Origin of the sequence: Pseudomonas ceruminis (genome assembly GCF_021602025.1) — a bacterium.
In the GTDB taxonomy this organism is placed as follows: Bacteria; Pseudomonadota; Gammaproteobacteria; order Pseudomonadales; family Pseudomonadaceae; genus Aquipseudomonas; species Aquipseudomonas ceruminis.
This window is the reverse complement of the sequence record NZ_BQHW01000001.1, coordinates 288,358-403,700: the sequence shown is the minus strand read 5'-3', so window position 1 is coordinate 403,700 and position 115,343 is coordinate 288,358. Positions and strand designations below refer to the sequence as shown.

The window sequence follows — 115,343 nt, the reverse complement described above, 5'->3', positions numbered from 1 at the left end:
CTGCCCTTCCGAGCACTGCAGCTCTTCCAGCAACATTTCGCTGCCGGCCAGTTGCTCCGCGAGTTCGAGCATGGCGGCATCCTGCGGGTCGGCGCCCAACTGCTCGCGCTCCTCGGCCAGCTTGCGCTGACGTTCTGCCTGGCGTTCCAGGCTGCCCTCCAGTTGCAGCAGGCGCGCCTGCTGCACCTCGGCCTGGCGCCGCGGTTCGGCGGAGCGGGTGTTGAAACTGTCCCATTGTTCCTGCCAGCCGTGCATACCCAGTTCCGCCTCTTCAAGCGCTGCGGCGGCCTCCTCGGCGGCGGCCAAGGTCATTTCCTGTTCCGGTTCGAGCATGGCCAGCTCTTCGCCCAGCGTGGCTAGCAGGGTGCGATCATGGCCCAGGTGCGACTCGGTCTCCTGGCGCGTACGCTCGGCTTCCTTGAGGTCGTCCTGTAGTTGGCGCAGGCGCTGCTGGCCGTGCTGAATGCTCTGCTCGACCCGGGCAATGTCCCCGGCCACCGAATAGAAGCGGCCCTGCACCTGGTTGAAGCGTTCGGACAATTCATGGTGCCCGTCGCGCAGGTGCTCGATGCTGGCATCGGCGTTGCGCTGCTCGGCGACCAGGGCCTCGTGGGCCACACCTTGGTCGCCGATCACCGCTTCGCGCTGACGGACGCGTTCATCCAGGTCGCGCCAGCGCAGGGCCGACAGGCGCGCCTTGAGCTGGCGCTCCTGGGCCTTGTATTCACGGTATTTCTCGGCGGCCTGGGCCTGCCGGTGCAGGCGTTCGAGCTGGCGCTCCAGCTCTTCGCGCAGGTCGGTCAGGCGCGCCAGGTTCTCCTGGGTACGGCGAATGCGGCTCTCGGTCTCGCGGCGGCGCTCTTTGTACTTGGAGATACCGGCGGCTTCTTCGATGAAGTTGCGCAGCTCCTCGGGCTTGGCCTCGATCAGCTTGGAGATCATGCCCTGCTCGATGATCGAATAGCTGCGCGGGCCCAGCCCGGTGCCGAGGAAGATATCAGTGATATCACGACGGCGGCACTTGGTGCCATTGAGGTAATAGGTGTTCTGCCCGTCGCGGGTGACCTTGCGGCGGATGGAAATCTCGGCATAGGCGGCGTACTCGCCCAACAGCGTGGTTTCACTGTTGTCGAAGATCAGCTCGATGCTGGCCTGGCTCACGGGCTTGCGGCTGGTGGAGCCGTTGAAGATGACGTCGGTCATCGACTCACCGCGCAGGTTCTTCGCCGAACTTTCGCCCATCACCCAGCGCACCGCGTCGATGATGTTGGACTTGCCGCAGCCATTGGGGCCGACCACGGCCGCCATATTGCTGGGGAAGTTCACCGTGGTCGGGTCGACGAAGGACTTGAACCCGGCCAGGCGAATGCACTTGAGGCGCATCGGTCAGCCTCTGGCCAGCGCCGCCAGCACCAGTTCGCAACTGCGCTGGCAATAGGCGGTGAGTACCTCGCGGATGCCCGACAGGTCACGGGCGACCACGGCGTCGAGCAAGCGGGCGAACAGGTCGAGGTAGTCAAGCATGCTGGCTTGGCGCTGATCGAGCGCCAGGTAGTAGGCACGGCTCATGGCCGGCTGCAGGTTCTCCACGGTCTCCTGCAGATACGGGTTGTCGGCGAACGGATAAGCGGCGCGCATGACAGCGAAACTTTCGGCGACGAAGGCCTTGATGTCCTGCTGGTCGCGGGCCTGTTGCAGGCGCTGCTGGATGCTCAGGAATGGGCGCAGGTCGGTTTCGGTGCGCCACTTTTGCGCAACTGCATTGCCCAGCAAGATGTAGAACTCACCCATCAACGCACACAGGCTGCGCACACTGCGCTCGTCCAACGTGGTCACATGGGCGCCTCTTCGCGGCAAGATTGCGACCAGGTGGCGACGTTCGAGGATGAGCAACGCTTCACGCACCGAACCACGGCTGACATTCAACGCCTGGGTGACCTTCTGTTCCTGGATGCGCTCACCCGGCGCGAGTTCGCCGCGAATGATACGTTCGGCCAGGTAGTCGGCGATCTGCTCGGAGAGGCTGTCCGGCGCCTTGAACGTCATGGTTTTCCTTCAAAATCATTGAACTGGGCACAAGTGGGCGATTGTAGCGCACTTGCCCAGCCCTCGCGCAGAGGGGCGCCGCGCTTTATTTGACCCGCCAGCCAGCCTGCCAGGCGGCGCGATCTATGCTTGAGAGAGGGACAGTGCGTTGGGGCGGGCATAGTCATGGAAAATTTCCTGACCTTTGAGTCAGAAAAATATTGACCCGCGTGTCAGGCCTGCTTATTGTCCGCCCAACAACAATAAAACCATTGCGAGGCCATCCCCGTGATCCAGTTTCTCGTCAACCAGGAGCTGCGAAGTGAGCACGCCCTGGACCCGAACATGACGGTGCTGCAGTACCTGCGCGAGCACCTGGGCAAACCCGGCACCAAAGAGGGCTGCGCCAGTGGCGACTGCGGCGCCTGCACCGTGGTGGTCGGCGAGTTGACCCCGGACGAGCAAGGCGCGGACAGCCTGCGCTACCGCAGCCTGAACGCGTGCCTGACCTTCGTCTCGTCCTTGCACAGCAAACAACTGATCAGCGTCGAGGGCCTCAAACACCAGGGCACACTGCACAGCGTGCAGCAGGCCATGGCCGATTGCCACGGCTCCCAATGCGGTTTCTGTACACCCGGCTTCGTCATGTCGCTGTTCGCCTTGCAGAAGAACAGCCAAGGCCATGACCTGCACCAGGCCCAGGAAGCCCTGGCCGGCAACCTGTGCCGCTGCACCGGCTACCGGCCGATCCTCGACGCCGCCGCGCAGAGTTGCCGCCAACCCTGCCGTGACCAGTTCGACGCCCAGCAGGCCCAGACCATCAGCCGCCTCAAAGCTATCGCGCCCACCCAGACCGGCGAACTCAACAGTGGCGACAAACGCTGCCTGGTGCCACTGACCGTGGCCGATCTGGCCGACCTTTACAGCTCCCACCCTGAAGCACGCCTGCTGGCCGGCGGCACCGACCTGGCGCTGGAAGTCACCCAGTTCCACAAGACCTTGCCGGTGATGATCTACGTCGGCCACGTGGCCGAACTCAAGCGCATCGACAAGACGGCAAGCCACCTGGAAATCGGCGCCGCCACCCCGCTGACCGACTGCTATGGCGCACTCAACGAGGAATACCCCGACTTCGGCGACCTGCTGCACCGCTTCGCCTCGCTGCAGATTCGCAACCAAGGCACCCTCGGCGGCAACATCGGCAACGCCTCGCCGATCGGCGACTCGCCGCCCTTGCTGATCGCCCTGGATGCGCAGATCGTCCTGCGCCAGGGCGACCGCCAGCGCACGATGGCGCTGGAGGATTACTTCATCGATTACCGCATCACCGCCCGCCAGGACAGCGAGTTCATCGAGAAGATCATCGTGCCGCGCGCCAGCAGCGACTGGGCCTTCCGCGCCTACAAAGTGTCCAAGCGCCTGGATGACGACATCTCGGCCGTCTGCGCAGCGTTCAACCTGAGCATCGAAAACGGCGTTGCCAGTGGCGTGCGTATCGCCTTCGGCGGCATGGCCGCGACCCCCAAGCGTGCCCGCGCCTGTGAAGCCGCGCTGCGCGGCAAACCGTGGAATCAGGCCAGCATCGAGCGCGCCTGCCAGGCCCTGGCCGAGGACTTCACCCCGCTCAGCGACTTCCGCGCCAGCAAGGAGTACCGCCTGCTGACCGCGCAGAACCTGCTGCGCAAGTACTTCATCGAACTGCAAACGCCGCACATCGAAACCCGGGTGACCGACTATGTCTAACCAACACGCCGTCAAGAGCCAGGCCGAGATGGCCGAACTGTTCAGCCAGGACCTCAGCACAGGGGTCGGGCGCAGCGTCAAGCATGACAGCGCCGACAAACATGTGTCCGGCGAAGCGGTGTACATCGACGATCGCCCGGAGTTTCCCAACCAGTTGCACGTCTACGCCCGCACCGCTGACCGTGCCCATGCGCGCATCCTGCGCATCGACACCACGCCGTGCTATGCCTTCGAAGGCGTGCGCATCGCCATCACCCATGAAGACATCCCAGGCCTGAAGGACATCGGCCCGGTGGTGGCCGGTGACCCGTTACTGGCCATCGACAAGGTCGAGTTCTTCGGCCAGCCGGTACTCGCGGTGGCCGCGCGCGACCTCGAGACGGCGCGGCGCGCGGCCATGGCTGCGATCGTCGAGTACGAAGACCTGGAGCCGGTACTGGACGTGGTCGAGGCGTTTCGCAAGAAACACTTCGTGCTCGACAGCCACACCCACCAGCGCGGCGACTCTGCCACGGCGCTGGCCGGTGCTGCGCACCGCCTGCAGGGCACCCTGCATATCGGCGGCCAGGAACATTTCTACCTGGAGACGCAGATCTCGTCAGTCATGCCGACCGAAGACGGCGGCATGATCGTCTACTGCTCCACGCAAAACCCCACCGAAGTGCAAAAGCTGGTCGCCGAAGTGCTCGATGTCCCCATGAACAAGGTGGTGCTCGACATGCGCCGCATGGGTGGCGGTTTTGGTGGCAAGGAAACCCAAGCGGCCAGCCCTGCCTGCCTGTGCGCGGTGATCGCGCGCCTGACCGGCCAGCCGACCAAGATGCGCCTGCCCCGGGTCGAAGACATGATGATGACCGGCAAGCGCCACCCGTTCTACGTCGAATACGATGTCGGCTTTGACGACAACGGCCGCCTGCACGGCATCAACTTCGACCTGGCCGGCAACTGCGGGTACTCGCCCGACCTCTCCGGCTCGATCGTCGACCGCGCCATGTTTCACTCCGACAACGCCTACTACCTGGGCGATGCCACCGTGAACGGTCACCGCTGCAAGACCAACACTGCCTCCAACACCGCCTACCGCGGCTTCGGCGGCCCCCAGGGCATGGTCGCCATCGAGCAGGTGATGGACCACATCGCCCGCCACCTGGGCCGTGACCCGCTGGCAGTGCGCAAGGCCAACTACTACGGCAAGACCGAGCGCAACGTCACCCATTACTACCAGACCGTCGAACACAACATGCTCGACGAAATGACCGCCGACCTGGAGGCCAGCAGCGACTACGCCGAGCGACGCGAATCGATCCGCCGCTTCAACGCCAACAGCCCGATCCTCAAGAAAGGCCTGGCGCTGACCCCGGTGAAGTTCGGCATTTCCTTCACGGCCACCTTCCTCAACCAGGCGGGTGCACTGATCCACATCTACACCGACGGCAGCATCCACCTGAACCACGGCGGCACAGAAATGGGCCAGGGCTTGAACATCAAAGTGGCCCAGGTGGTGGCGCAGGTGTTCCAGGTGGATATCAGCCGCATCCAGATCACCGCCACCAACACTGACAAGGTGCCCAACACTTCGCCAACTGCGGCCTCCAGTGGCGCCGACCTGAACGGCAAAGCGGCCCAGAACGCTGCCGAAATCCTCAAGAAGCGCCTCACCGAGTTTGCTGCGCGGCACTACCAGGTAACCGAGGAAGACGTCGAGTTCCGCAACGGCCATGTGCGGGTGCGTGACCAGATCATCAGTTTCGAGCAACTGGTGCAGCAGGCCTACTTTGGCCAGGTGTCGCTGTCGAGCACCGGCTTCTACCGTACACCGAAGATCTACTACGACCGCAGCCAGGCCCGCGGCCGCCCCTTCTACTACTTTGCCTTCGGCGCAGCGTGCGTCGAGGTGATCGTCGACACCCTCACCGGCGAGTACAAGATGCTGCGCGCCGACATTCTGCATGACGTGGGCGACTCGCTGAACCCGGCCATCGACATCGGCCAGGTCGAGGGCGGCTTCATTCAGGGCATGGGTTGGCTGACCACCGAAGAGCTGGTGTGGAACGCCAAAGGCAAACTGATGACCAACGGCCCGGCCAGCTACAAGATCCCGGCGGTGGCCGACATGCCGCTGGACCTGCGGGTGAAACTGGTGGAGAACCGCAAGAACCCTGAGGACACCGTGTTCCATTCCAAAGCCGTGGGCGAGCCACCGTTCATGCTCGGTATCGCCGCCTGGTGCGCCATCAAGGATGCCGTGGCCAGCCTGGCCGACTACAAGGTGCAGCCCAACATCGATGCGCCGGCGACGCCGGAGCGGGTGCTGTGGGGTTGCGAGCAGATGCGACAGACGGCTGCTCAGCAACAACGCGCCGAACACGAACTGGAACCTGTGACGCACTGAGGTTGGGTGGGCGCCCTCCAGGCCCCCTGAACATGAGGATCTGCACCATGCACCAATGGATCAACGCCCTCGCCGACCACCAGTCCCGGGGCGAAGCCTGCATACTGGTGACCATTATCGAGGAGCGCGGCTCGACCCCGCGCAACGCTGGCTCGAAAATGGTCGTCAGCCATACCGGCCTGTTCGACACCATCGGCGGCGGCCACCTGGAGTTCAAGGCGCTGCACATCGCCCGGCAGATGCTCGAGGAACATCGGGCAACCCCGCACCTGGAGCGCTTCAGCCTCGGTGCCAGCCTTGGCCAGTGCTGCGGCGGTGTCACCGTGCTGCTGTTCGAACCGATGGCCGCCGTGCAGGCGCAGATCGCCGTGTTCGGGGCGGGCCATGTCGGCCGTGCTCTGGTACCCTTGCTCGCCGCGTTGCCCTGCCGGGTGCGCTGGATCGATTCGCGCGAACAGGAATTCCCCGAGCGCATCCCCAGCGGGGTGACCAAGGTGGTCAGCGAGGAGCCGGTCGACGAAGTGGCCGAACTGCCTGCCGGTAGCTATTGCATCGTCATGACCCACAACCACCAGCTCGACCTGGAGCTGACCGCCGCCATTCTCAAGCGCAACGATTTCACCTGGTTCGGCCTGATCGGTTCGAAAACAAAACGGGTCAAGTTCGAGCACCGCTTGCGCGAGCGCGGCTTCGACGACGCCGTGGTGGCGCGCATGCGTTGTCCGATGGGCCTGGCGCAGGTCAAGGGCAAGTTGCCGATCGAGATCGCCGTGTCCATCGCCGGGGAAATCATTGCCACCTACAACGCCTGCTTTGGCCAGCATGACGCTGCCGCCAACGCCGGCCCCATCGCCCAGTTGCTGCCGCCCTCCCGGCGCAGCCAAGCCATTTGACGAGTGAGTTATGACCGTTACCCGCAAAGCCTACCGTGCCGCCATCCTGCACAGCATCGCCGACCCGGCCGAGGTAGGCCTGCAAGCCTCCCATGAATACTTCGAGGACGGCCTGCTGGTGGTCGACGATGGCCGCATCACTGCCATCGGTCACGCCAGCGAGCTGCTGCCGACCCTGGACGCCCACATCGAGGTGGTGCACCACCAGGATGCGCTGATCACACCGGGCTTCATCGACACCCATATCCACTTCCCACAGACCGGCATGATCGGCTCCTACGGCGAGCAACTGCTGGACTGGCTGAACACCTACACCTTCCCGTGCGAAAAGCAGTTCGCCGACCAGGATCACGCCGACAAGGTGGCGAAGATCTTCCTCAAGGAACTGCTGCGCAACGGCACCACCACCGCGCTGGTGTTCGGCAGCGTGCACCCACAGTCGGTCAATGCCTTGTTCGAAGAGGCCGAGCGCCTCGACCTGCGCATGATTGCCGGCAAAGTGATGATGGACCGCAATGCACCGGACTACCTGACCGACACCGCCGACTCCAGCTACACCGACAGCAAGGCGCTGATCGAGCGCTGGCACGGTAAGGGCCGCCTGCACTACGCGGTTACCCCGCGCTTCGCACCGACCAGTACACCAACGCAACTGAAACTTGCCGGGCAACTGCTCAAGGAACACCCGGGGGTGTACCTGCACACCCACCTGTCCGAAAACCTCAAGGAAATCGACTGGGTCAAGGACCTGTTCCCCGAGCAGAAGGGCTACCTGGACGTCTACGATCACTTCGAGCTGCTCGGCGAGCGGTCGGTGTTCGCCCACGGGGTGCACCTGTGCGACGACGAATGCCAGCGCCTGTCCGAGACAGGCTCGGCAGTGGCCTTCTGCCCGACGTCCAACCTGTTCCTGGGCAGCGGCCTGTTCAACCTGCCCCAGGCCGAGCGCTTCAAGGTCAATGTCGGCCTGGGCACCGACGTCGGCGCCGGCACCAGTTTCTCGCTGCTCAACACCCTCAACGAGGCGTACAAGGTAATGCAGTTGCAAGGCGCACGCCTGCACCCTTACAAGTCGCTGTACCTGGCCACCCTCGGCGGCGCTCGCGCCCTGCGCCTGGACGACCGCATCGGCAGCCTGCGCCCGGGTAACGATGCCGACTTCGTGGTACTCGACTACAAGGCCACGCCGCTGCTGGACTACCGCATTCAGCAGTCCAGCAGCATCGAGGAGACCTTGTTCGTGCTCACCACCCTGGGCGATGACCGCACCGTGCGTGAAACCTACGCTGCCGGGCGCTGTGTGCACCAGCGCTAAGGCTCCTTCGCCAGGCCCCGGTACAACGCGCCGCCGATTGCCGCGCCAATCAGCGGCGCCAGCCAGAACAGCCACAGCTGCTGCAAGGCCCAGCCACCGACGACCAGCGCCGGCCCCGTGCTTCGCGCGGGGTTGACCGAGGTATTGGTCACCGGGATCGAGATCAGGTGGATCAGGGTCAAGGCCAGGCCGATGGCGATGGGCGCAAACCCTGCCGGTGCCCGGACGTCGGTGGCCCCCATGATCACCACCAGGAACATCGCCGTCATCACCACTTCACTGATGAAGCCCGCACCCAGCGTATAGCCACCGGGCGAGTGGTCGGCGTAGCCGTTTGAAGCCAGGCCCGAAGACAGCTCGAAACCGGCCTTGCCGCTGGCGATGAGATAGATCACACCCGCAGCCAGAATGGCGCCAATCACTTGCGCGATCACATAAGGCAGCAGCTCTTTGGCCGGAAAACGCCCGCCTACCACCAGCCCGAACGACACGGCGGGGTTCAGATGGCAACCAGAGATATGGCCGATGGCGAAGGCCATGGTCAGTACGGTGAGGCCGAAGGCGAAGGCGACACCGAGCACACCGATGCCGAGAGGGGAACTGGCTGCCAGTACCGCACTGCCACAGCCGCCAAGCACTAACCAGAAGGTGCCGATCAGCTCGGCACCCATACGTTTACCCAGAGACATGGTCATGGACCTATCCTCAACAAGTAGTGGAACGCAATGGATGCGCAAGCCCAACTACTTGATGAAGGTTTGCCCACAAGAATTTAGCAGACCTTTGCGCAATGGCCAGTACCGGCGTAGCCCCTGTGGGCGTGCTTGCGCTTAGGGGGTGTGCTAGCCGGTTGCTCCGCAGGGCCCCTCAATGAGCAAAGCAAACGATCAACCCTTCGCAGAAACCTTGGGCTTTTTCAGCAGATGCGAAAACACTGCATGCAGGTCGTCCGAGGCGCTCTCTTCATCCAGGTTCAGCTTGCTGTCGATGTGGTCCATGTGATGCATCATCAGGCTGACCGCCTGCTCGGCATCACGGGCTTCGATGGCATCGATCAGTTGCATGTGCTCGTCATAGGAGCAGTGCGACCGGTTGCCGCTTTCATACTGGGCAATGATCAGCGAGGTTTGCGACACCAGGCTGCGCTGGAAGCTGACCAGTGGCGCATTGCCAGCCGCCTCGGCCAGCTTGAGGTGAAACTCACCGGAAAGCCGGATGCCAGCGCCCCGGTCACCCCGGGAGAAGCTGTCGCGCTCTTCGCGCACCATCTGCCGCAGCTCGTTCAGTTGCTCCAGCGTGGCGTGCTGCACGGCCAACTCGGTAATGGCACGTTCGACCATACGGCGCGAGAAGAATACCTGGCGAGCCTCTTCCACTGTCGGGCTGGCCACCACCGCACCGCGGTTGGGCCGCAGCAGCACGACGCTTTCGTGGGCCAGGCGCGACAATGCCCGGCGAATGATGGTGCGGCTGACGCCGAAGATCTCGCCCAGCGCTTCCTCGCTCAACTTGGTACCCGGCGCCAGGCGCTGCTCGAGGATCGCCTCGAAGATATGTGCATAGACGATGTCGTCCTGGGTACCGCTGCGGCCGGCCTTGCCGACGCGTGCAGGTTTCTTCAGAGGTTGCAGCTGTTCGTTCATGGGCTCTCGAGGCACGAAGGAAAGTATGGCGCCATTGTACACAGGCTGAGCCGTTTCTGCAGGTGGCCTTTTACCTATATAGCCGTTGCACGGCTGATTGTGCGCACAAAAAATAAAACATTATTTGCATTCTTTGTACACAAAAGCATAATCCACCGAGCAACTTCTTGACCCGCGAGTCAACTAACAGGTCGGATGTCTGCCATCCCTCGTGGAGCCACCCAGTGCATTGCTCAGGCCGACGGCTCCAAGAACAACAAGAAAGACTTGAGGAGTAACCGCTGTGGAAAGCCGCAAATCCGACGCACCTACGCTGGATCTCGCCCCACCGCTCGAACCGAGTTGGCTGGAGCGGATTTTCAAACTCAAGCAACACGGCAGCACCGTCAAGACCGAAATGATCGCCGGGGTGACCACCTTCATCACCATGGCCTACATCATCTTCGTCAACCCCAACATCATGGCCGACGCTGGCATCGACCATGGTGCCGCCTTCGTCGCCACCTGCATCGCCGCCGCGCTCGGTTGCCTGCTGATGGGCCTGTACGCCAACTGGCCGGTGGGCCTGGCACCGGGCATGGGGCTTAACGCGTTCTTCACCTACACCGTGGTCGGGACCATGGGCTACAACTGGGAAACAGCACTGGGAGCGGTGTTCGTCTCGGGCGTGCTGTTCATGTTCCTGACCTTGTCGAGAGTGCGCGAATGGTTGCTGAACAGCATTCCGGTCAGCCTGCGCCATGCCATGGGGGCTGGGGTCGGATTGTTTCTCGGACTGATCGGCCTGAAAACGGCAGGCATCATCGTCGACAGCCCCGCCACCTTGATCAAGCTGGGCTCGCTGCATGAGCCCGCCCCGCTGCTGGCGGCAGTGTGCTTCCTGATGATCGCCATCCTCAGCTACAAGCGGGTGTTCGGCGCGATCCTGATCAGCATCATAGGTGTCACTCTGGCGGGCTGGGGCCTGGGCCTGGTCAAGTTTGGCGGGGTGATGTCGATGCCGCCGAGCCTGGCACCGACCTGGATGGCGATGGATGTGGCGGGCGTGTTCAACGTCAGCATGATCAGCGTGGTGCTGGCGTTCCTGTTCGTGCACATGTTCGACACAGCAGGCACTTTGATGGGTGTGGCGCAACGGGCCAACCTGGTGGCGCCGGATGGGCGTATCGAGAACCTGTCACGGGCGTTGAAGGCTGACAGTGCCTCCAGCGTGTTCGGCGCCGTGGTCGGCGTGCCGCCGGTGACCAGCTATGTGGAGAGCGCCGCAGGTGTAGCCGCCGGTGGCCGCACCGGGCTGACCGCCGTGGTGGTCGGTGTGCTGTTCATCGCCGCGATGTTCTTCGCGCCACTGGCGGGAATGATTCCGGCCTATGCGACGGCCGGTGCACTGATCTACGTAGCAATGCTGATGATGGGCAGCATGGCGCACATCCATTGGGACGAAGCGACCGACAGCATTCCGGCGATTGTCACGGTGATCATGATGCCGCTGACCTTCTCGGTGGCGGACGGTATTGCCTTGGGCTTCATCAGCTATGTGGCGTTGAAGGCAGGTACCGGCAAGTACAAAGAGATCTCGGCAAGCCTGTGGGTGCTGTGCGCGATCTTCATTGCCAAGTTTGTGTTCCTCTGACTTTGTTCTTCGGTTACCAAGGGCGCTTCGGCGCCCTTTCTTTATTCATGCTGTTTCCCCACCAAGCCGACGACGGGACCTGGCCAGGCAATACGAAAAACACCAGACGAAAAAAAGCCCGCCAGTGTGAGAGCGGGCCAAGGACCTACGAAGATTCTTCTAGCGACCAACTAGCTCCCGCGATAGGTCGAATAGCTGTACGGCGAAATCAGCAGCGGCACGTGGTAGTGCTCCTGCGACTCGTCGATGCCAAAGCGCAGCACAACAACATCCAGAAATGCCGTGTCCGGCAGCTGTACGCCGCGAGCACGATAATAATCGCCAGCGCTGAACTGCAGCTGGTAGACGCCGGTCCGGTAGTCGTCACCCTGCAGCAACGGCGCATCTACGCGGCCATCGCTGTTGGTCAGGGCGGTGTTCACCAGTTCCAGCTGCTGGCCTTCGACGCGATATAACTCGACCTTGATCGAGCTGCCTGGGCAACCGTGGGCTGCGTCCAGTACGTGTGTGGTCAAACGTCCCATTGCTTGGCGCCTCTTGTTCAATCTGTGGGCTAAAAATACACAACCATCGGCACGGCAGATGGCCTGCGATGGACAGGAATGGCGTTATTAAGACATTTCACAGATAAATTGTACACAATTTTTTAAGCCCCCTCGCCGTAGCGCGCTACGCACAGCTTCCTGTCGCAAATTCAGGCCCCGTGCAGACCCTCATGATATTTACTGACCAACCAGGCAGGTTTCTTGCAACCTATTCTCAGGCGACAAAAGGGAAGAAATGCGGAAAAACAGGCTTACAAAAGATTTCAGAAGTTGTATACAATCAGCCCATCCGGTGGTGCGACATACCGACGCGGCCCGCCCACCCCTGGCACTAACGCACAAGAAGGAAGACTGCAGTGAGCGCTGACTATCCTCGCGACCTGATCGGTTACGGCAACAACCCACCTCACCCGCACTGGCCGGGCAATGCCCGCATCGCGCTGTCTTTCGTGCTCAATTACGAGGAAGGTGGCGAGCGCAACATCCTGCACGGCGATAAAGAATCCGAAGCCTTCCTGTCCGAGATGGTGGCTGCCCAGCCACTGCAGGGTCAGCGCAACATGAGCATGGAATCGCTCTACGAGTACGGCAGCCGCGCCGGCGTGTGGCGCCTGCTCAAGCTGTTCAAGGACAGCGGCGTGCCGCTGACCATCTTCGCCGTGGCCATGGCCGCCCAGCGCCACCCCGACGTGATCCGCGCCATGGTCGAGGCTGGCCACGAGATCTGCAGCCACGGTTACCGCTGGATCGACTACCAGAACATGGACGAGGCCCAGGAACGCGAGCACATGCTCGAGGCCATCCGTATCCTCACCGAGCTCACCGGCGAACGCCCGCTGGGCTGGTACACCGGCCGCACCGGCCCGAACACCCGTCGCCTGGTGATGGAAGAAGGTGGCTTCCTGTATGACAGCGACACCTACGACGACGACCTGCCCTACTGGGAACCGAACACCCCCACCGGCAAGCCGCACCTGGTAATCCCCTACACCCTGGACACCAACGACATGCGCTTCACCCAGGTGCAGGGCTTCAACTGCGGCGAGCAGTTCTTCCAGTACCTGAAGGACGCTTTCGACGTGCTCTACGCCGAAGGGGCCGACGCACCAAAAATGCTCTCCATCGGCCTGCATTGCCGCCTGGTCGGTCGTCCCGCGCGCCTGGCCGCGCTCAAGCGCTTCGTCGATTACGCCAAGAGCCATGAACAGGTCTGGTTCGCCCGTCGCGTGGACATCGCCCGCCACTGGCACACCACCCATCCGTACAAGAAAGAGAACGCCTGATGACCGCCTTCAAGACCCTCAAGCCCTCCGCCCTGGACCGTGACGCCTTCGTCAAGGCGTTCGCCGACATCTACGAGCACTCGCCGTGGGTCGCCGAAAAAGCTTACGACCTGGGCCAACTGGGGGAGCTGGACGAGATCGAGGCGCTGCACCAGCGCATGAGTGACATTCTGCTCAGCGCCAACCATGCGGACCAGTTGGCACTGATCAATGCTCACCCAGACCTGGCCGGCAAGGCCGCTATCCAGGGCGAGCTGACCGAATCGAGCACCAACGAGCAAGCCGGCGCAGGCATTCATCAATGCACCGCCGAAGAATTCGCCCGCTTCACCGAGCTCAACGACGCCTACAAGGCCAAGTTCCAGTTCCCGTTCATCATGGCGGTCAAGGGTAGCAACCGCCACCAGATTCTCGCCGCCTTTGAAAAGCGCATCCACAACGACACTGATGCCGAATTCAAGGAAGCCCTGGCGCAGATCAACCTGATCGCCCTGTTCCGTCTGCTGCAGCTGTAATCGCTGCCGCAACGTTAGAGCCTTATCCAGAATAACGAACATAGAAGAGATAACCGCATGCGCACCCTGATGATCGAGCCCCTGACCAAAGAAGCCTTCGCCCCGTTCGGTGACGTGATCGAAACCGATGGCAGCGACCACTTCATGATCAACAACGGCTCGACCATGCGCTTTCACAAGCTCGCCACGGTCGAGACCGCCGAGCCCGAAGACAAGGCGATCATCAGCATCTTCCGCGCCGACGCGCTGGACATGCCGCTGACCGTGCGCATGCTGGAACGCCATCCGCTGGGCAGCCAGGCTTTCATCCCGCTGCTCGGCAACCCCTTTCTGATCGTGGTCGCGCCGGTTGGCGATGCACCTGTATCAGGCTTGGTCCGTGCCTTCCGCAGTAATGGCAGGCAGGGCGTTAATTACCATCGCGGCGTCTGGCACCACCCGGTGCTGACGATCGAAAAGCGGGATGATTTCCTGGTGGTTGATCGCAGCGGTTCCGGCAACAACTGCGATGAGCATTACTTCACCGAGGAACAGATGCTGATCCTCAATCCCCACCAATAAGAAAAGGTCAGTCATCTTCTCGGTGACTGGCAGAGGTAACTACTGTGGAAGCACACCTTCACGAATGGCTGAACCTGAGCATTCGCTGGGTTCACATGATCACCGGTGTCGCCTGGATCGGTGCATCGTTCTACTTCGTCTGGCTGGAGAACCACCTGAACCGAAGCAACCCGCGCGATGGGTTGTCGGGTGATCTCTGGGCGATTCACGGCGGTGGTATCTACCACCTGGAGAAATACAAACTCGCCCCCCCGAAAATGCCCGAGAACCTGCACTGGTTCAAATGGGAAGCCTACTTCACCTGGATGTCCGGTATCGCCCTGCTGTGCGTGGTGTTCTACTGGAACCCGGCCCTGTACCTGCTGGCACCTGGCAGCACCCTGAGCGGTGCCGAAGGCGTCGCTATCGGTATCGGTTCGCTGATCGCCGGCTGGTTCATCTACGACTTCCTGTGCGACTCGCCCCTGGGCAAGAAGCCAGCGCTGCTCGGCGGTGTGCTGTTCGTGCTGATCATCGCCGCCTGCTGGGGCTTCAGCCTGGTGTTCAGTGGCCGTGGTGCATACCTGCACACCGGCGCGATCATTGGCACCATCATGGTCGGTAACGTGTTCCGCATCATCATGCCGGCCCAGCGCCAGCTGGTGGCGGCGATCGAGAACAACCAGACGCCCGACCCGGTACTGCCGGCCAAAGGCCTGCTGCGTTCGCGCCACAACAACTACTTCACCCTGCCGGTGCTGTTCATCATGATCAGCAACCACTTCCCGAGCACCTACGGTAGCCAGTACAACTGGCTGATCCTGGCCGGGATTGCAGTGGCTGCGGTCCTGATCCGCCACTACTTCAACACCCGCCACGACAGCAACAAGTACGCCTGGACACTGCCCGTCGGCGCCCTGGCCATGATCTGCCTGGCCTACGTCACCGGCCCGAAACCGCTGGCGGTAGCACCTGAACAGGCGGCGGCAAACATCGACTACCAGCCACTGCCGGCCACCGCAGTCGGTGGCAAGACCGCTGCCGAACAGCGCGCCGAGGAGGCCGCCAAGGCCGCCGAAGCACCCGCCGCACCGGCTGAGGCTTCGGCCCAGGCCAGTGCCCAGGCTGGCGGCGGCACCTTCGACAAGATCCACACCGTCATCCAGGAACGCTGCACCGTGTGCCACTCGTCCAAGCCGACCAGCCCACTGTTCAGCGCCGCCCCTGCCGGCGTGATGTTCGATACCCCGCAGCAGATTCAGGCTCAGGCCGCGCGCATTCAGGCGCAAGCGGTCGCCAGCCAGATCATGCCGCTGGGCAACATCACCCAGATGACTGCCGAAGAGCGCAAGCTCGTCGGTGACTGGATCGCCAAAGGCGCCCAGGTCAACTGATACACCTCTCCTGCCGGGGCGTCCGCGCGCCCCGGTAGGAGCGGCCTTGCGCCGCGAAAGGGCCGGCAATGCCGGCCAACGATTTAAAGAAACACGCAACAAGCAAGCATCGAGCGATCGACTTCAAACGGAAAACCCAGGCTGCCTTCATCGGGCCTGCCGCTTGCAGCTGACGCTTGGATCCGAGAATAAAAACAAAACTCGAGGTGCTGCATGTCCGAGTCACGCAAGGCGTACATCCCCGTTGCGCCACCGCGTCAGCCTCTGCCCCTGTTCCAACTGATCCTGGTAGGCCTGCAACATGTTCTGCTGATGTATGGAGGTGCGATTGCCGTGCCTTTGATCATCGGCCAGGCTGCTGGATTGTCTCGTGAAGAAGTCGCCTTCCTGATCAACGCCGACCTGTTGGTTGCCGGCGTGGCCACCATCATTCAGTCGTTCGGTATCGGCCCGGTAGGGATCCGCATGCCGGTGATGATGGGCGCCAGTTTCGCTGCGGTGGGCAGCATGGTAGCCATGGCCGGCATGCCCGGCGTAGGCCTGCAGGGGATCTTCGGCGCGACCATCGCTGCCGGGTTCTTCGGCATGCTGATCGCGCCGTTCATGTCCAAGGTAGTGCGCTTCTTCCCCCCCCTGGTGACCGGTACCGTGATTACGTCCATCGGCCTGTCGCTGTTCCCGGTTGCGGTCAACTGGGCCGGCGGCGGCCAGCAGGCGCAGACCTTCGGCTCGCCGATCTACCTGCTGGTGGCGGGCCTGGTGTTGGCCGTCATCCTGCTGATCAACCGCTTCATGCGTGGCTTCTGGGTCAATGTGTCGGTACTGGTGGGCATGGGCCTTGGCTACATCCTGGCCGGCTCGATCGGCATGGTCGACCTGTCAGGCCTGAGCGACGCACCGTGGCTGCAAGTGGTGACCCCACTGCACTTCGGCATGCCGACCTTCAGCCTGGCACCGATCCTGTCAATGTGCCTGGTGGTGGTGATCATCTTCGTCGAGTCCACGGGTATGTTCCTGGCCCTGGGCAAGGTGACCGATCGCGAAGTCACCCCTGGGATGCTGCGCCGTGGCCTGCTGTGCGATGCCGGTGCATCGTTCATTGCCGGTTTCTTCAACACCTTCACCCACTCCTCGTTTGCCCAGAACATCGGCCTGGTGCAGATGACCGGGGTGCGTTGCCGCTACGTCACGGTGATGGCCGGCGGGCTGCTGATCCTGCTCAGCCTGCTGCCCAAGGCGGCCTTCCTGATCGCCTCGATTCCACCTGCGGTACTGGGCGGGGCATCCATTGCCATGTTCGGCATGGTCACCGCCACCGGCATCAAGATCCTTCAGGAAGCGGACATCGGCGACCGTCGCAACCAGCTGCTGGTTGCGGTCAGCGTCGGCTTCGGCCTTATCCCTGTGGTGCGTCCAGAGTTCTTCGCCCAGATGCCGCAGTGGATGGAACCCATCACCCACAGCGGCATCGCCATGGCCACAGTCAGTGCCCTGGTACTGAACGTGCTGTTCAACATCCTCGGCGGCGCAGACCGCGCGGCGCATAACGACGCCTGTCACCAGCATTGAGTTGCAGGGCGGCGCAATCGCCGCCCTTTTCACTTTCGCAGTAACCGCTACACCGTCGGCCCACCGGAATGGGTCGCTCGGGGCGCCTGCGCGCCAAAAAAAACCGCCAACAAAAACAATAAGTCCGGGAATCACAACATGAAGCGCATCACCTCGTCCCTGTTGCTGGGCAGCAGCCTGCTGGCCACCCTTCCTTCGCATGCAGGCGAATGGCTGCTGTGGCATGGCGAAAGCTTGACCTACCTGTACGGCAAGGACTTCAAGGTCAACCCCGACATCCAACAGACCATCACGTTCGAGCACGCCAACAAATGGAAGTACGGCGACACCTTCCTGTTCGTCGACAAGATCTTCTACAACGGCAAGCCTGACGCGAGCAAAGGTGTCACCACCTACTACGGTGAGTTCAGCCCACGCCTGTCGTTTGGCAAGATGCTCGACCGCAAACTGGCCTTCGGCCCGGTCAAGGACGTACTGCTTGCGATGACCTACGAGCGCGGCGAAGGCGACAACGAGGCTTACCTGATCGGCCCTGGCTTCGACCTGGACATCCCCGGCTTCAACTACTTCACCCTGAACTTCTATGTGCGCAACACCGAGGGCAGCCGACCAGGGGACAACGTCTGGCAGATAACCCCTGGCTGGTCCTACACCGTCCCTGTGGGCAGGTCGGACATTCTGATAGACGGTTACATGGACTGGGTCACCGACAATGACGAAACACGACGCGGCACTTACCACGCCAACTTGCACTTTAACCCACAGGTCAAATATGACCTGGGCAAAGCGCTGAACCTGGGTGCCAAACAGTTGTATGTAGGCTTTGAATACAGCTACTGGAAGGACAAGTACGGCATCGATAGCCGCGGCAACCTCGAAACCAATCAGAGTGTGGCAAGCGCTCTGATCAAAGTGCATTTCTGAAAAGCTGATCAAACGCCCAAGTTTGATTCACCGTGCTCCAGGACGGAGCACTTGAGGCCAGGCGCGCAAGCCAGTAATCTGCGCGCCCCCTCGCTCAGGGCAGGACGGATCCTGCCCGCGTTTACTGACCGCTCAGTCAATGAATTCGGGCGGTTGGCCAACGTATTGCCAGCCTGACCTACCCATTTTCATCCGTTCAGAACAAGTCGAGCAGGAAGGTTGTAGCTAACGCGGAAAAGTTGGCGCAGCGCTTGCCAAACAGCTGTGGGCAATCAAAAAAAGCTGACCCAAAAGACAATAACAGCGCCAACACCGAGCGCTGACAACAGATCAATCAAGGGAGCGACACTCGCAATGCGTACCATCAATAGCCTGATACTCGCGAGCGGCCTGTTGGCGTGCGGCACCACCTACGCCGATGACCTGCTGCAGTGGCAGAACAACAGCCTGACGTATCTGTGGGGCAAGAACTTCAAGGTCAACCCTGAAACCCAACAGACCGTCACCTTCGAACACGCCGATGCGTGGAAGTACGGCGACAACTTCATCTTCGTCGACAAGATCTTCTACCAGGGCAAGAAGGACGCCAATAACGGCCCCAACACCTACTACGGAGAGATCAGCCCACGCCTGTCGTTTGGCAAGATCTTCGACCAGAAGCTCGAGTTCGGCCCCATCAAGGATGTGCTGCTGGCCATGACGTACGAGTTCGGCGAAGGTGACACCGAGGCTTACCTGATCGGCCCTGGCTTCGACCTGGCAATCCCTGGCTTCGATTACTTCCAGCTCAACTTCTACCAGCGCACCACCGACGGCAGCCGCCCGGGTGACAACGTCTGGCAGATTACCCCGGTTTGGTCCTACACCATTGCGGTCGGCTCGTCCGATGTGCTGATCGATGGCTACATGGACTGGGTCGTCGATAACGACGAAAACCGCCGCGGCACCTACCAGGCCAACCTGCACTTCAACCCCCAGATCAAATACGACCTGGGCAAAGCGCTGCACTTGGGTGAAAAGCAGCTCTACGTGGGTATTGAATACGACTATTGGAAAAACAAGTACGGCATCAAGGACAGCGATGCCTTTACCACCGACCAGAACACCGCCAGCCTGTTGGTAAAAGTGCACTTCTGACGGGCTGAAACGTGACAGCGTTGCAACGTAGCAACGCTGTCACGCACCTGATTGTAAGCAACTTCTTACACCCTTTTAAGTGAATGCTTACTTACGATGGAATCTGCCTTTAAAGTCAGAATACCGATGACGGGCAATACCATGCCCACCATCACCAATGACATTTCCACGTGAGGGTGCTCTAGCACCCGTAAAATATCCAGCACCAGCATACCCAGGCTCAGTGCCAGCGCCACGCCGAACATGGCGCAGCCCTTGTAAAGCGCCTGTACGCCGGCCCCACGCATCAGGAAGCAGAACCCCAGGCTCACCCAAGCTATCGCGGTAATCAGGTAAAGCGCCAGGTGGTAGGCGTCATAGGTCAAAACATTGCCGAACATGTGCGTACCTCCTCATTCCTAATTCAATCGACGAGGTTTGACTATAAATCCGACTTTCCATAAACGCACCGCGATTTTTTGACATATTTTTTGCACCCTGTGATTTAGCCTGCTTTGCTTCGTACAACTAAAAATAAAACAGGCCTATTTGATGCGCACTACCCTCACCGCCCCTTGGCGTTACCTGCTTCTGCTGTGTTCACTCTGGTTCGGTATTTTCCTGCTGACACGCTTCATCTTGCTGGTTACCCATCTGGATGAAGTGAGCGGCAATTACTTCGCTTTATTCTTTGACGGGGCGCTCTACGACTTGAGCTTCCTGGTCTATGCAGCCCTGCCGATGGGCCTGTACATGGCGCTGTGCCCAACCGTGCTGTGGCGCTCACAGGCCCACCGCTGGCTGCTGGGCGGGGTGCTGGTGGTCAGCCTGTTCGTGATGCTGTTCGTCGCGGTAGCCGAATGGCTGTTCTGGGATGAGTTCGGCGTGCGCTTCAATTTTATCGCCGTGGACTACCTGGTGTACTCCAAGGAGGTATTGGACAACATTCGCGAATCCTACCCCCTACCCGCCCTGTTGGGCGGCATCGCGCTGGTGGCGGGCCTGCTGGCCATGCTGCTGCGCAGGCCGCTGGCCCAGGCACTCGCAGCTCCCGGGCCACAACTGCGCCAGCGCTTGGTGGGTATTACCCTGCTGGCGGTATTGGCTGGCCTCAACGCCCTGGTGATCGACCAGCAGTTCCCCCGCGGTCAGGGAGGCAACGCCTACCAACGCGAACTGGCCAGCAACGGCCCGTATCAGTTCTTCGCCGCCTTCCGCAACAACGAACTGGACTACACACAGTTCTACGCCAGCCTCGATGCAGCCGAGGTCGGCGCACAAATGCATCAGGAGCTGGCCGAACCTGACGCCCACTTCCAGGGCAAGGAGCCACAGGACATCCGGCGCCACGTCATTGCCAACGGCCCGCAGCGCACCCCCAATATCATCCTGGTGACGATCGAAAGCTTCAGCGCCAAGTACATGGGCAGCAACGGCGAGCCACGCAACCTCACGCCCAACCTCGACGCCCTGCGTCGCCAGAGCCTGTACTTCAACAACTTCTACGCCACCGGCACCCGTACCGACCGCGGCCTGGAAGCCATTACCCTGTCGATCCCGCCAACGCCTGGGCGCTCGATCGTCAAACGCATCGGCCGCGAAAGCGGCTACGCCAGCCTGGGCCAGCAGCTATCGGCCAAGGGCTACGATGCTGTGTTTGTCTACGGCGGGCGCGGCTACTTCGACAACATGAACGCATTCTTCAGTGGCAATGGTTACCGCATCGTCGACCAGAGCAGCATCGATGAAAGCGAAATCAGCTTCAAGAACGCCTGGGGCATCGCCGACGAAGACCTGTACCGGCAAACCCTCAAGCTGGCCGATGCCGATCACGCCAAGCAAAAGCCGTTTTTCCTGCAACTGATGACCACCTCCAACCATCGCCCGTACACCTACCCGGACGGCCGTATCGACATCCCGTCAGGTGAGGGCCGTGAAGGCGCGGTGAAGTACACCGACCATGCCATCGCGCAGTTCCTGGAGGCGGCGAAGGGCAAACCCTGGTTCGACAATACCCTGTTCATCTTCGTCGCCGACCACACCGCCGGCAGCGCTGGCGTGGAAGACCTACCGGTTCAGAACTACCAGATCCCGCTGTTCATCTATGCGCCGAAGCTGATCGAGGCGCGCGAGGAGTCGAAGCTGGCCAGCCAGATCGACCTGGCGCCGACCCTGCTCGGCCTGCTGGGCATGAGCTATACCTCGACGTTTTTCGGGCGCGACTTGCTGATGCAAGATGACCTTGCGCCACGGGTGGTGATCGGTAACTACCAGCACCTGGGCTTGTTCGACGGTACCAACCTGGCCATCCTCAGCCCGCGTGGCGCAATGCGCGTGCATGAAGATGCCCTGGGCAAAAGCCGCGAAACCACGGTGGGCAACGATAACCCGCTGGTGCGCAGGGCAATCGCCTACTATCAGAGCGCGGCGTACGGCTTCAGCCAGGGTTTACTGGCCTGGAAGCCCGAAGACGCCGGCGTGGCGGTCAGCCCCTGATCGCCCGCCACACCTTCGCTGCCAGGCTGACCACCGCCAGCACCACGGCGCCGGCCACAACGCCGGCCAGGCCATTGAGCAAGGCCCCGGTCAGCATGCCTGCGCGCCCCTCGCTGAACGCCTCGATGGCGTGATGCAGGGGCGCCACCCCATGCACCAGAATGCCGCCACCGACCAGGAACATCGCTGCCGTACCGATCACCGAAAGGCTTTTCATCATGTACGGTGCCGCGCGCAGGATGCCATTGCCGACTGCGCGCGTCAGGCTCGAGGTTTTCTGGGCCATCCACAGCCCCAGGTCATCGAGTTTGACGATCCCCCCCACCAGCCCGTAAACGCCGATGGTCATGACAATGGCGATGCCCGACAGCACGATGATCTGTTGGGGCAGCGGCGCATCGGCCACAGTGCCAAGGGTGATGGCGATGATCTCTGCCGACAGAATGAAGTCGGTGCGCACCGCCCCCTTGATCTTGCTCTTCTCGTAAGCCACCAAGTCGACGTTGGCATCGGCGAGCGCTTCGCTGCGTGCGCTGTGCTGGGCAGCGTCCTCCTCCTTGCTGTGCAGAAACTTGTGCGCCAGCTTCTCGAAACCTTCGAAACACAGGTACGCCCCCCCGACCATCAACAACGGCGTCACGGCCCAGGGAATGAACGCGCTGATCAGCAGCGCGGCCGGCACCAGGATCGCCTTGTTCACGAACGACCCCTTCGCCACTGCCCACACCACCGGGATCTCGCGCTCGGCGCGCACGCCGGTGACCTGCTGCGCATTGAGCGCCAGGTCGTCGCCCAGCACGCCTGCGGTCTTTTTCGCCGCAACCTTGGTCATCAGCGAGACGTCGTCGAGTACCGTGGCGATATCGTCGATCAGTACCAGTAGACTGCTTCCTGCCATGTTTGCCTGTTTCCAATGAGGTGAATGGGCCGGAGTCTAGCCGAAAGTCGCTGCCTTGAGCGGCCGTCGGGGCCGGTGCTACCATGCCCGATCCCTCTTAGAGGTGGCCAGACACGAGGAAGATCCCTGACCATGAGCACCATTCGCGAGCGCAACAAGGAACTGATCCTACGCGCAGCCAGCGAGGAATTCGCCGACAAGGGCTTCGCGGCCACCAAAACCAGCGATATCGCGGCCAAGGCCGGCCTGCCCAAGCCGAACGTCTACTACTATTTCAAATCCAAGGACAACCTCTACCGTGAGGTCCTTGAGAGCATCATCGCGCCGATCATGCAGGCATCGACACCGTTCAATGCCGATGGCGATCCAAAGGAAGTGCTGAGTTCGTACATCCGCTCGAAGATCCGCATCTCGCGCGACTTGCCGCATGCGTCCAAGGTGTTCGCCAGCGAGATCATGCACGGTGCGCCGCACCTCTCGCCCAGCCAGGTGGAGCAGCTCAACGAGCAGGCTCGCCATAACATCGAGTGCATTCAGCGCTGGATCGAACGCGGGCAGATTGCCAATGTCGACCCGCATCACCTGATGTTCAGCATCTGGGCGGCGACGCAGACCTATGCCGATTTTGACTGGCAGATTTCGGTGATCACCGGCAAGGCCAAGTTGGCTGACAGTGATTACGAAGCAGCGGCCGAGACCATCATTCGGCTGGTGCTCAAGGGCTGTGAGCCCGAGGCAGCCTGACAGGCACGGTCGCCGGTAAGCTGGCTTGCACACAAACCCTGTGAGGTACCTCACCGGCGAAGCCGGTGCCAACCACCGCGCGGGGCAAGCCCGCTGCCACAGGCCTCACAGGCTGGCCCACGCTTGCCGGCGATGAGGCCGGTACAGCCGAAAAACTCACGCCACTACGCCGGCATCCGCCGTCAGCCCTACTTCCTCGATTGCACTGATCGCGCACTGCTCATCGATATCCGACGTATCGCCGCTGATCCCCACTGCGCCCAGCACCTTGCCGCCCTGATCCCGTATCAGCACGCCACCCGGCGCCGGCACCACCGGCCGCTCACCCAAGCCATTCAATGCAGCAAAAAACGCCGGTCGCTGCTGTGCATCCAGCGCCAGCAAGCGCGACCCCTTGCCCAGGGCGATCGCGCTCCAGGCCTTGCCCGTGGCCACGTCGGGGCGAATCAGGCTGGCACCGTCCTCGCGCTGCAAGGCCAGCACATGCCCGCCGGCATCGAGCACCGCCACCGTCAGCGGCGCGGCGTTGATCTTGCGGCCCGCAGCCAGCGCGGCGTTCACCAGGCTGACTGCGACCTTGAGGTTCAAAGCATTCATGGAAAGGTCCTCTTCTTGTTGTGAGAAGCCCTGAGGGCAGTTTGAAAACCGATGCAGCAAATAGAACACAACAGACAATGTTTTTGTATACAATATTTTGAAACGATCGTACCGAATCAGACGAAACGCCTTTTTCGCGGGCGCTCCGACGAAAGCGCTTTCCCCCGATGAAAATCCATTGACCTGAACCATCAGGCGTGAATACACTCTGCCGCAAAGCAAGTTGTATACAATTACAAAATCGATGAGGCACAAACCATGAGCAAAATGAGAGCAATCGATGCAGCCGTTCTGGTCATGCGCCGTGAAGGTGTAGATACCGCGTTCGGCATCCCGGGGGCTGCCATCAATCCGTTGTACTCGGCCCTGAAGAAAGTCGGTGGCATCGATCACGTCCTCGCTCGCCACGTCGAAGGCGCCTCGCACATGGCCGAGGGCTACACCCGCGCCAACCCAGGCAACATCGGCGTGTGCATCGGTACTTCCGGCCCTGCCGGTACCGACATGGTCACCGGCCTTTACAGTGCCTCGGCCGACTCCATCCCGATTCTCTGCATCACCGGCCAGGCACCGCGTGCGCGCCTGCACAAGGAAGACTTCCAGGCGGTCGACATCACCAGCATCGTCAAGCCGGTAACCAAGTGGGCCACCACCGTACTGGAGCCAGGCCAGGTGCCCTACGCCTTCCAGAAGGCCTTCTACGAAATGCGCACCGGCCGCCCAGGCCCTGTGCTGATCGACCTGCCGTTCGATGTGCAAATGGCCGAGATCGAATTCGACATCGACGCCTACGAGCCACTGCCAGTGCACAAGCCATCGGCCACGCGCGTTCAGGCCGAAAAGGCCCTGGCCCTGCTCAATGACGCCGAGCGCCCGCTGCTGGTCGCCGGTGGCGGCATCATCAACGCCGACGCCAGCGACAAACTGGTCGAATTCGCCGAGCTGACCGGCGTGCCGGTCATCCCGACCCTGATGGGCTGGGGTACCATCCCCGACGACCACGCACAGATGGTCGGCATGGTCGGCCTGCAGACCTCGCACCGCTACGGCAACGCCACCCTGCTCAAGTCCGACCTGGTGTTCGGCATCGGTAACCGCTGGGCCAACCGCCATACCGGTTCTGTCGACGTGTACACCGAAGGCCGCAAATTCGTGCATGTCGATATCGAACCGACCCAGATCGGCCGGGTGTTCACCCCGGACCTGGGCATTGTTTCCGACGCAGGCCTGGCGCTGGACGTGTTTATCGAAGTGGCCCGCGAATGGAAAGCAGCCGGCAAGCTGAAGTGCCGCAAGGCCTGGCTGGAAGACTGCCAGGCGCGCAAGTCGAGCCTGCAGCGCAAGACCCACTTCGACAACGTGCCGGTCAAGCCGCAGCGCGTCTACGAAGAAATGAACCAGGTATTTGGCAAGGACACCTGCTACGTCAGCACCATCGGCCTGTCGCAGATCGCCGGCGCGCAGTTCCTGCACGTGTACAAACCACGCCACTGGATCAACTGCGGCCAGGCCGGCCCGCTGGGGTGGACCATCCCGGCAGCATTGGGTGTGGTGAAGGCTGACCCGAAACGCAAGGTCGTTGCGCTGTCCGGTGACTACGACTTCCAGTTCATGATCGAAGAACTGGCCGTGGGCGCGCAATTCAACCTGCCCTATGTCCACGTCTTGGTGAACAACGCGTACCTGGGCCTGATCCGTCAGGCACAACGTGGCTTCGACATGGATTACTGTGTACAACTGGCGTTCGAGAACATCAACGCCACCGATGCCGCCACTTACGGGGTCGATCACGTCGCCGTGGTCGAAGGCCTGGGCTGCAAAGCCATCCGCGTGTTCGAACCGGCTGACATCGCACCTGCCCTGCTCAAGGCACAGAAGATGGCCGAAGAGTTCCGCGTACCGGTGGTGGTGGAAGTGATTCTCGAGCGTGTGACCAACATTTCCATGGGCACCGAGATAAACGCGGTCAACGAGTTCGAAGACCTGGCGCTGGTCGGTAACGACGCGCCAACCGCCATCTCGCTGCTGGACTGATCGCCTGACGCCCCCGCAACCGCCCAGGCCGGGGGCCTTCATTGCAAGGAGACAACTCATGCCTCGCTTCGCTGCCAACTTGTCCATGCTGTTCACCGAACAGGACTTCCTGGCCCGCTTCAAGGCTGCCGCCGACGCTGGTTTCAGCGGCGTCGAATACCTCTTTCCCTACGACTTCAGCGCTGCCGACATCAAGCAACAGCTCGAAGCCCACGGCCTGACCCAGGTGCTGTTCAACCTGCCAGCCGGCGACTGGGGCAAGGGCGAGCGCGGTATCGCTTGCCATCCTGACCGCGTCGACGAATTCCGCGCCGGTGTCGACAAGGCTATCGAATACGCCAAGGTCCTGGGCAACACCCAGGTCAACTGCCTGGCCGGCATTCGCCCGCAAGGCTTGCAGTGCGCCGATGTGCGCAGGACGTTCGTCGAGAACCTGAAGTTCGCCGCCGACAAATTGAAGGCCGCCGGCATTCGCTTGGTCATGGAAATGATCAACACCCTCGACATCCCAGGCTTCTACCTGAATACCACCCGGCAGGCGCTGGACATCCAGGCCGAAGTCGGCAGCGACAACCTGTTCCTGCAGTACGACATCTACCACATGCAGATCATGGAAGGTGACCTGGCTCGCACCATGGAAGCCAACCTCAACCTGATCAACCACATCCAGCTGGCCGACAACCCAGGCCGTAACGAGCCGGGTACTGGCGAAATCAACTACCGCTTCCTGTTCGAGCACCTGGACCGCATCGGCTACCAGGGCTGGGTGGGCGCAGAGTACAAGCCGCTGACCACCACCGAAGCAGGCCTGGGCTGGCTTAAAACCCACGTGGGAGCAGGCTTGCCCCGGGAAAGCGCCCGCAAGGACACCACCACAGCCTGAACCACCGCATTCGCGGGGCGAGCCCGCTCCCACAGGGTTCAGGGCTCCCCCGGGAACATGAACATACAAATACAAGAGGCACATTCTCATGGCTAAAATCGGTTTCATCGGCACCGGCATCATGGGCAAGCCCATGGCCCAGAACCTGCAAAAGGCAGGTCACAGCCTGTTCGTTTCCACCCACCACGATGTCGCCCCAGCCGACCTGGTCGCCGCTGGCGCAGTGGCCCTGGCCAACCCGAAGGAAGTGGCCCAGGAAGCTGAGTTCATCATTGTCATGGTGCCGGATACCCCGCAGGTCGAAGCCGTACTGTTCGGTGAAAACGGCGTTGCCGAAGGCGCCGGCCCGAACAAGGTGGTGATCGACATGAGCTCGATCTCCCCCACCGCCACCAAGGCCTTTGCCGAGAAGATCAAGGCCACTGGCGCCGCCTACCTGGACGCACCGGTGTCGGGCGGTGAAGTGGGCGCCAAGGCCGCGACCCTGAGCATCATGGTCGGTGGCTGCCCGAAAGCGTTCGAACGCGCCCTGCCGCTGTTCGAAGCCATGGGCAAGAACATTACCCGCGTCGGCGGCAACGGCGATGGCCAGACGGCCAAGGTCGCCAACCAGATCATTGTCGCCCTGAACATCCAGGCAGTCAGTGAAGCGCTGCTGTTCGCCGCCAAGAACGGCGCCGATCCAGCCAAGGTGCGTGAAGCACTGATGGGCGGTTTTGCCTCGTCGAAAATCCTTGAAGTGCATGCCGAGCGCATGATCAAGGGCACCTTCGACCCAGGCTTCCGCATCAGCCTGCACCAGAAGGACCTGAACCTGGCCCTGCAAGGCGCCAAGGAGTTGGGCATCAACCTGCCCAACACCTCCAATGCACAGCAAGTGTTCAACACCTGCGCTGCCCTGGGCGGCAGCAACTGGGACCACTCGGCGCTGATCAAAGGCCTGGAGCACATGGCCAACTTCTCGATCCGCGACGACAAATGATTTGAATTCGGGCTGCCTGGCAGCCCAATCGCCGCACACCTTGCGCCCCGCGCACTACTTGCGGGCGCCGGCTTGCCAGCGATGAATTCACCACCGAGCAACACCCGCCCCTGGTTCGGCCTGCACGGAGGCAGTTCCAGGGGCGTTTTCGATTCTGCAGAACAACAATAATTGGGAGCCTGCCATGTCGGTCGATCCGCAAAAACTTCTCCGCGAGCTGTTCGACACAGCCATCGCCGCCGCCCATCCGCGTCAAGTCCTCGAACCCTACCTGCCCGCCGACCGTAGCGGCCGGGTCATCGTCATCGGCGCCGGCAAGGCCGCAGCCGCCATGGCCGAAGTGGTCGAGAAAAGCTGGCAGGGCGAAGTCTGCGGGCTGGTGGTCACACGTTATGGCCATGGTGCCCACTGCCAGAAGATCGAGGTGGTCGAAGCCGCCCACCCGGTCCCCGACGCCGCCGGCCTGGCCGTGGCCAAACGCGTACTGGACTTGGTCAGTAACCTCAACGAAGACGACCGCGTCATCTTCCTGCTGTCTGGCGGTGGTTCCGCGCTGCTGGCACTGCCGGCCGAGGGCCTTACCCTGGCCGACAAGCAGCAGATCAACAAGGCACTGCTGAAATCCGGCGCCACCATCGGCGAGATGAACTGCGTGCGCAAGCACCTCTCGGCGATCAAGGGCGGCCGCCTGGCCAAGGCCTGCTGGCCGGCCACGGTCTACACCTATGCCATTTCTGATGTACCGGGCGACCTGGCCACCGTGATCGCCTCTGGCCCCACCGTGGCCGACCCAAGCACGTCGGCTGACGCCCTGGCGATTCTGAAACGCTACAACATCGAAGCGCCCAAAGCAGTCATCGACTGGCTGAACAACCCGGCTTCGGAAACCGTTAAGGCCGATGACCCAGCCTTGGCCCGCAGCCACTTCCAGCTGATCGCCAAACCCCAGCAATCACTCGAAGCGGCTGCGGTCAAAGCGCGACAGGCGGGTTTCAGCCCGCTGATCCTCGGCGACCTGGAAGGTGAATCCCGCGAGGTGGCCAAGGTGCACGCCGGTATCACCCGGCAGATCGTCCAGCATGGCCAGCCATTGAAGGCCCCCTGCGTGATCCTGTCCGGCGGCGAAACCACCGTGACCGTACGCGGCAACGGCCGTGGCGGGCGCAACGCCGAGTTCCTGCTCAGCCTCACCGAAAGCCTCAAAGGCCTCCCGGGCGTATACGCCCTGGCCGGCGACACCGACGGCATCGATGGCTCGGAAGAAAACGCCGGCGCCTTCATGACCCCAGGCAGCTACGCCCGCGCCGAGGCCCTGGGCCTGTCGGCCAGCGACGAGTTGGACAACAACAACGGCTATGGCTATTTCGCCGCGCTGGAGGCGCTGATCGTCACCGAACCGACCCGCACCAACGTCAACGACTTCCGCGCCATCCTGATCCTCGAGACTGCCCAATCATGACGCCTGATAAAAAAGTCAAAATCCTTGCCACCCTCGGCCCTGCGATCAACGGTATCGACGACATTCGCCAACTGGTCGAAGCCGGGGTGAATATCTTCCGCCTCAACTTCAGCCACGGCGAACACGCCGACCATGCCCTGCGTTACCAGTGGATCCGCGAAGTGGAGCAGCAACTGAACTACCCGCTGGGCATCCTCATGGACCTGCAGGGGCCGAAGCTGCGCGTGGGCCGCTTCGCGCAAGGCAAGGTGCAACTGCAACGCGGCCAGGCCCTGCGCCTGGACCTGGACAAGACCCCGGGCGACAGCCGCCGGGTCAACCTGCCACACCCTGAAATCATCGCAGCCCTTGAGCCCGGCATGGACCTGTTGCTGGACGACGGCAAGCTGCGGCTGCGCGTCACCGCCAAGCACAACGACGCCATCGACACTGAAGTGCTGAACGGTGGCGAGTTGTCCGATCGCAAGGGCGTCAACGTACCGCAAGCAGTACTCGACCTCTCCCCGCTCACCGAAAAGGACCGCCGCGACCTGGCCTTTGGCCTGGAACTGGGCGTGGACTGGGTGGCCCTGTCGTTTGTCCAACGCCCTGAGGACATCATTGAAGCGCGCCAGTTGATTGGCGACCGTGCCTACCTGATGGCCAAGATCGAGAAGCCATCGGCAGTCGAACAACTGCAAGCCATCGCCGAACTGGCAGACGCGATCATGGTGGCCCGCGGTGACCTTGGCGTGGAAGTGCCGGCCGAAAGCGTGCCGCAAATCCAGAAGCGCATCATCAGCACCTGCCGCCAACTGGGCAAACCGGTGGTGGTGGCCACGCAGATGCTCGAGTCCATGCGTTTCTCGCCAGCGCCAACCCGTGCCGAAGTCACCGACGTGGCCAACGCCGTGGCCGAAGGTGCCGACGCGGTCATGTTGTCGGCCGAGACTGCTTCGGGTGATTACCCGCTCGAAGCGGTGCAGATGATGAGCAAGATCATCCGCCAGGTGGAAAACGGCCCGGACTACCAGGCCCAGCTCGACGTTGGCCGGCCTAAGGCCGAAGCCACTGTGTCGGACGCCATCAGCTGCGCCATCCGCCGCATCAGCGGCATCCTGCCGGTGGCGGTGCTGGTCAACTACAGCGAGTCGGGTGCCTCGACCCTGCGCGCGGCCCGCGAGCGGCCAGGGGCACCGATCCTCAACCTGACACCGAACCTGAACACCGCGCGCCGCCTCAGCGTTGCCTGGGGCGTGCATTCGGTGGTCAACGACCGCCTGCGTCAGGTCGATGAGGTGGTTTCCACCGCGCTGGAGATTGCCCAGGCGCAGGGTATGGCCAGCCGTGGTGACACGTTGCTGATCACGGCCGGTGTGCCGTTCGGCAAGCCGGGCTCGACTAATACGCTGCGGATCGAGACCTTGATCTGATTCAAAGGCCCTTTCGCGGGGCAAGCCCGCTCCCACAAGGTAAGCGGTCTACCTGTAGGAGCGGGCTTGCCCCGCGAATGGAGGGCAAAGCCCTCCCCCTGCACCACAACAACAGACCTGCGCAAAACCGAGGCCCGAAGAGGCCCACCGCTCTTCCATCAACCTTACTGACTGCCCCATGTACACCAAAAATTTCGTCAACCCGTGCCCCGACTGGGCCACGGCGCTGCTCAACGGCTTCAGCCAGGTGCTGCTGCTGCGCAACCCCCTGTGCGGCCTGTGCTGCCTGCTGGCCATCCTGGTGACCGCGCCCAGCCTGGTCGGCGGCGCCTTGCTCGGCGCCCTTGCCGGCTTGCTCACTGCCCAGCGCCGCCACTACGACCGCGCTGACCGCCAAGCCGGGTTGTACTGTTACAACGGCGTGCTGATCGGCATCCTGATTAGTGCGGTACTGCCGTGGTCGGCGATCATGCCGCCGCTGATCATTGCCGCTGGCGGGATGTCCAGCATCATCACCCACCAGTGGCGCAAGCGCGGCGGCAAGCTGCTGATCGCCTATACGGCGCCATTCGTGCTGCTGGGCTGGGGCACATTGATGTTTGCCACTCCATCGACCGCCAGCTTCGTCGAAGCCGACACCCTGTATGCCATCGCCCGTGGCATAGGCCAGATCTTCCTGCTCGACCACCCCCTGGCCGGTTCGCTGATCATCCTCGGTATAGTCATTGCCAACCCTTATGCCGCAATGTGGGCGGTGATCGGCTCGGCCATCGGCGGTGGCGTGGCCCTGCTCGCCGACCAAGCGCAAGCCGCCTGGCTGGGCCTCTATGGCTTCAATGCCGCACTGGCGGCACTGGCCTTCAGCAGGCAAGGTGAAAAACCTTGGGTGACGCTGCTGGCCATCGCCCTGGCGCTGTTGATACAACCGCTGTTCAACTTGATGCCCATTGCCGGACTGACAGCGCCGTTCGTACTGGCCTGCTGGCTGATGCATGGGGGCAACCACTTCTGGCAGCTTCTACTGCGTCGGGATATAGGGCGTCTACATAACTGAGCCTACGGTAATGCCAACCCCCCATGGCTGACGCCGTTCTGCGGCCCACACTCACAGACCTGAAACTGGCATTTTTGCCAGTTCAGCCTGTTGCAGGCCCGGTCTCTGACCTTTTAGGCTTGTTGCTTACGCCCCCGGATCACAAACCATGCAAACCCCGCAATCTATACGCGAGCGGCTCTTCGTCATCGTCTTCCAGTCCGATACCGTGGCAGGAAGACGCTTCGACAAAATCCTGCTGCTGATCATCCTGGCCAGCCTGGTCACCGTCATCCTCGACAGCATCGATGAAGTGCACCAAGGCTACGCCGGCCTGCTGGCTGGCATAGAGTGGGGCTTTACCGCGATCTTCCTGGCCGAATACATCACCCGCCTGTATTGCTCGCCCAAGCCCTTGCGCTATGCCTTCAGTTTCTATGGCCTGGTCGACTTGCTGGCGATCGTGCCGGGGATCATCGCCCTGTACTACAGCGATGCCCAGTACCTGCTGATCATCCGCGTCATCCGCATGCTGCGGATCTTCCGCGTACTCAAACTCAGTCCTTATCTCAAACAGGCCCATTACCTGCTGGAGGCGCTGCGCGGCAGCAAGCAGAAGATCATCGTGTTCCTGGCCAGCGTATCCACCCTGGTCACCGTGTTCGGCACCCTGATGTATGTGGTCGAAGGGCCGGAGCATGGCTTTACCAGCATCCCCAAAGGCATCTACTGGGCCATCGTCACCCTGACCACCGTGGGCTTTGGTGACATCGTGCCGAAAACGCCCCTGGGGCAGGTGTTGTCGTCGCTGGTGATGATTACCGGTTACTCGATCATTGCCGTGCCTACTGGGATCTTCACCGCAGAGCTGGCCAATGCCATGCGCGGGGAAAAATTGCGGCACGACTGCCCGACGTGCCACAAGAATACCCATGAGCCCAGCGCGTCATTCTGCTCGCGCTGCGGCAATGCACTGTTCAGGAAGGAGCAGTGACACGCGCTGCCAGCGCCTCGCGGGTCAATGCCAGCAGCAGCTCGTTGCGCGCTGCCTGGCGCTCATTGTTGACCGCCGCGACCCTGGCCAGGTACTCGGCCTCGGGCACGCCCTCGGCGCCTTCCAACAAGGCCTGCAAGCGTTCATGGAACGGCGCATCAGCAGCTTCCAGGCGTGCCGCCTGGCTGCGTTCCAGGTGTTCGCGCCAGAACTCGCGCTGGACCAGCGAAGCGGCTACCTGTTCGTCGGTCTCGCTGCTTTGCACCCGGGCGCGCGCCGCCTCGATGCGTGAGGGCCCCACGCCCGACACGTCGGCATACAGCATGTCGCCGGGTTGGGCCGGCAGGTCCAGCGCAGTGCGCAGCGCCACCCGGTAGGCCAGCCCCACTTCGATTTCGTCCGGGTTGCGCCCTGCTGCACGCCGCCTTTGAATATCCTCGAGCGCAATTCGGTCAAGCGCGTCCAGCCGCCAGAGCTGTCGCCCCAGGTGCAGCAAGGCGCCTTGCTGATCGCCCACCCCCGCATCGGCACGGGCACGCCAAACCAGCATGCTCAACTCCAGGTTGCTGAAGCACAACGCCACGCTGTCTTGGCAAGTCAGTTGCCGATCGACCTGATTGAACAATGCCTCGCGCAGACTGGCATGGTCTCTCATGGCCTGCAGCAGGGTAAACACGCGCTCGGCCAGGGCTTCGCCGTTTTGGGTGAACTCTGCCGTGTCCAGCAAGCGGCCCAACAGCTGGAAAAAGTCATCGCTCCCTGGCTCCGTCTCCAGCGACTCCCAGCAAGCAGACAATTCGTCACGTGCCAGCACATTGGCGCTGTCCAGCCAACGCTGGCGCACGAAGGTTGTGCCCGGGAGCGCACTCTGGCCCTGGCCCAGCGATGGCCACTGCACGGGTAGGCCCTCCAGGTCGCGTGCATTCAACGGGTTGCCCCACAGTATGAGCGAGCGCCTGGCCCACACAGGTGCCCGATGGTAACTGGCGGGCAAAGTGGCGATAAGGTTATCGCGCAAATCGGCCTGTAGCAGGTCGGGACAGCTCAGCACCCCAGGCGGCAGTTCGGTCTGGCCTGTACCGCGCATGTGCAGCCGGCGCAGCCGATTCAGTGCGCGCAGGGAAAACCCACGGCCCAGCGGGTTGAACGACAGGTTGAGGTATTGCAGAGACCGGCAACCGGCCAGTATGCCCGCCTGTTCCGGATCGAGCACGATGCGGTTGTTGAACAGGTCCAGCTCATTGAGGTCCGGCATCTGCGCGATCGCTGCCGGCACCCGGCTCAGCCGGTTGCCACTCAGTTCAAGGATGCGCAGGTTGGGGAACGTCGCCAGGAATGCCACAGGAATGTCGTCCAGCTGCATCCCCAGCAGCGCCAGTTCGAAGACATGGGCAAACCTTACCTGGGCAGGCAGTTCAGGCAGGTTGCCCGGCACTGCGGCAAAGATGGCGAAGCGGAAACTCTGAGGCGCCAGGATATTGTTCACACCCACGGTGACCCGCCGTTGCCAGCAGTCGATCAGGCAACGCCGGAAGTAGCGCCGCTCCTCTTGCAGGCCACCTGGCGCTGCCTCCAGTACCCATTGATCCAACCGTTGGCGTAACGCCCCAAGCTCGTTGTTCAACCGGGCAATTTCCGTATGAACATCGACACCCGTAGTGCGCAGGTCTTCAACCCAGGCCAACACCTGCGCGTCCGAAAAGCTCGGATAGACGTCACGCACCGAGGCAAACAGCGCCTGTGGCCGACCTTCCCGCCGCCCGCTGAGCCGGTAGCCCAGACGGCCATCGAGCTCGCGCTGTGGCGGCCGGAACCAGCCGCTCAACCGGCGTGTACCCAACAGCTGAGCCACCTCGGCGCGATGCGCGACGGCCTGGCGGCTGAGCAGCACGCGCAAGTTGTGAGCGAATGGCTCGCCAATCCCCAGTGCATCCCGTTGGGGGCTGTCGTAGGCGTCGGCCATGACCGCGAACAGCTCACCGGGCTGCCCCAACGCTCGGCCTGTTGCATCCACCCGGCGAAACGCTCCGCCTTCGTGCCATAGCCCGTAGTGGTACAAGCCGCCTGGGTCGGTGACCAGCAACGGCGCCTCGGCGTCGCCGTCAAACAGCGCCCAGCGCACACTCGCGCCGGCAGGCAGGTGCTTGAGCATGGACAGCGCCACCCGTGCCAAGTCCACGTGCTGTGCCACTTCCAGGTAAAAGGCCTCGAACACCCTGGCCTGACGAACCCGCGCGGCCTGCAGACGCGCGGCTTCGGCCAGCCTCAGGGCCACGCGCCCACGCTCGGTCAACCGTGCGCGGTCAGCCGCAGGGGCATTATGCAGCAGTGCGCGCGCCACCGGCTCCTGCAAGCTTGGGAACGCTCGACGCAACACCCCGGTTTCTGCGCTCGGTGCAGGCTGCGTTGCGTCATAGGCCTGCTCAAACAACAGGCGGCGCTGGCCGGCAGCCAACTCGGCCAAGGCCTGATCATCGAGCTCCTGCCCCCCCGGCAATGCGCGCACGTGTTGCAGGAGTGCGCCATCGTCGAGCGGCTGCCCGGCGCGCAAACGCTCGATCAGCACGCCGATGCGTCGATCCAGCAAAAACCGCTCGACGCTGTCGACAAGCGCGGCGTCCGGGGCCTGGCCCTCCACATGCAGGGCGCGCAGATGGTCGGCTTGCAGGTTGTGAGCCACCAGCACCTGGTCAATCTGCTCGTCATCCAACTCATGCAGGCGCCCGCCAAGTCGGCGAAACAGCTGGTAGGTGTCGTCCCACTGCGCCGGTTGCTCGAACCACAGCCGCCAGGCCCCGGCCCCATTGTGGCTCAGCCGAGGGCCATACCCACCACGCGGCCGTAGGCGCCACTGGCCCTCAGCGGCGCCTTGAACCACGGGGTAGCAATGGCCGTCCATTTCGACCCAGGCGCGGCCCTCCAGGTGATGCACCCCCTCTTCATCCATACGCGCCTGCGTGAAGGGCGAGGCACGGTAATCGGCCAGTACCGGATCACACAGCCGTGTGCTGCCATCTTCCACAAGCCCAGGCAGCAGGCTGTCAACCTTCACCGACCGCTGCCAGGTGCGCAGTGCCACCCCCACACCGACAGCGGTGGCGCCCATCACGGCAAGGTCGGTAGCGACATGGGTCAAGTGATCGAGCGCGGCCCGGGTATCGCCTTCATGCCAGGCCTCGACGCCATGGAATACCTCCTTGAGCAACCCCCAGGCAGTGAACGCCAGCAAACCTGCGCCGACCATCGGAATGAACAGGCCAGCCAGGTTGAGCAGCGCCCAGCCCTCTGCGGCCAGGCGCTGGTCATGCGCCTCTTGCACGGCCCGGTCAAGGTCCGCTACAGGGACAGCGATCATCGCCGCGTCATCCTTGATCTGCGCGATGCGCGCCGTGCCCAGGGTTTCGAACAATGCCGGGGGCAAGGCCTGCATGTGCTCTTCAAGGTCGTAGTTGGCCCAGTCCGCCAGATCGGCGTACGCCGGGATGATCACCGAGAAGAATGCCTGGCTGTCCCGGCGCCGCACGAAGCGGCTGAAGAACCGCTGATAGTCACGGGTACGCAGGCGCCGCCCCAGGTCATTGGCCAACCGCCGCAGGCTGCTGGCCACACACCAAGGCCCATGGGGATCACCCGGTACGTACGCCAGCAAGCGTCGAGTGGTATTGCGCAACCAACCCGCTTCGATGACGTCCAGCAACACGATCTGCTCGAGTTTGCAGCCCAGCAGGCTCAGTTGTTTGGCCACCACCGGTCTGCCTTGCAGGCGCGGCGACACGCCATCACGGCACACACCGATAATCAGGTGCAGTTCGTCGTTGTCGAGCACCCCGCTGTGCCTGGCCTTGTAGGCGTCCACCAGCATCTGCTGGCGCTGGGCGTCGCCCAACAGCGCTGCCACGCTGTGGCCTTGTGCTGTCGGCGCCAGCAGCACGCTGTCGAGGTGACGTTGATATTGACCGCCCAGGTCGAGGCGGCGACACAGGTTGGCAAACGCCAGCGCAGAAGGCGGTTTGACAGTGCCCTGCCGCGCACTGGTCAGACGATTGCCACGCGGCTGGCCATCCGCCGCCGCCTCATCGACGGTAAAGTTGCGCAGCGCCGCCTCAAGCAGCGGCCTGTCGCCATACACCACCTCAGTCAGGTGTATGCCCACAGGCTGCGTATTGATCACCGGTTGGCGGTGGCCGGCGACGAAAGACCAGCGATGCACATCGAAGGTTTGCTTGCAGTGTGCCGCCAATGCCTGCTCCAGGCGCCTGGTCGAAAAACTGTCGATGCCTTCGAGGCGGCCAAGCACGTCGCTCAGTTGCTGGCGTAACGTCAGGCTCTGGCGCAGCGCCTCGGTCAGCCCTGGCATAGGCTTGGCACAGGCCGCCTGCAACCATTGCGGCAGACGCGCGGCAATGAATCGGTCCTGAAAGGCCTGCTCCAGGGCAAGGCAATCGGTATGTGGCGGCTGATCGGGTTGATGAGTCATGGCTCGCACCTCCTTTGGGGAGGCGCGAGCTTAGGCATGGCACCGGGCCGCCGGTGGCTAGATACCTAACACCCGCCTGGCAAAGCGCATAAGTAAAGAGCCATTCGGTCTTTAATCGCCCCAAAGCGAAAGGCTATAGTCGCTGGCACAATGCCAACTCTCTGTACGCTAACAAGGAATGCTTCGTGAAAAAGCTCTTCACCGCCTCGCTGCTGGCCGCAGGCCTGGCCCTGGGCAACCTCGCCCAGGCCGCCCCGACCCTGCTCAACGTGTCCTACGACGTGATGCGCGACTTCTACAAGGACTACAACCCGGCGTTCCAGAAACACTGGGAGGCCGAGCACAATGAGAAGGTCAATGTGCAGATGTCCTTCGGCGGCTCGAGCAAACAGGCGCGCGCCGTGATCGATGGCCTGCCGGCCGATGTCATCACCATGAACATGGCCACCGACATCAACGCCCTTGTCGACAACGGCAAGCTGGTGCCGGACAACTGGGTGACCCGCCTGCCGAACAACAGTGCGCCCTTCACCTCGGCCACCGTGTTCATCGTGCGCAAGGGCAACCCGAAAGCGTTGAAGGACTGGCCCGACCTGCTCAAGGACGGCGTACAGGTGATCGTACCCAACCCGAAGACTTCGGGTAATGGCCGCTACACCTACCTGTCGGCCTGGGGCTACGTCCTCAAGCAGGGTGGCGATGAAACCAAGGCCCGCGAGTTCGTCGGCAAGCTGTTCAAGCAGGCGCCCGTGCTCGATACCGGGGGTCGCGCCGCGACCACGACCTTCATGACCAACCAGATTGGCGACGTGTTGGTGACCTTCGAGAACGAAGCCGAGATGATCGCCCGCGAGTTTGGCCGCGATCAGTTCGAAGTGGTTTACCCGAGCGTGTCGGCTGAAGCCGAGCCGCCGGTGAGCGTGGTCGACAAGGTAGTGGCCAAGAAAGGTACCCAGGCCGTGGCCGAGGAATACCTGAAGTACCTGTGGTCGCCGGCGGCTCAGGAAATCGCCGCGCAGAACTACCTGCGCCCGCGTGATGCAACCGTGCTGGCCAAGTACACCGACCGCTTCCCGAAAGTCGACTTCCTGTCGGTGGAGAAGACCTTTGGTGACTGGCGTACCGTGCAGAAGACTCACTTCAATGACGGTGGCGTTTTTGACCAGATCTATACCAACCAGTAATTGATGTAGACCCTATCGCCGGCAAGCCGGCTTGCCGGCGATAGGTCCCTGCGGCAACACACTTCTTCGAACTTCCCCACCGCTGAACAATCAGTTTCTTGAGTAACCCTGCCCCGCTCACCCCGGCCCAAGGAGTACTCCAGTGCTGCGTTACCTCACCACCCTGCTGCTCGGCTGCCTGCTGAGCACCCACCTGCTTGCTGCAGATCCTGCGCCCGCCGAAGAACAACCCGCCGAACCGGAACCGGTGCTTCAGGGCGGCTTGCTCGGGGCCTTGGCAGATGGCCTGGACAGCGCCGCCCGGGAGCTGGACCTCGACGCCCACCTGGTCGACGCCTGGCGCTTGCGCACCGACCGCGCAGCCAAGGAGGTGGAACACCTGGTTGATCGCCACTCCGCCAGCGATTCGCTGCAACTGGTTGGCAACTTCCTGCTGCTCACCCTTACCTGGGCTGCCAGCTTTGCCGTCCTCACCACCCTGGGCCGCTGGCTCAGCAGACGCACCACGGCCACCCCGTGGCTGCGCCAGCGCAAGCGCGCCAGCAGCCTGCTCGGCTATCTGCTGCCCTACACCCTACCGGCCTTGGCCAGCCTGCCTCTGACCCTTTACGTCAGCCGTTTCCTCGAACCTTCGGTGGCCCGCGCCTTGGGGCTGAGCCTGGCCTACGCCAGCAGCAGCGGCCTGTTCTCGACCTCGATCATTCTGTGCCTGGTCACGCTGTTCGATGCCGGCCACAAGCGCCAGGCCGTGGCAGTGATCAAGCGCATGGCGCCGCGCCCCCTGTTCCTGATCGGCTTTCTCGCGGCCTGGAGCGACGCCTTGACCAGCCCGCAGATCGCTCGCCAGTTGGGCGGCAACATCACCGCCAGCATTGCTGTGTTCACCGGATTGGCCGCCACCTTCATCTTCGCCAGCCTGGTCGTGCGCCTGCGCCGCCCGGTCGCTCACCTGATCCGCAACCGTGCCCTCAAGGACCGCCTGCAACACCGGGCGGTGCAGGAAACCCTGCGGATCTTCTCGACCGTCTGGTACTTGCCGATCCTGCTGATGATCCTGGTGTCGGCAATCCACCTGGTCGGTGCCGGCGAAGAAAGCCAGAAGGCCCTGCAAAAAGCCCTACTCACAACCGTGCTGCTGGTCTGCACGGTATTTCTCAGCACGCTGCTGCAGCACCTGCTGGCGCCCCCCGCTGCAGATCCGGCGCAACGCGTACGGCCTTACAAGGAACTGCTGCGCAGCCTTGCCCACGCGCTGCTGCGCATCAGCATGGCGGTGGCGTTCATCGAACTGCTGGGGCGTATATGGGGCTTCTCGGTGATCAATTTCGCCCTGAGCAACAGCCTGGGCCAGGCCATCAGCAATTCACTGTCGAGCATCGGCCTGATCCTGCTGGTCACCTGGCTGCTCTGGGTGGTGCTCGATACCGCCATTCAGGAAGCGCTCAAACCCGCTGTCGGCCGCCGCGCAACGCGCCAACCAAGCACCCGCGTGCGCACCATCCTGCCGATGCTGCGTAATGCCATCAAAGTCATCCTGATCGTCATCTGCACCATCACCACCATGGCTAACCTGGGCATCAACGTCGCACCGCTGCTGGCCGGTGCCGGGGTGATTGGCCTGGCTATCGGCTTTGGGTCGCAGCAATTGGTACAGGACGTGATAACCGGCCTGTTCATCCTGATCGAAGACACCATCTCGATCGGCGACTGGGTGGTGCTCGACTCCGGTCACGCGGGTACCGTCGAAAGCCTGACCATCCGCACCCTGCGCCTGCGCGATGGCAAGGGCTTCGTGCATTCGGTGCCGTTCGGCCAGATCAAGGCAGTCACCAACCAGTCGCGGCAGTTTGCCTATGCGTTCTTCTCAGTGCAGTTCACCTACGACAGCGATGTGGACGAGGCGCTGGCGCTGATCCATCAGGTGGGGCAGTCGATCAGCGACGACCCCCTGCTGCGCATCAACCTGCAAGGGCCGCTGCAGGTGTTCGGGGTCGACCGCATGGATTTGAACGGGTTTGTGCTGACCGCGCAGTTCCGCACCATTTCCGGCGGGCAGTATGCCGTGAGCCGGGCGTTCAACGAACGGCTCAAGAAGCGCGTGGACCAGACGGAGAATGTGAGTTTCGCCCAGGTGTACCCGCTGCCTGTGCGTGGCGTTTCAGCATGAGGCAGGCAGGCTTAGGCCTGCCTGAACACCAAGGCTTTCAAGCCCCCCGCCGGGTCCGCATCAGGAAACTCCGGCGGGTTGTCCAACCGCTCGATGAAGGCCAGCGAGGGCGCCTGCTCAGCCATCCCCTCAATCAGAAACTCCGGCCCGATGCCTGGGTCGTTCACACAGGCCAGCACCGTCCCACCTGCATTCAGCAACTCCGGCAAACGGCGCAGAATTTTTGCGTAATCCTGCGTCAGCACGAAACTGCCCTTCTGGAACGTGGGCGGGTCGATGATGATCAGGTCATAGGGCCCGTACTTGCGTACCTTGCCCCAGGACTTGAACAGCTCATGCCCCAGGTAAGCCACCCGTGACGCATCGTGGCTATTGAGCCGATGGTTGTCTCGCCCACGGGACAACGCCGACTTGGCCATGTCCAGGTTCACCACTTGCTCGGCCCCACCGGCAATTGCCGCCACCGAAAAGCCACAGGTATAGGCGAACAGGTTGAGCACCCGCTTGCCTGCCGCGTGTTCACGCACCCACCGCCGACCATGGCGCATGTCCAGGAACAGGCCGTTGTTCTGCCGCACACCCAGGTCAAGCAGGTAAGTCAGGCCGTCCTCGACCACCTCGCGCTGCTGGCTTGGCTCGCCCCACAGCCATTGGCCCGGGCTGTCCGGCAGGTAGCGGTGCTGGATGAGAATCGCTTGGCCGGACCATTGCGGGCGCTCGGCAAGGTTGCGCAGCATGGCTTCGAGTTCAGCCAGCTGGCCTTGCGCCGGCGCGCGGAACAGCGCCACGGACAACACCCCCTGCAGCCAGTCGACCGTGACCTGCTCCAGCCCCGGCCAGCAGCGGCCGCGGCCATGGAACAGGCGGCGGGTTTCCTGCGGGGCGGGGTCGAGGGCGGCAAGCAGATGCTGTTCGAGGGTCTGGATCGGCGAAGTCATGGCGGGTCGCATGCAAGTAAAAGGGAGCATTCTACCCCGCAAGGCCACTGCGCGCCTCCAGCAGCCGCGCGGCACCTATGGCAGCCGGCTCACCGGCAGTAAGACGCGACTGCAGCCTCACTGGCCTTTGGTCACCACCGCGTGCGAACGAAACCACCACCCCTGCTGCATCCCCGCTGCCGCCAGCAGGATCAGCGCCACACCCAACCACTGCAACGGCGCCAGGCGGTGCCCGAAGGCCACCCAGTCGACCAGGATTGCAGCAATCGGATAGACGAAGGACAGCGCCCCCGTGAGCGCCGTGGGCAGGCGCTGAATGGCGCTGTACAGCAGCACGTACATCAGGCCCGTGTGTACCATGCCCAGTGTCACCAGGCTGGCCAGCGCCGAACTTTCGCCCGGCAGCCCCCCCAGTTTGACCCACGGTGCCAGCAGCAACACCCCGGTAGCCACTTGGATCAGCGCGATCAGGTGCGGTGGGATGCCTGCAAGGCGCTTGATGATCAGCGCGGCGATGGCATACAGAAACGCTGCACCCAGGGCCAGGGCAATGCCCAGCAGGTATTCGCTACCGCCCGTCTGTCCTGCGCCATGGGCGCTGACGATCGCCAACATGCCCATAAACGCCACACTCAACCAGGTAACCTTGGCGGCGGTGATCTTCTCGCCCAGGAACACTGCGGCCAGCCCGACCAGCATGAACGGCTGGACGTTGTACACCGCGGTGCCGATAGCGATCGAAGCACGCGAGTAGGAGGCAAACAGCAGCAGCCAGTTACCCACGATGGCGACGCCGCTGGCGATGGCCAGCAGCACAGCCGTACGACTGATCACCCCCGGCCTTAGAAAGCCGAAGGCGGCACAGACCAGCAGCAAGGTGCCGGTGCCGAACACGCAACGCCAGAACACCACGTCCAGCACAGGCTGGCCGGACACCAGCACGAACCAGCCGATGGTCCCGGAAATCAGCATGGCAGCGATCATTTCCAACGAGCCACGGCGCACCGAACTGTCCATCTCACACCTCCCAAGGATGACGGCCTGATTATGAATCGGGTCAGACGGGGCCTTCCAGCGGATAACCAAGGCAAAAAGCGGGTGTGGCCTTTACTATCAAGGTCAATCTCAAGAAACAACTGACGAGGCCCCCATGACCGATGCGATCGACCAGTTGCTGATCAACGCCCTGATGGAAGACTCACGCCGCTCGCTCAAAGCGCTGGCCCAGATCAGCGGCCTTTCCGCACCCAGCGTCAGCGAGCGTCTGCGCCGCCTGGAGGAACGTGGCGTGTTGTGCGGTTATACCGTCGATGTCGACCCGCGCAGTTTCGGTTACCAGCTGCAGGCTATCGTGCGCATCCGTCCACTGCCGGGGCAGTTGCAAGCGGTGGAACGGCAGATCGTCGCCATCCCTGAGTTCACCGAGTGCGACAAGGTCACGGGCGAGGATTGCTTCATCGCCCGGCTGCACGTGCGCTCGATGGAACAACTGGATACCTTGCTCGACCGCATCAATGTGCTGGCCGAGACCAATACGGCAATCATCAAGAAGAGCCCGGTTAAACGGCGATTGCCGCCGATGAATTGATCTCCTTGGCGGCGAGCCCTAGGTGGCTATTTTTTGTACATAATAATGTCACCTTAAGTGCCATTTTTGTGTGCAATTCTCCCGACGTCGCCCCAATACGTTACACCTTCCGCTCAACTAATTCTGACCATTCGATCAACTAGTCAGGACGTTAAAAAATTAATCCTGTTCAGATGGTCAACTTATAAGTGATTTATTTCATAAAGTTATATTTCAAACGATTAATTTCAAAATAATGGCTACCTGAAAGTTGCTCTCTGTCTGGCATGGAACTCGCTTTTGTGTGTTCGTGTTTTGTATACAAGTTTGACAAAACATAAATACACAAAGCCCGCGACCCCGGCTCACGCCGGCCGCCGCGCCCAGAACCCAGTGATGCCAACGCTGCACCGACGAGATGGCGAGCCCGTGCGCATGCCCGCTCATCGCAGTCCACGTGCATCAGGAGCCTGCCGGAATGCGAACCAGCCTCGACCTTGCCCCTGAACTCTCCGCCGCCAGCACTCACCCCGCCGCCACCCTGGCCGGTTACCTACCCCCCCTTGAACTGAGCCCGCGCCTGCATAACCGCGACCTCGCCCCAACCCGTCTGGAAGGCCGGCGCTGGGGGCGCTACAGCATCTTCGCGCTGTGGACCAACGACGTGCACAACATCGCCAACTATTCCTTTGCCATGGGCTTGTTCGCCCTGGGCCTGGGTGGCTGGCAGATCTTGTTGTCTTTGGCGATTGGCGCGGCGCTGGTGTACTTCTTCATGAACCTGTCCGGCTACATGGGGCAGAAGACGGGCGTGCCGTTCCCAGTCATCAGCCGCATCGCCTTCGGCATCCATGGCGCGCAGATCCCGGCGCTGATCCGTGCGGTTATCGCCATCGCCTGGTTCGGTATCCAGACCTACCTGGCTTCGGTGGTGCTACGGGTGCTGCTCAGCGCCGTCTGGCCGCAGGTAGCGGCCTATGACCACAACAGCCTGCTAGGCCTGTCGAGCCTGGGCTGGGTGTGCTTCGTGGCCATCTGGCTGGTACAGTTGGTGATCCTCGCCTATGGCATGGAGATGGTTCGCCGCTACGAGGCCTTTGCCGGCCCGGTGATCCTGCTCACCGTGGCCAGCCTGGCGATCTTCATGTACGTCAAGGCAGACGCACGTATCGCCTGGTCGGTGGCCGAGCCGCTCACCGGCTACGAGATGTGGCGCAACATCTTTGCGGGCGGTGCCCTGTGGTTGGCGATCTACGGCACCCTGGTGCTCAACTTCTGCGACTTCGCCCGCTCCTCGCCGTGCCGCAAGACCATCCGCGTCGGTAACTTCTGGGGCCTGCCGGTGAACATTCTGGTGTTCGCCATGATCACTGTGGTGCTGTGCGGCGCGCAGTTCAAGCTCAACGGCCAGATCATCGACAGCCCTACCCAGATCGTTGCCAGCATCCCCAGCACACCGTTCCTGGTCCTCGGCTGCCTGGCCTTCCTGATCGTTACCGTGGCCGTGAACATCATGGCCAATTTCGTCGCACCGGCCTTCGTGCTCAGCAACCTGGCGCCCCGTCATCTGAACTTCCGCCGCGCAGGGTTGATCAGTGCCACCCTGGCCGTGTTGATCCTGCCGTGGAACCTCTACAACAGCCCGCTGGTGATCGTCTACTTTCTGTCCGGCCTGGGCGCCCTGCTCGGCCCGCTGTACGGGGTGATCATGGCCGACTACTGGCTGCTGAGAAAAGGCTGCATCAACGTGCCTGAGCTCTACAGCGAAAACCCGGCCGGTGCCTACCACTACAGCAAAGGCATCAACCTGCGTGCCGTGGCCGCGTTCGTGCCGGCGGCGCTGCTGGCCATCGTTCTCGCCCTGGTCCCCAACTTCCATGCCATCGCGCCGTTTTCCTGGCTGATCGGGGCCGGCATCGCCGCCGTGCTGTACCTGCTGATCGCCCCGCGCAATCGCCAATATCACGACGTCAGCGGCGAGTGTATCGCCGTCGACCACAGCAGCCATTGACCCAGGAAGCCTGCCCATGCGTATTCTGATCGCCAACGTCAATACCACCGAAGCCATCACTGAGGCCATCGCCGAACAGGCCCGCAGCGTGGCCTCGCCCGGGACCGAAATCGTCGGCCTCACCCCCTGGTTCGGAGCCGAGTCGGTGGAGGGCAACTTCGAGAGCTACCTGGCCGCCATCGCCGTCATGGACCGGGTGCTGGCCTACGACGGCCCTTACGATGCCGTGATCCAGGCCGGCTACGGCGAGCATGGCCGCGAAGGCTTGCAAGAGCTGCTGAACGTGCCGGTGGTGGACATCACCGACGCCGCCGCCAGCACCGCGATGTACCTGGGCCATGCGTACTCGGTGGTTACCACCCTGGACCGTACCGTGCCACTGATCGAGGACCGGCTGAAACTGTCCGGGTTGTATGACCGCTGTGCTTCGGTACGCGCCAGCGGGCTGGCCGTGCTGGAGCTTGAGGAGGACCCGCAACGTGCCGTGCAGACCATTGCCGAACAGGCAGAGCGCGCGGTGCGCGATGACAAGGCCGAAGTCATCTGCCTGGGCTGCGGCGGCATGGCTGGGCTGGATGAGCAGATTCGCCAGCGCACTGGGGTGCCGGTAGTGGATGGCGTAAGCGCGGCGGTGACCATTGCCGAGTCCCTGGTGCGACTGGGGTTGAGCACGTCCAAGGTACGCACTTATGCCACGCCAAGGGCGAAAAAGGTGGTGGGCTGGCCAATGCGGTTCGGGCGATAAGGCGCCTTTACCGGCACTGTCGCCGGTAAGCCGAACCCCACAGGTGCCTCAGCGCGCAGACGGCTTGTGGTTTACCTGTGGGGCCGGCGCGGTCAACCCATCATCCTGGCCAACCGCTCTGCACTGCCACACGCCAGGGTGAACCCCAATGCCCCATGGCCCAGGTTCACCCACAGGTTTCGATAAGCTGTAGCCCCAATGATCGGCACCCCGGTAGGCGTCGCCGGCCGCATCCCCGCCCACTCCACGGCCTGCCCGTAATCCGCCGCATTCGGCAACGTCTCAAGCGCCAGCCGGCGCATGCTTTGAAGCCGACGCGCATCCACCGATTCGTCGAAACCGACGATATCCACCATCGCCGCGACCCGCAGTTGGCTGTCCAGGCGTGCATAGACGATCTTGCGCTCGTAATCGGTAATGCTCACCTCAGGCGCACGGTGCTTTGGCGCAATCGGCGCAGTCAGGCTGTAACCCTTCAGCGGATACACCGGCAGGTGCATGCCCGGTAACCCCAACCCCGCGCTGCGGTGGCCTGCACACAGCACCAGCCGCTGCACATCAACCCGCGCCTCGCCCACCTGCAGCGCAACGACCTGGTCGGCGTGTGCGAGCAATCGCGTCACTGGCCTGCCAAGCAGGAACCTGCACTGCCCGCAGGCGCGCAGGCGCTCGGCGAGGCGTTCACAAAAACGGTGACAGTCGGCAACCTCCTCGTCCGGCGTCAGCACACCGCCAATGAACGGTACCTCGGCCAACGTCGGCTCCAAGGCTCTCAGGTCGGTGCCGTCAAGCACCTGTTGGTTGGCCGTGTCAACGTGTTCACGCCCGCGGGCAAATGCCCGTTCGCTGCGAAAGGCAACCAGTTTGCCGTTACGCCTCCAGGCGAAATCCGTCAGGCCATCGTTTTCACGCCAATGCGCCAAGGTCGCCTGACTGTGCAGCGCCAGCTCCAGCAGTTGCGCACCGTTGCGTCGATTGACACTGCGCCGGCACGCCCCCATGAATGCCATCAACCAGCGCCATTGCGCCGGGTCCAAGCGCAAACGCAGGCGCAGCGGCGAATCACCTTGCAGCAGCCAGCCCAGCGCCTGCCAAGGCACGCCGGCATCGGCCAACGGCGCCACGTAGCGGTAAGACAACTGCCCGCCGTTGGCAAAGCTGGTAGCTGAAGCCAGGCTGTCGCGCGCCTCGATCAGTTCAACCGACTGGCCCTCGCGCACCAGCGCATAGGCGGTTGCCAGGCCAATCACCCCGCCGCCGATCACCGTCACCTTGTGCTTCATCCGTTACCCCTGTTTCAGCGTCCATGCCAAGACAGTAGCAGCCGATCAGGTCGGGCAGCTATGCTCACCGCCGTTCAGGCCCTGGCGCAGGTTACGGCTCAGCAGGCTGGCCTTGCCGTCGTGCCACGTAAGGGTCAGCACGTACAACGTGTCGAAATCGTCAGCGTTCCATTCTTCGGTGATCACACGCTCATCACCCAGGGCTTTGTCGGCCACCGCGTTGATCAGCTCGGGCAGATAGCCATGGGACCAGGCGGTATAGACAGTCGCATTGCGGTACTTGTCGCTCAGCAGCTCTTCGGCGAGTTCATCAGTGTCGTCGGCGCCAAAGTCGATGTTTACCGGCAGGCCCAGGCGAATGGCGCTGGGGGTGATGGTCATCAGTGGGCGGATGTAGCTGTAGCGCTGGTCGTCACTGCCTTCCTCGACATGGCGCGAAGGGTTGGCAGCGAAGACATAATCGGCCTTGCCGAAGCGTTCCGGCAGCAGTGTAGCGAGGTCCAGTGCACGGTTGAGGCCTTGGCAGTTCAACTGCCCCAGCCCCTCTCCCGGCTTCTCGGCATGGCGCAGAAAGACCAGGGTCTGGGTACCGTCGACCGGTTGGGCCCGGCTTTCGACCACCGCCAGGGCCAGTGGCACAGCCGCAGCGACAAGGGCCAGGCTCAGCAGCAGGGGGCGACGGCGTCGAAAGAACGATGGCAACTTCATGTAGGCAGGCTCTTGTGGCAAAACTATCGGGTTGACCCGCCACATCGCCCGGCGGCCGAAGCCGCAGCGCATCCTTGTAGTGTGCGCCATCCCTGGCGACGAGTAGGCCTCAGAGTGCCCTCAACCCGTTTGGTTCCTCCCTGACGGTGAATGCCGGTCCCTGTGCAGGGGTTACAGTAAGGCCTGCGCGTTGCCGATTTATTGCTTGCTCAAACAAGGACTGGGCCATGGCTGGCTCAATCATCCCGCGTCAGCACTTCCAGCAGCTCAATTTCAAAGGTCAGGTCCGCATTCGGTGGGATAGCCCCCACACTGCGTTCGCCATAGCCCAGGTGCGCCGGCACCTGCAGCTTGCGCTTGCCCCCTACGCGCATGCCCATCAGGCCTTGGTCCCACCCCTTGATCACGCGGCCGGTGCCAATCACGCACTGGAACGGCTTGCCACGCGACCAGGACGAGTCGAACTCGCTGCCATCGGCCAGCCAGCCGGTGTACTGAGTGGTGATCAGGGCGCCTTTGACGGCGGCTTTGCCGTCGCCTTCGACGAGGTCGATGATCTGCAGTTCGCTGCTCATGGGCATGCTCCAACGATGAATTTCAAGGGCGCCCTTTTCTCAGGAATACCGCGGTTTGGCAAGCGGGCCTGCTTCAACCGAACTGGTCGAACGCTTCTTGCCCCGTCAGCTCCTTGGTCTGGTTGGCAAAGCAATACCAGGCAGGCCGCTGTTCCACGAAAATCTGCAAGTCGAAATCCCAGGCCTCGTCGCCGTCGAGCAGCCCCACCGGAACGGCATAGCCGTCATTGGCTTTGAGCCGGTAATACAGGTGCGTACCACAGCGCCCGCAAAAGCCGCGCTGGGCCCAGTCGGAGGAGTCGTAGACACTGGGCGCGCGGCCCTCGACCCGCGGCGGCTGGCTGCAGTGCACCACCAGCAGCGGACCACCGGTCCATTTGCGGCACATGCTGCAATGGCAGGCGCTGATGTGGGTGTTGTCGACGGTGACGTGCAGCGTGGTATCGCCGCAAAGGCAACTGCCGTGCTTTTCAAGGCTCATGGTGGGGCTCCTGGCAAGGAATGGGTGGGCAAGTATAGGTCGCCCTGCGACGAGTGCCGGAGCCCCCTGCGGGGGCGGTCAGATGAACACGCTGCCACGCAGGTACAACACCGCCCGCCCACTGATGATCACCCGGCCGTTGCCCGGTACTTCACAGTACAACTGCCCTTTGCGCGCACCGCCCTGCTCGCAGCTCAGGACGCTTTTGCCCAAGCGCTGCGCCCACAACGGCGCCAGCGACGTGTGGGCAGACCCTGTGACCGGGTCTTCGTTGACCCCGACGCGCGGGCCGAACCAGCGGGTAACGAAGTCAAAACCGCGCCCTGGCGCAGTCACGGCGATACCACGGACCGCAAAGGCCGACAGAGCGACGAAGTCAGGCTCAAGCGGGTCGAGCAGCGCAGCATCATCGATCACCACCACGTAATCGTCGGAGCGATAAACAGCCGTCGCCCCGCCCAGGCCCAGCGCCTTCAGCAAACCGGCCGGCGTGTCCACCGCGACCGGCTGCTTGGCCGGGAAGTCCATGGCCAACAGGCCGTCGCCGCTACGGCTGACACGCAATTCGCCGCTGCGGGTAGCAAAGCGCAGCACCTGGGCCTGTTCGCCCAGGTGCTCGAACAGTACATAGGCCGCGGCCAGGGTAGCGTGGCCGCACAAGTCGACCTCGACCGCAGGCGTGAACCAGCGCAAATCGAAGCCTTCGCCATTGCGCACGAAGAAGGCGGTCTCGGACAGGTTGTTCTCTTCGGCAATACGCTGCAGCACGTCATCCGGCAGCCAGCTTTCGAGTGGGATCACCGCCGCCGGGTTGCCACCGAACGGCTCAGCGCAGAAGGCATCGACCTGGAAAATCTCGAGTTGCATGCAAACACTCCTTGAGGCCCGGCCAAGGCCGGGCGGAATCGAAAGCGACGTTACGGGTGCACCGGCGTGAGTACCGCTTCACCGGCAAAGAACGCCTGCAGATTGCGCAGGACCAAGGTGACCGTGTCGCGCGCAGCCTCGGGCGACTGGCCGGCCACATGCGGAGTGAGCACCGTGTTGCCCAGCGCCTTGAGCGCAGCGGGCACAGCCGGTTCGTCATCGAATACATCCAGCGCTGCACCGGCAAGCTGGCCACCCTGCAGCGCAGCGATCAATGCTTGGGTATCCACCACGCTGGCGCGGGCGATATTCACCAGATAGCCCTCGGCACCCAGCGCGTCGAGCACCTGCGCATCGACCAGATGATGGGTGTGGGGGCCACCAGGGGTCGCCACGACCAGGATGTCGACGGCATCGGCCAGGTGCAGCGGGCTGTCGTACCAGGTGTAGGGCACGTCCTGACGTGGCGTGCGGCTGTGGTAGCTGATGCTCATGTCAAAGCCCAGATGGGCCCGCTTGGCGATGGCCTGCCCCACTGCGCCCAGGCCAAGGATCCCCAGGCGTTTACCACTGACCGAGGGGCTGATGACCCGGTTCCATTCCCCACGGCGGGTGCTGGCGTCGGCACGCGGGATGTCGCGCAGCAGTGCCAGCAACAGGGCCAGGGTATGGTCGGCGACTGCGGCGGCGTTGGCGCCGGCTCCATTGGTGACGGTAATGCTACGGGCTGCAGCAGCAGCCAAGTCGACCTGCTCATAACCGGCACCGATCACGCAAATGATCTGCAAGTTGGGCAAGGCAGCGATTTCAGTGGCGGTCAGCCCCAAGGGGCCGCGGGTGAGCACGGCATCGATTTGGCTGGCATGGCGCTGGATGGCGCTGGCGCGCATCTGCGGTGACGGTGCGCGGATGAGCTGGTAACCGGCCTGCTCGAGTAACGGCAGGTAATCGTCGACGGTTTCTACCAGTACCAGGACAGTCTTGCTCATGCCACCTCCTTGAAATTCAGAGGGGCATTATGCGGAGTCAGTGGCCAGTACAGTCAATCGGTAAAACGAAGCTCAACTGTACTGTATTGGTACGAAAACGCCCGCGCCGCGAGGACGCGAGCAATGCCCCACCGCCCTACTGTGCGAATGCTCGGCCCAATCCGCCCGGCACACCGCTGCTGTCGGTCTCCTGCCAAGGCCCGTCCGGGCTCAGCGACCAGCTCCAGCCATTGTCATAGCGGTAATAGGTGCGCTGACGGTAGAAGGTGTTGGGTTTTTTCTCCAGCACGTAAACACCGAGCTTCGGGTCCCAATGACTGGCCCCGCCCGGTGGCGGCGCGAAACTGGCAGAGGTACGCGGCATTGGTTTGGGAATGGCCGCCGGCTTGCCCGGTTGGGTTGCAGGCTGCTCGCCGGGCAATGGCTTGACCACTGGCCCCTGGCGTGGCGGCACGGTTTCGATCGGCGGCGACGGCTGCTCGTACGGCTCATGCACCGTACACGCGGACAAACCCAGGGCCAGGGTGATCAGGGTCAGGCGGACAGTGCTGTGCATGGCAGTGTTCTCTTACAAGTCTGGGCTGTCGATGGTCAGGTGCTGGGTAGTCTGCGTGCTCGTGGCCAGCGGCGCGCCTTGGCCAATCCATTCACCGTGGGTGGGCTGGCCCGCCCGAGACACGCGTGCCACCAGTTGGACTTCGGGGAAGTCCGACAGTTTCATCTGCGGCATCATCGCATCGGCATCGGACAGCTCGACCTCGAGCGGCAACTGCGCCACCGTCACTCGCTTGGCCGCCACAGGCATTGGCGGGCCGTTGCTGGCGCGGGCGAAAATGAACACCGCGTCGTCCGGCCTGACCTTGTCCTTGAGCGCAGGCGCAAGTTCCACCCGCACGTTCAGGCGCGCAGCGACGGGCGCGGCAAGGGTGCCGCCGGTGTTGCCAAGGCGTTCCGCTGCACGGTCGATGCCACCTTGCAGTGCCGCCCGCGAAGCATCGCCCTGGGGCAGTTGCGCCAGCAGGCGCTTCCAGTAGTCGATCGCTTCCTGGTAACGCTCCCCTTCGAAGGCGGCAATACCGCGCAGGCCCAGGCTGGTGACTTCATTCGGGTCGGCTGTGAGCGCCTCGTCGGTCAGCGCCTGCACCTGCGCGCTCCATTGCTTGTCGGCAGCGAAGTACAGCGCCTGCGCCCACTGCCCAAGCAGCTCCGGCTGGCGACCGGCCAAGGCCACCGCCCGCTCGTAGGCACGCGCCGCATCGGCAGGGCGCTGTTCGGCCATGTAAGCGCGGCCGAGGAAATACAGGCCCTCGGCAGAGTCCGGCTGCGCCTGGACGGCACGTTCCAGGCGCGTGGTCATTTCTTCCATCGACGTGGGCGCAGCCGCGAATTCCTGGGTCAGCTCGACCTTGTCGGCGGCCCCAAAATGCAGGTACAGCCCTAGCGCCATGAGCGGCACCAGCACTGCCGCCAGCAAGGGCAGGGTCTTACCCAGGTGCCCTTGGCGCGGGGGTTCGCTGCCTTCGGTATCGGCCAGCAGTTCACGCGCTGCCTCATCGCGGCCCCTGGCCAGTTGATCGTCGTCGAGCACACCGGCGGCCTGCTGAGCGGCCAGTTCAGCGACACGCTCCTGGTACAGCGCCACGTTCAGGGCGGTGCGGTCTTCTTCCTGCTGAAGGCGGCGGCCACGCAGGATCGGAATCAGCAAAAAGCTGAGGGCGGCGAGCAGCAAAAGGCCCGCACTAAGCCAGAATTCAGTCATGGGTCTGTTCTTTTTCCAGCAGTTTGGCGAGACGCTCGCGTTCTTCGGCGGACAACTGTTGCGCGCCTGAGGCGACTGGAGCGCGGCGGCGACGCACGATCACGGCCAGTACCACGAAGCCACCGGCCAGCAAGATGCCCGGGCCAAACCACAACAGCCAGGTGCGCCCGCTCAGCGCGGGTTTGTAGCGCACGAAGTCACCATAGCGATCGACCATGAAGTCGACGATCTGCTGGTTGCTCTTGCCCTCGCCGAGCATGCGGAAAATCTCCCGGCGAAGGTCAGCGGCGATCGGTGCGTTGGAGTCCGCAATGTCCTGGTTCTGGCACTTGGGGCAGCGCAGTTCCTTGGTCAGTTGCTGATAACGCTCGCGCTCGGCCTGGTCGCGAAACTGGTAGGTATCGATGGCCGCCCTGGCCATGCCGGCAAGGCTCAGGCCTAGCACAACGGCTGCCAGCCAGCGCTTCATGGCTTGGCCTCATCAACCAGGCCCTGGTACAGCGGCGCCAACTGCTCACGCCACACGCTGGCATCGACGATGCCCACGTGTTTGTAGCGGATGATGCCCTTGGCGTCGATCAGGAAGGTTTCCGGCGCGCCGTACACGCCCAGGTCCAGGCCCAGGCTACCCTGCTCGTCGCGGATGTCCAACTGATACGGGTTATGGAACTCAGCCAACCACTTCACGGCTGCGGCATTGTCGTCCTTGTAGTTGATGCCGTGAATCACCACACCTTGCTCGGCCAGCTGATTCAGGTACGGGTGCTCGACCTTGCACGACGGACACCAGGTGGCCCATACGTTGACCAACGCCGGGCGGCCCAGCAGGTCAGCCTGGGTAAGGTCACGACCACCCTGGGTAGCGGCCAGCGCAAACGCTGGGAACGGCTTGCCGATCATCGCCGATGGCAGCTCGTCAGGCTTGAGGAACAGCCCTTTGTAGAGAAAGACGGCCACCAGCAGGAACACCGCCAATGGCACCACCATGATCCAACGCTTCATGCAACTGCTCCAGACACGCCCAAGGCATCACGCACCCGGGTCTTGACCTTGACGCGGTAACGCCGGTCGAAGGCCGCCAGCAAACCGCCCAGGCCGGTCAGCAGACCGCCCAGCCAGATCCAGCGAACGTAAGGCTTGATGTGCACACGCACCGCCCAGGCACCGTTTTCCAGCGGCTCGCCCAGGGCGACATACAGGTCACGGGTAAAACCGGCGTCGATGCCGGCCTCGGTCATCATCGACTGCTGCACGGTGTACAGGCGTTTTTCAGGGTGCAAGGTGCTCACTTCACGGCCGTCGCGGCTGACCACGATGGTGCCCTTGTCGGAGATGAAGTTAGGCCCTTCGAAGTGCTTGGCCCCCTGGAACAGGAAGTGATAACCGCCAAGTTCCACACTCTCGCCCGGCGCCATGCGCAAGTCGCGCTCGGCGCTGTTGTTGCTCGACAGCACGACGCCCAGGGCACACACCGCCAGGCCCAGGTGCGCCAACTGCATGCCCCAGTAGCTGCGGGGCAGCCCGCGCACGCCTTTGGCCAGGCCCTTGTGGCGGGTTTTGTCGACAATGTCCCGCAGCCCGCCGAGCACTACCCAGGCGGCCAGGGCGAAGGCGCTCAGGGTCGGCCAGTCGAAATCGTCGACGATGAAACCGGCGATCGGCGCCAGCACAGCGCTGCCAATCAATACCGGCGTCATCATGCTGACCAGCCACTTGCCGGGAGTGTCCTTCCAGCGCACCACCACACCCACCCCGAGCACCACCATCAACAGCGCCATGAGCGGCAGGAACAGTGCATCGAAGTAGGGTGGGCCCACCGACAGCTTGGCCCCGGTGAGGGCGTCGAGTACCAGTGGATAGAGGGTGCCGAGCAGAATCATCGACGCCGCCACCACCAGCACCAGGTTGTTGGCCAGCAGCAGCGTCTCGCGTGACCACAGGGCAAAGCCCACCTGGCTCTTGACCACCGGAGCGCGCAGGGCGAACAAGGTCAGCGAGCCGCCGACCACGAACAGCAGGAAGATCAGGATGAACACGCCGCGCGACGGGTCGGCGGCAAACGCATGCACCGACGTGAGCACACCCGAGCGAACCAGGAAAGTACCCAGCAGGCTCAGGGAGAAGGCGGCAATTGCCAGCAGCACGGTCCAACTCTTGAACACCCCGCGTTTCTCGGTCACCGCCAGTGAATGGATCAACGCCGTGCCCACCAGCCAGGGCATGAACGAGGCGTTTTCCACCGGGTCCCAGAACCACCAGCCACCCCAGCCCAGCTCGTAGTAGGCCCACCAGGAGCCCAAGGTGATGCCCACCCCCAGAAACGCCCAGGCGACGATGGTCCAAGGCCGCGACCAGCGTGCCCAGGCTGCATCCAGGCGCCCGCCCAGCAACGCGGCAATGGCAAAGGCAAAGGCCACCGAGAAGCCTACATAACCCATGTACAGCATTGGTGGGTGAACGATCAGGCCGATGTCCTGCAACAGCGGGTTGAGGTCGCGGCCATCGGTTGGCACTTGTGGCAACAGGCGCTGGAACGGGTTGGACGTGATGATCAGAAAGCTCAGGAAGCCGACGCTGATCATGCCCATTACCGCCAGCACCCGCGCCAGCATCACTTGCGGCAGCTGGCGCGAGAACACCGACACGGCAAAGGTCCAGCCACCGAGGATCAGCGCCCAGAGCAGCAACGACCCCTCGTGCGCGCCCCATACGGCACTGAACTTGTAGTACCAGGGCAAGGCGCTGTTGGAGTTGCTGGCCACGTAGGCGACCGAAAAGTTGTCGGTCATGAAGGCATGGGTAAGGCAGGCAAAGGCAAAGGCGAGGAAGGCAAACTGCCCCCACGCCGCTGGGCGCGCCAGGCTCATCCACAGGCTGTCGCCGCGCCAGGCGCCGAGCAGCGGCACCGTGGCCTGCACGGCAGCGAAGCAAATGGCCAGGATCATCGCCAACTGGCCAAGTTCGGGGATCACCAACGCCGCGTTCATGGCTTGGCCCCCGTGCCAGTGGCTGCCTGGCCGCTTTCTTTCAGGGCCTTGGTGACTTCCGGCGGCATGTATTTTTCATCGTGCTTGGCCAACACTTCATCGGCCACCACCACACCTTCGGCATTGAGCTTGCCCAGGGCGACGATGCCCTGCCCTTCGCGGAACAGGTCGGGAAGAATGCCACGGTAGGTGATCGGCACCGACTTGCTGAAATCGGTGACCACAAAGCGCACGTCCAGCGAATCGGCCGAACGCTGCACCGAGCCCTTTTCGACCATGCCGCCGGCACGAATGCGGGTGTCCAGGGGGGCCTCGCCATTGGCGATCTGGGTGGGGGTATAGAACAGGTTGATGTTCTGCTGCAGGGCGCTGAGGGCAAAGCCGACGGCAACCGCCACCCCTGCCAGCAGGCCGAGGATCAGGAACAGGCGTTTCTTGCGCTGCGGATTCACTGCTTGTTCTCCCGGCGCAGACGGCGCGCCTCTTCTTGCAGGTAGCGACGGCGGGCCAGCAAGGGCACTGCGACATTGAGCGCCAGCACCGCCAGGCAGATGCCATAGGCCGACCAGACATACAGGGCATGATGGCCCATGGCGAGAAAGTCACCGAATGAAGAAAAAACCATCACGCGGCCCTCCGGCCCAGGCTGTTGATCACCTCGTCCTTGACCCAGCTGGCGCGCGCTTCGCGCTTGAGCACTTCAAGGCGCATGCGCAGCAACAGCACCGCGCCGAAGAAGCAATAAAAACCCAGTGCTGTGCACAGCAGCGGCAGCCACATCTCGGCCGGCATGGCGGGCTTCTCGGTCAGGGTGAAGGTGGCGCCTTGGTGCAGGGTATTCCACCACTGCACCGAGTACTTGATGATCGGGATGTTGATCACCCCGACAATCGCCAATACCGCACAGGCCTTGGCTGCGCTGTCCCGGTTGGTGATGGCCTGGCCCAGGGCGATGATGCCGAAATACAGGAACAGCAGGATGAGCATCGACGTCAGGCGCGCATCCCAGACCCACCAGCTGCCCCAGGTCGGCTTGCCCCAGATGGCCCCGGTGACCAGCGCGACAGCGGTCATCCAGGCGCCGATGGGGGCCGCGCACTGCAGGGCGACGTCGGCCAGTTTCATCTTCCACACCAGCCCCACCACCCCGGCCACCGCCAGCAGCACATAGCAGGACTGGGCCAGCATGGCCGCCGGTACGTGAATGTAGATGATGCGGAAACTGTTGCCTTGCTGGTAATCCTGAGGGGCAAACGCCAGGCCCCAGATGACGCCGGTGGCCAGCAGCAGAATGGCGGAAACGGTCAGCCACGGCAGCATGCGGCCGCTGATGGCATAGAACCATTTGGGGGAACCCAGTTTGTGGAACCACGTCCAGCTCATTTTCATCAGGGTACATCCAGGGTATTAGCCGGGCTTGAAAGCCCGGGACTCGTTATTCGCCGACGCTGATCTTCAGCCCGGCCGCTATTGCAAAGGGTGCCAGTGTCACCGCAAGGGCCGTCAGGCTCGCCAGCCACAGCAGGTGCCCGGTGGCGGGCATATTCTGCAACGCCGCCTGCAACGCACCACTGCCCAGGATCAATACAGGGATATACAACGGCAGAATCAGCAACGCCAGCAGCAAACCACCGCGCTTGAGACCGACCGTCAGCGCGGCGCCTACCGCGCCGAGCAGGCTCAACACTGGCGTGCCCAGCAGCAGTGAGCCGAGCAGCACCGGCAGGCAATGGCTCGGCAAACCCAGCATCAGCGCCAGCAGTGGCGCCAACAATACCAGTGCCAGGCCGGAAAAGATCCAGTGCGCCAACACCTTGGCCAGCACCAGCAGGGCCAGCGGGTGCGGCGACAGCACCCACTGCTCCAGTGAACCGTCCTCGAAATCGCTGCGGAACAGGCCGTCAAGCGACAGCAGCACCGCCAGCAATGCCGCGACCCAGACCAGCCCGGGCGACAAGGTTTGCAACAATTGGCTCTGTGGGCCTACCGCCAACGGGAACAGGGCCACGACGATGGCAAAGAACACCAAAGGGTTGGCCAGCTCCGCCGGGCGGCGGAACAACAGCCGCGCTTCGCGGCGCAATAACAGAAGGAATACGCTCATGCCGCCCATTGCCCCAGGTTCAGTTCGCGGTAGCCGGAGGGTTTGCGGTCAAGCGTGTGATGGGTGGTCAGCACCACCGTGCCGCCGCGCTCGCAATGGCCCGCCAGGTGCGCCTCAAGCTGCGCCACCCCTTGCTTGTCCAGCGCGGTGAAGGGTTCATCGAGGATCCACAACGGCGGGCTGTCCAGGTGCAGCCGGGCCAACGCCACACGGCGCTGCTGCCCGGCAGACAGGGTATGGCAGGGAACATCCTCGAAACCGCGCAGGCCAACCGCCGCCAGCGCGGCCCAGATCGCTTCGCTTGTGGCAGGCTGGTGCAACGCGCACAGCCAGGCGAGGTTTTCCTCAGCGCTGAGCAAGTCCTTGATGCCAGCAGCATGGCCTATCCACAACAGAAGGCTCGCCAGGGCATGGCGCTGTTCGGCCAAGGGTTGGCCGCCCAGCAGGATCTGCCCGGCAGTGGGTTGCATCAGCCCGGCCAACAAGCGCAACAGGCTAGTCTTGCCACTGCCGTTGGGGCCGCTGATCTGCAGCATGTCACCGGGCCGCAGTTCGAAATCCAGGTCTTCGAACAACAGGCGCCAGTCGCGCTCGCAGGCCAGGCCCACGGCTTGGAGGTGAAAGGTCACGGTTTCGCCTTATGCAGTGTCTCAAGTCGCCCCCCTCGCTGCCGTTACAGTGGCAGTGGCGGACGGCCGGCATTATTACACGCACGGCCCCTAAGCCAAGAGGGCGGGCTCGACAGGTTGTATACAATCATGACTGAAATCAATAGTCTCGGTGCACAAAGCGCGATCAACCCCCAGGCGATCAAGGCGGCGATGACCGGTGAACTGCTGAACCTGAGCCAGGCGCAACCTGGGCTGCTCAAGCCTGGCGAGACGGCCCAGGCCGAAGTGTTGACGCTGCGCCAGGCCGGTAGCGAGTTTCAGTTGGTGCTCAAACTGATCCAGGCCAACGGCAACCAGAATCAGCTCCAGGTCACTACCAGCCAGCCCATCCCCCAAGGCAGCCAGATCACCGTCAGCCAGCCAGAAAGCAACCGCCTTGCGGTACTCGTGCAACAGGCCAATGCCAGCAACGTCACCGTTCTCACACAATTGGACACGCGCAAGGTGCCGGTCGGCACCCTGTTGCAAGGCAAGGTGCTGACCAACCAGGCGCTGGCCCAGCCCCCAGGCGCCGCCACCAGCTTCCGCGCCCTCGTGAGCTTGCTCAACAGTGCCCAGGCCGGCGCTATCCTGGCCATCGACAGCCCGCGCCCGTTGCCAGTCGGCAGCCTGCTCAGCGCGCTGGTACAAGGCGACCAGTCGCTGCGCTTCGTGCCGCTCAGCGGCCGACAGGAGCAATTGAACATCGCCCAGCAGTTGCTTACCCAGCAGGGCCGTCAGGCTTCCCTGCCCGGCCTGCTCAACGCCTTGCAGCAAATGGCCGGCGACCCGACCAGCAACGGCGAGCTGCGCACCAGCGCCGAGCGCCTGCTGGCCAGCCTGCCGGACGCCCGTCAACTGGGTGACAGCAAAACGCTTGCGCAGGCGCTGAACAACAGCGGTGCATTTCTTGAAGCCAAACTGCTCGGCGGTGGGGGCGCACCCGTGGTAACCGACCTCAAAGCGCAGTTGATCAGGCTGGTCGCCCAGGCTTCGGCGTATGCCCCGGCAAGCCCCGCCAGCGCTTCGACCACCCTGGTCCAGGCCTTGCCCGCCATGGCGCGCAGTGCGTTGGGCATGCTCGAACGGGCCAGCCCGAGGCAACCGCCAGGCGGGTTCCCGCTGCCCTCTCGGTTGCTGCAGGCCATGGAACACGAAGGTGACCTGCAACAGCTGCTGCGCCTTGCTGCGGCCGCCATCTCGCGCCTGCAAAGCCACGCCCTGAGCAGCCTGCAACAATCCGGTACGCTTGAAAACGGCAACCTGCAGACCACCTGGCAAACAGAAGTCCCGGTACGCCATGGCCTGGAGTTCATCCCGCTGCAGGTCAAGCTGCAGCGCGAAGAAACACAGCAGCAACAGGCCGACCGTGAACGTGAACAACAGGACCCGCTGCAGGCGGTGTGGCGTATTGACCTGGCCTTCGACCTGGCGCCGCTCGGCCCCCTGCAGGTCCAGGCGCAACTGAGCCAGGGCCGCTTGTCCGGCCAATTGTGGGCTGAACGGGAACAAACCGCGCAGCTGATCGACAGCCAGCTCGGCGCACTGCGTGAGCGCTTGCTGGCCCGGGGGCTGGACGTCGGTGACCTCCACTGCCACCCCGGCATTCCACCACAAGGGCCGCGCACACGTGTGGAACAACGCTGGGTGGACGAAACCGCATGAGCAGCAAACAACCGCGCCAAGCCATCGCCTTGAGTTACGATGGCCAGCAAGCCCCCACCCTCACGGCCAAGGGCGAGGATGAACTGGCTGAGGCCATCCTGGCGCTGGCCCGTGAGCATGAGGTGCCGATCTACGAAAATGCCGAGCTGGTGCGCCTGCTGGCTCGCCTGGAGCTGGACGAGCAGATCCCCGAAGCGTTGTACCTGACCATCGCCGAGATCATTGCCTTCGCCTGGCAATTGCGCGGTCGCGTCCCTGCAGGTTTCACCGACGACACCGCGCAGCCCCGTGACGTCAGCCCCACGCTGCTGCGCCTGCCCTGCGGTGGTAGCGTTACCTGACGCCGTTTGCCGCACAAGCCCTCCACCCTGTCGCCCTTCTTCGTTAGCAGGGTGACCTGATGCGTCCTATTCCGTACCACAGCCTGGCCCTGGTTCGCCGGGCCTTGAAATATTTCCCCCGCCCCGACCTGCTGGCCCAGCAGACACTGTCCGACTGGCTCACCGCGCAAGGCGCGGCGTATTCGCCGCTGCTGATCGACGTGACCACCTTCCACTACCGAAGCGAACCGGCGGGTGAAGGCCGTGGCCAGACCCACACAAAAGCGGTCATCACCCAGAAGATGAACCTGGTCGAAGCATTGTTGACCAACTGGCAGGGCGAACCCGCCGCTGGCTATGGAGGGTTCCACTATGGCGACTGGGCAGGCTCGCCGCCGCAAGCCCCATTGACCATCGTAGAACGGCTGGAGCCCCTGGACCCGTTATCCAATGCTTCGCCTTACCAGGTGTTCAATGGCTTGTACACACGCAGCGAGCCTCCCCGATACGCGCCGGATACGCGCTTGCCGATACGGGCAGAGGATTTTCAGGCCACCCTCTGGAAGTTGAATTTTCATACCCTTTTCAAACAGCAACTCGACCGCTACTGGGCTCACCACCAAGACGACTACCAACGGGCGATTCACATTGCCTTCATTGCCGCATGCAACCGGCAGGTCTTACAGGGCAGCCTGTCAGAGGCCCAACGCCGGCTGATCTGGCGAGCTGCAGGGTTGTTGCCCTACGGCGACCTCAGTGTCTCGATGCTGAACATATACGGCTACACCTCGACCGACATCCTGTACATCAGGCAAGGCAACGGCAGCGAGGTGGTGCTGTACATTCCAGGCAATGCTTCGCCCTTTCATGCATTCGCCGATGCACAGGCCATGAAGCACTGGTTGGCGCAACAATGCCAGGCTGCAGAAAAACGCAGTGCGCTGCTTGCCCATTTCGCTCGTGCCGACTGGCCCGACGGCCTGGAATACAGCGGCTTGATTACAGCCTTGCTGGGCCTGAGCCTGTACCCCAAAGCGCATCGTTTCAGCCCCCAGCACCCCGGCTTTGCCACCAGCGGCTTGTGGGAGCCGCAACAGATCATCGATTATCGCCCCGGCACCTACTCCCCCCCCGATCATCAGCGATCTGTTCGAATACCTGACCTTGCAGCGCAAGCAACGTAGCTATGCCGATGCAGACAGTCAGATCACCAGCAACCATGACATCGACAAGGCCCGCTGGGGCAACTACCTCAACCTGGCAACCGCCCTGCTTGCGCCTTTGGCAATCCTCTTGCCCGAGCTGGCCCCGTTGTTGGTGGTCGGTGGCCTAGCCCAGTTCGGCCTGGGCCTGGATCAGGCCATCAACGGGAGGGACCTGCAAAGCCGGGACGCAGGGGTTACCGAGCTGGCATTTGGTTTGTTCAACGCGTTGCCCGCAGCCGGGCAGGGCGTGGCCAAGTATGGCTCGGTATTTCGTTGTACTCGGCCAGGGTTCTTCGCCCCGGTGCGTCTTGCGCAACTGCTAGGCACGCCGGTTGGCGCTGCGCCCATCGCCGAAGCGATCGATTCGGTGGAACTGGCGTTCCGTGAGCAGGCGATCGTATCCAACAACTCCCTCGCAGCGGTGGTGGCGCGTATCGATGAAAATCTCGAGCACCGCTTTATGGCCTGGTTACAGACCCGTGAAGGTGTGGTCGGCGAATGGGTCCACTATGAGTTTGCCAGTGACAGCTTCATCCGCTCACGTGATAGCAACTTGATTGCCCCCTTGCGCTGGCGGCTCGCCAATGCCGAGGACACCGCCCTGACCCCGCTAAGACAGCGGCATATCGCCACGCACAGCCAGCGCAGTACTACCCTCCAGGCGTTGGGTATAGACCTTGACCTGCCCGTCGACTATGCGCCTTATGCACAACTGCAACGCACACCGATCCCCAAAATCATCAGTAGCGTCTGGCTGGGCGACGCCCTGCTGCACGGTGAATTTCTCGAAGCCCTGGTGCACAACGTGCGTATCGCCCGCAGCAGTGGTTATCGCTACCAGATCCTGCTGTCACAACAGGGACCGCAGGTTTTCCAGCGCAATGTGCAGGTATTGCGCACGCGGGCCGAGGGCGCGCAACTGCTGCCCCTGGAAACTCAGGGCTTCTTTCAAGCGTTCAGCCGCTCACCGTATTACCGGCAATACCTCGCTGCCATCGAAGGCAATGGCGGAAGCGGCCGCAACTTTTCTTCCGCGTGCGATATCTTGCGCTACCGGCTGCTGAACCACTATGGCGGGCTTTACCTGGATGCAGATGATCGGCTGCTGGCCGCGAGCAAGGGCGAGCTCAGCCCCCCTTTGGCCAACGTGGCTCTCACGACCACGCATGACGGCCTGCTGTTCTCGCCGCCGGTGTCAAACGACCAGTTGGGCATGTACATCAAGTTCAATAACAGCATGATCGGCAGCCACCCTGCCAACCCAACGCTGGACGCGGTGTCCGACGAAATCCTGCGTCGCTACAGCTTGGCACCGGACTTCTACGACAGCCGGCCAGACCCTCGCCAAGCGCCATTGCCGTTTCAGGGCTATGCCCGGCGCCTTAACCTGATCAGCGGCCCCGGTGCGCTCAATGCCGTCGTCGACGAACGGCTGCCACTGCTCAGACAGCTGCGCGAGATCTGTCACCTGCTGGTGTCACCGGTCTACGACATTCACGCAACACTGAATCTGGGCCGGTTCCATGCCGTGTTGCGCGAACACGCCCCGCTCGACCGCATTGCCCGCATTGGCCGTGAGCACAGCTGGACACTGACCTGAACCGGCTGAACCCCACAGCGCGCCGCGCGCCATGAGGCCTCTCCTAACTATGTACCACCCGCTAACGGTGCGCTCGGCGACCCTGTGAGCACGCTTGCTCACAGGATCATTTCAATGCATAACCTTCCCTCACATCCTCTCTACAACGTGCGCGAAACGCTGATCGGTTTCCCCCGCCCCGACCAACTCGGCCGCACGTTGCTCAAACAGTGGCTGGCCAAGTACGCGGTGCCCGTGAGCGTGGATGAGATCGATGTCGTCACCTTCCATTATCAGTACGTACCACTGTCCGCCGGGCAACCAGCCCTCACCGCGCACGCTGTGCTGACGCAAAACTACACGCTGGTCGAAGCCTTGCTGAACAATTGGCAGGGAGAGCCTGCACAGGGCTACCTTGGCTTTCATGCCGGGGACTGGGCCGGCATTGCGCCGCAGGGTGCCCTTACGCTGGTCGAGCGCCTACAACCTGCCGGTATCGAATACAACAGCACTGGCTACCTGATTTTCAACGGTTTGTATCGGCGCACCGCCCCTGCCCGCTATGACGCCAGTACCCGTTTGCCCCTGCGCGCTGAAGACCTGCAGGCCTTCATCTGGGCACAAGACTTCAATCACGCCTACAAAGCCTCGCTCGACCTCTACTGGAAACGGCACCTGGCGCACTACCAGCAAGCACTGAAAATCACCTTCATCGCAGCTGTGAACCATCAGGTAAGCGAAGGCAGCCTGTCCGAACGGGGCAGGATACTGGCCTGGCAGGTGGCCGGCCTGATGCCGACCTGCAACGCTGGCGAGCGGTCCAACAGCCAGGTTGCAGTACTGAATGTCTATGGCTACAGCGCCACCTCGCTGCTCTGCCTGCAGGACATCGGCACGGGCCTGACGCTGCTTTACATACCTGGCAACAGCTCGCCACTGCACGAGTTCGCTGATGCCTCTGAGATGAAACACTGGTTTGCCCGCCAATGTCGCGACCCGGACAGACGCGAGGCGCTCAAGCACTGCTTCAGCCCTGCGGATTGGCCAGACGGCCTGGACTTCAGTGGCCTTGAAACGGCCCTCGCAGGCCTGGGCCTGTATCCGCACCCCCATCGATTCGCCCCCAGCCACGTCGGCTTCGCCACCAGTGGCGTGTGGGAGCCTGACTCGGTCATCAATTACCGCACCGAGCGTTACAGCCCGCAGATCGCCGGGGACCTGTTCCTGGCGCTGGCTTACCGTCAGCAGGCACGCGCTTACGCAGACGCCGATAGCCTCATCACCCGCAACGCTGACGTCACCAAGGCCCGCTTGACCAGCTACCTGCAAGCCGCCCTGACCCTGCTCGCGCCGGTCGCGCTGATGCTACCGGAACTGGCGCCGGTCTTCGCCATCGGCGGTGTGCTGCAGTTCGCCCTGGGGTTGGACAGCGTCCTGCATGGCAAGTCCCTCGACGAAAAAGTCGCGGGTGTGCAAAGCCAGGCCTACGGCTTGCTCAATGCGTTACCGCTGGTACCGGCCGCTGTGCATCGGCTGCCGAAGCTCTTCAGCTATCGCAGGCCGGGCTTCATCCCGGTGCAGCGGCTGCCGCGCTTTGCCAGCGATGCCCCGCTGCAACCGCAGGCCGAGCTTTCTTGTGCAGAGGCAGCGTTTCGCCCCGTAGAATTCGTCAGCCCGCCTCCCAGCGCTGTACCGCTCCCAGTCGCACGCTGGGTGGACGCCGATCTGCAGCCGCGGTTTTCGGCACTCTTTGGCCAGGGCGAACAGCGCTACTTCGATTCGGTTTGCTACGAACTGCAAACAGACAGCTTCATCAAGGTCAGTGACCTGCACCTCGACGCACCCACTCGCTACCGCCCTTCCAGCGATGGAGAATGCCTGGTGCCGCTGGACCCACCGCAACGGGACGTGACCGCCGCCCAGCGTACTGCCACACTCAGACAGCTTGGCATCGAGTTGCAGTTGCCACTGGATGATGCGTGCTATGCCTCCCTACAACCTGCACCGTTGCCCAGGCGCATCAGCAGCGTCTGGGTGGGCACACGTGCCATCGACCCCCCCTATCTGGCGGCCTTGGCGCACAATGCCCGCGTGCTCCAAGGCAGCGACTTCCACTACGAACTGTTCCTGTCAAGCCAGCTACCCGAGCGCTATGAAGCCAACCTGGCGCTGCTCAATGCCCATGCCCCCGGGCTGAGGGTATCGCCACTTGAGAAGCAGCCCTTTTTCCAAGACTTCAAGGCCAGCCCCTACTACGCCCAATACCAGGCGGCAATAGACGGTAATGGCGGCGTGGCGACCAACTTCAGCTCTGCCTCGGACATCCTGCGCTACCGCTTGCTCAAGCACCATGGCGGCTTCTACATGGACGCCGATGACCGCTTGCTCGAACCCGCAGTGCCCGGCCCCTCGACACCGGCGCTCACGCGCGCAGTGCTGCAGACCACCCCGGACGGCCTGCTGCTGGCTTCACCGGTGTCCAATGATGAGCTGGGCATGTACATGCAATACAACACCAGCTTCATTGGCAGCCATGCCGGCAACCCCACCCTGGATGCGATATCCGATGAAATCGCCAGGCGCTTCGAGGCGGACCCAACGTTCTATGACTATCGCCCCGACCCCTTGCATGAGCCAGCCTCGTTTCATGAGTACAAACGCCGGCTCAACCAACTGACCGGGCCAGGGGTGCTGAACGCCGTCATCACCCAGCGCCTGCCCTGGCTCGCCCAACTTCGCGAAACCTGCAACCTGTGGATCTCGCCGGTGCGCGACAGAAGGCTGCTCATCAATGTCGAAAGCTTCGTTGAGCACTTGGATACCTTCACCCCCCTGGGTGATGTCGCCGAGATCGGCCATGTTCACAGTTGGCGGTTCACCTGAGGCGGCTGGGCGAACCTGCGACACGCGCATACTTAAATAGCGCCACCGCGCCCAACGCTCAGGCCACCTTAGCCAGCCCCCTTAGTCAAAGGTGACCGCCATGACCAACCCGTACGTGAATGCCAAGGGCGTGCAATATGTGCGCGACAGCCTCGTCGATTTTCCGCGCCCGGACCGAGCAGCGGCCCACGCCATCCGCCAGTGGGCCAACGAACAGTCCATCGACCTGGACCCTGACCGCGTCGACGCGGTCACGCTGCACTGCCAGTTCAGCCCCACGCTTGGCTGGGTTGCGCTCATTGTGCAGAAGATGACCCTGACCCAAGCGGTTCTCTCGAACTGGCAGGGTGAGTCGGCCAACAACTGGCTGGGAGCGGCGTTCAATGCGCCTTGGGCCGGCGAAATGCCCGAGGGCCGGCTGACCATCGTCGAAACCCTGCGCGAACAAGGGCTGTTCGACTATCACGCACCGTATAGCATCTACAACGGGTTGTTCAGCCACAGCGACAACCAACCTTACAATGCGGATACGCATGTGCCCCTGGCAGCCGAGGCTTTCCAGGCATTTATCTGGACGCTGGACCTGCATGCGCAGTACACGGCAATGCTCGACACCTACTGGAATGCCAACCTGGAACACTACCGCATCGGCGCGAAGATCAACTTCATCGCCGCGTGCAACAAACAAGTGATCGAAGGCAGCCTCAGTGATGCCGGTAGAAAGCTGGCGTGGCAAGCGTGCGGCCTGCAAGCTTCGCCGGCGACGATGCCCAGTGACGGCAAGTCGAGCAGTAAACCCGGGGTGCGAGTCCGGCTGCTGAATGTGTATGGCTACACCGCCACTGACCTGCTGTGCCTGTACGACACCGTCAGCGGCCTGGTTTTGCTCTACATTCCGGGTAACGCCTCACCCCTGCACGAATTCAGCGACAGACAGGCCATGCTGGACTGGTTCGCCAACGAGTGTCGCGCACCGCGCACCCGTGATGCCCTGCAGGGGCACTTCGCCCTGGCCGATCGCGAAGACGGTCTGAGCTACAGCGGCCTTCACACTGCATTGTGCGGCCTGGGCAGCTACCCAGCGCCCTACCACCTTGACAGCAACCGCCCCGGTTTTACGGTGCAAGGCATCTGGCCCCCACAGGACTACATCAACTACAAGGCCAATCAATACAGCCCGCGGATCAAAGGCGACCTGTTCCTCACCTTGGCCAAACGTCAGAAACGGCGCAGTTACCAAGACGCACAGTTCATCATCACCAGCGACAGCGACGTGACCAGGGCCAAGTGGCTTGGCTACCTGAATTCAGCAATCAACCTGCTGGGCCCCCTAGCCCTGGTGGTGCCCGAACTGGCCCCGCTGTTTGCCCTGGGTGGCATCGCCCAGTTTGGCCTGGGCCTGGACCAGGCCATCCATGCCAAGAACGCTCAGCAGAAAGCCGAGGGCGTCAGCGCGTCGGTCTTCGGGGTGCTCAATGCAGCGCCGTTGATCACAGCCGGGCTGTCCAAGGCACCTGTGCTGCTGCGCTTCAAACAGGACGGCTTTGTATTGCCCAGCAGGGTCAACGACCAAGTCGGCTACCCCTTGAGCCCCATTACACCCCCTGGGCTACCGCTGGCCGACGTGGCTGATTATTTCCATATTCCAGAGCCCATTGCGCCTCTGCCGGGAGGCGACCCTGCGGTTGCTGGCGCAGTGGTCAGGACCCCTCGCTATGACGGGTCGCCCGACGAACTCACGGCGATGATCGGCGGTTATCAAGCGCAAGTGCTCTACGACATGGAGGCCGATGCCTTTCACCTGGAGAGCGACCTCAATGAGGTGGAGCCGACCTGCTACCTCGCCATTCCAGGCTCGATGAATCTGCTCGAGGTGGATGCAAGCACGCGTCAGGTTACCCATGAAATGCGCATGGCGACCTTGCGTGCGTTGGGCGTCGATCTGAAACTGCCGATTGATCTACCGGTCGTGCACACCGAAGGCCTGCGCCCGATCCCTAAACAGATCCTGAGCATCTGGGTTGGCGACAAGGTCATTGCGCAAACCTTGATCGACAATATAGCCAGCAATGCCCGCACGCTGCAGGAGACTCAGTATGCCCAGCGCCTGTACCTCTCCAGGGCCGAGCCGACGGCCTTTCAGGCCAACCTGCAGCGCTTGGCCGAGCACGCGCCCAGCGTCGAAGTACTGCCCCTTGAGGACCAGCCGTTCTACGCCCGTTTCAAAGAAAGCCCAAGCTTCGCCCAATACCAGGCAGCCCTCAACGGCAACGGTGGGGTGGCCAGCAACTTCTCCTCGGCGTCGGACGTTTTGCGCTATGCCCTGCTTGACCACGAAGGAGGCTTGTACATGGACCTCGACGATACACTGCTGGCCCCTGGCGAATACCCGTGGCGAATCGACGGTGAACCCAGAGGCGTGCCGGGTGAGCGGCTGGACGACGTAGCACTCGTCACCCATGAGAATGGCTTGCTGTTGCACCCTCCAGTGTCCAACGAAAAAATGGACATGCACTGCCTGTACAACGGCAGCCTGATAGGCAGCCATGCGAATAATCCAACGCTCAAGGCAATCCTGGAAGAAATGCAGGTGCGCTATCGGGCAGCGCCAGGTTTCTACGACAGCAGGCCCTCCCTGCAAACGGACCCGGAAGCATTCTATCGTTATGCCAGGACGCTGAGCCGCCTCACCGGGCCGAGGTTGCTTACCGATGTGGTCGACCGTCTGTTGCCTGAGCTGGGCGTACTGCGCCAGATCGCCAACCTGTATGCGTTCCCCCGCACCCACTCATGGCAGTTCGTCGACCTGGCTGAGTTTCAGGCAGCGCAACGGCAGATGCTTGCGCTGAACCGCATTGCCAAGATTGGCGGATTCAACTCCTGGGCCAGGCCCTGAGCGGCACGCTCAACGAAAAAAAAGGCGACCCCAGGTCGCCTTTTCACGTTCACTCGCTGCGATGCAGCTTGCTCATCAGCTCAGCCTCGGCCCGCGTCAGCCCGCAGGTTTCCGTCAACTCCGACACACTGGCCCCCATTGCGACCAGTTTGGCCGCCTGGCTGAAGGTAACGCTGCTGGGGTCGCGTTGCTCCAGCCGCTCCAGGCGATCGGGCAAGGTGGCCATCGCCTGGCGCAGCTCATGAATGGCCTCGCCCATGCGCACCGTACCGTTCTGGTAGTCATCCAGGCGCTTGGCCAGATCCTTGATGCGTTGGTCGCGCAGGGCGTCGCCCTGGGCCTGCTGGGCAGCCAGTTCACGCTGTCGCTTGCTGTAGTTGAGGAAAAACCACAGGCTCAGCGCCCATAGCAGCCCCAGGAAGATGACAGCAACCTCGAAAATCAACTCAGATGTTCTCCAGCTCGGACCACTCTTCCTCGGTCATCATCTTGTCCAGTTCCACCAGGATCAGCAGCTCACCGTTCTTGTTGCACACGCCTTGGATGAACTTGGCCGACTCTTCATTACCCACGTTCGGCGCCGTCTCGATCTCCGACTGGCGCAGGTAAACCACTTCGGCCACGCTGTCGACCAGGATGCCTACCACTTGTTTGTCGGCTTCGATGATGACGATACGGGTGTTGTCGGTCACCTCGGTCGGCATCAGGCCGAAACGTTGGCGGGTGTCGATCACTGTCACTACATTGCCGCGCAGGTTGATGATGCCCAGCACGTAGCTCGGCGCACCCGGCACCGGGGCGATCTCGGTGTAGCGCAGTACTTCCTGCACCTGCATGACGTTGATGCCGTAGGACTCGTTGTCCAGACGGAAGGTTACCCACTGCAGGATCGGATCTTCAGAACCTTGTGCAGACGACTTTTTCATTCCCCTAGCCCTCAAAATCCGCCAATGGCGGTGTGTTCGCAGTTATTGGTGTTTGGCATGCATCTGCTTGACTGCGCCGCTGGCGATCAGCTCGGCCAGTTCGGCGACGTCCAGCAGGGCACACATGTGTTCGATGACCGTGCCGGCCAACCACGGACGCTGGCCGCGCTGGCTGCGCCACTTGATCTCGCTCGGGTCCAGGCGCAGCGAGCGGCTGACCTGATGCACCGCCAGGCCCCATTCATAGCCCTGGACCGAAATCACGTATTGCAGGCCCTGGCGCAAATCATCGCGGTAGCGGTCAGGCATGACCCAGCGCGCAGTGTCCAGCACCTTGAGGTTGCCCGCCTGGCACGTGAGGATGCCGAGGAACCATTCCGGCTGGCCGAACAGCGGGGTCAGCTCCTGGCCCTCCAGGCTGTAGATCGACCCCAGGCACACCAAGGGCACCGCCAGGGTCAGCCCGGCGACATCGAACAGCAGGCATTCGAACGGCTCAGCGGCCCAGGCCGGGCGACCATCGACCGTGGCCGGGGGCGTAGGCGCGTTCGGCGCTGGCAGGTGCACTTCGACCAGCGGCGCAACAGGCTCGGGCGCCTGAACTTCGGTCAGTACCGGGATACTGGCCTCGGCCACCACCGCTGCCTCGACCACCGCCACCACCGGTGCTTGGACGGGGAGCACTGCCGGTAGCACAGCAGGCTGCGGTTCAGCAAAAGGCTTGGGCGTGCTGCTGGCAATGCTTGGCTGCTGTCGGGCGTCACGCGCCTGTTCTTCACGCACAGCGGCGGCAAAATCGTCGCTGGGCACTGCCGCGTCGAGCTCGCCCTCGGCTTCGGTGGCCTCCTGCAACAGACCATCGAGATAGGATTGCAGGGCCAGTTGCGGGCGCGTTCCGGTCTTCACAGTCATGAAGCCACCTGCACAGCCGCCTTGTACGTGAGCAGGTGCTTGAGCAGCGCTCGATAGGCAATCACGCCGCGGCTCTTGCCGTCGAACTGCGACGGCGTCACACCGTTGCGGCTGGCATCGCGCAAGCGCGTGTCGACCGGGATGTAGCCCTGCCACACCTGCTGTGCATAGGTGTCGCGCAACACCTTGAGTGTGCCCAACGAAGCCTGGGTACGGCGGTCGAACAACGTCGGCACGATCTGGTACGGCAAGGCTTGCTTGCGTGAGCGGTTGACCATGGCCAAGGTGCCAATCATGCGCTCCAGGCCTTTGACCGCAAGAAACTCGGTCTGCACCGGGATCACCAGTTGCTGGCTGGCGGCCAGCGCATTGACCATCAGCACGCCAAGCAGCGGCGGACTGTCGATCAAGGCGAAATCGAAATCCTGCCATAGCTGCGCCAGACTCTTGGCGATCACCAGGCCTAGGCCATTCTGCCCCGGCGACTGGCGCTCGAGCACGGCCAATGCGGTGCTCGAGGGCAGCAGCGAAATGCGCGGGTCACTGGTGGGCAGCAGCAGTTGCCCCGGCAGGCCCTCGGGCACTGCGCCCTTGTGCAGAAACAGGTCGTAGCAGCTGTGCTCCAGGGCATCGGGGTTGTGCCCGAAATAGCTGGTCATCGAGCCATGCGGGTCAAGGTCGACGACGACCACGCGCTTGCCCGCCTCGGCCAGCAAGCCGGCCAGAGCGATGGTAGTGGTGGTCTTGCCGACCCCGCCTTTTTGATTGGCTACTGCCCAGACTCTCATAGGACAACTCTGACTCATGAATTTAGCGCCCACCCTCGTGGGGGCAGGCTTGTCCCCGAACCGGGCGAAGCCCGTGTCATCCACCACGTTGCCTGCTTCGCGGGGCAAGCCCGCTCCTACAGGGACCGCGCCAACAGCGCAGTGACGGAGAATTGACGAGTTAGTGACTCCCCGCGACCGGTGCACTTTGTGTGCCAGCCCGGCGTAGCGCGGCGTCCGGGGTAGCATTGGCGCTGCCGGTACCGGTGAGGCTGCGGCGCACTTCAAGGTTGCGGGAAATCACCAGCACCACACGGCGGTTGCGCGCACGGCCCTCGGCAGTGTCGTTGCTGGCCACCGGCTGGTACTCGCCATAGCCCACCGAGGCCATGCGCCCAGGGTTCACCCCATTCATGGCCAGCAGGCGGACGATGCTCGCGGCGCGCGCCGACGACAGTTCCCAGTTGGTCGGGTACTGCGCCGTGCGAATCGGCAGGTTGTCGGTAAAGCCTTCGACATGCACCGGGTTGGCGAACGGTTTGAGGATGTTCGCCACCTTTTCGATGATGTCGAACGCCGTGTCGCTGGGCATGGCGTCGCCGCTGCCAAACAGCAGCGAAGAATTGAGCTCGATCTCGACCCACAGCTCGTTACCACGCACCGTCATCTGGTCGGACTTGATCAGGTCGCCGAAGGCATCGCGCACATCGTCGCTGATGGTCCTTAGCGGGTCGACATTGGTCTGCGCCAGGCCCGCATCGGTCTGTTCGCTGTCCCTGATCAACGGCTCGGCCGGCTTCACGCTAAGCGGCTGCTCATCGCCGATGGGGATCGGCTTCATACTGCGTTCAGGGTCGTTGAACACACCCAGCAACGCTTGCGAAACGACCTTGTACTTGCCCTCGTTGATCGAGGAAATCGAATACATGACCACGAAAAACGCGAACAGCAAGGTGATGAAGTCCGCGTACGACACCAGCCAGCGCTCGTGATTCTCGTGTTCCTCGGTATGACGACGGCGACGCATGGGCTACTCCATGAAGCCTTGCAGCTTCAGCTCGATAGAGCGCGGGTTCTCACCCTCGGCAATCGACAGCAAGCCTTCGAGCAGCATTTCGCGGTAGCGCGACTGGCGCAGCACAATGGCCTTGAGCTTGTTGGCGACCGGCAGCAGGATCAAGTTGGCACTGGCCACCCCATAGATGGTAGCGACGAAGGCCACGGCAATACCGTTGCCCAGCTGCGACGGATCAGCCAGGTTGCCCATCACGTGGATCAGGCCCATCACCGCACCGATGATGCCAATGGTCGGCGCGTAGCCGCCCATGCACTCGAACACTTTGGCGGCTTGGATATCCCGGCCTTCCTGGGTAAGGAAATCGACTTCGAGGATGCTGCGGATCGATTCGGGCTCGGCGCCGTCCACCAGCAACTGCAGGCCTTTGCGCGCGTACGGGTCAGGCTCGCCATCAGCGACCCCTTCCAGGCCCAGCAGGCCTTCCTTGCGCGCCGTCAGGCTCCAATTGACCACCCGGTCGATGCCGCCGGCCAGGTCAACCCGCGGCGGGAAGAAGATCCACCGCAGGATCTGCAAGGCGCGCTTGAACGACGACAGCGGCGACTGCAACAGTGCCGCAGCCAGGGTACCCCCCAATACGATCAGCGCCGCCGGGCCATTGAGCAGCGCGCCAACATGGCCACCCTCAAGAAAGTTGCCACCCACGATGGCGACGAACGCCAGGATCAGGCCGATCAGGCTAAGGACATCCATCAGACGCAGGCCTCGACCAGGTGCTTGCCAATTTCATCCAGGCTGTACACCGCGTCTGCCAGGTTGGCTTTGACGATGGCCATGGGCATGCCATAGATCACGCAGCTCGCCTCGTCCTGGGCCCATACCGTGCTGCCACCCTGCTTGAGCAGACGCGCGCCTTCACGGCCGTCGGCGCCCATGCCGGTGAGCACCACCGACAGTACCTTGTCGCCGTACGACTTGGCCGCCGAACCGAAGGTGATGTCCACGCAGGGCTTGTAGTTCAGGCGCTCATCGCCGGGCAGGATCTTCACCGTGCCGCGGCCATCGATCATCATCTGCTTGCCACCCGGGGCCAGCAGGGCCAGGCCGGGGCGCAGCATATCGCCGTCCTCGGCTTCCTTGACGTTGATCTTGCACAGCTTGTCGAGGCGCTCGGCGAATGCCTTGGTGAACGCCGCTGGCATGTGCTGGATGAGCACGATCGGCGCCGGGAAGTTCGCCGGCAGTTGAGTCAGCACGCGCTGCAGGGCCACCGGGCCGCCGGTGGAGGTGCCAATCGCCACCAACTTGTAGGGTTTACGCTTGGGGGCCGGCGCGTGAGCGACAGCCGGCGCGGCGCTGCGGGCAGGCGCCACGCGCGCTGGCGCGGTGCTGGCCAGGCTGCTGGCGGGGGCCGGAGCAGTGCTGGCCGGCGCAGGCGCGGCAACGGGCGCTGTGCTTGCGTAGCCGCCAAAACGGCGGTTGCTGCGCGAAATGGTGTGAACCTTTTCGCACAGCAGTTGCTTGACCTTGTCCGGGTTACGCGAGATGTCCTCGAAGTTCTTCGGCAGGTAATCCACCGCTCCGGCATCCAGTGCGTCGAGGGTTACCCGGGCGCCTTCGTGGGTCAAGGAAGAGAACATCAACACCGGTGTCGGGCAGCGCTGCATGATGTGCCGCACCGCGGTGATGCCATCCATCATGGGCATTTCGTAGTCCATGGTGATGACATCGGGTTTGAGCGCCAGTGCCTGGTCGATCGCTTCCTTGCCGTTGGTCGCCGTGCCCACGACCTGGATCGTCGGGTCCGCCGAGAGGATTTCCGAAACGCGGCGGCGGAAGAAACCGGAATCATCCACCACCAGGACCTTGACTGCCATAAACACTCCATTAGGCGACGCAGCCCGCCAGGGCGCGCCACCGAAATCAAATACGCCGTGCCGCGTAACGCTTGAGCATGCTCGGTACATCGAGGATCAGCGCGATACGACCGTCGCCGGTGATGGTGGCGCCGGACATGCCCGGGGTGCCCTGCAGCATCTTGCCCAGCGGCTTGATCACCACCTCTTCCTGGCCCACCAACTGGTCCACCACAAAGCCGATGCGCTGGGTACCGACCGAGAGAATCACCACGTGCCCCTCACGCTGCTCTTCATGCACCTGGCCCTGGACCAGCCAGCGTTTTAGGTAGAACAGCGGCAGCGCCTTGTCGCGCACGATCACCACTTCCTGACCGTCGACCACGTTGGTGCGCGACAGGTCCAGGTGGAAGATCTCGTTGACGTTGACCAGCGGGAAGGCAAACGCCTGGTTGCCCAGCATCACCATCAGAGTCGGCATGATCGCCAGGGTCAGCGGTACCTTGATGACGATCTTCGACCCCTGGCCCTTGGCCGAGAAGATGTTGATCGAGCCGTTGAGCTGGGAGATCTTGGTTTTCACCACGTCCATGCCCACACCGCGCCCGGAAACATCGGAAATCTCGGTCTTGGTCGAGAAGCCCGGGGCGAAGATCAGGTTGTAGCAGTCCGACTCGCTCAGGCGTTCGGCGGCATCCTTGTCCATCAGGCCCTTTTCCACGGCCTTGGCGCGCAGGATGTTAGGGTCCATGCCTTTGCCGTCATCGGAAATCGACAGCAGAATATGGTCGCCCTCCTGCTCGGCCGACAGCACCACGCGGCCCGTGCGCGCCTTGCCGGTGGCTTCGCGCTCATCCGGCATCTCGACACCGTGGTCGACGGCATTGCGCACCAAGTGCACCAGCGGGTCGGCCAGGGCCTCGACCAGGTTCTTGTCCAGGTCGGTCTCTTCGCCGACCAGTTCCAGGTTGATCTCTTTTTTCAGCTGGCGTGCCAGGTCGCGAACCAGACGCGGGAAGCGACCGAAGACCTTCTTGATCGGCTGCATGCGGGTTTTCATTACCGCGGTCTGCAGGTCGGCGGTGACCACGTCGAGGTTGGACACGGCCTTGGACATGGCCTCGTCGCCGCTGTTCAGGCCCAGGCGCACCAGGCGGTTACGCACCAGCACCAGTTCGCCAACCATGTTCATGATTTCGTCCAGGCGCGCGGTGTCGACACGCACGGTGGTTTCCGCTTCGCTGACGGCATGCTTGTCGGCAGAGGCCGCTGGCGCACGGGCTGGCGCCGCGGGCTTGGCGGCTGGCGCAGGCTTGGCAGCCGGCTTGCTTTCAGCCTTCGCGGCCACAGGCGCGGCAACGGCCGCAGGCGCCTGGGCAGCGACACTGTCACCGGAGAACTTGCCCTTGCCGTGCAACTGGTCAAGCAGCGCTTCGAACTCGTGCTCGCTGATGTCGTCGCCGTTGGCCGGCACCGCTGCACTGTGGGCCGTTTCGGCCACCGCCGTGGCCGCTGGCAAGGCATCGGTCTGGAAGGTGCCTTTACCATGCAACTGATCCAGCAGCGACTCGAATTCTTCGTCGGTGATCTCATCACTCACCGGTACGCTGGCGGCTGAGGCCTCAGGCTCGGCGGCTGCGACCTCGGAGGAGAACTGGCCTTTGCCGTGCAACTGGTCAAGCAGCGACTCGAATTCGGCGTCGGTGATTTCATCCGAACCGCCGCTGACGGTTTCGCCTTGCGTTTGCTGTTCGGCAGCAGCGGCTTGAGCCTTGACGGCGTCCAGCGAGTCGAGCAGCTGTTCGAATTCAGTGTCGGTGATATCGGCCTCGGCAGCCGGTGCCTCGACTACCGGCGCAGCCGCAACCTGCGCAGGTGCATCGGCGGCGGCCGGCTCGGCCAGGCGCGCCAGCGCGGCCAACAGCTCGGGCGTGGCCGGGGTCACTTCGCTGCGTTCGCGCACCTGGCCGAACATGCTGTTGACCGTGTCCAGTGCTTCGAGCACCACATCCATCAGTTCCGCATCGACCCGGCGCTCACCTTTGCGCAGGATGTCGAACACGTTCTCGGCGATATGGCAGCACTCCACCAGCTCGTTGAGCTGGAGGAAGCCGGCGCCCCCTTTTACAGTGTGGAAACCGCGAAAAATGGCATTGAGCAGGTCGGCATCGTCGGGCCGGCTTTCCAGCTCGACCAGTTGCTCGGACAGTTGCTCAAGAATTTCGCCGGCTTCTACCAGGAAATCCTGGAGGATTTCTTCATCGGCGCCGAAGCTCATTAAACGTGCTCCTTAAAAACCCAGGCTGGACAGCAGATCATCGACATCGTCCTGACCGGACACGACGTCTTCACGCTTATCGGCATGAATCTGCGGACCTTCACCCCGTGTCTGATGTTTTTCTTGATCTTTTTCAGCGCGCAACTGCTGGTGGTCATGTTCGATACCGGCAAAACGGTCGACCTGACTGGCCATCAGCACGAGCTTGAGCAGATTGCTTTCCACGTCGGTAACCAGCGCAGTCACGCGCTTGATCACCTGGCCGGTCAGATCCTGATAGTCCTGAGCCAGCAAAATGTCGTTGAGGTGGCCCGCGACCTTGCGGTTCCCTTCGGCGCTGTGTGTCAGGAAACTGTCGACGCGCTTGACCAGCTCGCGAAACTCCGGAGCGGCAACTTCGCGACGCATGAAGCGCTGCCAGTCAACGCTCAGGCGCTGCGCCTCGGCCGCCAGATCGTTGAGCACAGGCGTGCTCTGCTCGACCAGGTCCATGGTGCGGTTGGCGGCACCTTCGGTGAGCTTGACCACATAGGACAGGCGTTCGGTGGCGTCGGTGATCTGCGAGACTTCCTCGGCCTGCGGCATGTGCGGGTCGATCTGGAAACTGACGATCGCGCTGTGCAGCTCACGGGTGAGCTTGCCGACCTCCTGGTACAGGCCTCGGTCGCGGGTCTGGTTCAACTGATGAATCAGTTGCACCGCCTCGCCGAACCGCCCCCGCTCCAGGCTTTCGACCAACTCCTGGGCATGCTTCTTCAGGGTCGATTCGAACTCCCCCAAAGACGATTGTGTTGATTCCATGGCGCCCCCTGACGTGACTCAGCCGTTGACGCGTTCGAAGATCTTCTCGATCTTTTCTTTGAGCACCTGAGCGGTGAACGGCTTGACCACGTATCCATTGACCCCGGCCTGGGCCGCTTCGATGATCTGGTCACGCTTGGCTTCAGCGGTCACCATCAGCACCGGCATAGCCTTCAGGCGGTCGTGTGCACGCACCTTGCGCAGCAGGTCGATACCGGACATGCCGGGCATGTTCCAGTCGGTCACCAGGAAGTCGTAATGGCCGCTTTCGAGCATTGGCAGTGCCGTGGTGCCGTCATCGGCCTCATCGGTATTGGTGAAACCCAGATCACGCAACAGGTTCTTGATGATCCGCCGCATAGTCGAGAAGTCGTCAACGATGAGGATTTTCATGTCTTTGTTCAATTAGACCTCCAAGCAGTCTCAAACGCGCTCGGCTCCGAACGCGCATTCAATCAATTCGGTACAACGTGAAAACGACTGCAACGACCCCGGGCTCAGCGTGCCCGCCACTCCCCGAGGCGGCTGCGCAGGCGCGCGGCGCACTGGCTGTGCAGCTGGCTGACACGTGACTCGCTGACCCCCAGCACCTCACCGATTTCCTTGAGGTTCAGCTCTTCGTCATAGTACAGCGCCAGCACCAGCCGCTCACGCTCTGGCAGATTGGCAATGGCATCGGTCAAGGCAGCCTGGAAGCGCTCGTCTTCCAGGTCGCGCGATGGCTCGACTTGGCCACTGGCACCGTCCTCGTGCAGCCCTTCGTGCTCGCCGTCCTGCAACAGGTCGTCGAAACTGAACAGGCGGCTACCCAGGGTATCGTTCAAAATCCCGTAGTAATCATCGAGACTCAATTGGAGTTCGGCAGCAACTTCATGATCTTTAGCGTCACGGCCGGTTCTGGCTTCCACGGCACGCATCGCATCACTGACCATGCGCGTATTACGGTGCACCGAACGGGGTGCCCAATCCCCCTTTCGCACTTCGTCGAGCATCGCACCGCGGATGCGGATGCCGGCATAGGTTTCGAAACTGGCACCCTTGCTGGCGTCGTACTTGTTGGCGACTTCCAGCAAACCGATCATGCCGGCCTGAATCAGGTCTTCGACCTGCACGTTGGCCGGCAAGCGGGCCAGCAGGTGGTAGGCAATGCGCTTGACCAGCGGGGCGTAGCGTTCGATCAATTCGTACTGGGCGTCCTTCGACGCCTTGCTGTACATCTTGAAACCGCTTGCGTTCATAGTACCGGCCCCGCGCTGGTGGGTTGCACCAGGCGCTCGACAAAGAACTCCAGGTGCCCGCGCGGGTTGGCCGGCAATGGCCAGCTATCGACCTTCTGCGCAATGGCCTTGAAGGCCAGCGCGCACTTGGAACGAGGGAAGGCCTCGTAGACTGCCCGTTGCTTCTGCACCGCCTTGCGCACGCACTCGTCATAGGGCACGGCACCGACGTATTGTAGGGCGACATCGAGGAAGCGATCGGTGACCTTGGTCAACTTGGCGAACAGGTTGCGCCCTTCCTGCGGGCTCTGTGCCATGTTGGCCAGCACGCGGAATCGGTTCATCCCGTAATCGCGGTTGAGCAACTTGATCAACGCGTAGGCGTCGGTGATCGAGGTCGGTTCATCACAGACCACCAGCAACACTTCCTGGGCAGCACGAACAAAACTGACTACCGAGTCACCAATACCCGCAGCGGTGTCGATCACCAGCACATCGAGGTTGTCGCCGACCTCGCTGAATGCCTGGATCAACCCGGCATGCTGGGCGGGAGCCAGGTGCACCATGCTCTGGGTGCCGGACGCCGCCGGCACGATGCGCACGCCGCCTGGCCCCTGCAACAGTACGTCGCGCAGCTCGCAGCGCCCTTCGATGACATCGGCCAAGGTGCGTTTAGGGGTCAGGCCCAGCAACACGTCGACGTTGGCCAGGCCCAGGTCGGCGTCCAGCAGCATGACCCGGCGGCCGAGTTCGGCCAGCGCCAGGGACAGGTTCACTGAAACGTTAGTCTTGCCGACGCCACCTTTACCACCGGTCACGGCGATCACCTGTACGGGATGCATGCTACCCATGTTCGTTGTTTACCTTGTCTCGCTTGGACCCAAGCCACACGAGGGGCAATGCTGCCGCCCCCTTGGTGTAGGTATTTTGCATACGCTTCATCATCAACCTGCTCGCCGCGGGTTGTGATAGAGATCAGCGAACATGTCGGCCATGGCCTCCTCGCTGGGCTCGTCCTGCAACTGCACATTGACGGCACGGGTCACCAGCTGGTGCGCCCGCGGCAGGTGCAGGTCGTCAGGAATGCGCGGGCCATCGGTGAGGTAGACCACGGGCAGTTCATGACTGATGGCCAGGCTCAGCACGTCGCCGAGGCTCGCCGTTTCATCGAGTTTGGTCAGGATGCAACCGGCCAGGCCGCAGCGTTTATAGCTGTGGTAGGCGGCGGTGAGCACCTGCTTCTGGCTGGTGGTGGCCAGCACCAGGTAGTTCTTCGCGGCGATGCCACGCCCGGCCAAGGTTTCCAGTTGCATGCGCAGGGCCGGGTCGCTGGCCTGCAGGCCGGCGGTATCGATCAGCACCACGCGCTTGCGCAGCAGCGGCTCCAGCGCCTGGGCCAACGACTGGCCCGGGTCGACGTAGGTCACGGGCACATTGAGGATGCGCCCCAAGGTCTTGAGCTGCTCCTGGGCACCAATGCGGAAGCTGTCCATGCTCACCAGCGCCAGGTTCTGCGGGCCGTACTTGAGTACATACCGCGCCGCCAGCTTGGCCAGGGTGGTGGTCTTGCCCATGCCAGCAGGGCCGACCATGGCGATCACACCGCCCTCCTCGATCGGCTCGACCTCGGGCACCTCGATCATCCGCGCCAGGTGCGCCAGCAACATGCGCCACGCCTGCCGTGGTTCTTCGATCTCGCCCGTGAGCTCGAGCAATTCGCGGGCGATCGGTCCGGACAGGCCGATACGCTGCAAGCGGCGCCAGAGGTTGGCCTGGGCCGGCTTGCTGCCCTGCAGTTGGCTCCAGGCCAATGAACCGAGCTGCACTTCGAGCAACTCGCGCAGGCCCGAGAGCTCCGAGCGCATGGCATCGAACAGCCGCGGGTCCACCGGTGCCGGCGCGGCGGGTGCTGCCGGTGCAGGCGCAGCCGACTGCGGCTCGATCAGCGGCTCCGAGGCGGTCAGCGATTGCCCGGCGAACAATTGGCGATTGCCTTCGTCGCCATCGCTGCGGTTGTCCAGCTCGGCCTGGGCGGTGGCGATGCGCGTGTGGGTCTTGCGCAGCTCTTGCTCGAGCTCGGCGTTGGGCACGCGCGGGGCCAGCGCGGACAGCTTGTAGTCCAGCGCAGCCGTCAGTTCGACACCGCCAGCAATGCGGCGGTTACCGATGATGGCGGCATCAGAGCCCAGCTCATCACGGACCAGCTTCATGGCTTGACGCATATCGGCGGCGAAAAAACGCTTAACTTGCATAACCCACTACCTCAGCCGTTGGGGCCCACGGTGGCAACGATGGTGACTTGCTTGTTGTCAGGTATTTCCTGATACGCCAAAACATGCAAATTCGGTACAGCCAGGCGACCAAAGCGCGACAGCATGGCGCGGATCGGGCCGGCCACCAACAAGATAGCTGGCTGGCCTTGCATTTCCTGGCGCTGGGCCGCATCAATCAACGAGCGCTGCAGCTTTTCGGCCATGCTCGGCTCCAGAAGAACACCGTCCTCCTGGCCTTGCCCGGCCCGTTGCAGACTATTGAGCAAAATCTGTTCCAACCTTGGCTCAAGGGTGATGACAGGCAGCTCGGACTCAACGCCGACAATGCTTTGCACGATGGCGCGACACAATCCGACACGCACGGCGGCCACCAGCGCGGCGGTATCTTGACTCTTGCCGGCATTGTTGGCGATGGCCTCGGCAATGCTGCGAATATCGCGCACGGGCACCTGCTCGGCAAGCAATGCCTGCAGGACCTTGAGCAGCCCCGACAAGGAAATGACACCCGGCACCAACTCCTCGGCAAGTTTAGGCGAAGCCTTGGACAATACCTGCAACAGTTGCTGCACTTCCTCGTGGCCTATCAGCTCGTGGCAGTGTTTCTGCAGGATCTGGTTGAGGTGGGTGGCAACCACGGTGCTGGCATCCACCACCGTATAGCCCAGCGACTGTGCCTGAGCGCGCTGGCCGACATCGATCCACACCGCTTCCAGGCCAAAGGCCGGATCGCGTGCAGCAATGCCGTTGAGGGTGCCGAACACCTGGCCAGGGTTGATTGCCAACTCGCGGTCTGGGTAGATCTCGGCTTCAGCCAGGATCACCCCCATCAACGTCAGGCGATAGGCGCTGGGCTGTAGATCGAGGTTGTCGCGGATGTGCACCGTGGGCATGAGAAAGCCCAGGTCCTGGGAGAGCTTCTTGCGCACGCCCTTGATCCGTGCCAACAGTTGGCCGCCCTGGTTGCGGTCGACCAGCGGGATGAGCCGGTAGCCGACCTCCAGGCCGATCATGTCGATCGGTGTCACGTCGTCCCAGCCCAGCTCCTTGGTTTCCAGCGCGCGCTGCGGTGAAGGCAGCAGGTCCTGCTGACGCTGCGCCTCCTTCTGCGCCTCGACCTTGGCCTTCTGCTGCTTCTTCCAGACCAGGTAAGCGCCACCGCCCGCCAGCAGGCCCAGGCTCAGGAACGCGATATGCGGCATGCCCGGCACCAGGCCCATGACGATCATCAGCCCTGCCGATACCGCCAGCGCCTTGGGCGAATCGAACATCTGCCGGTTGATCAGCTTGCCCATGTCCTCGGAGCCCGAGGCGCGGGTGACCATGATCGCGGCAGCGGTCGACAGCAACAGGGATGGCAATTGCGCCACCAAACCGTCACCAATGGTCAACAGCGCGTAGACCTTGCCGGCATCGCTGAACGACATATTGTGCTGCAGCATACCGATGAGCATGCCGCCAATCAGGTTGATGAACAGGATCAGCAGGCCAGCGATGGCATCACCGCGCACGAACTTGCTGGCACCGTCCATCGAACCATAGAACTCTGCCTCCTGGGCCACCTCGGCACGGCGCGACTTGGCCTGGGCCTGGTCGATCAGGCCGGCGTTGAGGTCGGCGTCGATGGCCATCTGCTTGCCGGGCATGGCGTCGAGGGTGAAGCGCGCGCTCACCTCGGAAATACGCCCGGCACCCTTGGTCACCACCACGAAGTTGATGATCATGAGGATGGCGAACACCACCGCACCGACGACATAGTTGCCGCCGATCACGACTTCACCGAAGGCCTGGATCACCTTGCCGGCGGCGCCATGGCCCTCCTGACCGTGGAGCATGACCACCCGCGTAGAGGCGACGTTCAACGCCAGGCGCAGCAGCGTTGCGACCAACAGGATGGTGGGGAATGCGGCGAAATCGAGCGGACGCAGGGCGTAAACGCAGACCAGCAGAACCACGATCGACAGGGCGATGTTGAAGGTGAAGAATACGTCGAGCAGGAACGGCGGAATCGGCAACATCATCATTGCCAACATCACCAGCAGCAACAGCGGCACGCCCAGGTTGCCCCGGCCGAGCCCGGCCAGGTTCTGGCGAGCGTTGCTGATTAACTGAGTGCGATCCACCGCGAGTCCTCTTCATGCAAAACTTTGACGCCCAAGGGGCGCTTGGGCGTGGCTCTGCAAGAAGCTTTCCAACTTTAGGTTTTTGCGCTCAGCGGCCCCCTAGCCGGACGAACTGCTCCCGCAGCAGATCAACGGTCACGGCGCAAATCCGGCGGAATCGGCAGATCTTCCTTCAACGGCTCTGGCCGCTTACCCTTGCCCGCCCGGTACTGCCGAATCTGGAACACATACGCCAGCACCTGCGCCACCGCCAGGTACAACCCCGCCGGGATCTCCTGTTCAAGCTCGGTGGAGTAATAGATCGCCCGTGCCAGCGCTGGCGACTCGAGAATCTGCACCTTGTGCTCGACCCCGATCTCGCGAATCTTCAAGGCAATGAAGTCCGTGCCCTTGGCCAGCAGCAAGGGGGCCACCCCGCCCTTCTCCGGGTCATACTGCAGGGCGACCGCATAGTGCGTCGGGTTGGTGATGATCACATCCGCCTCCGGCACGGCGGCCATCATGCGCCGCTGCGACACCTCACGCTGCAACTGGCGGATCCGCTGCTTGACCTCAGGCTTGCCTTCGCTGTCCTTGTACTCGTCCTTGACCTCCTGCTTGGTCATCTTCAGCTTCTTTTGCGTCTGATACAGCTGGAACGGCACGTCTGCCGCCGCAATCAGCAGCAACCCGGCAGCCATCCACAAAGCACTCCAGCCCACCACCTGCACGCTGTGGATGATCGCCTGCTCCAGCGGCTCGTTGGCAATTGCTAGCAGCGCCTGGCGGTCATTGCTGAGCACCACCAGCGCCACGATCAGGATCACCAGGAACTTGGCCATCGCTTTGAGCAACTCGGTCAGCGAGTTCATCGAAAACATACGCTTGATCCCCGACAAGGGGTTCATGCGGCTGAACTTTGGCTGCAGCAGGCTACCGGAGAAGATGAACCCGCCCAGCGCAATGGGCGACACCAATGCCACCACGAACAACAGCATCAATATCGGCTGGACGGCCCAGATGGCCATCTTGCCGGAGGTCAGCAGGAACAACCCCATCGAGCGCTCGTCCGTCAGCACCTCGCGCGACAGTGAGAAGTTGAGCCGCATCAAGGTCATCAACGTCTCGGCCAGGTACCCACCAAAGGCCAGCAATGCCCCGGCGCCCGCCAAGGTCACCGCCACGGTGTTCAGCTCTTTGGAGCGGGCAATCTCGCCTTTTTCGCGCGCGTCGCGCTTGCGCTTGTCGGTGGGGTCTTCCGTCTTGTCCTGACCGCTCTCGCTTTCAGCCATGCTCAGCGCGCCCTTGCCAGTTCACGCAGCCATTGCAGCGCTTCGCTGGCCAATGCCTGGTAGTGGGAGAGGATATCGGCAAGGCCGACCCAGAAGATGCCGATGCCCAGCACCAGGGTCAGCGGGAAGCCGATGGAGAAGATGTTCAGCTGCGGTGCGGCACGCGTCATCACGCCAAAGGCGATGTTCACCACCAGCAGCGCGGCGATCGCCGGCAAGATCAGCAGCAGCCCGGCCCCGAACACCCAGCTCAGGCGCCCGGCCATTTCCCAGAACTGGTTGACCACCAGCGCGTTGCCCACCGGCAAGGTGGTAAAGCTTTCGGTCAGCACCTCGAATACCACGAGGTGGCCATTCATCAGCAGGAACAACACGCTTACCAGCATCGTCATGAACTGGCTGACCACCGCGACGTTGACCCCGTTGGCCGGGTCGACCATCGAAGCGAAGGCCATGCCCATCTGCACCGCGATGATCTGCCCGGCGATGACAAAGGCTTGAAACAGCAGCTGCAGCGAGAAGCCGAACAGCGCCCCGACGATGATCTGCTCGCCGCACAGCAACATGCCGCGCAGGCTCAGCGGGTCGAATTCAGGCAACGGTGGCAACGCCGGCACGATCACCACCGTGATGGCCACGGCTGCGTACAGGCGGATGCGCGCCGGCAGCATGCGGGTGCCGAAGATCGGCATGGTCATCAGCACCGCAGTTACCCGGAACAGCGGCAGGATGAAGGTGGCGACCCAGGTGCCGATCTGCGCGTCGGTCAGCTCCAGCATGCCCGTCTCAACCGATCAGCTGCGGGATGCTGGTGTACAGGCCGGTGATGTACTCCATGAACTTCTGCACCAGCCAGGGCCCGGCCACGATCAGTGTCACCAGCATCACCAGCAGGCGCGGGAGGAAGCTCAAGGTCTGTTCGTTGATTTGCGTGGCCGCCTGGAACATCGCCACCATCAGGCCCACCAACAGGCTTGGCACCACCAGGGTGGCAACCATCAGCGTGGTCAGCCAGAGGGCATCGCGGAACAGGTCGACGGCAACTTCAGGTGTCATGCAGCACTCTCCTTGACGGCGTCAGACGCCGCCGAAACTGCCAGCCAAGGTACCCATGATCAGCGCCCAGCCATCGACCAGGACAAACAGCATGATCTTGAACGGCAGCGAGATGATCAACGGCGACAGCATCATCATACCCATGGCCATGAGCACGCTGGCGACCACCATGTCGATGATCAGGAATGGGATGAAGATCATGAAGCCGATCTGAAACGCGGTTTTCAGCTCGGAGGTGACGAACGCCGGCACCAGGATGGTCAGCGGTACCTGGTCGGGGCCAGCGATGTCGGTACGTTTGGACAGGCGCATGAACAGGTCCAGGTCGCTCTGCCGAGTCTGCGCCAGCATGAAGTCCTTGAGCGGCCCCTGGGCCTTGTCGATCGCCTGCTGGGCCGTCATCTGCTCCTTCAGGTAGGGCTGCAGGGCATCCTGGTTCACCCGGTCGAATACCGGCGCCATGATGAACATCGTGAGGAACAGCGCCATGCCGGTCAGCACCTGGTTCGACGGCGTCTGCTGTAGGCCCAGGGCCTGGCGCAGGATCGAAAAGACGATGATGATCCGGGTAAAACTGGTCATCAGGATGACGAACGCTGGAATGAAGCTCAGCGCCGTCATGATCAGCAGGATCTGCAGGCTGACCGAATACTCCTGCTGCCCGTCCGGGCCATTGGACAGGGTAATGGCCGGGATCGACAATGGGTCGGCCGCCAAGGCCAACGGCGCGGCCAGCAGCAGCGCCAGGGTCAACAACATGCGCAGCGCGCCGCTCATCACTTCTTGTCCTTCTGGTCCTTGCCCATCAGCTCCATCAGCCGCTGGGCAAATTCAGGCGTCGCCTGGCGGGCGCTGGCAGGTACTTCCACGGGTTCGGCCAGCACGTGCAAGGCCTCGATGCTGCCAGGGGAATGGCCGATAAGAATCTGCTCTTTGCCGACCTGCACCAGCAACAGGCGATCCCGCGGGCCGATGGCGCGGCTGCCAACGATCTCGATCACCTGGCCGCCCTTGGGTGCGGCGCCCTGCATGCGGCGCAGCAGCCAGGCCAGGAAGAAGATCAGGCCCACCACCACTAGCAAACCGAACACCATTTGCGCCAGCTGCCCCCCCATGCTGCCGGGCGCGGGCGTTTGCGCCGCAGCCGGTGCAGCCGGCACCGCGGCGATCACCACTTCGCTGGCAAACAGCGCGGCAAGGGCCGCCACGGCCCGCATCGCGGCTTTCACTCAGCGCAGCTTCTTGATGCGTTCGCTGGGGCTGATCACGTCGGTCAGGCGGATGCCGAACTTCTCGTTGACCACGACCACTTCGCCATGGGCGATCAGCGTGCCATTGACCAGCACGTCCAGCGGCTCACCGGCCAGGCGGTCGAGCTCGATCACCGAGCCCTGGTTGAGCTGCAGCAGGTTGCGGATGTTGATCTCGGTGCTACCCACTTCCATGGAGATGTTCACCGGAATATCCAGGATCACGTCCAGGTTCGGGCCTTCGAGGCTGACGTTTTCCTTCGGCCGCGGCGAGCTGGCGAACTCTTCCATCGGCAGGCGGCCAGCGCCAGTGTTGCCGGTATCACCGCCCAGCAGGGCATCGATGTCGGCCTGGCCGGCGTCACCGGTTTCTTCCAGCGCAGCAGCCCATTCGTCAGCCAGGGCCTGGTCTTCCGGGGAGGTGATCTCGTTTTCGTTAGCCATGATGTCCTCGACAGGCATTCAATTCGTAGTGAGCGACCGGCACGCCGTCAGCGGCGTTCGATCGGGTCAATGATCTGCAGGGCCAGGTTGCCCTTGTGCGAGCCCAGGCGGGCCTTGAACGACGGCACGCCATTGGCGCGCAGCACCAGGTGCTCCGGCAGCTCCACCGGGATCACGTCACCAGGCTGCATGTGCAGCACGTCGCGCAGCTTCAGCTGGCGGCGGGCAACCGTGGCGCTCAGCGGCACGGAAACATCCAGCACATCCTCGCGCAGGGCCTTGACCCAGCGCTCGTCCTGGTCGTCCAGGTCGGACTGGAAACCGGCATCGAGCATTTCGCGCACCGGCTCGATCATCGAGTACGGCATGGTCACGTGCAGGTCACCGCCGCCGCCATCGAGTTCGATATGGAAGGTCGACACCACCACCGCCTCGCTCGGCCCGACGATGTTGGCCATGGCCGGGTTGACCTCGGAGTTCATGTACTCGAAGTTGACCGGCATGATCGCCTGCCAGGCTTCCTTGAGGTCGACGAAGCACTGATCCAGCACCATGCGCACCACTCGCAGCTCGGTGGGCGTGAACTCACGGCCTTCGATCTTGGCGTGGCGGCCGTCACCGCCGAAGAAGTTGTCCACCAGCTTGAACACCAGCTTGGCATCAAGGATGAACAGCGAAGTACCGCGCAGTGGCTTGATCTTCACCAGGTTGAGGCTGGTCGGCACGTACAGCGAATGCACGTACTCACCGAACTTCATGACCTGCACGCCACCCACGGCCACGTCCGCAGAACGGCGCAGCAGGTTGAACATGCTGATGCGGGTATAGCGGGCGAAACGCTCGTTGATCATCTCGAGGGTCGGCATGCGCCCCCGTACGATCCGATCCTGGCTGGTCAGGTCATAACTCTTGATGCTGCCGGGCTCGGCAGCGCTCTCGGTCTGTACCAGCCCATCGTCGACGCCGTGCAACAAGGCATCGATTTCATCCTGGGACAGCAGGTCCTGTACGGCCATTGCGGACTCCTACTGCAATACGAAATTGGTGAACAGCAGCTGGTCGATGACCGGCTTGCCGACTTCCTTCTGCGCCACTTCCTGAACCACGGCGGTGGCTTTCTGACGCAGCATCTCCTGCCCTACCGGGCTGCCGGCCAAGGTGTCGAAGCCCTGCCCGGAAAACATCATCACCAGGTTGTTGCGGATCACCGGCATATGCACCTTCAAAGCATCCAGGTCGGCCTGGTTGCGACCTTGCAGGGTGATGCTCACCTGCATGTAGCGCTGGCGACCGTTCTGGTTGAAGTTGACCACGAAGGCCGGAGCCAGCGGTTCGTAGATTGCCGCCGGCTTGACGCTGGCCGCAGTCGGGTCGACCGGCGCCGGCTCGCGCTTGTGCATGAAGAACCAGGTGGCACCCACCGACAAGCCGACCGCCAGGAGCAAGGCCAGCACCAGCAGCAGGATCAGCTTGAGTTTGCCGTTAGTGGCGGGGTCTTTCACTGCGTCGCTCTTCGCCATGCCAATAATCCGTCGTCCATCGGGGTTTCATAGGAGGATGACGTGGCTTGAGCAAGTGTTATGCCAGATTGAGCGTTTTGCCTGTCCCAGCCCTATCGGCGGGACGGGCAACACAATCAGGCGTAGAAATCGACCGCACTGTCGCCGATGACGACCTGCTGCTCGACCGGCCGGGCAGCATCGGCAAGCTCACCCTGCTCTGTGCTACCGCCATTCTGCGCCCGGCGCGCCGCCACCCCGGACAGCTGCGCGCCGTCCTGCTGGGCCTGCTGCTGTTGCCCGCGCGACTGATCGGCGACGTTGACGTCCGGCTGGGCCAAGCCCTGCTGCGCGAACAGCTCACGCAAACGGTGCACCTGGCTATCCAACGCATCACGCACGCCGGCATGGCCACTGATGAACGTGACCTGGGTGCTCTGGTCCGCCGCCACGTTGACGCGGATGTCCAGGCGGCCAAGCTCGGCCGGCTCCAGTTGAATATCCGCCGACTTGAGGTTCTGGCTCGAGAGGTACATGACCCGGTTGACCAGGCCTTCGGCCCAGGCGTTCTGGTTCATCGGCAGCGGCTGGTGCAATGGGCTGCCGTTGACCGGCAGGGCATTGGCCGTCTTCGCCGTGGGCGCCTGGGTCAGGCTGGCCAGGCGGTTGGCGAAGTCGTCGACACGGGTATCGCTGTCCGCGCGCTTGGTGTCCTTGAGCCCCTCTTCGAGCACTGCACCGAACGCCTTGTCTGCGCCACCGTCTCCCGATTTCGCCGCCTCGGCTTCGACCTTGTCCAGCAGGGCCGCCAAGGGATTGACGGTCGCCTGGCCATCGTCGGCCGCAGGCTTGGAAGCGTCCGCGGCATGAGCAGAGGTGGTGCCCTTTGCCTGCGCGCTCTGTTCAAGGGCCAGGCGCAGCGTAGGCAGATTGGCCAAGGGATCAGTGTCAGGGTCGAAGGTTTCGGCCTCTGGCTGCTGCGCCAAGGCCTCGACGACCGGGGTTTGCGGCTGCTGGACCGCAGCCTGCAGTACCGGAGCTACCGCTTCGGCCTGGGCTTGCAACAGTTGCGCACCGGGTTGCGCATCGGTGACCTGGCCAGCCACAAGGTTGGCGTCCAACGAACTGGAATCGCCGCCTGCCGCGGCATCGGCAGGGGCCTGCGGCGTACCGTCGGGTGGCAAGGGGTTGCCGTCATCGGCAATCGCCGCCCCCTTCTTGCCGCCCTGGGCGACATCGGGTTTGTCCCTGGTCTTGGCCATGGCGCCTTTGTCATCGCCCAAAGGCGACTTATCACGCCCCTGCCTGGCCATCACCTGATCGAAGCCACCGCCCTGCGCACCTGCCGCCTGCAGCGGCTTGTCCAGCAGCGAGGAGCCCGCGCGCGACGGCTTGCTCAGGGTGCTGGTTTGCAACAAAGGGTTGGGTGCGACAGGCATTGAACGGTCTCCGCGCCAGGAACAAAAAAAACATCCTGGCACATACAGGCAAAACTCGCGCCAACTCGCGCTCAGCCTGCCGAAACGCGCTCGCGCTCAGCACGATAAAAACGCTGCACTTCCAGATATTCCTGGTCGATGCGGTTGATCAGGTCTTCGATACCGTACAGCGGCAGCGCCTTCACCCGCTCCTCCAACTGCTGGCACAACTGCGCCAGGCCAACAGCCCCCATGTTGCCGCTGCTGCCTTTGAAACTGTGCGCCGCCATGCCGAGCTCCTCGGCATTCCTGGCGCCATGCAACTGGGCCAGGCGCCGCTCGGAATCTTCCAGAAAGGTTTCCAGCAACTGTAGGTAGCCATCTTCCATGACCTCCTGCAGGTCACTGAGCACCTTGTGGTCTATATGCATGTCAGTCACTTGCTCGCTCCTTGATCAAGCCGGATTATGCCTCAGTCGCCAAGCGGCTCACCAGGCGACTCACCAATCGAACTGCACCCAGGCGCAACGGCCACCCTCACCCCAACCGGCGTGGCTTCCCAGCCGCCTCACCAGGTTCAGGCCGCGGCCGCTCAGGCCATGCTCACGGGCCGGGCGCGACAGTACCTTGTGCACATCGAACCCTGCGCCACTGTCGCGCACCTCGATCATCAGACGCCCACCTGCCGCGTGCGGTTCCACCTTAAGGTCAATGCGCACGAAACCATCGACCAGGGCACGCAGGCGCCGAGCGCGTTCCTCATAGTAGTCGGCAAACCCCTGCACATCACGTTTAAGCCGCGAATCCAGACCCAGCACCCCGTGCTCCAGTGCATTGGAATACAACTCGCTGAGGACGCTGTGCAGGTCACCGGTACGCGACCGCAGCCCGTGGATCTCCTGCAACAACTGCACCAGATACGGCACAGGGTTGAAGCGCTTGAGGCTTTCGCCTCGCGACTCGAAGCCCAGCGACCAGTCCAGCGGGCTGGAGCGCCCGCTGTCGGAGTAGATCGTGGGCGCCGGGACCCGCTCCTGGGCCGTGAACATGCGGATATCGCACAGACTGATGTCATCCCGGGGCCGCCCACCAAAGCGTTCCAGCGCCTGCATCACCTCATCGAACAGGTACGCTGGATCGCGGTTCGCCGCCAGCACCGCACGCAAGCGCTCGACACCGAACAGGCAATCGTGCTCATCGGCCGTGTCGACCACCCCGTCGGACAACAGCAACAGCCGCTCGCCTGCCGCCAGCGGCAGTACCTCGGTACTGTCGTCGAAGCGCTCGGGCGCCAGAATGCCCAGCGGCAGATGCCGCGAGGCCAGGGTCGAGAGCACCTCACCAGCGGCCGACAGCCGATAGCCGTCGGGCATGCCACCATTCCACACTTCCACCGCACCCCGCTGCACGCTCAGGTTAAGCAGCAGCGCACAGCAGAACATGTCCACCGGCAGGATGCGCTTGAGCTTGGCGTTCATTTCGCGCAGTAGCTGGGGCAGCCCGTACCCTTTCGCAGTCATCCCATAGAACACTTCCGCCAGGGGCATGGCGCCGACGGCAGCGGGCAAACCATGGCCGGTAAAATCGCCCAACAGCACGTGCATGTCGCCCGACGGCGTGAAGGCTGCCAGCAACAAGTCGCCGTTGAACAGCGCATACGGTGATTGCAGGTAACGAATGTTCGGCGCCGTGATGCAGCCGGAGTGGGCCACCTTGTCAAACACCGCCTTGGCCACCCGCTGCTCGTTGAGCAGGTGATGATGGTGCCGGGTGATTTCGTCACGCTGCGCCAGCACCGTCGCCTGCAGGCGGCGCAAACGGTCCATGGCGCGGATCTTGGCGCCCAGGATCACCGCACTGTAAGGCTTGGCCATGAAGTCGTCGCCGCCGGCCTCCAGGCAGCGCACCAAAGCCTCTTCCTCGTTCAATGAGGTGAGGAAGATGATCGGCACCAGCTGCTCGCCGGCCAGCGCCTTGATCTGTCGGGCCGCCTCAAAACCGTCCATCACCGGCATCAGGGCATCGAGCAGGACCACGTGCGGACGCTTTTCGGCGAACAGCGCCACGGCCTGCTCGCCGTTTTCCGCGGTGAACACCTGGTGCCCCTGCCGCCGCACGATCTGCGCCAGCAGCAGGCGATCGGTCGCCCCGTCCTCGGCCACCAGCACGGTCAATGCCTGCGCGGGCTCCACCTGGGCACTCAACTGATATCGAACAGCTTTTCAAAATTGGAGATCGCCAAGATCTTGCGCACGTCTGAGCTGGCATGCACCACGCGCACATCTGAATCATCACCACCGGCATGATCACGCAGCAACAGCAGCATGCCGAGCGCGGAGCTGTCCAGGTACGTGGTGTCTTTCAGGTCGACCACCACCGAGTCGGGCCGCCTGGACTGACGTTCGTAGGCATCGCGAAATTCCTGATGCTTACCGAAATCGAAGCGCCCCTTGATCTTGATCGTGAGCTTTTTTCCGTCCTGCGAAAAATCGGTCTCGACTGCCATGCTAGCGATTCCTTCGATGATGGCGAATGCAACTCTTGAAGGTTTAGCAGGCAGTTGCGCCCCTCGCAAATTGAGGCTGCCTGCCCTGGCTTAGTCGCCGACAAGCCGGACCCCACAGCAAAAGTAGACGCAAATCCTGTGGTAGCAGGCTTGCCCGGCTACAGATGCCCCTGCCTTGGCAACCGCTGCGAGAGTTCATCCAGCAGACGCTGCTCGCGCTTGTCCTCGGCCCGCCGTGCCTCTTCCATGTAGCGCTGCACCAGCTTGCGCAACCCTTCCACCCGGGCATAGGCCTGTTGCCAGGTGCCACGGGCATTCTTGAGGTTGTTCTGGTGCCAGATCAGGCTCTGGCGCTGCTGGGTCATGGCTGTTTCAAGCTGCCCCAGAAAACGCTGGTAGTTGACCAGCCAGCTGCCGTTGACGCCCTGGCCGCCGCGATCGATCCATTGCGCCTGATAGCCTTCACGAAAGCTCTCCAGCTCGGTGAGCTTGGCCTGCGCCTGGGCCACCAGTTGCTGGAAATGCCCCAGGCGCTGGGCAGCCTTGCGCTCGGCCTCTTCGGCCATTTGCACCACAGGCGCCAGGCGCGCTGCACGGCTGGATACGCTCATCGCCTATCAACCGTTCGCCGGAGGCGTGAAGATTGCCCCCAACTGCTGGCGGCTCTGGCCGATGCCAACATTTTCATCCAGCCCTTGGCGCAGGAACTCCACCAGCTTGGGCTGCAGGGCAATGGCCAGGTCAGTCTCCGGGTCGCCCCCGGCGACGTAGGCGCCGACGCTGATCAGGTCGCGGCTTTGCGACAGGCGCGACCACAATTGCTTGAACTTCTGCGCCTGGCGCAGGTGGTCGGCATCGACCACCTGGGGCATGACCCGGCTGATCGAGGCTTCGATGTCGATGGCCGGGTAATGGCCCTCTTCGGCCAGCCGCCGGGACAACACAAAGTGCCCGTCGAGCACGCCACGCGCTGAGTCGGCGATCGGGTCTTGCTGGTCGTCGCCTTCGGACAACACCGTATAGAACGCCGTGATCGAACCGCCACCCGGCTCGCCATTGCCGGCCCGCTCCACCAGCTTGGGCAGCTTGGCAAACACCGACGGCGGGTAGCCACGGGTGGCCGGCGGCTCGCCAATGGCAAGGGCAATCTCACGCTGGGCCTGGGCAAAGCGGGTCAGCGAATCCATCAACAGCAGGACGTTCTTGCCCTTGTCGCGGAAGTACTCCGCGATGCGCGTGCAGTACATGGCTGCGCGCAAGCGCATCAGCGGCGCGTCGTCAGCGGGGGATGCGACCACCACCGAGCGTTTGAGGCCCTCTTCGCCCAGGATGTGCTCGATGAACTCCTTCACCTCGCGACCCCGCTCGCCAATCAGGCCTACCACGATGATTTCGGCTTCGGTAAAGCGGGTCATCATGCCCAGCAGCACGGATTTACCCACACCGGTACCGGCGAACAGCCCCAGGCGCTGACCACGACCAACGGTGAGCAACCCATTGATGCTGCGAATGCCCACATCCAGCGGCTGACTGATCGGATCACGGTTCAGTGGGTTGATGATCGGGCCGTCCATCGGCACCCAATCCTCGGCCTTCATCCCGCCCTTGCCGTCCAGCGCCCGTCCGGCACCATCCAGGACCCGGCCGAGCATGCTCATGCCCATGGGCAGGCGGCCGCTGTCGTCCAACGGCACCACGCGCGCTCCAGGCGCGATGCCGGCGATGCTGCCCACCGGCATGAGGAACACCTTGTTGCCAGCAAACCCCATGACTTCGGCTTCGACCTGCACCGGATGGTAACTGTCGTCGTTGATCACCAGGCAGCGCCCGCCCACTGCTGCGCGCAGGCCCTCAGCCTCGAGGGTGAGGCCGACCATGCGCAGCAGGCGCCCTTCGACCACCGGTTGCACGGGCAGCTTGATCGCCTCGGCATACCCCCCCAGGCGTTTGCCGAAGCTGGTGCGTTCAAGGCGCATCGTCGGCGCCCAGCTCGATGGAAACATCCGGCGCCGCCGGATGCAGGGATTGATCGTGAAGCTGGTCGAACAGCTGCGCCACGGCCTTTTCGATACGGGTTTCCATGCTTGCGTCGATGCGGCTGTGCGCGGTTTCGATACGGCAACCGCCCGGCAACAGCGCGTCATCCTCAAGCAGCTTCCAGCTTTCCTCATGGCGCTCGCGCAGCGCCTTGGCCAGCTCGAAGTCTTGCGGGTTGAGATGGATGCGGATGTTTTCCGCGCCCATTGGCAGCAACTTCAGTGCCTCGCGCAGCACCTGGGTAATCTGGCTGGAGTCGCTGCGCAGTTCGCGACCTATGACCTGACGCGCCATGTGCGAGACCAGGTGCACCAAGGCCTTTTCTATCTGCGTGTCCTGCTCGGCGATCGGCTCCAGCAGGTGCTCCATCAGCTGCTCCAGGCTGGCGAGCTTGGCATTGAGCGCTTCCTCGGCTTCCTGGCGCACCTTGAGCTGGGTGCTGTGAAAGCCCTCGCGCTCACCCGTGGCAAAGCCCTCGTTGTAGGCCTCCTGGCGGATCGCCTCGAGGTCCTCGAGAGTGAGCGGCTGGACTTCCTCCAGCGGCACTTCCTCGACTTCGTCCTCGATGACCTCGGGTTCCGGCTCAGGCTCCGGTGCAGGCTCGGGGTCGAAGCTGGGCAATGCCCAGACGTCGACGCCCTCAAGGTCGCGGGCGCGGATCAGGTCGCTGGGGTGGGATTCTTTGGTGGGCATGTTCTCAGGTACTCAGAACCCTGTTCGATAAGGAGGCAGGCTTGGCCCCTGTGCAAGCGGGCCTGTCCGGCGAAGCAGACGCTGCGGTGAATGGCACCGGCTTTGCCGGTGTTGCGGGGCAAGCCCGCACCCACAGGGATCCACGGCGGTCGATAGGCCTGCGTCTTAGATCATTTCCTCGGCGCCCTTGCCACCGAGCACAATCTCGCCGGCCTCGGCCATGCGGCGGGCAATGGTGAGGATTTCCTTCTGCGCCGTTTCCACGTCGCTGACACGCACCGGGCCTTTGGCCTCGAGGTCGTCGCGCAGCAGTTCCGAGGCACGCTTGGACATGTTCTTGAAGATCTTGTCCTTGACCCGCTCGTCGGCACCCTTGAGCGAAACCACCAGCACATCGGAGGACACTTCGCGCAGCAGGGCCTGGATGCCGCGGTCGTCGACGTCGGCCAGGTTGTTGAAGACGAACATCAGGTCTTCGATCTGCTCCGACAGGTCGTTGTCGATTTCGCGGATCGAGTCCATCAGCGCACCTTCCACCGAGCTGTCGAGGAAGTTCATGATGTCGGCTGCACGCTTGATACCGCCCAGCGTGGTGCGTGCCGCATTGGAATTGCCCGAGAACTGCTTCTCCAGGATCTGGTTCAGTTCCTTGAGTGCTGCCGGTTGTACGGTGTTGAGCGACGACACCCGCAGGATGATGTCCAGGCGCACCTTGTGGTCGAAGTTGCTCAGCACCTCACCGGCCTGGTCGGGGTCCAGGTAGGCGACCACAATCGCCTGGATCTGCGGGTGCTCGAAGCGGATGACATCGGCCACGGCACGCGGCTCCATCCACTTGAGGCTGTCCAGGCCGCTGGTGTTGCCCCCCAGCAGGATGCGGTCGATCAGGCCGTTGGCCTTGTCCTCGCCCAAGGCCTGGTTGAGCATCTTGCGGATATAGCCATCGGAGCCGACGCCCAGGCTGGTCTGGTCGCCGACGATCTCGACGAACTCACTCATCACCTGCTCGACCTGCTCGCGGTGCACGTTGCCCATCTGCGCCATGGCCACACCGACCCGCTGCACTTCCTTCGGGCCCATGTGCCGCAGCACCTGGGCGGCATCGGTCTCACCCAGCGACAGCAGGAGGATCGCCGCTTTGTCAGTGCGGCTCAGCTTGGCGGTAACGGCTCGGTTATCACTCATCGGCGTTGATCCACTCTTTCACGACCTGAGCCACGCGACCCGGGTCTTCGGCCACCAGGCCTTTGATTGCGTTGAGCTGCGCCTCGTAACCCTCGCTCGGGCTTGGCAACAGAATGCTTGTCGGGCCACCCAGGCTGACGCGGTCGTTGGCCAGTTCGCCATCCAGACCGATCATGCCGCCCAGCTCCATGTCGCTGTCCGTCGCGGTAGCTTGCTTGCCGCCGCCTGTGATGTTGTTGAGCACCGGGCGCAGTACCCCGAACACCAGCACCAGGATGAACACCACGCCCAGCACCTGCTTGACGATGTCCCAGAACCACGGCTGCTGATAGAAGGCGATGTCGGCAATCTCTTCGCCACGGTCGGCGGCGAACGGCACGTTGATCACCGTCACACTGTCGCCACGGCTGGCATCGAAGCCCACGGCGTCCTGTACCAGGCGGGTGAAGCGCGCCAGGTCTTCGGCCCCCCAAGGGGCGCGGGTGGTCTCGCCACTGGCGTCGACCTTGACCTGGTCATCGACCACCACTGCCACCGACAGGCGCGTCAGGCGACCCTGCTGCTGGCGGGTGTGGCTGATGGAGCGGTCCAGCTCGAAGTTCTTGGTGGTTTGCAGACGCTTGTCGGCCGGGTATGGCGCGAGCATGGGCTGGCCGGTGGCCGGGTCCATGATCTGCTGGCCGTTGGCATCCACCAGCGGCTGGCCAGGCTGGATGGCACCGGCGGCAGGCGCGGCAGTGGTGGCATTTTCCGGTGCAGAGGCACCGGCTGGCGGCTGGTTGCTCAGCGCCCCCGGCACGCCTTGCGGGCCCGAGCTGCTGGAGCGCTGCTCGTTCACCGACTGCTCGCTGCGCAGCGCCGGCTGGTCCGGATTGAACTGTTCGGAGGTCGACTCCACCGCACTGAAGTCCAGGTCGGCAGACACTTCGGCCTTGTAGCGGTCGTTGCCCAGCACCGGCTGCAGAATGTTGTGCACCCGCTGGGTGAGCATGCCTTCCATGCGGCGGCTGTAATCGAATTGTTTGCCGGCCATGGTCAATGCGGTGTCTTGCAACTGGTCGGAAAGCAGGTTGCCCTTCTGGTCCACCACGGTAACTTGCGACTTGTCCAGTTCTGGCACGCTGGTGGCGACCAGGTTGACGATCGCCATCACCTGGCCGGCTTCCAGGGCGCGGCCGGGGTACAGCTCGACCAGTACCGACGCGCTTGGCTTGCGCTCATCGCGCACGAACACCGAGCTTTTCGGGATCGCCAGGTGCACGCGGGCAGCCTTGACGTTGTTCAGGCTGGAAACGGTCCGGGCCAGCTCGCCCTCAAGGCTGCGGCGGTAACGGGTGGCTTCCATGAACTGGCTGGTGCCCAGCCCCTGCTCCTTGTCCAGCAGCTCGAAGCCGACATTGCCATCGCTGGGTGCCACGCCGGCGGCTGCCAGTTTCAGGCGCGCGCGGGAGAGGTCGTCGGCCTTGACCAGCAGAGCACCGGAATTGGGCTCGACGTTATAGGGGATATCGGCAGCGGCCAGGGTTTCCATGACCTGCTTGGTGTCCATGCCCGCCAGGCTGCCGTACAGCGGGCGGTAGTCCGGCTGCTGCGACCACAGCACCACGGCAAAGCCGATCGCCACGCTCGCCGCCAACCCGACCAGAAGGCCAACCTGGCGCAGCATGGGCATCTGCGAGATGTTTTCCAGAAACGCCATGCCGAACAGTGGCGGCTTGGGTGCTGGCGAGCCACTTTTGGCGGGCGCGTTATCGACGACTGCTTCAGCCATGACTTACTTCCGTCCTCAAACCGGCATCTGCATGATGTCCTGGTACGCCTGGACCAGCTTGTTGCGTACCTGGGTCAACGCCTGCATGGAAACGCTGGCCTTCTGCGAGGCGATCATCACGTCGGTCAGGTCGACACCGCTCTTGCCAATTTCGAAGGCATTGGCGAGCTGGGTCGAGGCCTGCTGAGTTTCATGCACCTTGCCGATGGCCTGGCCAAGCATGTCGGCAAAGCTGCTTTGGCCCGGCGCCAACTCTGGGGCGGCCGTGGCTTTGGGCAACGACATGGCATCAGCCTGCATGGCACGCATGTCCAACATCAGACGATTGAATTCAACACCTTGGGTCATGAACTTCTCTCTCCGGCGGCCGCATTTTTTTGACACTCATGCGGCGGGTAGCTCGTGTAAAGCAACAAAGGTGCCAGCCTTTGAAAACATCACCTGCCCGTGGGCAGACACCTCTGCGGGCGCAGCCTGTCAGCCGAACAGGCTGGCCTCGACGTCGAAACCGGCATCGCGCATCTGCGCCAGCTTGTAGCGCAAGGTCCGAGGGCTGATGCCCAGTCGCTCAGCCGCCTCTTTGCGGCGGCCGCGCTCGGCGCGCAAGGTATCGATGATCATCTGGAATTCGTGACGGCGCATGTCATCACCCAGGCCCGCGCTTTCGTCTGCCTCTTCGGCAACTGCTGGCGTACTGCCAGCCGACAAGGGAATGGCACCCTCCAGACAGAAATCCGCCGCCTCGATCACGCCGCCCTGCTGCAAGATCAGCGCACGCTGCAAGGCGTTATCCAGTTCGCGCACATTGCCCGGCCAGGCATAGGCCTGCAGGCAGGCCTGCGCCGCCTTGGAAAGGCGAACCGGCGCATGTTTCATCTTGGCGACATGCCGGGCTAGCAGCCGCTCTGCCAAGGGCAGAATATCGCCACTGCGCGCGCGCAGCGGCTGCCACGCCAGGGGGAATACCGACAGCCGATAGTACAGGTCTTCGCGGAAGCGCCCGGCCGCGACCTCACCCGCCATGTCACGGTTGGTGGTGGCCAGCACGCGGATATCCAGGGCAATGGGCTTGCGCCCGCCTACCCGCTCGACCTCGCGCTCCTGCAATACACGGAGCAGCTTGGCCTGCAACCCCAACGGCATTTCGGAAATCTCATCGAGGAGCAAGGTGCCGCCTTCGGCCTGCTCGAACTTGCCGGCCTGGGCGGCGATCGCGCCGGTGAAGGCGCCCTTCTCATGGCCGAACAAGGTAGCCTCGAGCATGTTGTCTGGAATGGCCGCGCAGTTGATCGCGACAAAGGGCTGCGCCGACCGGGGTGATTGCTGGTGGATGTAGCGCGCCAGCACTTCCTTGCCCGTGCCCGACTCGCCCGAGATCAGCACGGTCGAATCGCTGCGGGCTACCCGTGCCGCCAGCTCCAGCAACTGGCGACTGGCGGCTTCACAGGCCACAGGGCCTTCTTCATCGGCCGTACTCAGGCGGCCGGCAGCATGGCGCTCGACCAGGCTAAGCAGCGCCTTGGGCTCAAATGGCTTGACCAGGTAATCCACCGCCCCCTGGCGCATGGCTTCAACAGCGCGCTCCACGGCCGCGTGGGCAGTCATCAGCAGCACCGGCAACTGCGGGTAATGGCGGCGCAACTGGGCCAGCAACTGATGCCCATCCATCCCCGGCATGTTCACGTCACTGACCACCAGGCTGAACAGTTCGCCGTGCACCGCCTCCAGCGCCTCCTCGGCACTGCCGACGGCGCGGTAGGCAAACCCGCCTATTTCCAGGGTATCGCCCAGCGCCTGGCGCAACGCGCGGTCATCCTCGACCAGCAACACCTTGATCATTGCACGCCCTCCGCGGGCTGCCCGTCGATCAGCGGCAACTCCACCCTGGCGCAGGTGCCACGCCCCACCTTCGAGCGCAACTGCAGCTTGCCCTGGTGCGCACGCACCACGGCCTTGACCACTGCCAGCCCAAGCCCGGTGCCGGTAGCCTTGGTGGTCAGAAACGGTTCGCCAAGACGCCCCAGCAGCTGCGCATCGATGCCACTGCCGGCGTCACTGACGCACAGGTGCAAAGTGTTCTCGCGACGGTACAGGTGCACCTTGATCCGCGCCGCAGCGCCGCTGGCTTGCAGCGCATTTTCAATCAAATTGAGCAGCGCCCCGACCAAGGTATCGCGGTTACACAACAACTCGCCCAGGTGGCTGTCGCATTGCCAGCGCACGGCATGGCCCTGGACGTGGGACTGGGCCGCCTGCTGCAGGGCCTGGAACAAGGCTTTCGGGGTCAGCCGATCGCCCAGCGGCAGCTCCCCGCGGGCGAACACCAGCATGTCACGCACCTGGTGTTCCAGCTCATGCAAGCGCTCCTTGAGGCTGCCGGCAAAACGTTGACGGGTTTCGGGCGCGAGCTCGCGCTCGCCGTCGGCCAGATGACTGGCATAGAGCATGGCAGCCGACAACGGTGTACGGATCTGGTGGGCCAGCGAGGCGACCATACGCCCCAGCGACGATAAACGCTCGTGGCGCGCCAGCTGGTCTTGCAGGCGACGGGTTTCAGTCAGGTCGTTGAGCAGCACCAATTGCCCGGGCTCGGCATCCAGCGAGCGAGTGGCAATCGACAGGCGGCGGCCATCACGCAGTGACACCTCGTGCCCGTCGTCCTTGCGCGGGGCAAAGCTGCGGGCGATCACCTGGCGCCACAGCTGGCCGAGCAAGGGTTCGCCCAGCAATTCACAGGCCGCCGGGTTGGCTTCACGCACCCGCCCTTGATCATCGATCACGATCACCCCGCCAGGCAGCAAGTCCAACAGGTTCTGCAAGCGATTAGCCAGGCGTTCCTTCTCGCTCAACTCGTCCATGCGCTGCGCACCGACCACCGCCAGCTCACCCTTGAGCTCGCTGACGCGGGCCTCGAGCATGCTGTAGGACTGGTTGAGCTGCGTGGACACCTGGTTGAACAGGGCGAATGCCTGCTCCAGCCCTTGTCGACTCTCCTGTTCGACCGGGGTACGCCCCTGCGGATCAGGGACTCGGGAAAAGTGGGCGGCCTGGGGCATCGTGCTTTACTCGCGTGGCTGACCGTCATAAAAACGGTATGGTGCCAGCGGTATAGCAATAGCCGTGCCGGGGATGGGGGTTTGTGCGGACGGTCATGCTCATCGGCGGCAAGCCGGCCTCCACAGGGCGCGCAGCAACCTTGCAGAAGTTGTGCACGCCCGCTTGCCGGCGATGAAGCCAGGGCCGCCAGGCGTCAGTCTTCCGACTGCTCCTCGCCACCCTGGCGGCTCATGCCGTACTTGCGCATCTTCTCAACCAACGTGGTACGGCGAATGCGCAAACGCTCGGCCGCTCGCGCGACGATACCGTTCGCATCGTCCAGCGCCTGCTGAATCAAACCCTGCTCCAGGCTACCCAGGTAGTCCTTCAGGTCCAGACCCTCAGGCGGCAGCATCGCCGGGTTGGAGAAGTTCAGCGAATGGCCGTTGATCGCCACGCGTTCTTCCAGGTCATTGCGCAGGTGGTCGACCATCTGCTCGTCTTCATCATCGACGTAACGGAACTTCTTCGGCAGCTCGGAAACGCCAATCACGCCGTAGGGATGCATGATCGCCATGCGCTCGACCAGATTGGCCAGCTCACGCACGTTGCCCGGCCAGCCGTGGCGACACAGCGACATGATCGAGGCGGAATTGAAGCGGATCGACCCACGCTTCTCGTGCTCCATGCGCGAAATCAGCTCGTTCATCAGCAACGGAATGTCCTCCACCCGCTCACGCAGGGGCGCCATCTCGATCGGGAACACGTTAAGGCGGTAGTACAGGTCTTCGCGGAAGGTCCCCTCCTCGATCATGCTTTCGAGGTTTTTATGGGTCGCGGCAATGATGCGCACATCGATGCTCTGGGTTTTGTTGCTACCGACCCGCTCGAAGGTGCGCTCCTGCAGCACACGCAACAACTTGACCTGCATCGGCAGCGGCATGTCGCCGATCTCGTCCAGGAACAGGGTGCCGCCATTAGCCAGTTCGAAACGCCCGGCACGGCTGGTGATCGCGCCGGTGAAAGCGCCCTTCTCGTGGCCGAACAGTTCGCTTTCCAACAGCTCGGCGGGGATCGCGCCGCAGTTGACCGGCACGAACGGCGCTTCGCGGCGCTTGGAATGGTAGTGCAGGTTGCGCGCCACCACTTCCTTGCCAGTGCCGGACTCACCCAGGATCAGCACGCTGGCATCGGTGTCGGCCACTTGCTGCATCATCTGGCGAACATGCTGGATCGCGCGACTGGTACCGACCAGGCTGCGGAACAGGTTGGGCTCACGCTGGCGGCCACGCTCGCGGGCCTGGTCATACATTTCGCGATAGACCTGGGCACGGTGCAACGAGTCGAGCAACTGACTGTAGCTGGGCGGCATTTCGAGGTTGGACAGCACCCTGCGGCGAAGCTCTTCCGGGTACTCCGCAGAAGAAATTTCACCAATCAGCAACACAGGAAGGAACTCATCCCAACCGGCCACTGTCTTAAGCAGCCCAAGCACATTGCCTGGAGCATTTACGGTGCCGATGAGCACGCAGAGCACTTCACGGCTCGAAGACAACGATTCCACCACCTGCTGCCAATCCTGGCTAGAGCAGGGCAGATTGTCTTCGCCGAGAAAATTCAGGACCACCGCCAGATCGCGGCGGCGGGCGCTGTCGTCATCGATCAGGAGAATCTTGGTTTCACGCCACATGCAATAGCAACTTCCCTAGTCATATCGGCGCCCTTAGGCGTGCTCGAGATCATCCCGACTGAATGGTCAGCGTTCGGACGTCTGAAATTCGAAAACAGCCACTAGTAAAGTCAAAAAAAAGCATACAGTCAAATTAATGGCGCACGGCTTTTTGGACACCTGTGGTCAACTGAACAGATGGTATACCTTGGCGGCGTTTTTTGCCTGACGGATTTGCGTCATCTCGTCGACTATTGATTGACGCTCGCCACTTGCAACCTCTATTAATTGCCGGTAGACCTCCAGCAACTGCTCCAGGCTATCGCGGACATCCGCCTCCTGGCCCTGCGCCTCGGTAAGCACATCGTTGATACGCAGGCGGCATTCCAGGTCCAGCTCACCCACCGCATCCCAGTCTCGGCTCGCCAGGGCAGCCAGCAGCAAATCGCGGGTCTGTTCGATGCGGGTGATCACTTCGCTCATGGCATCCTCCTTGATCAGGGCGCCGGCGACTGGTCGGCGATCGCATCCCAACCTTCTTTCACAGTGATCAGCAGGCGCGCGACTTCGTCGATGATGGCAGGATCGCTTTTTGCGTTGGCCTCGATGAGGCGTCGGCTCATATAGGTATACAGACTGTCCAGCTCGGACAGGCTGTCAGCATGGTTTTCCAGGTCCAGGCCTTCTCGCAGGCCACCGATGATATCGATCGCCTTGCCGATCAGAATCCCCTTCTGGGCGATATCGTTACGAGCGATGGCCCCCTTGGCCTGAGCCATGCGATCAAGACCGCCCTGCATGAGCATCTGCACCAGACGGTGCGGGCTGGCTTCAGACGTCTGCGCCACACCGTTGACTTTCTGGTATTGACGAAGGGCCAACATCGGGTTCATGGATCTACCTCGTTGCTGCGAAAAAGGTTGCTTGTACCTGCTTTATCGCCGGGACGTCAAAAAACTTTAGGGCCAAAACAAAAAGCCCGGCGCGTCTTGTGGACGCTGCCGGGCTGTTGGCACTCACAACCGGTCAGGAGTTCCTGGCCTGGGCATTGATGGCATCGAAGACCGATTTGATCTGGCTGGCCTGAGCGTTGAGCTTGGCGACCGTGGTGTCCATCGCCACGTATTTCTTAGTCAGCGACTCGGTCAGCGCTTCGGTACGGCGGTCCAGGGCCAACTGCTGGTCCGACAGGTTCTTGGCCACCTTGTCGAGGTTGGCCTTGCGCGTGGCCAGGCTGCCGTCGGTGGCGTTGTACGGATCGATGGCCTTGTTCATACGCTCGATGATGCCATTGCTGCCGGTGAACAGCTCCTGCACCTGTGAACCCAGCTTCTTGTCGTCCATCGCCGAAGTGAACTTGGTGGCGTTGAACTCCAGAGTACCGTCCTTGGTGGTGTTGATACCCAGCTGGCTCAGCGTGGTCAACTGGTCACCCGAGCCCACCTCGGAAAGCACCTTGCGGACATCGTTGACCAGCGAACGTGTCGTCGGGTCATTGCTCAGCGGGCCGAGCGAGAGGTTGTCATCTTTGTCACGGGTGCTGGTGGTCAGCGCCGTAATGGTCTTCTGCAGGGTGTTGTAGGCATCGACGAACGCCTGGACGTTCTTCTTCAGGCCATCGTTGTCCTGGGCGACGGACAGGCGGGTCGCAGTGCCGGTCGAGCCAGACTTGGGACTGACGCCCGTCAGTTCCAGGGTGATGCCGCTGATCGCATCGCTGATGGTGTTCTTGCTGCTTTTCACCGTCAAACCATCGATGGTCAGCTCGCTATCCTGAGCAATCGCGGTGACATAACCCCCGCTGCTATCGCTCATCTGCGCAGTGCCGTCGATTTCCAGCTCAGGAATGCCACTGACCTTGAGGTCGGAGCCGGCGCCGGTGGTGGTCGAGCTCAGTACCAGCCGCGCGCCCCCTTCACCGTTGACGATGTTGGCGGAGATACCCTGAACGCTCAATTGCTTGTTGATCTGGTCGCGAACGGTCTGCAGCGTGGCGCCATCGGCGACATCGATTTCATAGGCATTGCCGTTCTGCTCGATGGTCATCTTGCCTGCGCTAACCGCAGACGCTGCGCCAGCGTCAAACGGTGCACTGGCCACCTTCGAGCCTGTGGCCAGCTGGTTGACCACGATGTCGTAGTTGCCCGCCACCGCCGTGTTGCTGGCAGTCACTTTGACCACCGCTTCGTTGGCCGACTTCGCCGAATAGGCGTTGAAGGCGGGGGCGGTCTTGTCGTTCAGCTTATTCATGGCGTCCTGGAACGCCGTGAGGGCACTGCGCAGCGAGCCCACACCGGAAATCATCGCGCTGTTGTTGCTGGTCTGCCGGGTGATCTGCGCCTTTTTGGCCGCAGTGTCGGCACTGACCAGGGCGTTGACCATGTCGGTGATGTTCAGACCTGTACCTTGGCCGATACTCGATACCAGTGTGCTCGCCATACAGTAATCCCTCTCTCTGAGACGTCAGGCCCTGCAGCTGCAGGACAGACGTCAATCCCGCTTGAAAACTTCGCCGCCCGCTACACCTTGGCGTCGAACAAAAGACTGTTTACATCACTCAAGCTGTGAGCGATCCGCAGCGCTTCCTCGGAAGGCAGCTGGCGAATCAACTCGCCCGTTTCGCTGGCGATGACCTTGACCACAATCTTGCCGGACTCTTCATCCGTCGAGAACTGGAGGTTGCGCCGGGTAGAGCTGAGAAACTTTTCAATTTCCGTAACGGCGTTTTTGACCTTTTCGGCATCACTGCCTTTTTCGGCAGCCGTCACTGCTTTGGGTTCCAGCGTATCAGCATTGGCGCGAGGCGCATCCGCCGACCGGGCAACCGCCTTGTCACCTACCTGCTCGGCCGGCCGAACGGCCGGGTAGGACAGATTCAGCTTGACGCTCATGTCCATGTCTACCACCTCGTAACGAAAAGGCGGGGAAGTGCCCTATGATGCACTCCCCCGCCGGTTACCATCAACGATTACTGAAGCAGCTTCAGTACGGCGGATGGCAGCTGGTTGGCCTGAGCCAGAACCGAAGTGGAAGCTTGCTGCAGGGTCTGCTGCTTGGTCAGCTGGGCAGTTTCAGCAGCGAAGTCGGTGTCCTGAACACGGCCACGAGCGGCTTCGGCGTTCTCGTTGATGTTCTGCAGGTTGTTGATGGTGCTGGTCAGACGGTTCTGTACGGCACCCAGGTCGGCACGAGTGCTGTTGATGGCGTTCAGGGCGTCATCGATTGCGCTCATGGCGGCGGTGAAGGTGGCTTCGGCCGCGCTGCTGTTGGCACCGGTGATGTTCTGGCTGGCCAGACCGCTCAGGGCGCCAGTGGTGTTCAGCGCATCGCTCAGGCTGATGGTGATCTGGTTGTCGCTACCGGTGTTGGAACCGACCTGGAAGGTCATGTCGCCAGCGGTACCGTCCAGCAGGTTCTTGCCGTTCAGCTGAGTCGAACCGGCGATACGGTCGATTTCCTTCAGCATCGACTGGAATTCTTTGTCCAGAGCGGCGCGGTCGTCTTCGCTGTTGTTGTCGTTTCGCGACTGAACAGCCAGTTCACGCATACGCTGCAGAATGTTGGTCTGCTCTTGCATCGCGCCTTCAGCGGTCTGGGCGATGGAGATGGCGTCGTTGGCGTTTTTGATGGCCATGGTCTGACCGCGGATCTGCGAGGTCATGCGGGTAGCGATCTGCAGGCCGGCGGCGTCGTCTTTGGCGCTGTTGATTTTCAGGCCGGAGGACAGACGGGTCATCGAGGTGCTCAGTGCATCGGAAGCACGGTTCAGGTTTTTCTGAACGCCCAGAGAGGTGGTGTTGGTGTTAACGGTCAAAGCCATGACGAATTCCTCGTTGGATTGGGTACTACGGCTTCCGGCCTTGGCAATTCGCCGGGTGTGGCACAGAGAACCTTCGTAATAGTTATCGTCGTCAGGGCGGGTTGCTTTAGGGGATTTTGGAAAATTTTTACTGGCATCCTGCCAGCCCAATGAAATCAAGGCGTTGACGCCAGATTACCAGCGCCCGACGCCAATGGACTGGAAAAGAAAACGCCGCCTGAAGGCGGCGGCGTCTACCACGGCGATGAACGGTCAGTCACGGCGCTCGATGATTGCCGAACCCCACGACAGCCCCACACCGAAGCCACTGAGGGCTACGCGCTTGTGCTGCGAACCGAGCACGTGCTTTTCCAGCAACAGCGGAATGCTCGACGACACGGTATTGCCGGTCTCGACCATGTCCTTGACGAACTTGCGCTTGTGCGCGCCTTCATCGAACCGCGCCGATACGGCGTCGACGATCGCGGCGCTGCCCTGATGCAGGCAATACAGGTCGATATCGTCGGACTCAAGTTCGCTGGCCTCCAGCAACTGCTGCAGGTGCGCAGGCACTTTGACCAAGGCGAAGTTGTAGACCTGACGGCCATTCATGAAGAACTTGCCATCGGTGGTACGCAGGTGCTCGGCGCCGGCACCGTCGCTGCCGAACAGCGACTTGCCCAACTGCCAGGTGGCACCCTCGCCCATCCAGGTGGCGGTGGCAGCATCGCCGAACAGCATGGTGGTGTTGCGATCTTCAGGGTCGACGATCTTGGAGTAAGGGTCGGCGGTGATCAGCAGGCCGTTTTTCAAACCGGCGGCTTCCATGAACCCCTTCATTGCGTACAGGCCGTAGACATAGCCCGAGCAGCCCAGGGAGATATCGAAGGCCGCGATGGCGGTCGACAGGCCAAGCTTGTGTTGCACGATGGCAGCGGTGTGCGGCAGGCCTTCGGCGTCGCCGTTCTGGGTGACCACGATCACGGCGTCGATGGAGGCCGGGTCCAACGACGGATTGGCAGCGAACAGATTCCGGGCGGCCTCGACGCAGAGGTCGGAGGTTTCCTGGGCAGCCTCCTTGCGCGGCAAGAAGGTCGAACCGATCTTGCCGAAGATGAAGTCCTGGTCTTTGCCAAACTTCGCGCCCTGGGCGTAGTTGTCCACCCCTTCGGTAGGCACGTAGCTGGCGATGCTTTTAATGCCAATCATATGGCTTCCCAATTCAATAACAGCGAAGTATCCACTGCCTGCGCAACGGCAAACGCCAGGCGATACGGCAGGCACCGATCCCTGAGCATTTTCCAGGCGCAGCGCAGCGGCTCCCGGTTTTCGACAATATACAGTGAAGATGCGCGTTCTGACTGCCAGGTCACGCTCTTTTTGTCGAATAGACCAGCGTTACGCCGTGCGCCCGCCCTTGGGTATCAGAACCTGGCCAGGATATCGCCGAGAATCTCCACCACGCGCTGCTGGGTGCCCTTGGGCATGCCCCACCACAATGGCAGGCGCAACAGCCGCTGCGCACTGTAGTCGGTGACCTCCATGGCACCATGGGCGCGCCCGTAACGTTCACCGGCAGGCGAAGAATGCAGCGGCACATAATGGAACACGGCATAGATCTCGTGCTGCTTGAGTGCGCCGAGCACCGCCTGGCGATCAATGCCCGGAGCCAGCAGGACATAGTACATATGCGCATTGTGCTGGCAGCCCTGCGGCACGATGGGCCGGCGCAACAACCCCTGCCGCTCAAGGCCGGCCAGGGACTCATGGTAGGCCTCCCAGGTCGCCAGGCGGTTGTCGGTGATCGCTTGCGCTTCCTCCAGCTGTGCCCAGAGGAATGCTGCGATCAGTTCACCGGGCAGGAACGACGAGCCCACATCCTGCCAGGTGTACTTGTCCACCTCGCCACGGAAGAAACGGCTACGGTCAGTGCCCTTTTCGCGAATGATCTCAGCCCGCAGCACCTGCTCCGGGGTATTGACCAGCAACGCACCGCCCTCACCCGAGATGACGTTCTTGGTCTCATGGAAGCTGAACGCCCCCAGATCACCAATGCTGCCAAGGGCCCTTCCCTTGTAGGTGGACATCACGCCTTGGGCCGCGTCTTCCACGACATGCAGCCCGTGCTTGCGGGCAATGGCCATGATGCTGTCCATTTCGCAGGCCACCCCGGCATAGTGCACGGGCACGATGGCCTTGGTGCGTGGGGTGATGGCGGCCTCGATCAGGCGTTCGTCGAGGTTCAAGGTGTCTGCACGGACGTCGACGAATACCGGCACCGCGCCGCGCAGCACGAAGGCGTTGGCGGTGGAAACGAAGGTGTAGGACGGCATGATGACTTCATCGCCCGGCTGGATATCCAGCATCAGCGCGGTCATTTCCAGGGCGGCGGTACAGGAGTGGGTGAGCAGCGCCTTGGCACAACCGGTCTGCGCTTCCAGCCACTGGTGGCAGCGCTTGGTGAACGTACCGTCACCGGCGAGCATATTGCCGAACTTGGCTTCGGCAATGTAGTAAAGCTCCTTGCCAGTCATGTGCGGGCGATTGAAGAAGATCTTTTCAGTGCTCATTGCTGTTTTTCCGCAGGTAGGACGGTAGAAGGGCTACAGCTGGGAGTTCAAAGCCCCTGAATGGCGCTGATCCTTCCACCTATCTGGGTGCCTTTGTCTAGGTTTTCATAGAAGTACGACGTGAAGCCTGCCCTGGCCATGGCCTGCTGAACCTGCGCGATGTCGTATTCGACGCGGTGCAGCTCGAACGCCTCGCCATCCCAGGTTGCAAACGCAGCCCGCGGGTCGCCGTCACGCGGCTGGCCAACCGAACCCGGGTTGCAGTAGACCTTGCCCTGCCCCTGCCAAAGATACTGGACATGGGTATGCCCGGACGCGAAACAGCCACCAGGCAACGCGTCGAAATAAGCCTGGGAAGGCCGCAGGTATTCATCCAGAGGGTCGTTCCAGCCACCGTGCACAAGGCTTATGCCCTGCTCGAAGGCCTGCAACGCCAGGCCGTCGAGCCATGCCAGGTTCTGCTCGCTGATAACACCCGCCTGATAGTCCAGGCAGGCATTGGCACTGTTCGAACGTGGGCAACGCTGCTGCCTGGCCAGGTACCAGTCATGGTTACCCATGACCGAAAAGACCGCCCGTTCACGCAACGCATCGCAGCACTCGTTCACCTGGCAGTAATAACCGGCGGTGTCGCCCAGGCAGATGATCCGCGATACACCCAAGGCATCGAGCCTGGCCAGCACCCTGCTCAGCGCGCTGTAATTGCCATGGACGTCAGAAATGATCCCGATCATAGACGATCAAGTCCTCGATGTAGCGGACGGCGAGCCCCGTCCTGACGGCGGCCGCGGGCGGCGTCTGGTGGTCCAGGTAGAACGCCAGGCACATCGCCGCCTCGTTGTAGCCGAACGCTCGGCGAATCGAGCTGGTCGAAGAAATCCTCGGGTTGATCTCCAGCAACTTCCAGCTGCCGTCATCAGCACGGCGAAACTGCAGATTGGTCGGGCCAACCGGCTTGAATGCACGGCACAACCTGGCGACAACCTGGTCAAGCGAAGCGTCCGAGCAAACCCGCGCCTTGGCCGTGGAACCGTCCGAAGCCAGGCTGCGCCGCAGGGTGATGGTCGGGCCCGTCGCCCCTTGGCCGTCGCCGAACACTGCGACGGTAAACTCCTGTGCGGCACTGCCAATGATCGGTTGAGCCATCAGCACTTCACCCAACAAGCCGGCGTGTGCAGCAAAGTCCTGTTCCTGGTGCACCCACACCAGGCCCTTGGAGGCATAACCCTTGCGGGGTTTGAGCAGAAACGGCAGGCCCAGGGCGTCTTTCAACGCGTGGAAGTCACCGCTGAGCGCGCTGGGTATACGGCAGGGCTCCTCCATCGCCAACAGGGCCTGGTCCATGGCCCACTTGTCGCGGGACAGGTCGATCAACTGCGGGTCATTGAGCGCTACCTGACAACGGGCGCCCTGCAGCAGGGCACGATTGTCGCAAAGCCAGTGTACGTCCTGCTCGATGCCCGGAATCAACAGGTCGACCTCATGCCTGGCAATCACCTCCAGCAACCACTGGGCATAACGCTTCTCGGCGGTCAGCGGGGCCTGCTCGAAAACGTCGCACCAAGCCCGGCCCGCAGCATCGTCGTAGATGTCGGTGCCCACCAGGCGAAGCGACGGGTCGGCCTCACGCAGCGATTTGAGCAGGCCATAGCCCATGATGGCGCCGACGCCCGTTACCATGACCGTTCTCATGCCTGCTGCTCCCTGTGCGTCTTGATCAGTTCGAAACCTTCGCCAATACCGATCTGCGGTGCATAGCCGATACGCTCGAACAATTCGCCGGAGCAGACGAAGGGTGGAAGATCCGGGATGTCGTCTTTTTCTGGCACGAAGCGAATGTCTGGCGGCGTGCCGAACGCCGCGAAGGCCGCCTGAGCGATCTCGGACAGCCGCGGATCCTGCGGATGGCCGCAATTGTGCACCCCCTCGACCCGCCGCTCGGCCACCCGCACGCAGATTTCAGCCAAGTCATCCAGGTGCAGGTAATTGCGCCGCGCATCGTTGCTGCCGTACAGATAGACCGTCTTGCCGACCGCCGCATTGTCGCCGATGGCGTACAGCAAAGGCTGATGCACGCGGCACCGGGCCTGGCTGTCGTATACCTGGCTGATGCGCAGGATGGTCAAGGCCATGCCGCGCGCCTGGCAATACAAGCTGACCAGTTCTTCAGCATGGCGCTTGGACAGCGCGTAGATGCCGTAATACGGATCGCCTGGCTGATGCGCCGCCCAGCGCGAGGACAGCAGGATGAAATGTCGCGCCCCACAGTGTTCGGCCAGGCGGCAGGCGGCCAGGGCGCCAATACCGTTGACCTGTTCGGTGCGCATCAGGTCGTCAGGCTCGGCGCCGCCAAAATCGGCAGCGGCATGTATGACTACATCGAACGCCTGGTCACCGGGTGGCAGCACGGGCTGGCTCAGATCGAACAGGATGTCGGCCTCGCGACGCCCTGCCAGCTTGACCGGCCCCAGGCGGGCCAATGAACGGGCGACAGCCTTGCCAATGGTCGAGGTGCTGCCGATCACCAGGCTTTTCATACCCCGTCGACCGTCGCTTCCAGCATCAACGCGCAGCTGAGTTCCGGATAATCGATCGCCACGGTGCACATGGCAGTGGTGATTGCATCACTCAGATCCAGGGCTTTCATCTGCGACGTCATGAAGGGCTTGAGGAACAACCCTTCCTTGCGCAGCACACGCAGGCCGGCCTGCTCCAGCTCCTCGGTCAGGGTGTGCAGCGAGTAGGCGCGCAGGTGGCCCAGTTCGTGATCGCCCTGGCCCAACACCATCATGTCATCGAGCAACCCGGCAGCATGGCCGAAGCGTCGGTGCAGCGACTGCGCGTTGGGCACCAGGACAAAGCACCGCCCTCCCGGGGCGAGGAACTGCTTGAACCTGCGCAGTACCACCTGAGGGTCTTCGACATGCTCAAGGACGAAGCCCATGACGATCAGGTCAAAGCGCTGATCGGTGTCGAAGTGTTCAAAATAGGCCTCGACGATTTGCGCGGGACTGTCCGGGTACTGAGCCTGGAATTGCGCAATCACCGAAGGCGAACCGTCGATGACGGTGTGCGAATTGAAGTACCGGGAAAACCGATTGGTGGAGAAGCCATGACCGATGCCGAGCTCGAGCAGGTTGAGCTCTTGGCCGCACAGCTCCATGATCCGCCGCGGATACCAGTTGAGCATGATGTTGTTGTCATAGGCGTAGCCGAAACTGTCGCTGTATGCGCCGATGAAAGTATCAAGAGTGTTGTTCATGTTTGCCCAGCTCCAACGTTGGGTCGGACCTATATCCGCCGTGATCTGTTCAGGTGCCGCGTGGCGCTCAATCTGCCAGCCAGGCACGTCGCCATGCTTGTAGCCGCTCGCCTTTGAGCAGCCATTGTTCACGCACCCTGGCCTGCAAGGCGTCGCCCAGGCACGCTGAAGCCTGGCGGTCCTGCAGGTGCATGCGAATCGCCTCTATCCAGTCGGCTGCCTGGTTGTTTACCCGCGTCAGCGGCAGCGAGTCTCCCCCCACAAAACCGGCGACCCGGCTGCAGATCACCGGGTGTCCGCAGGCCGCATGCTGGAGGACGCGCAGATCGCCGGAGCAGGCGTTGCCCAGCGTCTCAACCATCGGCACCAGGGCAAGGTCCAGGTCCAGCCCCAGCAGGGCCGACGCCAGGTGCTGGTGGTCGATTTCCGGCTGCCAGCTCGCCAGCAACGGCCGCAATTGCGTCGGGCACTCGCCCAGCACCACCCACTCGACCTCATCGGCCAGTGCCGGCACCACTTCGGCGAGCAGGTGCGAGTCGTTGCCACCCAGCCAGCCCAAACGCGGCTTGGCGCCCTTGCCCCGCTCTGCGCGCAGGGCGCCCCAGCTTTCGGGCAGAGCAGCTTCCAGCAGGCGCACGTCGTCATGCTCATCCTGCAGCAACTCGGCCAGTGCAGGGCTTGCCACCAGTACCCGGTCGGCCTGCATCAGGCCTTGGCGCATGCGCTGCACGATCTCGTCGGCGTCCCACTCCCCCGTCAGGTTCATTTCCGGCAGGTAGCCGTCCAGGTCATAGACCTTGAAAGCCTGGGAGAAGGCCCGCAGGCGGCGCATGGCCAACAGCCCCGCCTCAGCAAGGGGGCGCTGAAGGATCACGCTTGCTGGCTGCACACGCTCCACTTCCACGGGGTTGAGCAGGCCTGCGGTCACCACACCATCGACAATGCCGCTTTCGCGCAATGCCTTGAAAGGCAGGATCAGCCGCGTTCGCCCTGCCACCTGCTGGTCGGCCGCGCAAGCGAGCACGTTCGGTACGAGGCCTTGCAAGGGCCGCCAACTGAAGCCGTTGCTGTCCAGGCTGAAGCTTTCGCCCGTACGCAGCGAGAAATTGCTGTTGTAAGAAGCGTCGTTTGCCAGTTGAGCAAGCCAGCCTGCATACAAGGCGTCTGCCTGCTCGGCGCTGTGGGTTGGCACCGATTGTTGGTCGAGCAACAAGCGCGCGTAGGGCGTCCAGACGTTGAGGTAGCCGCCACGCGACAGCCGCAGACACAGGTCGGTATCGATCCAGGGTGCCAACAGCGGATCTGCATCGAAGCCTCCGGCCTCGATGAACAGTTCGCGCCGCACCATCAGGCATTGCCCTCCGACGGCTTGGCAGTTGCGCTCAAGCCATAACTGGCCCATGTAGCCCAGGGCCTGCGCAGGCTGCCCCTGGAATGCCGGCCCAACCGTGCCGCCCTGCCCCAGCACCAGACCGGCCTGGTATACGTTGCCGTCCATATCGAGCAGTTTGCCGCCCACCGCGCCTACTTCAGGGCGCTGGGCGTGGTTGAGCAGGGCTTGCAGCCAACCGCGGTCGAGGACGCTGCTGCGGGCATCGAGCCAGACCAGATACTCGCCCGTTGCCTCCTGCGCCGCCGCATTGCACATGGCAGCGCGCGGCTGACCCGGCATGAAACGAATCACCTGCAGCCTGACCCCGTCAAGGCGCTCAAGCAGTGCCAGCCACGTCAGCAAGGCAGGGTCCTGATTACCCGGCTCGATCAGCAGCACCTCGAAATCGACAGCGGTCGCGTGCGACAGCAGGCTCTCCAGGCAGCGTTGAAAGTGCGCCAACTGCCCTTCCAGGTAGATCAGCAGACTGACCGACGCCTTTCGCGGGTGACCGTAGTCAATCCGGTAACTTCCCGCCGCCACCTGTACGGGGATCACCCGGGCACCGCTGTATCCGCGCTCATGCAGGTGGGCAAGGATAACTGCCTGCTGGTCGGCGCAGTGCTCGCCAGCCGCCTTTTCGGCGACCAGCAGCGGCTCGCTGACGTGCGCCACACAGTCGAGGCCGCGCTCCACGAGAAGACGCAGTTGGAACTCGAGTTCGAAAGCACGTCCGCCCGCATCATCGAAGCCGCGCAGACCGCGCACTGCCTCACGCCGGTACCACCAATGGCGCGACAGACCGGCAGGATAAGCCAGCAGAAGATCCAGGTTGAGCCCGGGCCGCAACGACAGCTCGATCGCTCCATCTTCCCGGCGCAGCGCCTCATCGGCATACATCGCCAGGCAGTGCGCTGGCGCCTGTGACAACTGGACCGCACTCATCAGCAGGCCGCTGGCAATGAAGCTGGCTCCCGCCTCGACTACCATGAACCAGCCGCCTTGCACCGCTGCAAGCCAGTCGTTGATGGCCGCCACAGGCGCCTGCGGATCGCCTTCGAACCACTGCACCCCAACGCCTTCCGGCAGCTGCCGGCCGAGCACAGTGACCTCGGCGCGTCGGTACAGGCCCCGCGCCAGGCTGTCCAGGGTAGCAGCCAGGGCAACCGAATCACCGTGATCGATCACCAGTACGGCAAGGCTCGGCGCCGCTGGCTGGGCCACCTGCGCTTGAA

General features: G+C 62.7%; 106 protein-coding genes (2 of these 106 only partly in view). 32 read left to right on the top strand and 74 right to left on the bottom strand.

Translation table 11 applies throughout. The annotated features are described in order from the left end of the window. A protein-coding gene (gene smc, locus L6D80_RS01725) for a chromosome segregation protein SMC (protein WP_176514361.1) crosses the window boundary here: on the bottom strand, positions 1–1,383 show its beginning. It extends 2,106 nt beyond the left edge of the window; only the first 1,383 of its 3,489 coding nucleotides appear in the window; it begins with the start codon at positions 1,381–1,383; its stop codon lies off the left edge, out of view. Positions 1,384–1,386: 3 nt separating this feature from the next. Continuing rightward, complete coding sequence (locus L6D80_RS01720; RefSeq protein WP_176514363.1) at positions 1,387–2,046, bottom strand: GntR family transcriptional regulator; 660 nt, start codon at positions 2,044–2,046, stop codon at positions 1,387–1,389. A 267-nt stretch (positions 2,047–2,313) separates the two neighbouring features. Between L6D80_RS01720 and xdhA the strand changes: the two genes are divergently transcribed. From xdhA to guaD, 4 genes are read left to right on the top strand one after another with little or no spacing between them, the layout of a single operon-like run. After that, the gene (gene xdhA, locus L6D80_RS01715; protein WP_176514365.1) at positions 2,314–3,768 is read left to right on the top strand and encodes a xanthine dehydrogenase small subunit; all 1,455 of its coding nucleotides are present in this window, start codon (positions 2,314–2,316) and stop codon (positions 3,766–3,768) included. Continuing rightward, positions 3,761–6,160, top strand: coding sequence for a xanthine dehydrogenase molybdopterin binding subunit (xdhB, locus tag L6D80_RS01710; protein WP_176514367.1), 2,400 nt, complete (start codon positions 3,761–3,763; stop codon positions 6,158–6,160). Before xdhA ends, xdhB begins: the two co-directional genes overlap by 8 nt. A gap of 47 nt (positions 6,161–6,207) precedes the next feature. Then, positions 6,208–7,053, top strand: coding sequence for a xanthine dehydrogenase accessory protein XdhC (gene xdhC, locus L6D80_RS01705; protein WP_054899983.1), 846 nt, complete (start codon positions 6,208–6,210; stop codon positions 7,051–7,053). Between the two features lie 10 nt (positions 7,054–7,063). After that, positions 7,064–8,368 carry a guanine deaminase gene (gene guaD, locus L6D80_RS01700; RefSeq protein WP_054899984.1) on the top strand — a complete coding sequence of 435 codons (1,305 nt, stop codon included), beginning with the start codon at positions 7,064–7,066 and terminating at the stop codon, positions 8,366–8,368. Here guaD and aqpZ read toward each other — a convergent pair. Continuing rightward, the gene (aqpZ, locus tag L6D80_RS01695) at positions 8,365–9,063 is read right to left on the bottom strand and encodes an aquaporin Z (RefSeq protein WP_054899985.1); all 699 of its coding nucleotides are present in this window, start codon (positions 9,061–9,063) and stop codon (positions 8,365–8,367) included. The genes guaD and aqpZ overlap by 4 nt on opposite strands. 192 nt (positions 9,064–9,255) lie before the next feature. Next, positions 9,256–10,011: a GntR family transcriptional regulator gene (locus L6D80_RS01690; protein WP_054899986.1), complete on the bottom strand. Its 756-nt coding sequence runs from the start codon at positions 10,009–10,011 to the stop codon at positions 9,256–9,258. Positions 10,012–10,294: 283 nt separating this feature from the next. Here L6D80_RS01690 and L6D80_RS01685 point away from each other — a divergent pair, with 283 nt between their 5' ends. Then, a complete protein-coding gene (locus L6D80_RS01685; RefSeq protein ID WP_176514369.1) occupies positions 10,295–11,644 on the top strand; it encodes an NCS2 family permease in 1,350 nt (449 codons plus the stop codon). 170 nt (positions 11,645–11,814) lie between these two features. Here L6D80_RS01685 and uraH read toward each other — a convergent pair whose 3' ends face one another. Continuing rightward, positions 11,815–12,168: a hydroxyisourate hydrolase gene (gene uraH / locus L6D80_RS01680; protein WP_054899988.1), complete on the bottom strand. Its 354-nt coding sequence runs from the start codon at positions 12,166–12,168 to the stop codon at positions 11,815–11,817. 377 nt (positions 12,169–12,545) lie between these two features. On the opposite strand from uraH, the gene puuE reads away from it, so the two are divergent. The 7 genes from puuE (at position 12,546) to L6D80_RS01645 (ending at position 19,551) form a co-directional block, all read left to right on the top strand. Next, positions 12,546–13,472, top strand: a complete 927-nt coding sequence (gene puuE, locus L6D80_RS01675; protein ID WP_054899989.1) for an allantoinase PuuE — start codon at positions 12,546–12,548, stop codon at positions 13,470–13,472. Beyond that, the gene (uraD, locus tag L6D80_RS01670; protein ID WP_054899990.1) at positions 13,472–13,987 is read left to right on the top strand and encodes a 2-oxo-4-hydroxy-4-carboxy-5-ureidoimidazoline decarboxylase; all 516 of its coding nucleotides are present in this window, start codon (positions 13,472–13,474) and stop codon (positions 13,985–13,987) included. Before puuE ends, uraD begins: the two co-directional genes overlap by 1 nt. A 57-nt stretch (positions 13,988–14,044) precedes the next feature. Next, a complete protein-coding gene (locus tag L6D80_RS01665) occupies positions 14,045–14,548 on the top strand; it encodes an ureidoglycolate lyase (RefSeq protein ID WP_012315446.1) in 504 nt (167 codons plus the stop codon). Between the two features lie 44 nt (positions 14,549–14,592). Further along, positions 14,593–15,921 (top strand): urate hydroxylase PuuD, encoded by a 1,329-nt coding sequence (locus L6D80_RS01660; protein WP_176514370.1) that lies wholly within the window; start codon positions 14,593–14,595, stop codon positions 15,919–15,921. 213 nt (positions 15,922–16,134) lie between these two features. Then, on the top strand, positions 16,135–17,490 hold the full coding sequence (locus tag L6D80_RS01655) for a nucleobase:cation symporter-2 family protein (protein ID WP_176514372.1): 1,356 nt from the start codon (positions 16,135–16,137) through the stop codon (positions 17,488–17,490). 138 nt (positions 17,491–17,628) lie between these two features. Next, on the top strand, positions 17,629–18,414 hold the full coding sequence (locus L6D80_RS01650) for an outer membrane protein OmpK (RefSeq protein WP_054899994.1): 786 nt from the start codon (positions 17,629–17,631) through the stop codon (positions 18,412–18,414). 354 nt (positions 18,415–18,768) lie between these two features. Then, on the top strand, positions 18,769–19,551 hold the full coding sequence (locus L6D80_RS01645) for an outer membrane protein OmpK (RefSeq protein WP_176514374.1): 783 nt from the start codon (positions 18,769–18,771) through the stop codon (positions 19,549–19,551). A 65-nt stretch (positions 19,552–19,616) separates the two neighbouring features. Here the strand turns inward: L6D80_RS01645 and L6D80_RS01640 are convergent, their stop codons facing one another. Further along, positions 19,617–19,931, bottom strand: coding sequence for a hypothetical protein (locus tag L6D80_RS01640; RefSeq protein WP_054899996.1), 315 nt, complete (start codon positions 19,929–19,931; stop codon positions 19,617–19,619). Positions 19,932–20,082: 151 nt separating this feature from the next. Here L6D80_RS01640 and L6D80_RS01635 point away from each other — a divergent pair, with 151 nt between their 5' ends. After that, entirely contained in the window at positions 20,083–22,026 is a 1,944-nt protein-coding gene (locus L6D80_RS01635) for an LTA synthase family protein (protein ID WP_176514376.1), read from the top strand. On the opposite strand, the gene L6D80_RS01630 is transcribed toward L6D80_RS01635, so the two are convergent. Further along, positions 22,016–22,924: a DUF808 domain-containing protein gene (locus tag L6D80_RS01630; protein ID WP_054899998.1), complete on the bottom strand. Its 909-nt coding sequence runs from the start codon at positions 22,922–22,924 to the stop codon at positions 22,016–22,018. The two genes, L6D80_RS01635 and L6D80_RS01630, sit on opposite strands and share 11 nt — an antisense overlap. 132 nt (positions 22,925–23,056) lie before the next feature. Here L6D80_RS01630 and L6D80_RS01625 point away from each other — a divergent pair, with 132 nt between their 5' ends. Further along, positions 23,057–23,668, top strand: a complete 612-nt coding sequence (locus tag L6D80_RS01625; protein WP_054899999.1) for a TetR/AcrR family transcriptional regulator — start codon at positions 23,057–23,059, stop codon at positions 23,666–23,668. 156 nt (positions 23,669–23,824) lie between these two features. Here the strand turns inward: L6D80_RS01625 and L6D80_RS01620 are convergent, their stop codons facing one another. Continuing rightward, on the bottom strand, positions 23,825–24,265 hold the full coding sequence (locus L6D80_RS01620; RefSeq protein WP_176514378.1) for a GlcG/HbpS family heme-binding protein: 441 nt from the start codon (positions 24,263–24,265) through the stop codon (positions 23,825–23,827). A 258-nt stretch (positions 24,266–24,523) separates the two neighbouring features. Between L6D80_RS01620 and gcl the strand changes: the two genes are divergently transcribed. From gcl to L6D80_RS01585, 7 genes are all read left to right on the top strand, one after another. Next, positions 24,524–26,299 carry a glyoxylate carboligase gene (gene gcl, locus L6D80_RS01615; protein ID WP_176514380.1) on the top strand — a complete coding sequence of 592 codons (1,776 nt, stop codon included), beginning with the start codon at positions 24,524–24,526 and terminating at the stop codon, positions 26,297–26,299. A 58-nt stretch (positions 26,300–26,357) separates the two neighbouring features. Further along, positions 26,358–27,182, top strand: coding sequence for a hydroxypyruvate isomerase (hyi, locus tag L6D80_RS01610; RefSeq protein ID WP_176514382.1), 825 nt, complete (start codon positions 26,358–26,360; stop codon positions 27,180–27,182). 88 nt (positions 27,183–27,270) lie between these two features. Next, the gene (locus L6D80_RS01605) at positions 27,271–28,164 is read left to right on the top strand and encodes a 2-hydroxy-3-oxopropionate reductase (protein ID WP_054900002.1); all 894 of its coding nucleotides are present in this window, start codon (positions 27,271–27,273) and stop codon (positions 28,162–28,164) included. Between the two features lie 184 nt (positions 28,165–28,348). Continuing rightward, positions 28,349–29,623, top strand: coding sequence for a glycerate kinase type-2 family protein (locus L6D80_RS01600; protein ID WP_176514384.1), 1,275 nt, complete (start codon positions 28,349–28,351; stop codon positions 29,621–29,623). Further along, complete coding sequence (gene pyk, locus L6D80_RS01595; protein ID WP_176514386.1) at positions 29,620–31,035, top strand: pyruvate kinase; 1,416 nt, start codon at positions 29,620–29,622, stop codon at positions 31,033–31,035. Before L6D80_RS01600 ends, pyk begins: the two co-directional genes overlap by 4 nt. A gap of 178 nt (positions 31,036–31,213) precedes the next feature. Further along, complete coding sequence (locus L6D80_RS01590) at positions 31,214–32,089, top strand: urea transporter (protein ID WP_176514387.1); 876 nt, start codon at positions 31,214–31,216, stop codon at positions 32,087–32,089. Between the two features lie 148 nt (positions 32,090–32,237). Next, the gene (locus L6D80_RS01585; protein WP_176514389.1) at positions 32,238–33,062 is read left to right on the top strand and encodes an ion transporter; all 825 of its coding nucleotides are present in this window, start codon (positions 32,238–32,240) and stop codon (positions 33,060–33,062) included. On the opposite strand, the gene L6D80_RS01580 is transcribed toward L6D80_RS01585, so the two are convergent. After that, positions 33,046–37,539 (bottom strand): NEL-type E3 ubiquitin ligase domain-containing protein, encoded by a 4,494-nt coding sequence (locus tag L6D80_RS01580; RefSeq protein ID WP_176514391.1) that lies wholly within the window; start codon positions 37,537–37,539, stop codon positions 33,046–33,048. The two genes, L6D80_RS01585 and L6D80_RS01580, sit on opposite strands and share 17 nt — an antisense overlap. Positions 37,540–37,724: 185 nt before the next feature. Between L6D80_RS01580 and L6D80_RS01575 the strand changes: the two genes are divergently transcribed. Together L6D80_RS01575 and L6D80_RS01570 are read left to right on the top strand one after the other, a co-directional pair. Continuing rightward, entirely contained in the window at positions 37,725–38,723 is a 999-nt protein-coding gene (locus L6D80_RS01575) for a sulfate ABC transporter substrate-binding protein (protein WP_054900008.1), read from the top strand. 142 nt (positions 38,724–38,865) lie between these two features. Next, positions 38,866–40,890 carry a mechanosensitive ion channel family protein gene (locus L6D80_RS01570; RefSeq protein ID WP_054900009.1) on the top strand — a complete coding sequence of 675 codons (2,025 nt, stop codon included), beginning with the start codon at positions 38,866–38,868 and terminating at the stop codon, positions 40,888–40,890. An 11-nt stretch (positions 40,891–40,901) separates the two neighbouring features. On the opposite strand, the gene L6D80_RS01565 is transcribed toward L6D80_RS01570, so the two are convergent. Together L6D80_RS01565 and L6D80_RS01560 are read right to left on the bottom strand one after the other, a co-directional pair. Continuing rightward, on the bottom strand, positions 40,902–41,828 hold the full coding sequence (locus tag L6D80_RS01565; RefSeq protein ID WP_176514393.1) for a class I SAM-dependent methyltransferase: 927 nt from the start codon (positions 41,826–41,828) through the stop codon (positions 40,902–40,904). 117 nt (positions 41,829–41,945) lie between these two features. Continuing rightward, positions 41,946–42,845 carry a DMT family transporter gene (locus L6D80_RS01560; RefSeq protein WP_176514395.1) on the bottom strand — a complete coding sequence of 300 codons (900 nt, stop codon included), beginning with the start codon at positions 42,843–42,845 and terminating at the stop codon, positions 41,946–41,948. A gap of 133 nt (positions 42,846–42,978) precedes the next feature. Between L6D80_RS01560 and L6D80_RS01555 the strand changes: the two genes are divergently transcribed. The 3 genes from L6D80_RS01555 to L6D80_RS01545 all read left to right on the top strand — a co-directional run bounded on the left by L6D80_RS01555 (position 42,979) and on the right by L6D80_RS01545 (position 46,151). Further along, positions 42,979–43,416, top strand: a complete 438-nt coding sequence (locus tag L6D80_RS01555) for an Lrp/AsnC family transcriptional regulator (protein ID WP_054900012.1) — start codon at positions 42,979–42,981, stop codon at positions 43,414–43,416. A 457-nt stretch (positions 43,417–43,873) separates the two neighbouring features. Then, positions 43,874–45,406, top strand: a complete 1,533-nt coding sequence (locus L6D80_RS01550; RefSeq protein WP_176514397.1) for an NCS1 family nucleobase:cation symporter-1 — start codon at positions 43,874–43,876, stop codon at positions 45,404–45,406. Between the two features lie 16 nt (positions 45,407–45,422). After that, positions 45,423–46,151: an aspartate/glutamate racemase family protein gene (locus L6D80_RS01545; protein WP_054900014.1), complete on the top strand. Its 729-nt coding sequence runs from the start codon at positions 45,423–45,425 to the stop codon at positions 46,149–46,151. A gap of 92 nt (positions 46,152–46,243) precedes the next feature. Here L6D80_RS01545 and L6D80_RS01540 read toward each other — a convergent pair whose 3' ends face one another. The 16 genes from L6D80_RS01540 to ccmA form a co-directional block, all read right to left on the bottom strand. Then, a complete protein-coding gene (locus tag L6D80_RS01540) occupies positions 46,244–47,434 on the bottom strand; it encodes a D-amino acid dehydrogenase (protein ID WP_176514399.1) in 1,191 nt (396 codons plus the stop codon). 45 nt (positions 47,435–47,479) lie between these two features. Next, a complete protein-coding gene (locus L6D80_RS01535) occupies positions 47,480–48,142 on the bottom strand; it encodes a histidine phosphatase family protein (protein WP_176514401.1) in 663 nt (220 codons plus the stop codon). A gap of 236 nt (positions 48,143–48,378) precedes the next feature. Continuing rightward, positions 48,379–48,717, bottom strand: coding sequence for an FKBP-type peptidyl-prolyl cis-trans isomerase (locus L6D80_RS01530; RefSeq protein WP_054900017.1), 339 nt, complete (start codon positions 48,715–48,717; stop codon positions 48,379–48,381). 73 nt (positions 48,718–48,790) lie between these two features. Continuing rightward, complete coding sequence (locus tag L6D80_RS01525) at positions 48,791–49,198, bottom strand: GFA family protein (protein WP_176514402.1); 408 nt, start codon at positions 49,196–49,198, stop codon at positions 48,791–48,793. Between the two features lie 78 nt (positions 49,199–49,276). Then, positions 49,277–50,065, bottom strand: a complete 789-nt coding sequence (locus tag L6D80_RS01520; protein WP_054900019.1) for a PhzF family phenazine biosynthesis protein — start codon at positions 50,063–50,065, stop codon at positions 49,277–49,279. A 50-nt stretch (positions 50,066–50,115) separates the two neighbouring features. After that, complete coding sequence (locus tag L6D80_RS01515; protein ID WP_176514405.1) at positions 50,116–51,054, bottom strand: 2-hydroxyacid dehydrogenase; 939 nt, start codon at positions 51,052–51,054, stop codon at positions 50,116–50,118. 136 nt (positions 51,055–51,190) lie between these two features. After that, entirely contained in the window at positions 51,191–51,610 is a 420-nt protein-coding gene (locus L6D80_RS01510) for a hypothetical protein (protein ID WP_054900021.1), read from the bottom strand. A 12-nt stretch (positions 51,611–51,622) separates the two neighbouring features. Continuing rightward, complete coding sequence (gene ccmI / locus L6D80_RS01505) at positions 51,623–52,813, bottom strand: c-type cytochrome biogenesis protein CcmI (protein WP_176514407.1); 1,191 nt, start codon at positions 52,811–52,813, stop codon at positions 51,623–51,625. Continuing rightward, complete coding sequence (locus tag L6D80_RS01500; RefSeq protein WP_176514409.1) at positions 52,806–53,282, bottom strand: cytochrome c-type biogenesis protein; 477 nt, start codon at positions 53,280–53,282, stop codon at positions 52,806–52,808. The genes ccmI and L6D80_RS01500 overlap by 8 nt, the downstream gene beginning before the upstream one ends. Further along, positions 53,279–53,815 (bottom strand): DsbE family thiol:disulfide interchange protein, encoded by a 537-nt coding sequence (locus L6D80_RS01495; protein ID WP_054900024.1) that lies wholly within the window; start codon positions 53,813–53,815, stop codon positions 53,279–53,281. Before L6D80_RS01495 ends, L6D80_RS01500 begins: the two co-directional genes overlap by 4 nt. Beyond that, positions 53,812–55,785: a heme lyase CcmF/NrfE family subunit gene (locus L6D80_RS01490; RefSeq protein ID WP_176514477.1), complete on the bottom strand. Its 1,974-nt coding sequence runs from the start codon at positions 55,783–55,785 to the stop codon at positions 53,812–53,814. The genes L6D80_RS01495 and L6D80_RS01490 overlap by 4 nt, the downstream gene beginning before the upstream one ends. Before the next feature lie 11 nt (positions 55,786–55,796). After that, complete coding sequence (ccmE, locus tag L6D80_RS01485) at positions 55,797–56,252, bottom strand: cytochrome c maturation protein CcmE (RefSeq protein ID WP_054900026.1); 456 nt, start codon at positions 56,250–56,252, stop codon at positions 55,797–55,799. Continuing rightward, positions 56,249–56,425 carry a heme exporter protein CcmD gene (gene ccmD, locus L6D80_RS01480; protein WP_054900027.1) on the bottom strand — a complete coding sequence of 59 codons (177 nt, stop codon included), beginning with the start codon at positions 56,423–56,425 and terminating at the stop codon, positions 56,249–56,251. Before ccmD ends, ccmE begins: the two co-directional genes overlap by 4 nt. Next, positions 56,425–57,189 (bottom strand): heme ABC transporter permease, encoded by a 765-nt coding sequence (locus L6D80_RS01475; RefSeq protein WP_054900028.1) that lies wholly within the window; start codon positions 57,187–57,189, stop codon positions 56,425–56,427. Before L6D80_RS01475 ends, ccmD begins: the two co-directional genes overlap by 1 nt. 46 nt (positions 57,190–57,235) lie before the next feature. Next, on the bottom strand, positions 57,236–57,913 hold the full coding sequence (gene ccmB / locus L6D80_RS01470; RefSeq protein WP_371263294.1) for a heme exporter protein CcmB: 678 nt from the start codon (positions 57,911–57,913) through the stop codon (positions 57,236–57,238). Continuing rightward, a complete protein-coding gene (ccmA, locus tag L6D80_RS01465) occupies positions 57,901–58,533 on the bottom strand; it encodes a cytochrome c biogenesis heme-transporting ATPase CcmA (protein WP_176514411.1) in 633 nt (210 codons plus the stop codon). Before ccmA ends, ccmB begins: the two co-directional genes overlap by 13 nt. Before the next feature lie 129 nt (positions 58,534–58,662). Between ccmA and fliK the strand changes: the two genes are divergently transcribed. The 6 genes from fliK (at position 58,663) to L6D80_RS01435 (ending at position 69,102) form a co-directional block, all read left to right on the top strand. Next, positions 58,663–60,219: a flagellar hook-length control protein FliK gene (gene fliK, locus L6D80_RS01460; RefSeq protein ID WP_176514413.1), complete on the top strand. Its 1,557-nt coding sequence runs from the start codon at positions 58,663–58,665 to the stop codon at positions 60,217–60,219. Next, complete coding sequence (locus L6D80_RS01455) at positions 60,216–60,560, top strand: EscU/YscU/HrcU family type III secretion system export apparatus switch protein (protein ID WP_054900031.1); 345 nt, start codon at positions 60,216–60,218, stop codon at positions 60,558–60,560. The genes fliK and L6D80_RS01455 overlap by 4 nt, the downstream gene beginning before the upstream one ends. Positions 60,561–60,619: 59 nt before the next feature. Beyond that, a complete protein-coding gene (locus L6D80_RS01450) occupies positions 60,620–61,723 on the top strand; it encodes a dermonecrotic toxin domain-containing protein (RefSeq protein WP_176514415.1) in 1,104 nt (367 codons plus the stop codon). Further along, entirely contained in the window at positions 61,704–63,344 is a 1,641-nt protein-coding gene (locus L6D80_RS01445; RefSeq protein ID WP_176514418.1) for a glycosyltransferase, read from the top strand. The genes L6D80_RS01450 and L6D80_RS01445 overlap by 20 nt, the downstream gene beginning before the upstream one ends. A gap of 114 nt (positions 63,345–63,458) precedes the next feature. Then, on the top strand, positions 63,459–66,206 hold the full coding sequence (locus tag L6D80_RS01440) for a dermonecrotic toxin domain-containing protein (protein WP_176514420.1): 2,748 nt from the start codon (positions 63,459–63,461) through the stop codon (positions 66,204–66,206). 100 nt (positions 66,207–66,306) lie between these two features. Next, complete coding sequence (locus L6D80_RS01435) at positions 66,307–69,102, top strand: dermonecrotic toxin domain-containing protein (protein WP_176514422.1); 2,796 nt, start codon at positions 66,307–66,309, stop codon at positions 69,100–69,102. A gap of 49 nt (positions 69,103–69,151) precedes the next feature. On the opposite strand, the gene L6D80_RS01430 is transcribed toward L6D80_RS01435, so the two are convergent. The 47 genes from L6D80_RS01430 to L6D80_RS01200 all read right to left on the bottom strand — a co-directional run. Continuing rightward, the gene (locus tag L6D80_RS01430) at positions 69,152–69,547 is read right to left on the bottom strand and encodes a DUF2802 domain-containing protein (RefSeq protein ID WP_054900035.1); all 396 of its coding nucleotides are present in this window, start codon (positions 69,545–69,547) and stop codon (positions 69,152–69,154) included. Position 69,548: 1 nt separating this feature from the next. After that, entirely contained in the window at positions 69,549–70,028 is a 480-nt protein-coding gene (locus tag L6D80_RS01425) for a chemotaxis protein CheW (RefSeq protein WP_003254393.1), read from the bottom strand. A gap of 42 nt (positions 70,029–70,070) precedes the next feature. Continuing rightward, the gene (locus L6D80_RS01420; protein ID WP_054900036.1) at positions 70,071–70,940 is read right to left on the bottom strand and encodes a CheW domain-containing protein; all 870 of its coding nucleotides are present in this window, start codon (positions 70,938–70,940) and stop codon (positions 70,071–70,073) included. Continuing rightward, the gene (locus L6D80_RS01415; RefSeq protein ID WP_054900037.1) at positions 70,937–71,728 is read right to left on the bottom strand and encodes a ParA family protein; all 792 of its coding nucleotides are present in this window, start codon (positions 71,726–71,728) and stop codon (positions 70,937–70,939) included. Before L6D80_RS01415 ends, L6D80_RS01420 begins: the two co-directional genes overlap by 4 nt. Positions 71,729–71,888: 160 nt before the next feature. Continuing rightward, a complete protein-coding gene (motD, locus tag L6D80_RS01410; protein WP_054900038.1) occupies positions 71,889–72,734 on the bottom strand; it encodes a flagellar motor protein MotD in 846 nt (281 codons plus the stop codon). Positions 72,735–72,737: 3 nt separating this feature from the next. Further along, positions 72,738–73,478, bottom strand: a complete 741-nt coding sequence (locus L6D80_RS01405) for a flagellar motor protein (RefSeq protein ID WP_054900039.1) — start codon at positions 73,476–73,478, stop codon at positions 72,738–72,740. After that, on the bottom strand, positions 73,478–74,602 hold the full coding sequence (locus L6D80_RS01400; RefSeq protein ID WP_054900040.1) for a protein-glutamate methylesterase/protein-glutamine glutaminase: 1,125 nt from the start codon (positions 74,600–74,602) through the stop codon (positions 73,478–73,480). Before L6D80_RS01400 ends, L6D80_RS01405 begins: the two co-directional genes overlap by 1 nt. Before the next feature lie 46 nt (positions 74,603–74,648). Continuing rightward, positions 74,649–76,859, bottom strand: coding sequence for a chemotaxis protein CheA (locus tag L6D80_RS01395; protein ID WP_176514424.1), 2,211 nt, complete (start codon positions 76,857–76,859; stop codon positions 74,649–74,651). Between the two features lie 12 nt (positions 76,860–76,871). Beyond that, a complete protein-coding gene (locus L6D80_RS01390) occupies positions 76,872–77,660 on the bottom strand; it encodes a protein phosphatase CheZ (RefSeq protein ID WP_176514426.1) in 789 nt (262 codons plus the stop codon). Between the two features lie 18 nt (positions 77,661–77,678). Beyond that, positions 77,679–78,053 (bottom strand): chemotaxis response regulator CheY, encoded by a 375-nt coding sequence (locus L6D80_RS01385; protein WP_115274187.1) that lies wholly within the window; start codon positions 78,051–78,053, stop codon positions 77,679–77,681. Positions 78,054–78,157: 104 nt separating this feature from the next. Continuing rightward, positions 78,158–78,898, bottom strand: coding sequence for an RNA polymerase sigma factor FliA (gene fliA, locus L6D80_RS01380; RefSeq protein ID WP_054900043.1), 741 nt, complete (start codon positions 78,896–78,898; stop codon positions 78,158–78,160). Further along, a complete protein-coding gene (gene fleN, locus L6D80_RS01375; protein WP_054900044.1) occupies positions 78,895–79,728 on the bottom strand; it encodes a flagellar synthesis regulator FleN in 834 nt (277 codons plus the stop codon). The genes fliA and fleN overlap by 4 nt, the downstream gene beginning before the upstream one ends. Positions 79,729–79,821: 93 nt before the next feature. After that, positions 79,822–81,129, bottom strand: a complete 1,308-nt coding sequence (gene flhF / locus L6D80_RS01370) for a flagellar biosynthesis GTPase FlhF (RefSeq protein WP_054900045.1) — start codon at positions 81,127–81,129, stop codon at positions 79,822–79,824. A gap of 11 nt (positions 81,130–81,140) precedes the next feature. Then, entirely contained in the window at positions 81,141–83,270 is a 2,130-nt protein-coding gene (flhA, locus tag L6D80_RS01365) for a flagellar biosynthesis protein FlhA (protein ID WP_054900046.1), read from the bottom strand. Positions 83,271–83,398: 128 nt separating this feature from the next. Beyond that, entirely contained in the window at positions 83,399–84,541 is a 1,143-nt protein-coding gene (gene flhB, locus L6D80_RS01360) for a flagellar biosynthesis protein FlhB (RefSeq protein WP_054900047.1), read from the bottom strand. A gap of 2 nt (positions 84,542–84,543) precedes the next feature. Next, positions 84,544–85,320, bottom strand: coding sequence for a flagellar biosynthetic protein FliR (gene fliR, locus L6D80_RS01355; protein WP_054900048.1), 777 nt, complete (start codon positions 85,318–85,320; stop codon positions 84,544–84,546). Positions 85,321–85,327: 7 nt separating this feature from the next. Further along, the gene (fliQ, locus tag L6D80_RS01350; RefSeq protein ID WP_054900049.1) at positions 85,328–85,597 is read right to left on the bottom strand and encodes a flagellar biosynthesis protein FliQ; all 270 of its coding nucleotides are present in this window, start codon (positions 85,595–85,597) and stop codon (positions 85,328–85,330) included. Positions 85,598–85,618: 21 nt separating this feature from the next. Further along, positions 85,619–86,374 (bottom strand): flagellar type III secretion system pore protein FliP, encoded by a 756-nt coding sequence (gene fliP, locus L6D80_RS01345; protein WP_054900050.1) that lies wholly within the window; start codon positions 86,372–86,374, stop codon positions 85,619–85,621. Beyond that, positions 86,374–86,814, bottom strand: a complete 441-nt coding sequence (gene fliO / locus L6D80_RS01340) for a flagellar biosynthetic protein FliO (protein WP_176514479.1) — start codon at positions 86,812–86,814, stop codon at positions 86,374–86,376. The genes fliP and fliO overlap by 1 nt, the downstream gene beginning before the upstream one ends. 12 nt (positions 86,815–86,826) lie before the next feature. Next, positions 86,827–87,291 carry a flagellar motor switch protein FliN gene (gene fliN, locus L6D80_RS01335; protein ID WP_054900117.1) on the bottom strand — a complete coding sequence of 155 codons (465 nt, stop codon included), beginning with the start codon at positions 87,289–87,291 and terminating at the stop codon, positions 86,827–86,829. Between the two features lie 47 nt (positions 87,292–87,338). Next, complete coding sequence (fliM, locus tag L6D80_RS01330) at positions 87,339–88,307, bottom strand: flagellar motor switch protein FliM (RefSeq protein ID WP_054900051.1); 969 nt, start codon at positions 88,305–88,307, stop codon at positions 87,339–87,341. Between the two features lie 9 nt (positions 88,308–88,316). Beyond that, entirely contained in the window at positions 88,317–88,811 is a 495-nt protein-coding gene (gene fliL / locus L6D80_RS01325; RefSeq protein ID WP_054900052.1) for a flagellar basal body-associated protein FliL, read from the bottom strand. 116 nt (positions 88,812–88,927) lie between these two features. After that, on the bottom strand, positions 88,928–90,229 hold the full coding sequence (locus L6D80_RS01320) for a flagellar hook-length control protein FliK (RefSeq protein ID WP_176514429.1): 1,302 nt from the start codon (positions 90,227–90,229) through the stop codon (positions 88,928–88,930). A 71-nt stretch (positions 90,230–90,300) separates the two neighbouring features. Further along, positions 90,301–90,648 carry an Hpt domain-containing protein gene (locus L6D80_RS01315; protein ID WP_054900054.1) on the bottom strand — a complete coding sequence of 116 codons (348 nt, stop codon included), beginning with the start codon at positions 90,646–90,648 and terminating at the stop codon, positions 90,301–90,303. 60 nt (positions 90,649–90,708) lie between these two features. Next, positions 90,709–92,400, bottom strand: a complete 1,692-nt coding sequence (locus L6D80_RS01310) for a fused response regulator/phosphatase (RefSeq protein ID WP_176514481.1) — start codon at positions 92,398–92,400, stop codon at positions 90,709–90,711. Between the two features lie 8 nt (positions 92,401–92,408). Continuing rightward, on the bottom strand, positions 92,409–92,714 hold the full coding sequence (locus L6D80_RS01305; protein WP_054900056.1) for an STAS domain-containing protein: 306 nt from the start codon (positions 92,712–92,714) through the stop codon (positions 92,409–92,411). A 158-nt stretch (positions 92,715–92,872) separates the two neighbouring features. After that, on the bottom strand, positions 92,873–93,325 hold the full coding sequence (fliJ, locus tag L6D80_RS01300; protein WP_054900057.1) for a flagellar export protein FliJ: 453 nt from the start codon (positions 93,323–93,325) through the stop codon (positions 92,873–92,875). Positions 93,326–93,331: 6 nt separating this feature from the next. Beyond that, positions 93,332–94,690, bottom strand: a complete 1,359-nt coding sequence (fliI, locus tag L6D80_RS01295; protein WP_054900058.1) for a flagellar protein export ATPase FliI — start codon at positions 94,688–94,690, stop codon at positions 93,332–93,334. Then, positions 94,680–95,444, bottom strand: coding sequence for a flagellar assembly protein FliH (fliH, locus tag L6D80_RS01290; protein ID WP_054900059.1), 765 nt, complete (start codon positions 95,442–95,444; stop codon positions 94,680–94,682). Before fliH ends, fliI begins: the two co-directional genes overlap by 11 nt. Before the next feature lie 165 nt (positions 95,445–95,609). Continuing rightward, positions 95,610–96,629 carry a flagellar motor switch protein FliG gene (gene fliG, locus L6D80_RS01285; RefSeq protein WP_054900060.1) on the bottom strand — a complete coding sequence of 340 codons (1,020 nt, stop codon included), beginning with the start codon at positions 96,627–96,629 and terminating at the stop codon, positions 95,610–95,612. Then, complete coding sequence (gene fliF, locus L6D80_RS01280; protein ID WP_054900061.1) at positions 96,622–98,400, bottom strand: flagellar basal-body MS-ring/collar protein FliF; 1,779 nt, start codon at positions 98,398–98,400, stop codon at positions 96,622–96,624. Before fliF ends, fliG begins: the two co-directional genes overlap by 8 nt. Positions 98,401–98,415: 15 nt before the next feature. Beyond that, entirely contained in the window at positions 98,416–98,748 is a 333-nt protein-coding gene (gene fliE / locus L6D80_RS01275; RefSeq protein ID WP_054900062.1) for a flagellar hook-basal body complex protein FliE, read from the bottom strand. 129 nt (positions 98,749–98,877) lie between these two features. Then, positions 98,878–100,239, bottom strand: coding sequence for a sigma-54-dependent transcriptional regulator (locus L6D80_RS01270; protein WP_054900063.1), 1,362 nt, complete (start codon positions 100,237–100,239; stop codon positions 98,878–98,880). Next, positions 100,236–101,456 carry a sensor histidine kinase gene (locus tag L6D80_RS01265; protein ID WP_176514431.1) on the bottom strand — a complete coding sequence of 407 codons (1,221 nt, stop codon included), beginning with the start codon at positions 101,454–101,456 and terminating at the stop codon, positions 100,236–100,238. Before L6D80_RS01265 ends, L6D80_RS01270 begins: the two co-directional genes overlap by 4 nt. Positions 101,457–101,650: 194 nt before the next feature. Continuing rightward, on the bottom strand, positions 101,651–103,126 hold the full coding sequence (gene fleQ / locus L6D80_RS01260) for a transcriptional regulator FleQ (protein ID WP_054900065.1): 1,476 nt from the start codon (positions 103,124–103,126) through the stop codon (positions 101,651–101,653). A 165-nt stretch (positions 103,127–103,291) separates the two neighbouring features. Next, positions 103,292–103,588: a flagellar protein FliT gene (locus L6D80_RS01255; RefSeq protein WP_054900066.1), complete on the bottom strand. Its 297-nt coding sequence runs from the start codon at positions 103,586–103,588 to the stop codon at positions 103,292–103,294. Between the two features lie 14 nt (positions 103,589–103,602). Then, the gene (gene fliS, locus L6D80_RS01250) at positions 103,603–103,998 is read right to left on the bottom strand and encodes a flagellar export chaperone FliS (RefSeq protein WP_054900067.1); all 396 of its coding nucleotides are present in this window, start codon (positions 103,996–103,998) and stop codon (positions 103,603–103,605) included. Between the two features lie 133 nt (positions 103,999–104,131). Next, on the bottom strand, positions 104,132–105,544 hold the full coding sequence (gene fliD, locus L6D80_RS01245; protein ID WP_054900068.1) for a flagellar filament capping protein FliD: 1,413 nt from the start codon (positions 105,542–105,544) through the stop codon (positions 104,132–104,134). Positions 105,545–105,624: 80 nt separating this feature from the next. Then, on the bottom strand, positions 105,625–106,002 hold the full coding sequence (locus L6D80_RS01240) for a flagellar protein FlaG (protein ID WP_054900069.1): 378 nt from the start codon (positions 106,000–106,002) through the stop codon (positions 105,625–105,627). 71 nt (positions 106,003–106,073) lie between these two features. Next, the gene (locus tag L6D80_RS01235) at positions 106,074–106,925 is read right to left on the bottom strand and encodes a flagellin domain-containing protein (RefSeq protein WP_054900070.1); all 852 of its coding nucleotides are present in this window, start codon (positions 106,923–106,925) and stop codon (positions 106,074–106,076) included. 252 nt (positions 106,926–107,177) lie between these two features. Then, on the bottom strand, positions 107,178–108,113 hold the full coding sequence (locus L6D80_RS01230; protein ID WP_054900071.1) for a ketoacyl-ACP synthase III: 936 nt from the start codon (positions 108,111–108,113) through the stop codon (positions 107,178–107,180). A gap of 215 nt (positions 108,114–108,328) precedes the next feature. Next, entirely contained in the window at positions 108,329–109,474 is a 1,146-nt protein-coding gene (gene rffA, locus L6D80_RS01225; protein WP_054900072.1) for a dTDP-4-amino-4,6-dideoxygalactose transaminase, read from the bottom strand. 47 nt (positions 109,475–109,521) lie between these two features. Then, on the bottom strand, positions 109,522–110,208 hold the full coding sequence (locus tag L6D80_RS01220) for a metallophosphoesterase family protein (RefSeq protein WP_176514433.1): 687 nt from the start codon (positions 110,206–110,208) through the stop codon (positions 109,522–109,524). Next, positions 110,189–111,166, bottom strand: a complete 978-nt coding sequence (locus tag L6D80_RS01215; protein ID WP_176514435.1) for an ATP-grasp domain-containing protein — start codon at positions 111,164–111,166, stop codon at positions 110,189–110,191. Before L6D80_RS01215 ends, L6D80_RS01220 begins: the two co-directional genes overlap by 20 nt. Continuing rightward, entirely contained in the window at positions 111,163–112,011 is an 849-nt protein-coding gene (locus L6D80_RS01210; protein WP_176514437.1) for an NAD-dependent epimerase/dehydratase family protein, read from the bottom strand. Before L6D80_RS01210 ends, L6D80_RS01215 begins: the two co-directional genes overlap by 4 nt. Beyond that, positions 112,008–112,736, bottom strand: coding sequence for a class I SAM-dependent methyltransferase (locus tag L6D80_RS01205; RefSeq protein ID WP_176514439.1), 729 nt, complete (start codon positions 112,734–112,736; stop codon positions 112,008–112,010). The genes L6D80_RS01210 and L6D80_RS01205 overlap by 4 nt, the downstream gene beginning before the upstream one ends. Positions 112,737–112,803: 67 nt before the next feature. Then, on the bottom strand, positions 112,804–115,343 hold the 3' portion of the coding sequence (locus L6D80_RS01200; RefSeq protein ID WP_176514441.1) for a glycosyltransferase. Its footprint extends 1,006 nt past the window's final position; the window shows 2,540 of its 3,546 coding nt (coding positions 1,007–3,546); its start codon lies beyond the right edge, outside the window; it ends in the stop codon at positions 112,804–112,806.

What these genes read in the sequence shown, in the direction of transcription:
- L6D80_RS01240 (WP_054900069.1), bottom strand. Translation starts at nt 106,002, where the DNA reads ATGGACATGAGCGTCAAGCTGAATCTGTCCTACCCGGCCGTTCGGCCG.
- L6D80_RS01420 (WP_054900036.1), bottom strand. Translation starts at nt 70,940, where the DNA reads ATGACTGTGAAGACCGGAACGCGCCCGCAACTGGCCCTGCAATCCTAT.
- flhB (WP_054900047.1), bottom strand. Translation starts at nt 84,541, where the DNA reads ATGGCTGAAAGCGAGAGCGGTCAGGACAAGACGGAAGACCCCACCGAC.
- fliR (WP_054900048.1), bottom strand. Translation starts at nt 85,320, where the DNA reads ATGCTGGAGCTGACCGACGCGCAGATCGGCACCTGGGTCGCCACCTTC.
- xdhC (WP_054899983.1), top strand. Translation starts at nt 6,208, where the DNA reads ATGCACCAATGGATCAACGCCCTCGCCGACCACCAGTCCCGGGGCGAA.
- xdhB (WP_176514367.1), top strand. Translation starts at nt 3,761, where the DNA reads ATGTCTAACCAACACGCCGTCAAGAGCCAGGCCGAGATGGCCGAACTG.
- fliA (WP_054900043.1), bottom strand. Translation starts at nt 78,898, where the DNA reads ATGAACGCAAGCGGTTTCAAGATGTACAGCAAGGCGTCGAAGGACGCC.
- L6D80_RS01415 (WP_054900037.1), bottom strand. Translation starts at nt 71,728, where the DNA reads ATGAGAGTCTGGGCAGTAGCCAATCAAAAAGGCGGGGTCGGCAAGACC.
- L6D80_RS01515 (WP_176514405.1), bottom strand. Translation starts at nt 51,054, where the DNA reads ATGAGCAAGACTGTCCTGGTACTGGTAGAAACCGTCGACGATTACCTG.
- gcl (WP_176514380.1), top strand. Translation starts at nt 24,524, where the DNA reads ATGAGCAAAATGAGAGCAATCGATGCAGCCGTTCTGGTCATGCGCCGT.
- L6D80_RS01425 (WP_003254393.1), bottom strand. Translation starts at nt 70,028, where the DNA reads ATGAAAAAGTCGTCTGCACAAGGTTCTGAAGATCCGATCCTGCAGTGG.
- L6D80_RS01270 (WP_054900063.1), bottom strand. Translation starts at nt 100,239, where the DNA reads ATGATCAAGGTGTTGCTGGTCGAGGATGACCGCGCGTTGCGCCAGGCG.
- L6D80_RS01215 (WP_176514435.1), bottom strand. Translation starts at nt 111,166, where the DNA reads ATGAGAACGGTCATGGTAACGGGCGTCGGCGCCATCATGGGCTATGGC.
- L6D80_RS01405 (WP_054900039.1), bottom strand. Translation starts at nt 73,478, where the DNA reads ATGGATGTCCTTAGCCTGATCGGCCTGATCCTGGCGTTCGTCGCCATC.
- L6D80_RS01565 (WP_176514393.1), bottom strand. Translation starts at nt 41,828, where the DNA reads ATGACTTCGCCGATCCAGACCCTCGAACAGCATCTGCTTGCCGCCCTC.
- fliF (WP_054900061.1), bottom strand. Translation starts at nt 98,400, where the DNA reads ATGGCTGAAGCAGTCGTCGATAACGCGCCCGCCAAAAGTGGCTCGCCA.
- fliE (WP_054900062.1), bottom strand. Translation starts at nt 98,748, where the DNA reads ATGACCCAAGGTGTTGAATTCAATCGTCTGATGTTGGACATGCGTGCC.
- ccmI (WP_176514407.1), bottom strand. Translation starts at nt 52,813, where the DNA reads ATGACTGAATTCTGGCTTAGTGCGGGCCTTTTGCTGCTCGCCGCCCTC.
- flhF (WP_054900045.1), bottom strand. Translation starts at nt 81,129, where the DNA reads ATGCAAGTTAAGCGTTTTTTCGCCGCCGATATGCGTCAAGCCATGAAG.
- L6D80_RS01255 (WP_054900066.1), bottom strand. Translation starts at nt 103,588, where the DNA reads ATGAGCGAAGTGATCACCCGCATCGAACAGACCCGCGATTTGCTGCTG.
- fliM (WP_054900051.1), bottom strand. Translation starts at nt 88,307, where the DNA reads ATGGCCGTACAGGACCTGCTGTCCCAGGATGAAATCGATGCCTTGTTG.
- L6D80_RS01690 (WP_054899986.1), bottom strand. Translation starts at nt 10,011, where the DNA reads ATGAACGAACAGCTGCAACCTCTGAAGAAACCTGCACGCGTCGGCAAG.
- L6D80_RS01305 (WP_054900056.1), bottom strand. Translation starts at nt 92,714, where the DNA reads ATGGCAGTCGAGACCGATTTTTCGCAGGACGGAAAAAAGCTCACGATC.
- fliJ (WP_054900057.1), bottom strand. Translation starts at nt 93,325, where the DNA reads ATGAGCGTATCCAGCCGTGCAGCGCGCCTGGCGCCTGTGGTGCAAATG.
- L6D80_RS01235 (WP_054900070.1), bottom strand. Translation starts at nt 106,925, where the DNA reads ATGGCTTTGACCGTTAACACCAACACCACCTCTCTGGGCGTTCAGAAA.
- L6D80_RS01555 (WP_054900012.1), top strand. Translation starts at nt 42,979, where the DNA reads ATGACCGATGCGATCGACCAGTTGCTGATCAACGCCCTGATGGAAGAC.
- L6D80_RS01210 (WP_176514437.1), bottom strand. Translation starts at nt 112,011, where the DNA reads ATGAAAAGCCTGGTGATCGGCAGCACCTCGACCATTGGCAAGGCTGTC.
- ccmD (WP_054900027.1), bottom strand. Translation starts at nt 56,425, where the DNA reads ATGGTTTTTTCTTCATTCGGTGACTTTCTCGCCATGGGCCATCATGCC.
- L6D80_RS01230 (WP_054900071.1), bottom strand. Translation starts at nt 108,113, where the DNA reads ATGATTGGCATTAAAAGCATCGCCAGCTACGTGCCTACCGAAGGGGTG.
- fliD (WP_054900068.1), bottom strand. Translation starts at nt 105,544, where the DNA reads ATGGCGAGCACACTGGTATCGAGTATCGGCCAAGGTACAGGTCTGAAC.
- L6D80_RS01500 (WP_176514409.1), bottom strand. Translation starts at nt 53,282, where the DNA reads ATGAAGCGCTGGCTGGCAGCCGTTGTGCTAGGCCTGAGCCTTGCCGGC.
- L6D80_RS01495 (WP_054900024.1), bottom strand. Translation starts at nt 53,815, where the DNA reads ATGAAGCGTTGGATCATGGTGGTGCCATTGGCGGTGTTCCTGCTGGTG.
- aqpZ (WP_054899985.1), bottom strand. Translation starts at nt 9,063, where the DNA reads ATGACCATGTCTCTGGGTAAACGTATGGGTGCCGAGCTGATCGGCACC.
- L6D80_RS01400 (WP_054900040.1), bottom strand. Translation starts at nt 74,602, where the DNA reads ATGGCAGTCAAGGTCCTGGTGGTGGATGATTCCGGTTTCTTCCGCCGC.
- fliN (WP_054900117.1), bottom strand. Translation starts at nt 87,291, where the DNA reads ATGGCTAACGAAAACGAGATCACCTCCCCGGAAGACCAGGCCCTGGCT.
- L6D80_RS01265 (WP_176514431.1), bottom strand. Translation starts at nt 101,456, where the DNA reads ATGCCCCAGGCCGCCCACTTTTCCCGAGTCCCTGATCCGCAGGGGCGT.
- fliH (WP_054900059.1), bottom strand. Translation starts at nt 95,444, where the DNA reads ATGCCCACCAAAGAATCCCACCCCAGCGACCTGATCCGCGCCCGCGAC.
- L6D80_RS01635 (WP_176514376.1), top strand. Translation starts at nt 20,083, where the DNA reads ATGCGCACTACCCTCACCGCCCCTTGGCGTTACCTGCTTCTGCTGTGT.
- L6D80_RS01435 (WP_176514422.1), top strand. Translation starts at nt 66,307, where the DNA reads ATGACCAACCCGTACGTGAATGCCAAGGGCGTGCAATATGTGCGCGAC.
- L6D80_RS01625 (WP_054899999.1), top strand. Translation starts at nt 23,057, where the DNA reads ATGAGCACCATTCGCGAGCGCAACAAGGAACTGATCCTACGCGCAGCC.
- L6D80_RS01525 (WP_176514402.1), bottom strand. Translation starts at nt 49,198, where the DNA reads ATGAGCCTTGAAAAGCACGGCAGTTGCCTTTGCGGCGATACCACGCTG.
- rffA (WP_054900072.1), bottom strand. Translation starts at nt 109,474, where the DNA reads ATGAGCACTGAAAAGATCTTCTTCAATCGCCCGCACATGACTGGCAAG.
- L6D80_RS01320 (WP_176514429.1), bottom strand. Translation starts at nt 90,229, where the DNA reads ATGCCTGTCGCACCCAACCCTTTGTTGCAAACCAGCACCCTGAGCAAG.
- L6D80_RS01530 (WP_054900017.1), bottom strand. Translation starts at nt 48,717, where the DNA reads ATGAGCAGCGAACTGCAGATCATCGACCTCGTCGAAGGCGACGGCAAA.
- L6D80_RS01390 (WP_176514426.1), bottom strand. Translation starts at nt 77,660, where the DNA reads ATGGAATCAACACAATCGTCTTTGGGGGAGTTCGAATCGACCCTGAAG.
- L6D80_RS01645 (WP_176514374.1), top strand. Translation starts at nt 18,769, where the DNA reads ATGCGTACCATCAATAGCCTGATACTCGCGAGCGGCCTGTTGGCGTGC.
- L6D80_RS01385 (WP_115274187.1), bottom strand. Translation starts at nt 78,053, where the DNA reads ATGAAAATCCTCATCGTTGACGACTTCTCGACTATGCGGCGGATCATC.
- L6D80_RS01605 (WP_054900002.1), top strand. Translation starts at nt 27,271, where the DNA reads ATGGCTAAAATCGGTTTCATCGGCACCGGCATCATGGGCAAGCCCATG.
- fliO (WP_176514479.1), bottom strand. Translation starts at nt 86,814, where the DNA reads ATGCGGGCCGTGGCGGCCCTTGCCGCGCTGTTTGCCAGCGAAGTGGTG.
- uraH (WP_054899988.1), bottom strand. Translation starts at nt 12,168, where the DNA reads ATGGGACGTTTGACCACACACGTACTGGACGCAGCCCACGGTTGCCCA.
- L6D80_RS01650 (WP_054899994.1), top strand. Translation starts at nt 17,629, where the DNA reads ATGAAGCGCATCACCTCGTCCCTGTTGCTGGGCAGCAGCCTGCTGGCC.
- L6D80_RS01220 (WP_176514433.1), bottom strand. Translation starts at nt 110,208, where the DNA reads ATGATCGGGATCATTTCTGACGTCCATGGCAATTACAGCGCGCTGAGC.
- L6D80_RS01540 (WP_176514399.1), bottom strand. Translation starts at nt 47,434, where the DNA reads ATGAAGCACAAGGTGACGGTGATCGGCGGCGGGGTGATTGGCCTGGCA.
- L6D80_RS01665 (WP_012315446.1), top strand. Translation starts at nt 14,045, where the DNA reads ATGCGCACCCTGATGATCGAGCCCCTGACCAAAGAAGCCTTCGCCCCG.
- L6D80_RS01630 (WP_054899998.1), bottom strand. Translation starts at nt 22,924, where the DNA reads ATGGCAGGAAGCAGTCTACTGGTACTGATCGACGATATCGCCACGGTA.
- L6D80_RS01520 (WP_054900019.1), bottom strand. Translation starts at nt 50,065, where the DNA reads ATGCAACTCGAGATTTTCCAGGTCGATGCCTTCTGCGCTGAGCCGTTC.
- fliI (WP_054900058.1), bottom strand. Translation starts at nt 94,690, where the DNA reads ATGCGCCTTGAACGCACCAGCTTCGGCAAACGCCTGGGGGGGTATGCC.
- L6D80_RS01440 (WP_176514420.1), top strand. Translation starts at nt 63,459, where the DNA reads ATGCATAACCTTCCCTCACATCCTCTCTACAACGTGCGCGAAACGCTG.
- L6D80_RS01655 (WP_176514372.1), top strand. Translation starts at nt 16,135, where the DNA reads ATGTCCGAGTCACGCAAGGCGTACATCCCCGTTGCGCCACCGCGTCAG.
- fliP (WP_054900050.1), bottom strand. Translation starts at nt 86,374, where the DNA reads ATGAGCGGCGCGCTGCGCATGTTGTTGACCCTGGCGCTGCTGCTGGCC.
- L6D80_RS01585 (WP_176514389.1), top strand. Translation starts at nt 32,238, where the DNA reads ATGCAAACCCCGCAATCTATACGCGAGCGGCTCTTCGTCATCGTCTTC.
- fliK (WP_176514413.1), top strand. Translation starts at nt 58,663, where the DNA reads ATGACTGAAATCAATAGTCTCGGTGCACAAAGCGCGATCAACCCCCAG.
- guaD (WP_054899984.1), top strand. Translation starts at nt 7,064, where the DNA reads ATGACCGTTACCCGCAAAGCCTACCGTGCCGCCATCCTGCACAGCATC.
- L6D80_RS01395 (WP_176514424.1), bottom strand. Translation starts at nt 76,859, where the DNA reads ATGAGCTTCGGCGCCGATGAAGAAATCCTCCAGGATTTCCTGGTAGAA.
- L6D80_RS01450 (WP_176514415.1), top strand. Translation starts at nt 60,620, where the DNA reads ATGCGTCCTATTCCGTACCACAGCCTGGCCCTGGTTCGCCGGGCCTTG.
- pyk (WP_176514386.1), top strand. Translation starts at nt 29,620, where the DNA reads ATGACGCCTGATAAAAAAGTCAAAATCCTTGCCACCCTCGGCCCTGCG.
- L6D80_RS01640 (WP_054899996.1), bottom strand. Translation starts at nt 19,931, where the DNA reads ATGTTCGGCAATGTTTTGACCTATGACGCCTACCACCTGGCGCTTTAC.
- L6D80_RS01455 (WP_054900031.1), top strand. Translation starts at nt 60,216, where the DNA reads ATGAGCAGCAAACAACCGCGCCAAGCCATCGCCTTGAGTTACGATGGC.
- L6D80_RS01550 (WP_176514397.1), top strand. Translation starts at nt 43,874, where the DNA reads ATGCGAACCAGCCTCGACCTTGCCCCTGAACTCTCCGCCGCCAGCACT.
- fliL (WP_054900052.1), bottom strand. Translation starts at nt 88,811, where the DNA reads ATGGCGAAGAGCGACGCAGTGAAAGACCCCGCCACTAACGGCAAACTC.
- L6D80_RS01580 (WP_176514391.1), bottom strand. Translation starts at nt 37,539, where the DNA reads ATGACTCATCAACCCGATCAGCCGCCACATACCGATTGCCTTGCCCTG.
- L6D80_RS01510 (WP_054900021.1), bottom strand. Translation starts at nt 51,610, where the DNA reads ATGCACAGCACTGTCCGCCTGACCCTGATCACCCTGGCCCTGGGTTTG.
- fleQ (WP_054900065.1), bottom strand. Translation starts at nt 103,126, where the DNA reads ATGTGGCGTGAAACCAAGATTCTCCTGATCGATGACGACAGCGCCCGC.
- fliS (WP_054900067.1), bottom strand. Translation starts at nt 103,998, where the DNA reads ATGAACCCGATGTTGGCCCTTCGTCAATACCAGAAAGTCAACGGTGTG.
- ccmB (WP_371263294.1), bottom strand. Translation starts at nt 57,913, where the DNA reads ATGGGCGGCATGAGCGTATTCCTTCTGTTATTGCGCCGCGAAGCGCGG.
- fliQ (WP_054900049.1), bottom strand. Translation starts at nt 85,597, where the DNA reads ATGACACCTGAAGTTGCCGTCGACCTGTTCCGCGATGCCCTCTGGCTG.
- L6D80_RS01205 (WP_176514439.1), bottom strand. Translation starts at nt 112,736, where the DNA reads ATGAACAACACTCTTGATACTTTCATCGGCGCATACAGCGACAGTTTC.
- hyi (WP_176514382.1), top strand. Translation starts at nt 26,358, where the DNA reads ATGCCTCGCTTCGCTGCCAACTTGTCCATGCTGTTCACCGAACAGGAC.
- fliG (WP_054900060.1), bottom strand. Translation starts at nt 96,629, where the DNA reads ATGAGTGATAACCGAGCCGTTACCGCCAAGCTGAGCCGCACTGACAAA.
- motD (WP_054900038.1), bottom strand. Translation starts at nt 72,734, where the DNA reads ATGCGTCGCCGTCGTCATACCGAGGAACACGAGAATCACGAGCGCTGG.
- L6D80_RS01620 (WP_176514378.1), bottom strand. Translation starts at nt 24,265, where the DNA reads ATGAATGCTTTGAACCTCAAGGTCGCAGTCAGCCTGGTGAACGCCGCG.
- L6D80_RS01600 (WP_176514384.1), top strand. Translation starts at nt 28,349, where the DNA reads ATGTCGGTCGATCCGCAAAAACTTCTCCGCGAGCTGTTCGACACAGCC.
- L6D80_RS01590 (WP_176514387.1), top strand. Translation starts at nt 31,214, where the DNA reads ATGTACACCAAAAATTTCGTCAACCCGTGCCCCGACTGGGCCACGGCG.
- L6D80_RS01535 (WP_176514401.1), bottom strand. Translation starts at nt 48,142, where the DNA reads ATGAAGTTGCCATCGTTCTTTCGACGCCGTCGCCCCCTGCTGCTGAGC.
- L6D80_RS01560 (WP_176514395.1), bottom strand. Translation starts at nt 42,845, where the DNA reads ATGGACAGTTCGGTGCGCCGTGGCTCGTTGGAAATGATCGCTGCCATG.
- uraD (WP_054899990.1), top strand. Translation starts at nt 13,472, where the DNA reads ATGACCGCCTTCAAGACCCTCAAGCCCTCCGCCCTGGACCGTGACGCC.
- L6D80_RS01475 (WP_054900028.1), bottom strand. Translation starts at nt 57,189, where the DNA reads ATGAAAATGAGCTGGACGTGGTTCCACAAACTGGGTTCCCCCAAATGG.
- L6D80_RS01720 (WP_176514363.1), bottom strand. Translation starts at nt 2,046, where the DNA reads ATGACGTTCAAGGCGCCGGACAGCCTCTCCGAGCAGATCGCCGACTAC.
- L6D80_RS01545 (WP_054900014.1), top strand. Translation starts at nt 45,423, where the DNA reads ATGCGTATTCTGATCGCCAACGTCAATACCACCGAAGCCATCACTGAG.
- fleN (WP_054900044.1), bottom strand. Translation starts at nt 79,728, where the DNA reads ATGGGTAGCATGCATCCCGTACAGGTGATCGCCGTGACCGGTGGTAAA.